Source organism: Algibacter agarivorans (genome assembly GCF_039543245.1).
Taxonomy (GTDB): Bacteria; Bacteroidota; Bacteroidia; order Flavobacteriales; family Flavobacteriaceae; genus Algibacter_G; species Algibacter_G agarivorans.
In genome coordinates, this window is the sequence record NZ_BAABJJ010000012.1 from 57,672 (window position 1) to 173,014 (window position 115,343).

General features: G+C 33.2%; 110 protein-coding genes, 1 tRNA gene and 1 pseudogene (2 of these 112 cut by a window edge). 36 read left to right on the forward strand and 76 right to left on the reverse strand.

What is annotated here, in order from left to right; all coding sequences use genetic code 11:
• Window positions 1-1,411, forward strand: partial view of a TonB-dependent receptor plug domain-containing protein gene (locus ABD935_RS05075; RefSeq protein ID WP_345190570.1) — the 3' portion only. Its footprint begins 587 nt before the window's first position; only the last 1,411 of its 1,998 coding nucleotides appear in the window; its start codon lies beyond the left edge, outside the window; the stop codon is at window positions 1,409-1,411.
• Window positions 1,412-1,539: 128 nt separating this feature from the next.
• Here the strand turns inward: ABD935_RS05075 and ric are convergent, their stop codons facing one another.
• From ric to ABD935_RS05095, 4 genes are all read right to left on the reverse strand, one after another.
• Window positions 1,540-2,271, reverse strand: a complete 732-nt coding sequence (gene ric / locus ABD935_RS05080; RefSeq protein WP_345190571.1) for an iron-sulfur cluster repair di-iron protein — start codon at window positions 2,269-2,271, stop codon at window positions 1,540-1,542.
• 136 nt (window positions 2,272-2,407) lie between these two features.
• Window positions 2,408-2,842 (reverse strand): RrF2 family transcriptional regulator, encoded by a 435-nt coding sequence (locus ABD935_RS05085; RefSeq protein ID WP_345190572.1) that lies wholly within the window; start codon window positions 2,840-2,842, stop codon window positions 2,408-2,410.
• A 100-nt stretch (window positions 2,843-2,942) separates the two neighbouring features.
• Window positions 2,943-3,290: a hypothetical protein gene (locus ABD935_RS05090; protein ID WP_345190574.1), complete on the reverse strand. Its 348-nt coding sequence runs from the start codon at window positions 3,288-3,290 to the stop codon at window positions 2,943-2,945.
• The gene (locus ABD935_RS05095; RefSeq protein ID WP_345190575.1) at window positions 3,290-4,264 is read right to left on the reverse strand and encodes a polyprenyl synthetase family protein; all 975 of its coding nucleotides are present in this window, start codon (window positions 4,262-4,264) and stop codon (window positions 3,290-3,292) included. The genes ABD935_RS05090 and ABD935_RS05095 overlap by 1 nt, the downstream gene beginning before the upstream one ends.
• A gap of 125 nt (window positions 4,265-4,389) precedes the next feature.
• Between ABD935_RS05095 and ABD935_RS05100 the strand changes: the two genes are divergently transcribed.
• From ABD935_RS05100 to ABD935_RS05115, 4 genes are all read left to right on the forward strand, one after another.
• Window positions 4,390-4,995: a TetR/AcrR family transcriptional regulator gene (locus tag ABD935_RS05100; RefSeq protein WP_345190576.1), complete on the forward strand. Its 606-nt coding sequence runs from the start codon at window positions 4,390-4,392 to the stop codon at window positions 4,993-4,995.
• Between the two features lies 1 nt (window position 4,996).
• The gene (locus ABD935_RS05105) at window positions 4,997-6,340 is read left to right on the forward strand and encodes a TolC family protein (RefSeq protein WP_345190577.1); all 1,344 of its coding nucleotides are present in this window, start codon (window positions 4,997-4,999) and stop codon (window positions 6,338-6,340) included.
• An 11-nt stretch (window positions 6,341-6,351) separates the two neighbouring features.
• Entirely contained in the window at window positions 6,352-7,524 is a 1,173-nt protein-coding gene (locus ABD935_RS05110; RefSeq protein WP_345190578.1) for an efflux RND transporter periplasmic adaptor subunit, read from the forward strand.
• A 100-nt stretch (window positions 7,525-7,624) separates the two neighbouring features.
• The gene (locus ABD935_RS05115; protein ID WP_345190580.1) at window positions 7,625-11,119 is read left to right on the forward strand and encodes an efflux RND transporter permease subunit; all 3,495 of its coding nucleotides are present in this window, start codon (window positions 7,625-7,627) and stop codon (window positions 11,117-11,119) included.
• A gap of 275 nt (window positions 11,120-11,394) precedes the next feature.
• Here the strand turns inward: ABD935_RS05115 and ABD935_RS05120 are convergent, their stop codons facing one another.
• Window positions 11,395-14,316: a TonB-dependent receptor gene (locus tag ABD935_RS05120; protein ID WP_345190581.1), complete on the reverse strand. Its 2,922-nt coding sequence runs from the start codon at window positions 14,314-14,316 to the stop codon at window positions 11,395-11,397.
• Between the two features lie 290 nt (window positions 14,317-14,606).
• Between ABD935_RS05120 and aspS the strand changes: the two genes are divergently transcribed.
• From aspS to ABD935_RS05135, 3 genes are read left to right on the forward strand one after another with little or no spacing between them, the layout of a single operon-like run.
• Complete coding sequence (gene aspS / locus ABD935_RS05125; protein ID WP_345190583.1) at window positions 14,607-16,361, forward strand: aspartate--tRNA ligase; 1,755 nt, start codon at window positions 14,607-14,609, stop codon at window positions 16,359-16,361.
• 45 nt (window positions 16,362-16,406) lie between these two features.
• Window positions 16,407-18,194 carry a chloride channel protein gene (locus tag ABD935_RS05130; RefSeq protein WP_345190584.1) on the forward strand — a complete coding sequence of 596 codons (1,788 nt, stop codon included), beginning with the start codon at window positions 16,407-16,409 and terminating at the stop codon, window positions 18,192-18,194.
• Between the two features lie 33 nt (window positions 18,195-18,227).
• Window positions 18,228-18,464: a hypothetical protein gene (locus ABD935_RS05135; RefSeq protein ID WP_345190585.1), complete on the forward strand. Its 237-nt coding sequence runs from the start codon at window positions 18,228-18,230 to the stop codon at window positions 18,462-18,464.
• A 92-nt stretch (window positions 18,465-18,556) separates the two neighbouring features.
• Here the strand turns inward: ABD935_RS05135 and ABD935_RS05140 are convergent, their stop codons facing one another.
• The 11 genes from ABD935_RS05140 to ABD935_RS05190 all read right to left on the reverse strand — a co-directional run bounded on the left by ABD935_RS05140 (window position 18,557) and on the right by ABD935_RS05190 (window position 27,040).
• Entirely contained in the window at window positions 18,557-19,411 is an 855-nt protein-coding gene (locus ABD935_RS05140) for a pseudouridine synthase (RefSeq protein WP_345190586.1), read from the reverse strand.
• Window positions 19,412-19,641: 230 nt separating this feature from the next.
• The gene (locus tag ABD935_RS05145; protein WP_345190588.1) at window positions 19,642-20,544 is read right to left on the reverse strand and encodes a geranylgeranylglycerol-phosphate geranylgeranyltransferase; all 903 of its coding nucleotides are present in this window, start codon (window positions 20,542-20,544) and stop codon (window positions 19,642-19,644) included.
• A 70-nt stretch (window positions 20,545-20,614) separates the two neighbouring features.
• Window positions 20,615-21,544, reverse strand: coding sequence for a mevalonate kinase family protein (locus ABD935_RS05150; RefSeq protein ID WP_345190589.1), 930 nt, complete (start codon window positions 21,542-21,544; stop codon window positions 20,615-20,617).
• Between the two features lie 36 nt (window positions 21,545-21,580).
• On the reverse strand, window positions 21,581-21,928 hold the full coding sequence (locus ABD935_RS05155) for a four helix bundle protein (RefSeq protein ID WP_345190761.1): 348 nt from the start codon (window positions 21,926-21,928) through the stop codon (window positions 21,581-21,583).
• Window positions 21,929-21,982: 54 nt separating this feature from the next.
• Entirely contained in the window at window positions 21,983-23,071 is a 1,089-nt protein-coding gene (locus tag ABD935_RS05160; protein WP_345190590.1) for a diphosphomevalonate decarboxylase, read from the reverse strand.
• A 2-nt stretch (window positions 23,072-23,073) separates the two neighbouring features.
• Window positions 23,074-23,613, reverse strand: a complete 540-nt coding sequence (locus tag ABD935_RS05165; protein ID WP_345190591.1) for a DUF1697 domain-containing protein — start codon at window positions 23,611-23,613, stop codon at window positions 23,074-23,076.
• Window positions 23,614-23,615: 2 nt separating this feature from the next.
• Entirely contained in the window at window positions 23,616-23,888 is a 273-nt protein-coding gene (locus ABD935_RS05170) for a hypothetical protein (protein ID WP_345190593.1), read from the reverse strand.
• Window positions 23,878-24,123 (reverse strand): hypothetical protein, encoded by a 246-nt coding sequence (locus ABD935_RS05175; protein ID WP_345190594.1) that lies wholly within the window; start codon window positions 24,121-24,123, stop codon window positions 23,878-23,880. Before ABD935_RS05175 ends, ABD935_RS05170 begins: the two co-directional genes overlap by 11 nt.
• A 154-nt stretch (window positions 24,124-24,277) precedes the next feature.
• Window positions 24,278-25,489 carry a BaiN/RdsA family NAD(P)/FAD-dependent oxidoreductase gene (locus ABD935_RS05180; RefSeq protein ID WP_345190595.1) on the reverse strand — a complete coding sequence of 404 codons (1,212 nt, stop codon included), beginning with the start codon at window positions 25,487-25,489 and terminating at the stop codon, window positions 24,278-24,280.
• Entirely contained in the window at window positions 25,486-26,172 is a 687-nt protein-coding gene (locus ABD935_RS05185; protein ID WP_345190596.1) for a glycerophosphodiester phosphodiesterase, read from the reverse strand. The genes ABD935_RS05180 and ABD935_RS05185 overlap by 4 nt, the downstream gene beginning before the upstream one ends.
• Window positions 26,165-27,040 carry an acyl-CoA thioesterase gene (locus tag ABD935_RS05190; RefSeq protein WP_345190597.1) on the reverse strand — a complete coding sequence of 292 codons (876 nt, stop codon included), beginning with the start codon at window positions 27,038-27,040 and terminating at the stop codon, window positions 26,165-26,167. The genes ABD935_RS05185 and ABD935_RS05190 overlap by 8 nt, the downstream gene beginning before the upstream one ends.
• 85 nt (window positions 27,041-27,125) lie before the next feature.
• Between ABD935_RS05190 and ABD935_RS05195 the strand changes: the two genes are divergently transcribed.
• Window positions 27,126-27,968, forward strand: a complete 843-nt coding sequence (locus ABD935_RS05195; protein ID WP_345190598.1) for a hypothetical protein — start codon at window positions 27,126-27,128, stop codon at window positions 27,966-27,968.
• Window positions 27,969-28,030: 62 nt separating this feature from the next.
• Here the strand turns inward: ABD935_RS05195 and ABD935_RS05200 are convergent, their stop codons facing one another.
• From ABD935_RS05200 to msrB, 7 genes are all read right to left on the reverse strand, one after another.
• Complete coding sequence (locus tag ABD935_RS05200) at window positions 28,031-28,987, reverse strand: aldo/keto reductase (protein ID WP_345190600.1); 957 nt, start codon at window positions 28,985-28,987, stop codon at window positions 28,031-28,033.
• A gap of 66 nt (window positions 28,988-29,053) precedes the next feature.
• The gene (locus ABD935_RS05205) at window positions 29,054-29,590 is read right to left on the reverse strand and encodes a peptide-methionine (S)-S-oxide reductase (RefSeq protein ID WP_425550198.1); all 537 of its coding nucleotides are present in this window, start codon (window positions 29,588-29,590) and stop codon (window positions 29,054-29,056) included.
• 5 nt (window positions 29,591-29,595) lie between these two features.
• Window positions 29,596-31,161 carry a protein adenylyltransferase SelO gene (locus ABD935_RS05210; protein ID WP_345190603.1) on the reverse strand — a complete coding sequence of 522 codons (1,566 nt, stop codon included), beginning with the start codon at window positions 31,159-31,161 and terminating at the stop codon, window positions 29,596-29,598.
• Between the two features lie 2 nt (window positions 31,162-31,163).
• The gene (locus ABD935_RS05215; RefSeq protein WP_345190604.1) at window positions 31,164-31,406 is read right to left on the reverse strand and encodes a glutaredoxin family protein; all 243 of its coding nucleotides are present in this window, start codon (window positions 31,404-31,406) and stop codon (window positions 31,164-31,166) included.
• Window positions 31,407-31,409: 3 nt separating this feature from the next.
• A complete protein-coding gene (locus ABD935_RS05220) occupies window positions 31,410-31,931 on the reverse strand; it encodes a peroxiredoxin family protein (protein ID WP_345190606.1) in 522 nt (173 codons plus the stop codon).
• Complete coding sequence (gene msrA, locus ABD935_RS05225) at window positions 31,931-32,470, reverse strand: peptide-methionine (S)-S-oxide reductase MsrA (RefSeq protein ID WP_345190607.1); 540 nt, start codon at window positions 32,468-32,470, stop codon at window positions 31,931-31,933. Before msrA ends, ABD935_RS05220 begins: the two co-directional genes overlap by 1 nt.
• Window positions 32,460-32,921 (reverse strand): peptide-methionine (R)-S-oxide reductase MsrB, encoded by a 462-nt coding sequence (gene msrB, locus ABD935_RS05230; RefSeq protein WP_345190608.1) that lies wholly within the window; start codon window positions 32,919-32,921, stop codon window positions 32,460-32,462. The genes msrA and msrB overlap by 11 nt, the downstream gene beginning before the upstream one ends.
• Window positions 32,922-33,128: 207 nt before the next feature.
• On the opposite strand from msrB, the gene ABD935_RS05235 reads away from it, so the two are divergent.
• Window positions 33,129-34,331 (forward strand): Pycsar system effector family protein, encoded by a 1,203-nt coding sequence (locus tag ABD935_RS05235; protein WP_345190610.1) that lies wholly within the window; start codon window positions 33,129-33,131, stop codon window positions 34,329-34,331.
• Here ABD935_RS05235 and ABD935_RS05240 read toward each other — a convergent pair.
• The 3 genes from ABD935_RS05240 to ABD935_RS05250 form a co-directional block, all read right to left on the reverse strand.
• Window positions 34,328-36,700, reverse strand: coding sequence for a GAF domain-containing protein (locus ABD935_RS05240; protein WP_345190611.1), 2,373 nt, complete (start codon window positions 36,698-36,700; stop codon window positions 34,328-34,330). The two genes, ABD935_RS05235 and ABD935_RS05240, sit on opposite strands and share 4 nt — an antisense overlap.
• Before the next feature lie 213 nt (window positions 36,701-36,913).
• Window positions 36,914-37,567, reverse strand: coding sequence for a fructose-6-phosphate aldolase (gene fsa / locus ABD935_RS05245; protein ID WP_345190613.1), 654 nt, complete (start codon window positions 37,565-37,567; stop codon window positions 36,914-36,916).
• A 9-nt stretch (window positions 37,568-37,576) separates the two neighbouring features.
• Entirely contained in the window at window positions 37,577-39,625 is a 2,049-nt protein-coding gene (locus ABD935_RS05250) for a transketolase family protein (protein WP_345190614.1), read from the reverse strand.
• 265 nt (window positions 39,626-39,890) lie between these two features.
• Here ABD935_RS05250 and ABD935_RS05255 point away from each other — a divergent pair, with 265 nt between their 5' ends.
• Window positions 39,891-40,559, forward strand: coding sequence for an ISAon1 family transposase (locus ABD935_RS05255; RefSeq protein ID WP_345190762.1), 669 nt, complete (start codon window positions 39,891-39,893; stop codon window positions 40,557-40,559).
• Between the two features lie 232 nt (window positions 40,560-40,791).
• On the opposite strand, the gene ABD935_RS05260 is transcribed toward ABD935_RS05255, so the two are convergent.
• A tRNA-Leu gene (locus tag ABD935_RS05260) sits at window positions 40,792-40,873 on the reverse strand.
• A 117-nt stretch (window positions 40,874-40,990) separates the two neighbouring features.
• Between ABD935_RS05260 and ABD935_RS05265 the strand changes: the two genes are divergently transcribed.
• Window positions 40,991-42,379 (forward strand): dipeptidase, encoded by a 1,389-nt coding sequence (locus ABD935_RS05265; protein WP_345190615.1) that lies wholly within the window; start codon window positions 40,991-40,993, stop codon window positions 42,377-42,379.
• 33 nt (window positions 42,380-42,412) lie between these two features.
• On the opposite strand, the gene ABD935_RS05270 is transcribed toward ABD935_RS05265, so the two are convergent.
• Window positions 42,413-43,171 (reverse strand): hypothetical protein, encoded by a 759-nt coding sequence (locus ABD935_RS05270; protein WP_345190616.1) that lies wholly within the window; start codon window positions 43,169-43,171, stop codon window positions 42,413-42,415.
• Window positions 43,172-43,448: 277 nt separating this feature from the next.
• Here ABD935_RS05270 and ABD935_RS05275 point away from each other — a divergent pair, with 277 nt between their 5' ends.
• Window positions 43,449-44,309 carry a DMT family transporter gene (locus ABD935_RS05275; protein ID WP_345190617.1) on the forward strand — a complete coding sequence of 287 codons (861 nt, stop codon included), beginning with the start codon at window positions 43,449-43,451 and terminating at the stop codon, window positions 44,307-44,309.
• Between the two features lie 84 nt (window positions 44,310-44,393).
• On the forward strand, window positions 44,394-45,494 hold the full coding sequence (locus ABD935_RS05280) for a DUF4407 domain-containing protein (RefSeq protein ID WP_345190763.1): 1,101 nt from the start codon (window positions 44,394-44,396) through the stop codon (window positions 45,492-45,494).
• A 10-nt stretch (window positions 45,495-45,504) separates the two neighbouring features.
• Here the strand turns inward: ABD935_RS05280 and ABD935_RS05285 are convergent, their stop codons facing one another.
• Window positions 45,505-45,786, reverse strand: a complete 282-nt coding sequence (locus tag ABD935_RS05285) for a hypothetical protein (protein WP_345190618.1) — start codon at window positions 45,784-45,786, stop codon at window positions 45,505-45,507.
• A 344-nt stretch (window positions 45,787-46,130) separates the two neighbouring features.
• Between ABD935_RS05285 and ABD935_RS05290 the strand changes: the two genes are divergently transcribed.
• The gene (locus ABD935_RS05290) at window positions 46,131-46,562 is read left to right on the forward strand and encodes a YybH family protein (RefSeq protein WP_345190620.1); all 432 of its coding nucleotides are present in this window, start codon (window positions 46,131-46,133) and stop codon (window positions 46,560-46,562) included.
• Window positions 46,563-46,567: 5 nt separating this feature from the next.
• Here the strand turns inward: ABD935_RS05290 and ABD935_RS05295 are convergent, their stop codons facing one another.
• The 9 genes from ABD935_RS05295 to ABD935_RS05335 all read right to left on the reverse strand — a co-directional run bounded on the left by ABD935_RS05295 (window position 46,568) and on the right by ABD935_RS05335 (window position 52,898).
• Window positions 46,568-46,846, reverse strand: coding sequence for a DUF1272 domain-containing protein (locus tag ABD935_RS05295; RefSeq protein WP_345190621.1), 279 nt, complete (start codon window positions 46,844-46,846; stop codon window positions 46,568-46,570).
• 170 nt (window positions 46,847-47,016) lie between these two features.
• Entirely contained in the window at window positions 47,017-47,595 is a 579-nt protein-coding gene (locus tag ABD935_RS05300; RefSeq protein ID WP_345190622.1) for a PhnA domain-containing protein, read from the reverse strand.
• A 144-nt stretch (window positions 47,596-47,739) separates the two neighbouring features.
• Window positions 47,740-48,570, reverse strand: a complete 831-nt coding sequence (locus ABD935_RS05305) for a hypothetical protein (RefSeq protein WP_345190624.1) — start codon at window positions 48,568-48,570, stop codon at window positions 47,740-47,742.
• A gap of 156 nt (window positions 48,571-48,726) precedes the next feature.
• Entirely contained in the window at window positions 48,727-49,089 is a 363-nt protein-coding gene (locus tag ABD935_RS05310; protein WP_345190625.1) for an MmcQ/YjbR family DNA-binding protein, read from the reverse strand.
• Window positions 49,086-49,694 carry a DUF4230 domain-containing protein gene (locus tag ABD935_RS05315; protein WP_345190627.1) on the reverse strand — a complete coding sequence of 203 codons (609 nt, stop codon included), beginning with the start codon at window positions 49,692-49,694 and terminating at the stop codon, window positions 49,086-49,088. The genes ABD935_RS05310 and ABD935_RS05315 overlap by 4 nt, the downstream gene beginning before the upstream one ends.
• Window positions 49,695-50,447, reverse strand: coding sequence for a cyclase family protein (locus ABD935_RS05320; protein ID WP_345190628.1), 753 nt, complete (start codon window positions 50,445-50,447; stop codon window positions 49,695-49,697).
• 12 nt (window positions 50,448-50,459) lie between these two features.
• Window positions 50,460-51,674, reverse strand: a complete 1,215-nt coding sequence (gene hemW / locus ABD935_RS05325; RefSeq protein ID WP_345190629.1) for a radical SAM family heme chaperone HemW — start codon at window positions 51,672-51,674, stop codon at window positions 50,460-50,462.
• Window positions 51,671-52,261 (reverse strand): crossover junction endodeoxyribonuclease RuvC, encoded by a 591-nt coding sequence (gene ruvC, locus ABD935_RS05330; RefSeq protein WP_345190630.1) that lies wholly within the window; start codon window positions 52,259-52,261, stop codon window positions 51,671-51,673. Before ruvC ends, hemW begins: the two co-directional genes overlap by 4 nt.
• Window positions 52,254-52,898, reverse strand: a complete 645-nt coding sequence (locus ABD935_RS05335) for a cell envelope biogenesis protein OmpA (protein WP_345190632.1) — start codon at window positions 52,896-52,898, stop codon at window positions 52,254-52,256. The genes ruvC and ABD935_RS05335 overlap by 8 nt, the downstream gene beginning before the upstream one ends.
• 33 nt (window positions 52,899-52,931) lie before the next feature.
• Here ABD935_RS05335 and ABD935_RS05340 point away from each other — a divergent pair, with 33 nt between their 5' ends.
• From ABD935_RS05340 to ABD935_RS05350, 3 genes are read left to right on the forward strand one after another with little or no spacing between them, the layout of a single operon-like run.
• Window positions 52,932-53,900, forward strand: a complete 969-nt coding sequence (locus tag ABD935_RS05340; RefSeq protein WP_345190633.1) for a lysylphosphatidylglycerol synthase domain-containing protein — start codon at window positions 52,932-52,934, stop codon at window positions 53,898-53,900.
• A gap of 2 nt (window positions 53,901-53,902) precedes the next feature.
• Window positions 53,903-55,027, forward strand: coding sequence for a glycosyltransferase family 2 protein (locus tag ABD935_RS05345; RefSeq protein WP_345190634.1), 1,125 nt, complete (start codon window positions 53,903-53,905; stop codon window positions 55,025-55,027).
• A gap of 33 nt (window positions 55,028-55,060) precedes the next feature.
• A complete protein-coding gene (locus ABD935_RS05350) occupies window positions 55,061-55,795 on the forward strand; it encodes a Bax inhibitor-1/YccA family protein (RefSeq protein ID WP_345190635.1) in 735 nt (244 codons plus the stop codon).
• On the opposite strand, the gene ABD935_RS05355 is transcribed toward ABD935_RS05350, so the two are convergent.
• Entirely contained in the window at window positions 55,792-56,235 is a 444-nt protein-coding gene (locus ABD935_RS05355; protein WP_345190636.1) for a hypothetical protein, read from the reverse strand. The genes ABD935_RS05350 and ABD935_RS05355 overlap by 4 nt on opposite strands.
• Before the next feature lie 153 nt (window positions 56,236-56,388).
• Between ABD935_RS05355 and ABD935_RS05360 the strand changes: the two genes are divergently transcribed.
• Window positions 56,389-56,886, forward strand: a complete 498-nt coding sequence (locus ABD935_RS05360; RefSeq protein WP_345190637.1) for a DUF456 domain-containing protein — start codon at window positions 56,389-56,391, stop codon at window positions 56,884-56,886.
• 275 nt (window positions 56,887-57,161) lie between these two features.
• On the opposite strand, the gene ABD935_RS05365 is transcribed toward ABD935_RS05360, so the two are convergent.
• From ABD935_RS05365 to ABD935_RS05380, 4 genes are all read right to left on the reverse strand, one after another.
• A complete protein-coding gene (locus ABD935_RS05365; protein ID WP_345190639.1) occupies window positions 57,162-57,836 on the reverse strand; it encodes a response regulator in 675 nt (224 codons plus the stop codon).
• 8 nt (window positions 57,837-57,844) lie between these two features.
• Entirely contained in the window at window positions 57,845-59,857 is a 2,013-nt protein-coding gene (locus ABD935_RS05370) for a tetratricopeptide repeat-containing sensor histidine kinase (protein WP_345190640.1), read from the reverse strand.
• Window positions 59,858-59,971: 114 nt separating this feature from the next.
• Entirely contained in the window at window positions 59,972-60,118 is a 147-nt protein-coding gene (locus ABD935_RS05375) for a hypothetical protein (protein WP_345190641.1), read from the reverse strand.
• 347 nt (window positions 60,119-60,465) lie between these two features.
• Complete coding sequence (locus ABD935_RS05380) at window positions 60,466-61,470, reverse strand: LacI family DNA-binding transcriptional regulator (RefSeq protein WP_345190642.1); 1,005 nt, start codon at window positions 61,468-61,470, stop codon at window positions 60,466-60,468.
• A 210-nt stretch (window positions 61,471-61,680) separates the two neighbouring features.
• Between ABD935_RS05380 and ABD935_RS05385 the strand changes: the two genes are divergently transcribed.
• On the forward strand, window positions 61,681-64,185 hold the full coding sequence (locus ABD935_RS05385; protein WP_345190644.1) for a TonB-dependent receptor: 2,505 nt from the start codon (window positions 61,681-61,683) through the stop codon (window positions 64,183-64,185).
• Between the two features lie 486 nt (window positions 64,186-64,671).
• Here the strand turns inward: ABD935_RS05385 and ABD935_RS05390 are convergent, their stop codons facing one another.
• The 13 genes and pseudogenes from ABD935_RS05390 to ABD935_RS05450 form a co-directional block, all read right to left on the reverse strand.
• The gene (locus ABD935_RS05390; protein ID WP_345190645.1) at window positions 64,672-64,836 is read right to left on the reverse strand and encodes a hypothetical protein; all 165 of its coding nucleotides are present in this window, start codon (window positions 64,834-64,836) and stop codon (window positions 64,672-64,674) included.
• A gap of 57 nt (window positions 64,837-64,893) precedes the next feature.
• Window positions 64,894-65,658: a TSUP family transporter gene (locus ABD935_RS05395; RefSeq protein ID WP_345190646.1), complete on the reverse strand. Its 765-nt coding sequence runs from the start codon at window positions 65,656-65,658 to the stop codon at window positions 64,894-64,896.
• Between the two features lie 31 nt (window positions 65,659-65,689).
• A pseudogene (locus ABD935_RS05400) lies at window positions 65,690-66,054 on the reverse strand (VOC family protein).
• Window positions 66,055-66,112: 58 nt separating this feature from the next.
• On the reverse strand, window positions 66,113-66,574 hold the full coding sequence (locus ABD935_RS05405; RefSeq protein WP_345190648.1) for a DUF1801 domain-containing protein: 462 nt from the start codon (window positions 66,572-66,574) through the stop codon (window positions 66,113-66,115).
• A 28-nt stretch (window positions 66,575-66,602) separates the two neighbouring features.
• Entirely contained in the window at window positions 66,603-67,538 is a 936-nt protein-coding gene (locus ABD935_RS05410; protein WP_345190649.1) for a 2-hydroxyacid dehydrogenase, read from the reverse strand.
• 174 nt (window positions 67,539-67,712) lie between these two features.
• On the reverse strand, window positions 67,713-69,086 hold the full coding sequence (mgtE, locus tag ABD935_RS05415) for a magnesium transporter (RefSeq protein WP_345190650.1): 1,374 nt from the start codon (window positions 69,084-69,086) through the stop codon (window positions 67,713-67,715).
• Window positions 69,087-69,106: 20 nt separating this feature from the next.
• On the reverse strand, window positions 69,107-69,901 hold the full coding sequence (rsmA, locus tag ABD935_RS05420) for a 16S rRNA (adenine(1518)-N(6)/adenine(1519)-N(6))-dimethyltransferase RsmA (protein WP_345190651.1): 795 nt from the start codon (window positions 69,899-69,901) through the stop codon (window positions 69,107-69,109).
• A gap of 32 nt (window positions 69,902-69,933) precedes the next feature.
• Entirely contained in the window at window positions 69,934-70,257 is a 324-nt protein-coding gene (locus ABD935_RS05425) for a DUF4286 family protein (RefSeq protein ID WP_345190652.1), read from the reverse strand.
• A gap of 36 nt (window positions 70,258-70,293) precedes the next feature.
• Window positions 70,294-72,069 (reverse strand): tetratricopeptide repeat protein, encoded by a 1,776-nt coding sequence (locus tag ABD935_RS05430; protein ID WP_345190654.1) that lies wholly within the window; start codon window positions 72,067-72,069, stop codon window positions 70,294-70,296.
• A 380-nt stretch (window positions 72,070-72,449) separates the two neighbouring features.
• Window positions 72,450-72,572 (reverse strand): hypothetical protein, encoded by a 123-nt coding sequence (locus tag ABD935_RS05435; RefSeq protein ID WP_345190655.1) that lies wholly within the window; start codon window positions 72,570-72,572, stop codon window positions 72,450-72,452.
• A 238-nt stretch (window positions 72,573-72,810) separates the two neighbouring features.
• Window positions 72,811-74,082 (reverse strand): serine--tRNA ligase, encoded by a 1,272-nt coding sequence (gene serS, locus ABD935_RS05440; RefSeq protein ID WP_345190656.1) that lies wholly within the window; start codon window positions 74,080-74,082, stop codon window positions 72,811-72,813.
• 168 nt (window positions 74,083-74,250) lie between these two features.
• Complete coding sequence (locus ABD935_RS05445) at window positions 74,251-75,567, reverse strand: HTTM domain-containing protein (protein ID WP_345190657.1); 1,317 nt, start codon at window positions 75,565-75,567, stop codon at window positions 74,251-74,253.
• Complete coding sequence (locus tag ABD935_RS05450) at window positions 75,560-76,495, reverse strand: bifunctional riboflavin kinase/FAD synthetase (protein ID WP_345190658.1); 936 nt, start codon at window positions 76,493-76,495, stop codon at window positions 75,560-75,562. The genes ABD935_RS05445 and ABD935_RS05450 overlap by 8 nt, the downstream gene beginning before the upstream one ends.
• 81 nt (window positions 76,496-76,576) lie before the next feature.
• Between ABD935_RS05450 and ABD935_RS05455 the strand changes: the two genes are divergently transcribed.
• The gene (locus ABD935_RS05455) at window positions 76,577-79,621 is read left to right on the forward strand and encodes a zinc-dependent metalloprotease (RefSeq protein WP_345190659.1); all 3,045 of its coding nucleotides are present in this window, start codon (window positions 76,577-76,579) and stop codon (window positions 79,619-79,621) included.
• A 201-nt stretch (window positions 79,622-79,822) separates the two neighbouring features.
• On the opposite strand, the gene ABD935_RS05460 is transcribed toward ABD935_RS05455, so the two are convergent.
• Complete coding sequence (locus ABD935_RS05460; protein ID WP_345190660.1) at window positions 79,823-81,157, reverse strand: TlpA family protein disulfide reductase; 1,335 nt, start codon at window positions 81,155-81,157, stop codon at window positions 79,823-79,825.
• A 69-nt stretch (window positions 81,158-81,226) separates the two neighbouring features.
• Window positions 81,227-84,616: a transcription-repair coupling factor gene (gene mfd / locus ABD935_RS05465; protein ID WP_345190661.1), complete on the reverse strand. Its 3,390-nt coding sequence runs from the start codon at window positions 84,614-84,616 to the stop codon at window positions 81,227-81,229.
• 259 nt (window positions 84,617-84,875) lie between these two features.
• On the opposite strand from mfd, the gene ABD935_RS05470 reads away from it, so the two are divergent.
• On the forward strand, window positions 84,876-85,307 hold the full coding sequence (locus ABD935_RS05470) for a TerB family tellurite resistance protein (protein ID WP_345190662.1): 432 nt from the start codon (window positions 84,876-84,878) through the stop codon (window positions 85,305-85,307).
• 86 nt (window positions 85,308-85,393) lie between these two features.
• Here ABD935_RS05470 and ABD935_RS05475 read toward each other — a convergent pair whose 3' ends face one another.
• From ABD935_RS05475 to sqr, 3 genes are read right to left on the reverse strand one after another with little or no spacing between them, the layout of a single operon-like run.
• Entirely contained in the window at window positions 85,394-85,867 is a 474-nt protein-coding gene (locus tag ABD935_RS05475; RefSeq protein WP_345190663.1) for a DsrE/DsrF/DrsH-like family protein, read from the reverse strand.
• A 23-nt stretch (window positions 85,868-85,890) separates the two neighbouring features.
• The gene (locus ABD935_RS05480; RefSeq protein ID WP_345190665.1) at window positions 85,891-86,199 is read right to left on the reverse strand and encodes a TusE/DsrC/DsvC family sulfur relay protein; all 309 of its coding nucleotides are present in this window, start codon (window positions 86,197-86,199) and stop codon (window positions 85,891-85,893) included.
• A 25-nt stretch (window positions 86,200-86,224) separates the two neighbouring features.
• Window positions 86,225-87,469: a type III sulfide quinone reductase, selenoprotein subtype gene (gene sqr, locus ABD935_RS05485; RefSeq protein ID WP_345190666.1), complete on the reverse strand. Its 1,245-nt coding sequence runs from the start codon at window positions 87,467-87,469 to the stop codon at window positions 86,225-86,227.
• Window positions 87,470-87,755: 286 nt separating this feature from the next.
• On the opposite strand from sqr, the gene ABD935_RS05490 reads away from it, so the two are divergent.
• A complete protein-coding gene (locus ABD935_RS05490) occupies window positions 87,756-89,081 on the forward strand; it encodes an OmpP1/FadL family transporter (protein WP_345190667.1) in 1,326 nt (441 codons plus the stop codon).
• Between the two features lie 159 nt (window positions 89,082-89,240).
• Here ABD935_RS05490 and ABD935_RS05495 read toward each other — a convergent pair whose 3' ends face one another.
• Window positions 89,241-90,083: an AraC family transcriptional regulator gene (locus ABD935_RS05495; protein ID WP_345190668.1), complete on the reverse strand. Its 843-nt coding sequence runs from the start codon at window positions 90,081-90,083 to the stop codon at window positions 89,241-89,243.
• A gap of 137 nt (window positions 90,084-90,220) precedes the next feature.
• Between ABD935_RS05495 and ABD935_RS05500 the strand changes: the two genes are divergently transcribed.
• From ABD935_RS05500 to ABD935_RS05510, 3 genes are read left to right on the forward strand one after another with little or no spacing between them, the layout of a single operon-like run.
• Entirely contained in the window at window positions 90,221-91,129 is a 909-nt protein-coding gene (locus tag ABD935_RS05500; RefSeq protein ID WP_345190669.1) for a carbohydrate kinase family protein, read from the forward strand.
• Entirely contained in the window at window positions 91,129-92,697 is a 1,569-nt protein-coding gene (locus ABD935_RS05505; RefSeq protein ID WP_345190670.1) for an L-fucose/L-arabinose isomerase family protein, read from the forward strand. The genes ABD935_RS05500 and ABD935_RS05505 overlap by 1 nt, the downstream gene beginning before the upstream one ends.
• Window positions 92,698-92,719: 22 nt before the next feature.
• Complete coding sequence (locus ABD935_RS05510) at window positions 92,720-93,571, forward strand: class II fructose-bisphosphate aldolase (RefSeq protein ID WP_345190671.1); 852 nt, start codon at window positions 92,720-92,722, stop codon at window positions 93,569-93,571.
• Window positions 93,572-93,817: 246 nt separating this feature from the next.
• On the opposite strand, the gene ABD935_RS05515 is transcribed toward ABD935_RS05510, so the two are convergent.
• The 9 genes from ABD935_RS05515 to metG all read right to left on the reverse strand — a co-directional run bounded on the left by ABD935_RS05515 (window position 93,818) and on the right by metG (window position 102,767).
• Window positions 93,818-95,935, reverse strand: a complete 2,118-nt coding sequence (locus ABD935_RS05515; protein WP_345190672.1) for a Tex family protein — start codon at window positions 95,933-95,935, stop codon at window positions 93,818-93,820.
• A gap of 350 nt (window positions 95,936-96,285) precedes the next feature.
• Window positions 96,286-96,804, reverse strand: a complete 519-nt coding sequence (locus ABD935_RS05520) for a ferritin (RefSeq protein ID WP_345190674.1) — start codon at window positions 96,802-96,804, stop codon at window positions 96,286-96,288.
• Window positions 96,805-96,921: 117 nt separating this feature from the next.
• Window positions 96,922-97,308, reverse strand: coding sequence for a cupredoxin domain-containing protein (locus tag ABD935_RS05525; protein WP_345190675.1), 387 nt, complete (start codon window positions 97,306-97,308; stop codon window positions 96,922-96,924).
• A gap of 68 nt (window positions 97,309-97,376) precedes the next feature.
• Entirely contained in the window at window positions 97,377-97,925 is a 549-nt protein-coding gene (locus ABD935_RS05530) for a carboxymuconolactone decarboxylase family protein (RefSeq protein WP_345190676.1), read from the reverse strand.
• A gap of 123 nt (window positions 97,926-98,048) precedes the next feature.
• Entirely contained in the window at window positions 98,049-98,225 is a 177-nt protein-coding gene (locus ABD935_RS05535; protein WP_345190677.1) for a hypothetical protein, read from the reverse strand.
• An 88-nt stretch (window positions 98,226-98,313) separates the two neighbouring features.
• Window positions 98,314-99,156 (reverse strand): helix-turn-helix domain-containing protein, encoded by an 843-nt coding sequence (locus ABD935_RS05540; RefSeq protein WP_345190678.1) that lies wholly within the window; start codon window positions 99,154-99,156, stop codon window positions 98,314-98,316.
• A gap of 147 nt (window positions 99,157-99,303) precedes the next feature.
• Window positions 99,304-100,008, reverse strand: coding sequence for a YiaD family glycine zipper/OmpA-like lipoprotein (locus tag ABD935_RS05545; RefSeq protein WP_345190679.1), 705 nt, complete (start codon window positions 100,006-100,008; stop codon window positions 99,304-99,306).
• A 7-nt stretch (window positions 100,009-100,015) separates the two neighbouring features.
• Window positions 100,016-100,483 carry a lipocalin family protein gene (locus ABD935_RS05550; protein WP_345190680.1) on the reverse strand — a complete coding sequence of 156 codons (468 nt, stop codon included), beginning with the start codon at window positions 100,481-100,483 and terminating at the stop codon, window positions 100,016-100,018.
• Window positions 100,484-100,700: 217 nt separating this feature from the next.
• Complete coding sequence (gene metG / locus ABD935_RS05555; protein WP_345190681.1) at window positions 100,701-102,767, reverse strand: methionine--tRNA ligase; 2,067 nt, start codon at window positions 102,765-102,767, stop codon at window positions 100,701-100,703.
• A gap of 166 nt (window positions 102,768-102,933) precedes the next feature.
• Here metG and ABD935_RS05560 point away from each other — a divergent pair, with 166 nt between their 5' ends.
• Window positions 102,934-103,950: a S66 peptidase family protein gene (locus tag ABD935_RS05560; protein WP_345190682.1), complete on the forward strand. Its 1,017-nt coding sequence runs from the start codon at window positions 102,934-102,936 to the stop codon at window positions 103,948-103,950.
• 194 nt (window positions 103,951-104,144) lie between these two features.
• A complete protein-coding gene (locus ABD935_RS05565; protein ID WP_345190683.1) occupies window positions 104,145-104,399 on the forward strand; it encodes a hypothetical protein in 255 nt (84 codons plus the stop codon).
• 112 nt (window positions 104,400-104,511) lie between these two features.
• On the opposite strand, the gene ABD935_RS05570 is transcribed toward ABD935_RS05565, so the two are convergent.
• Window positions 104,512-104,964: a DUF1569 domain-containing protein gene (locus tag ABD935_RS05570; protein WP_345190684.1), complete on the reverse strand. Its 453-nt coding sequence runs from the start codon at window positions 104,962-104,964 to the stop codon at window positions 104,512-104,514.
• 330 nt (window positions 104,965-105,294) lie between these two features.
• Complete coding sequence (locus ABD935_RS05575) at window positions 105,295-106,068, reverse strand: TerB family tellurite resistance protein (protein WP_345190685.1); 774 nt, start codon at window positions 106,066-106,068, stop codon at window positions 105,295-105,297.
• A 118-nt stretch (window positions 106,069-106,186) separates the two neighbouring features.
• On the opposite strand from ABD935_RS05575, the gene ABD935_RS05580 reads away from it, so the two are divergent.
• From ABD935_RS05580 to ABD935_RS05600, 5 genes are all read left to right on the forward strand, one after another.
• A complete protein-coding gene (locus ABD935_RS05580) occupies window positions 106,187-106,597 on the forward strand; it encodes a BrxA/BrxB family bacilliredoxin (protein ID WP_345190686.1) in 411 nt (136 codons plus the stop codon).
• A 178-nt stretch (window positions 106,598-106,775) separates the two neighbouring features.
• Entirely contained in the window at window positions 106,776-107,513 is a 738-nt protein-coding gene (locus tag ABD935_RS05585; RefSeq protein WP_345190687.1) for a lysophospholipid acyltransferase family protein, read from the forward strand.
• 12 nt (window positions 107,514-107,525) lie between these two features.
• Complete coding sequence (locus ABD935_RS05590; RefSeq protein WP_345190688.1) at window positions 107,526-108,524, forward strand: acyl-ACP desaturase; 999 nt, start codon at window positions 107,526-107,528, stop codon at window positions 108,522-108,524.
• 15 nt (window positions 108,525-108,539) lie between these two features.
• Window positions 108,540-108,878, forward strand: coding sequence for an avidin-fold protein (locus tag ABD935_RS05595; protein ID WP_345190689.1), 339 nt, complete (start codon window positions 108,540-108,542; stop codon window positions 108,876-108,878).
• A 92-nt stretch (window positions 108,879-108,970) separates the two neighbouring features.
• Window positions 108,971-109,594 carry an HD domain-containing protein gene (locus ABD935_RS05600; RefSeq protein WP_425550199.1) on the forward strand — a complete coding sequence of 208 codons (624 nt, stop codon included), beginning with the start codon at window positions 108,971-108,973 and terminating at the stop codon, window positions 109,592-109,594.
• A 187-nt stretch (window positions 109,595-109,781) separates the two neighbouring features.
• Here ABD935_RS05600 and ABD935_RS05605 read toward each other — a convergent pair whose 3' ends face one another.
• Together ABD935_RS05605 and ABD935_RS05610 are read right to left on the reverse strand one after the other, a co-directional pair.
• Window positions 109,782-109,955, reverse strand: coding sequence for a hypothetical protein (locus ABD935_RS05605; protein WP_345190691.1), 174 nt, complete (start codon window positions 109,953-109,955; stop codon window positions 109,782-109,784).
• An 11-nt stretch (window positions 109,956-109,966) separates the two neighbouring features.
• Window positions 109,967-110,842 carry an AraC family transcriptional regulator gene (locus ABD935_RS05610; RefSeq protein WP_345190692.1) on the reverse strand — a complete coding sequence of 292 codons (876 nt, stop codon included), beginning with the start codon at window positions 110,840-110,842 and terminating at the stop codon, window positions 109,967-109,969.
• A 202-nt stretch (window positions 110,843-111,044) separates the two neighbouring features.
• Here ABD935_RS05610 and ABD935_RS05615 point away from each other — a divergent pair, with 202 nt between their 5' ends.
• Together ABD935_RS05615 and ABD935_RS05620 are read left to right on the forward strand one after the other, a co-directional pair.
• Window positions 111,045-111,635, forward strand: a complete 591-nt coding sequence (locus tag ABD935_RS05615; protein WP_345190693.1) for a hypothetical protein — start codon at window positions 111,045-111,047, stop codon at window positions 111,633-111,635.
• Window positions 111,636-111,899: 264 nt separating this feature from the next.
• Entirely contained in the window at window positions 111,900-112,493 is a 594-nt protein-coding gene (locus ABD935_RS05620; RefSeq protein ID WP_345190695.1) for a hypothetical protein, read from the forward strand.
• A 131-nt stretch (window positions 112,494-112,624) separates the two neighbouring features.
• Here ABD935_RS05620 and ABD935_RS05625 read toward each other — a convergent pair whose 3' ends face one another.
• Window positions 112,625-113,698 (reverse strand): PA0069 family radical SAM protein, encoded by a 1,074-nt coding sequence (locus ABD935_RS05625; RefSeq protein WP_345190696.1) that lies wholly within the window; start codon window positions 113,696-113,698, stop codon window positions 112,625-112,627.
• A 323-nt stretch (window positions 113,699-114,021) separates the two neighbouring features.
• Here ABD935_RS05625 and ABD935_RS05630 point away from each other — a divergent pair, with 323 nt between their 5' ends.
• Window positions 114,022-115,343, forward strand: the 5' portion of a protein-coding gene (locus tag ABD935_RS05630; protein WP_345190697.1) for a T9SS type A sorting domain-containing protein. The gene runs 1,273 nt beyond the window's last position; 1,322 of the gene's 2,595 nt are visible here — the first part of the coding sequence; its start codon is at window positions 114,022-114,024; the stop codon falls past the right edge of the window.

Genomic DNA, 115,343 nt, shown 5'->3' on the forward strand with positions numbered 1-115,343 from the left:
TGGGAACAGTCAAGAAATCTTGTATTCTCAGTTTCAGAAATACAACATATCATTACAAACGGGATTTAAACTAAATGAAAATCATACCATGGATGCCAACGTTATTTACGATAAAGCCACAGATGTTGGTTATCCTGCATTACCAATGGATGTTTCGCTTGCCGAAGCTTTAATTACTTCTGTTACTCATAATTACAGTAACGATTCAACATTTATAAAAACCCTAGAAACTAAGTTATACTTCAATACTATTACGCATATTATGGACGATTCTAAACGTCCAGAAGTACCCATTCGTATGGATATGCCTGGGTGGAGCGATACTTATGGATTTTATAACAAAGCCACAACAACCATTAATAAACATAAGTTAGCTTTAAATTTTAATGGGTATTACAACCGTTCGTTAGCAGAAATGACCATGTATCCAAACGATCCAAATCAACCTGCTATGTTTATGTACACTTGGCCAGATATCAGAACACTTTACACCGGAATTTTTGCTAAAGATGATGTTCCCTTAAATGAAAATGAAACGCTTTCAACTTCGGTTAGATTTGGTTATCATAACAATAAAATCGCAAAACAAGTGGGGCTAGAAAGTCTTCAAATTTTTTATCCAGAAATTGATGATACCAAAAGTAGGTTTTTAACGAGCATAGCTTCAGATTACACTTTTAAAAAGAAAACTTACGATGTAAGTTTTGGTTTGGGTTATGGTGAAAGAGCTCCTTCAGTTAGCGAAGGTTACGGTTTTTTCCTATTCAACAGTTTTGATAATTATGACTATATAGGAAATCCAACATTAAATAATGAAAAAGCAATTGAAGTGAATGCAAAAGCAAATTTTTACAGTACCAAATTCCACATAGGAATTGAAGCTTCTTATTTTTATATTATGGATTATATTATTGGAGATATTGACGCATCACTCAGCCCTATGACTATTGGCGCCAATGGTGTTAGAATTTACAAAGCCCTTTCAAACGCTACTATTTTTGATGTGTACTTGAATTCATCTTACAAATTTTCAAAAACATTTGCTGTTAATGGAACTTTAGGTTATAACTACGGAAAAGGTAGTAATAATGAGAACTTACCATTAATAAAACCTATATCCTATTTAGCCGAAATCAGTTATAACACCACAAAATTTAATGCCGCTATTCAATTAGAAGGCAACGGAAACCAAACTAATTACAGTAATTTTTATGGCGAAGACGAAACACCCATGTATGGTATTTTAAATCTTAATTTAGGACATGTTTTCTATACCAACAATAGTAAATGGGTTTTAAAATATGGTGCTGAAAACATAATGGATGCCCACTATTCTACTTACGCAGATTGGAATAATATACCTAGGCAAGGGGGTAATTTTTATATGAATTTATCAATTGTTTTGCCCTAAAAATTAATTAAGCATATAACTATAAATCTTTTTGACATAATGATGACACTTACTAGGTGTTAAAATTCAAAATCCCAGAAAGAGCTTGCCCTTCTGGGATTTAAATTTAATGAAATCAGAGACAAATACTAACCAAATTGTTGCTCTAGTTTTATAGCCTTAGGGAATAAAATATTGTTTTCTAAATGAATGTGTAAATGCAAATCTTGTTCAAATTCTTCTAACATAGCAAATGTTACTTGGTAAGTATTACAAGCATCGGCTGGTGGACTATAATTATCAGTAAGTTCTGCAATTTGTCTAAAGCGTTCGCCTTCATTATCGTGCTCTTGCATCATCATTGCAATTGGGTTTCCAACCGTTCCAAAATGAGGTGCTTCTATATCTCCTGTATTCAATGTAGCATTCACCATTTTTTTAACGAAAGGAAAAAGAATAAGTTCTTCTTTTTTCATATGTGCTGCTAACTCCCCTGCTGAAGCGGTAAAAAGTTTATTAATTTCAAATAATTCTGGATGACGCTCTCCATGAACGCGACATAATTTATCTAAAAACTGTAGCAATACAGGAATTTTCGCTTCTACGTAACGGTGATGCTTTTTCTCAATATAATCTACCAATAAATCTACGGGCCATGATTTATAATCTATGGACTGTTCTCCTTTAGCATTTAAAACGCTATGAAGTTCATCTAATAAAACGTTGTTATCTATTCCTTTTTTTTCGCAAGCTTCATTAATAGTCCTATTGCCGTTGCAGCAAAAATCTATTTTATATTTTGAAAAAACTGCTGCTGTTCTATAATCCTCGGCTACAAATTGCCCTATTTGTTTTTCTGAATCTTTTTTTAATGTTACCATGATTAATTGTTTATTTCGGATAATTTTATCCTATTTGTATTCAAATTTTTTTGAGTGAAACTCAATTTTCAGATTGAAAATTGTAAGTTGAACTCATCCCAATTTTATATTGGGATCTTTTCATTTATTTTAATTATTAAATCTTTAAAAACGATGCCCCTGATTTTATATTCATTGCCAATTCTTCTAAACTTGTGTTTTCTAGCATAAACTTCAACTCATCTCTAACCCCTTTAAATTTATCGTGAACTGGACATGGATGATTTTCGTCACATTTTTCTAATCCCAGACCACATCCATTATAAATACGGTCGCCATCTATAGCATTAACTATTTGAGCTAACTTAATATTAGCCATGTTATTTTTATCAATTTCAAAACCACCATAAGCTCCTTTTACAGAATTTATAACGTCATGCTTTACCAAGTCTTGCAAAATTTTTGCAGTGAATGCTTGAGGCGAATCAATTTCTTTTGCAATTTCTTTTGGGCTTACACGCACACCCTCATAGGATTTGGTTGCAATAAAAATTACCGCTTTAATACCATATTCACAAGCTTTTGAAAACATTGAGTTAAATTAATTTGATACAAAGATATAAAGAAGTTTTAATTAGGACAAATTTATCTTAATTAAATTGTAACAGATGAATTTTTAAATCTATTTGGTATTAGTATTGATTTTTATACCACACTTTTTGCCATTCTCGTTTTAATATTAAAAAGGCAACGTCTTCCGAAAGCTTTAAGACGTCATCACCATCTAGAGCTTTAACTTGTTTTTCCGAAACGTCTATAATATAAAGTAGATTCAAATAGTCTGTAAACTTTTCTTGAATTAGTTTATACACCGTTTCATGAAGTATAAGCTTTAAACTTGACGGTAAGACGTCTTCATGAAAGTCTAAATCTATATTAGCTAAAAGAAAATCTTTATTAAGTTGAAGAATTAATTTTTTATATAAATCCAATTGATTGGCTTCTTCAATCAATCCATTAAAAGTAGTAGGTAACTGCATTAAACCGTTCTATTCATTAAATTGTTACCAAATGTTTTTAGTAATTGTTTTTTATCTGCTGAAATATTTAAAGCTTGCAAAACTGTAAACGCTTTAAGAGTATAATCTTCAATAGCTTCTTTTGTAGCTTCTGCAGAACCAGACGACATAAAAAATTGCTTAGCTATTTCAATTTTAGTATTAACATCCTCGGGGTCTGAAGCAAATAATTGACTCAATTCTACCTTATCCGCTTCATTTGAAAACTCCAAGGCTTTTAAATACAAATAGGTTTTCTTATTCTCAATAATATCACCCCCTACTTGTTTTCCAAATGTTTTTGGGTCGCCAAAGGCATCTAAATAATCATCTTGTAACTGGAATGCAATTCCTAAATTTCTACCAAACTCATAGATATTATTTTGATCATCTTCTAAAGCATGGGCCACAATAGCACCCATTTTCATGGCAGCACCAACTAAAACAGCCGTTTTATACTCAATCATTTTTAAATACTCTGGAATAGTAACATCGCTTCTCGTTTCAAAATCCACATCATATTGCTGCCCTTCGCAAACCTCTAAAGCTGTTTTACTAAACAATTTTGCCAAAGATTGAAACGTTTCAGCTTCATAATTCTCGAACAACTGATAAGCCATAATTAACATGGCATCACCAGAGAGAATTCCAGTGTTTATGTCCCATTTTTCATGCACTGTTTTTTCTCCACGACGTAATGGTGCATCATCCATAATATCATCATGCACTAAAGAAAAGTTGTGAAACACCTCAATACTTAAAGCAGCATTCAATGCTTTTTTATAGTCGCCGTTAAAAATATCTGAAGTCATTAATGTTAAAACCGGGCGTAACCGTTTTCCTCCTAAACCTAATATATAATCTATGGGTTCATAAAGACCTTTTGGTTCTTTGAACGTAGCATACGCCTCTAAATATGTTATAAACTCTTCTTGGTATTTTTCTATTGAAAGCATCAAACAAAAATAATGCAATTCATAATATTTAGAGGTCTACATCTAAACTATATGTTAAAAAAATATTAAAACTTAGGAAACTTTTTTTGTTTCTAAAGTTTCCTAAGGTATATTTGCAGGCGATTATGAAAGAAAAAATTTTACATGGTGCTACAGATTTGTTTTTAACCTACGGGTTTAAAAGCGTTACTATGGATGATATTGCCAACCACCTTGGCATGTCTAAAAAAACCATATATCAGCACTACGATAATAAGACAAAGTTAATTGAGGCTACAACCATGCACTTGTTTGAATTTATTTCAAATGGTATTAATTGCATAATTGACCTTAAAAAAAATCCTATAGAAGAAATTTACAGCATCAAACAGTTTGTAATGAAGCATCTTAAGAATGAGAAATCTTCACCTCAATATCAATTACAAAAATATTATCCAAGAATTTTTAAAACCTTAAAGGAAAAACAATTTTGTGTTATGCAAGATTGTGTTACAGATAATTTAAATAGAGGTGTTCATCTCGGTCTATATAGAAAAGATATTCATGTAGATTTTATTTCAAGAATCTATTTTAACGCTATGCTTGTAATAAAAGACAAAGACCTGTTTCCTGAAGATAAATTCTCAATGCCAATGCTCATGAATAATTATATCGAGTATCACTTACGAGGAATTTGCACACCAAAAGGCTTAGAAATATTAAATAATTACATCAATTCAAATCAATCATAAAATGAAGAACAAACTAATTTTAGCTTTTAGTTTACTTTGCTCTATATCTATGTTCTCACAAGAAAACAGTCAAAGTTTCACACTACAAGAAGCTATAGATTATGCTCTAGAACATAATAGAACTTCAAAAAATGCTGGACGCGATATAGAAGCAGCAAAAAAGCAAAAATGGGAAACTATAGCAACTGGGCTTCCACAAATTGATGGTAGCATTGACTATAAGAACTCTATAAAACAGCAGGTGCAAGTCATTCCTGCTAGTGCTTTTGGTGGCCCCGCAGACGAAGTTAATGCCGTTGAATTTGGATTAGACCAGAGTGTAAACGCCTCAGCAACTTTATCGCAATTAATCTTTGATGGCTCTTACCTAGTTGGTTTACAATCTGCCAAAGTATTTCTAGAAATTTCTAAGAATGCCAAAACAAAAACCGATTTAGAGGTTAGGAAAGCAGTAATTAATGCGTATGGTAATGTTTTATTAGCCGAGGAAAGCGTTAATGTCTTAGAGAAAAACAAAGCGACACTTCAAAAAAACCTTGATGAAACGACCAAGATTTACGAAAACGGACTAGAGGAAGAAGAAAGCGTAGAGCAGTTACAAATAACACTTTCCGGCATAGCCAGCAGTCTAAGTAAAACCATACGCTTAAAGAAGCTTGCATACCAGATGCTTAATATGAATTTAGGTTTAGATATAAATAATAACACTTTTCTTAAGGATAATTTAGAAACACTTACTGCCAAAAATATCGATTTAAGCTTAGTAAGTCAACCATTCGAAATTGATAACACTATTGATTATCTTATAGCTGAGAATGATAAAACATCAAAAGAGCTTTTGGTAAAACTTGAACAAAGTAGAGCTTTACCAACAATAAATACATTTTTAACTGGTGGATATGCATCATTTAGTAATGATTTTGACTTTTTAAAAAGCGACCAAAAATATTATGGTTTTGGGATTTTTGGTGCCAGTATAAAAGTTCCCATTTTTAGTTCTGGATTAAAAAGTGCTAGAACACAGCGTGCAAAGATAGATTTAGAAAAATCTAAAGACGATTTAACAGAAACAGAACAGCGCTTAAAACTTCAAATAGCTTCTGCTAAAAGTGATTACCAATTTGCTATTGAAGACTATAATAATAAAAAAGAAAATCTAAACCTCGCTGAGCGTATCGAAAAGAAAAACCAAACAAAATTTTTTGAAGGTATTACCTCAAGCTTCGAATTAAGACAAGCACAAATTCAACTATACAGTGCGCAACAAGAATTTCTACAATCTATGCTCGATGTTATTAATAACAAAGCTGCCTTAGAAACCATCTCTAACTCAATTAACTACTAAAACCAATCAAAATGAAATATATATATTCACTCATATTAGTAAGCATTCTTTTATCTTCTTGTGGAAATGATAAGAAAAAATCTGTTGAAGATATTATGGCTACTAATGATTTAGAACTCATTAGAAAAAAGAAAACAGAATTAGATATTTCGGTTCAAGAAATTTCTACACAATTAAAGCAACTTGAATCAAAAATCAAAGTTTTAGATCCTCAAGAAAAAATTCCATTAATTACAACGTTTACCGCTAAAGAAGCTGTTTTTAATCATTTTGTTGAACTTCAAGGCAATGTAAGCACAAAACAAAATGTAGTTATAATTGCAGAATATGGTGGTGTTTTAAAACAGGTTTATGTTAAGGAAGGCCAACAAGTAAACAAAGGGCAAATATTAGCAAAAATTGATGATGGCGGTTTAAGTCAGCAATTAGCTCAACTAAAAATTCAATCAGATTTAGCAAAAACCACTTTTGAACGTCAAGAGCGTTTATGGGACCAAAAAATTGGTAGCGAAATTCAATTTTTACAAGCTAAAGCAACTTACGAATCTCAACTTCAGGCTACAAAACAATTACAACAACAAGTTGGAAAAACCGTTGTTCGAGCGCCTTTTTCTGGCACCATCGATGATGTTATAACCGATCAAGGCAATGTTGTTGCGCCGGGCCAATCGCAATTATTTAGAATCGTAAATCTTAATGACATGTACATAGAAACAGATGTTCCAGAGCGCTATGTGTCTGATATTACAAAAGGAAAAGAAGTTAAAGTAGATTTTCCAGTTCTAGGAAAAAAATTAGAGGCTAAAGTACGTCAAGCAGGAAACTTTATAAATCCTGCGAATCGAACTTTTAAAATTGAAGTTGCCATCCCAAATAAGGCCATGTCAGCTATCAAACCTAATCTTACCGCAAAACTTAATATTAACGATTACACAAACGAAAAAGCAATTTTAATTCCACAGAGTATCATTTCAGAAAACGCCCAAGGCCAACAATATGTGTACACCATTACTGATAAAGTTGAAAATAGGGCTAAAGTAAAACGTGAAATCATAGAAACAGGTAGAACCCAAGGTGACTATATAGAAGTACTTTCTGGTATTCAAAATGGTGAGGAAATAATTGATGAAGGTGCACGTAGCGTAAAAAACGATCAGGAAGTAAAAATTATAATCAGTAATTAGTTTTGTCATTCCTGCGTAGGCAGGAATCCACTTTATAATAATTCCGTTTAATAGAATAGAAGATTCCCTTCTTCAAGGGAATGAAAAAAGGTTAAATAAAATGACTGATAAAAAAAAGAAAGTAAATAAAGAGTTTGCGTTAGCATCATGGGCTATTAATAACAAAACGACCATGTATGTACTAATTGCACTTATACTATTTCTAGGTGCAGGTGCTTACTTTAGTATGCCTCGTGAAAGCTTTCCAGAAATTAAAGAAACCAAAATTTACATAAGTTCGATTTACCCAGGAAATACGGCAGAAGATATTGAAAAACTCATTACAGACCCTATAGAAGACAAGCTTAAAACCGTAAGTAATGTTGTTGAAATCACCTCAACTTCACAAGAAGATTATTCAATAGTTGTAGTAGAATTTGATGAAAATATTTCTGTTGAAGCTGCCATGCAAAAAGTAAAAGACGAAGTAGATTCAGAAACCTCTAGTGAAGATTGGCCAACATTTAATAGTGCCAAGGTAGAACCTAATGTGTTTGACTTAAGTATGTCTGAAGAAATTCCAATTCTTAATATTAACATTTCTGGAGACTATCCAGTTGACAAGCTTAAAGAATATGGAGAATATCTAGAAGATGAAATTGAAGGACTTCAAGAAATTAAACAAGTAGATATTCGTGGTGCACAAGAAAAAGAAGTTGAAGTTGCCGTAGACATTTATAAAATGATGGCTGCTCAGGTTAGTTTTGATGACATTATTAACACCATAAGTAGAGAAAACATGACCATGTCTGCAGGTAATTTAATATCTAGCGGACAACGACGAACCATACGCATTTTAGGCGAAATAGAAAACCCTAAAGAATTGGAGGATTTTGTTGTAAAGTCTGAAAACAACAACCCTATTTATCTTAAAAATGTTGCCAAAGTAACGTTTAAAGACGAAGATAAAACAACTTATGCCAGAGAGTTTGGCGAACCTGTAGTCATGCTTGATGTTAAAAAACGAGCAGGAAAAAACATGGTAGCCGCCGCAGAACAAATTCAGGCTATTGTTAAAATTGCCATAGAAAATAAATTTCCACCAGATTTAAAAGTCAGCATTGCTAACGATCAGTCTTCAAAAACCATTGGTCAGGTTGATGATTTAGTAAACAACATCATCTTTGGTATCATACTGGTTGTTACCGTATTAATGTTTTTCTTAGGATTTAAAAACGCACTTTTTGTTGGGTTTGCTATACCTATGTCGATGTTTATGTCCCTAATGATATTGAACTTGCTAGGTTATACTATGAACACCATGATTCTATTTGGATTGATTATGGGGCTGGGCATGTTAGTAGATAACGGTATTGTAGTAGTAGAAAATGTCTATAGATTAATGAGTGACAAAGGCATGAGCCGTATTGAAGCTGCAAAAAAAGGTATTGGTGAAATTGCATTTCCTATCATTATATCTACCGCAACTACTGTCGCTGCTTTTATTCCGTTAGGATTATGGCCTGGGATTATGGGACAGTTTATGATTTATTTCCCAATTACCTTATCTGTTGTTTTAGGGTCATCATTATTTGTTGCCATTTTCTTTAACTCAGTAATGGTATCTCAATTTATGACTACAGAAGATAAAGACATGCCATTAAAACAAATCACTAAAATCTCAGCTATTTTTGGGGCTATAGGTTTGTTAATTTTAATCTTCGGTGGCGCATATAAAGGATTAGGATCCTTAATGATTGTAACTGTTGGTTTACTATGGCTATACCGTTTATTTTTGCGACGATGGGCTAATGGGTTTCAAAATAACATTTTACCAAAATGGGAACGCGCTTACGAAAAATCACTTCGTTTCGCGTTAAGTGGAAAAAAACCAGCATTAATCACTATTGGAACTTTTGTATTACTGATTATTGCTTTTATGGGCTTTGGCGCTTCTGTTGGAAGTCAGCGAACAAAAGTGGAATTCTTTCCAGACAACACCCCTAATCAAATTATAGTTTACATAGAATATCCTGAAGGTACAGATATTAAAAAGACCAATACTATTACCAAAGATATTGAGCAGCGTGTTTATAAAATAATCAACGATTCTGCCTATATGGATGATGATTTCAATTTCTTGACTGAAAGTGCTGTTTCGCAAGTTGGCGAAGGTGCTGGCAACCCACAAACTGATGGTGGTTCTGCCGCCGAAATGCCTCATCGCGGTAAAATTACGGCTACTATGAGAGAGTATAAATTTCGAAAAGGTGCCGATAGTAAAGATCTTCTTAAAAAGGTCCAACAAGATTTAAAAGGTATTTACCCTGGAGTTGCCATTTCTGTTGAAAAAGATGTAGCTGGTCCTCCTGCTGGATATCCTATAAATGTTGAATTAGAAGGTGAAGATTATTCTGAATTGATTGCTACTGCCGAAAAAATGCGCGATTTTATTAACTCCAAAAATGTTCAAGGTATTGATGAATTAAAAATCGACGTCAATAAATCAAAACCATCCATGCAAGTTTTAGTTGATAGAAAAAAGGCTGGAGAATTAGGTATTACATCTGGTCAAGTTGGACAACAATTACGTAATTCTATTTTTGGTGCAAAAGCGGGTATTTACAAAGAAGATGGCGAAGATTATGATATTTATGTACGCTTTAATGAAGAAAACAGATATAATACCAGCGCTATATTTAATCAGAGAATAACCTTTAGAGATATGGCTTCGGGAAAAATAAAGGAGATTCCTGTTTCTACAGTTGCCAAACACACTAATAACTCTGGCTTCAGTGCTATAAAACATAAAGATGTTAAGCGTGTTGTTACACTCTATTCTGCTTTAACTCCGGGCTTTACAGATGCTGGTGCCATTGTTTCAAAGATTCAAAACGAAATGCAAGGTTTTACTGAAAAACCAGATGGTGTAAAAATTGATTACACGGGTCAAATTGAAGAGCAAAACAAGCAAATGGCATTCTTAATGGGCGCATTCTTTACTGGTTTGGGCTTAATATTCTTCATTTTAATTTTCCAATTTAATTCGGTTTCTAAACCTGGTATTATAATGCTGGCTATTTTCTTGAGTCTTATTGGGGTATTTGGAGGCATTGTTGCTACAGGTAGTTCATTTGTTATTATGATGACCATGATGGGTATAATATCGCTCGCCGGAATTGTAGTAAACAACGGTGTGGTGCTTTTAGATTACACACAGCTATTAATTGACAGACAAAAAGTTAATCACGATTTAGAAGATGACCAATATTTAGTCCAAAACGACCTTATAGAAGCCATTGTAAAAGGAGGAAAAGCACGTTTACGCCCTGTTCTATTAACTGCAATCACAACCATTTTAGGATTAATCCCTTTAGCAACGGGTTTAAACATTAACTTCTTCACGTTATTTAGTGAATTCAATCCACACATTTACATGGGAGGAGATAATGTAATTTTTTGGGGCCCTTTAGCTTGGACTGTTATTTATGGTCTTTTCATTGCAACCTTCTTAACATTAATTGTTGTTCCTATTTTATTTTATTTAATTACGAAGTTTAAAATGAAAATTTATAGTAACCGTGTAGCTCAAGAACAAACAGTTGTAGCTCAATAAATTTTTAATATGGATAAACGAATAGATTAATTTTAATTGCGTTTGACTAACTCGATTAATAGCGAAAACCCAGATTTTTAAATATGAAAGTTTGGGTTTTTCATTTTATAATATTTCAAATCTAATAACACTTTAACCGCTTCCGTATTAAAAATTTCGGATACAAAACACCTAGATTTATACACAACAAAAATCCAGAGAAGCTAGCTTCTCTGGATTAATTTAATTATTAAAAACTGTCAACCTATTTTAGGACGACTTATTATTGGTTACCTTTATAATTTAAAATTCATTCTTGCAAACAAATACCTTCCTGAATAACCAAACTGAGATGTTCTTCTTGAGTAAACAAATTGATCCCCAGAAGTTCCTCCTGGTCTATTCTCATCAGGGTATACATCAAATAAGTTATTTGCTCCAATAGAAATATTGACATCCTCATTAAGTTCATAAGACACTGTTAAATCTGTAACTACTTTACTTCCATATACAGCATCAGCAGAAACAGTATGTTGAGCTACACTTGCAGATCCTGCAAAATCATCTGGATCTTCCACTTCTCCGAAAAAAGTATTTCTTAATAAGAAGTTCCAGTTTTTGTAGGATAAATTATTTGATAAGCTCGCTTTAGTTCTAGGAATCGCAAGTGTTAAAAATGCTTCTTCTTGAGCATCAAAGAAATTACCTGTTTGCCCAGCAGCAGTAACAGCTGAAGGAACATTTAATGCGTCGACTTCTGTTTCAGTGAAATTTGCAGCCAAGTCTGATGTTAATTGTAACTCATCACTTAAGCTGGTTTTATGGCTTAGCACTATATCTAACCCTTTAGTTTTTGTGTCTATCGCATTCACAAAGAACCGAGCACTTGTAGCACCTGCATCTCTAAATATCTTTTGAACATTAGTATTTGTACCTGCTCCAAAACTTCCACTATAAACAATCCGATCATCGATATTAATTAAATACCCATCTATACTAAATGTTAAATTTGCATCTGGGATTTTTCCCGAAAAACCTAAACTAAAACTTGTTGATGTTTCCTCCTTTAATTCATCAATACCCAATAAATCTGCTAATCTACTGTCGTTAGTAAATGTCCCTTGCTCTAATGGCACATTATTTTGAAAAACAGTACTTGTTCTACTAAAAAATTGTTGATGAAGTGATGGTGCTCTAAAACCAGTATTAACAGCTGACCTAACATTTAAATTATCAGTAATCTTATAACGTGCTGCTAGCTTAGCATTAATTGTCCCTCCAAAGTCTGAGAAATTTTCATAACGTGCAGCTAAACTTACTAGAAAGCTTTCCGTAAAATCAGCTTCTAAATCAATATAAGCAGCAATACTGTTTCTTGTGCTATTAGTTGCGTTATTCGGATCAAAGCCTCTAAATACTTGAGCTCCTCCACCTAATGGAGCTCCTGTGAAATTATTTCTAACTAGTAAATCATCGGTTGTCGATGCTGTAACTATATCACCATTAATATCATAACTGGCATATGAGTTGAGCTCTCCTTCTTCAATAAAATAGTTTTCTACTTTATATTCAGCACCAATTGCAAGATTTAATCCATCAAAAATATCATCATAAAAACGAGTTGCATCTAAATTAGTTGTATTTTGAGAAAACCCTATTGTCCCAGCATCAAAGGATCTTTGAGTACCTGTACCTAAAGTACCATTACTAGAGTTACCTACAGTATAAGTAAATAGGTTTTCTCCAAAGGTATTAGAAAAATCTACTTCCCAATGTTCGTTTACTTTTCCTTTAATACCAACAGATAAAGATTTATCTACAATATCGCTACCAATACTTGGCAAAAATCCATTAGGAAATGCTGGTGTATTTGCTCTACCATCACCTTGAGCAGGTCTTCTATAAAACCCAGAAGCTAAACCACTGCGGTAGGATACTCCTCCAAATGAATATACTTCAGCATTTTCACTTACAGGAATACTAGAGTTAAAGAAAAATTTCCCTTCTCTTAATTTAGAAGTTCCTACTTTAAATCTAAAATCTTCTCTTGTTAATCCTCTAGCAGCTAATTCGTCTGCATCTGCGTCAAAATCTAAAATTCCTCTAAATGTATCTACATCTGCTTGTTGGTTTAAATCTAATCCAGCAATTTGAGACTGAGTAGCAGCATCTATATATGAAATTGATTGTGCAGCTGTTTGATAATCAAAAAGCGTCATATCCGCAACATTACCACCATTGGCGGCAAATACTCTTTCTGCTCCATGGTAACCTCTAAATATGTCACCTGCGTAATCTTTATTTCTAAGCGCTGGCTCTCTTGTAGATAAAGTTCCCGTAAAATTAATAAAACCACCTTTATCTCCTAAAGGAACTCCGTAGTTTGCATCAAGTTTAAATTTTTCCCCATCACTACCACCTTCAAATTGATTTGAATTTTCACTAAAATTTGCTCCAGAAGTTATGGTTAAATCTAATTTCCCCGTAGCTTCCTTGAGAACAATGTTTATAACACCTGCAATAGCATCAGATCCGTATTGTGCAGCAGCGCCATCGCGTAATACTTCAATTCTTTGTATTGCAGCCGTAGGAATTGCATTCATATCTGTACCAACACTACCAGCTCCAACTGTGCCATTGACATTTATTAAAGCAGTATTATGCCTTCTTTTTCCATTTATTAAAACCAATACTTGATCTGGTCCTAACCCTCTTAAAGAGGCAGGATCTATATGATCCGTTCCATCAGATACTGTTTGAGTTTGAGACGTAAAAGATGGTGCCACATAATTTAATATCTCATTAACAGAGGTTTGAGGGGCTTTATTAGCCAGCTCAGTAACATCTATTACATCAATGGCTACTGCAGAATCAACAGCCGTTCTACTCGGGTTTCTAGATCCAACAAGCACAACTTGATCTAATGCAACACCAGATTGCATTGTAATATTCATGGTGTTGCCAGAAACTGTTTTTTCCTGAGTATCATACCCAACATAAGAAAACACCAATATGTCGCCGTTACTTGCCTTAACTGAATAGTTACCATCAAAATCTGTTGCAGTACCAGTAGTTGTACCTTTTACAATTACCGATACACCTGGTAATGGACCAGAATCGTCCGAAACATTACCAGAAACCTCTTGCCCAAACATTGTTCCTGATATTCCTAAAAACATTAGAAACAACAGGGATTTTAAGTGAATTAATTTACTCATAATTATAAATAGTTTTGAATTAGTTGCTGCTAATATATGTATTTTATCGGGCAAAATAATCAATTATCAATAAAATATTATGCGTACATATAAAATATTCGCAATAACATCATAAAAAAATAGAAGTATTAATAATTGTTAATTTAAAAAATTGCGAATTTGATAAATTTTAAAAACATACTAAGCAACCCCTCTTCAACAAATAGACAGAACACATTCTAACTAAAAAAACAACTATAAAAATTCATACTCTAACGTATTTGATTAAATTTGCACATCAAAATTTTACTATGTTCAGAAGTCATAATTGTGGTGAATTAACAGCTGCAAACATTAATACAGAAGTAACCCTTTCTGGTTGGGTACAAAAGTCTAGAGACAAAGGTTTTATTGTATGGGTAGATTTACGTGACCGTTATGGTTTGACGCAACTCGTTTTTGATGAAGAACGTACCTCCAAAAAATTAATCGAACAGGCTCAAAACTTAGGTCGCGAGTTTGTAATTCAAGTTACAGGAATGGTTATTGAACGGGCTTCAAAAAACCCAAATATGCCCACTGGCGATATTGAGATATTAGTTTCCAAACTAACTATTTTAAACGAATCCATGCTTCCGCCTTTTACTATTGAAGACAAAACCGATGGCGGCGAAGATATTAGAATGAAATATCGTTATTTAGATATTCGACGCAATCCCGTTAAAAACAGTTTGATTTTTAGGTCTAAAGTATCCCAAGAAGTTAGAAACTACTTATCCAATGAAGGTTTTATAGAAGTTGAAACCCCTTATTTAATAAAATCCACACCCGAAGGCGCACGAGATTTTGTTGTGCCTTCTAGAATGAATCAAGGTGAATTTTATGCACTTCCACAGTCGCCTCAAACATTCAAACAATTGTTGATGGTTGGTGGTATGGATAAATATTTTCAGATTGTAAAATGCTTTAGAGATGAAGATTTACGTGCCGACAGACAACCCGAGTTCACACAAATAGATTGTGAAATGGCGTTTGTTGAACAAGAAGATATTTTAAATGTATTTGAAGGATTAACACGTCATTTATTAAAAGAAGTAAATGGTGTTGAAGTTGAAAAATTCCCAAGAATGCTTTACGATGATGCCATGCGTTTATACGGAAACGACAAACCAGATATTAGATTTGGAATGGAATTTGGCGAATTAAATGACGTTGCTCAACATAAAGATTTTGGTGTGTTCAATACTGCAGAATTAGTCGTTGGAATTGCAGTTCCTGGAGGAAATAGCTATACCAGAAAAGACATAGACAAATTAATTAATTGGCTAAAACGTCCGCAAGTTGGAGCATTAGGCATGGTCTATTCGCGTTGTAATGACGATGGAAGCTACAAATCTTCAGTCGATAAATTTTACGACCAAGACGACCTCGCTAAATGGGCCGAAGTTACTGGAGCAAAACCAGGCGATTTAGTCTGCGTGCTTTCTGGTGAAACCAATAAAGTACGCGCGCAATTAAGCGCCTTACGTATGGAATTAGCAGAGCGTTTAGGTTTAAGAGACCCTAAAGTATTTGCACCACTTTGGGTCATCGATTTTCCGCTTTTAGAATTAGATGAGGAAACTGGACATTACCACGCCATGCATCATCCATTTACATCTCCAAAACCAGGACAATTAGAATTATTAGATTCTAATCCAGGAGACGTAAAAGCCAATGCTTACGATTTGGTATTAAATGGAAATGAAATTGGAGGAGGTTCCATTCGTATCCACGATAAAGAAACACAAGCCATTATGTTTAAGCATCTAGGGTTTACCGAGGAAGAAGCCAAAGCACAATTTGGGTTTTTAATGGATGCCTTTCAATATGGTGCGCCACCACATGGTGGTTTAGCTTTTGGGCTGGATAGATTGGTTGCCATACTTGGCGGACAAGAAACCATCCGTGATTTTATTGCGTTCCCAAAAAACAATTCTGGACGGGATGTGATGATTGACGCTCCCGCCCCTATTGATGAGCAACAATTAACAGAATTAAGCTTAAAACTTAATTTGAAATCATAATTTTAAAATCCTGCTTTTCGCAGGATTTTTTAGTAATTTTATACAATGCCTTTTACCACTAAAAGTCTATTACGCAAATTCCTGATTTGGAAATACAAGCATATTTCCGAACGTCAATTTGTCTATATACTAAGTGTTCTAGTTGGTTTTTTAGCAGGTCTTGGCACAGTAGTACTCAAAAACTTAACACACTATATCCGATTACTTTTTGAATTAGATTTTTTCAACAACTACCAAAACTCGTTGTACTTCATTTTTCCTATGATTGGGTTACTACTTGTTTATATTATAAAGCAAACTTGGTTAAAAAAACATATTGGTCACGGTATTTCATCAACCTTATATGCCATCTCGAAATTAAATGGTATCATCCCAAGATATAATATTTATGCAGCTTTAATTACAGCGCCTTTAACTGCAGGTTTTGGTGGTTCGGTGGGATTGCAAGGCCCTGCGGTTAGTGTGGGCTCTGCTTTAGGCTCCAATGCTGCACGGTTGTTTCACATGAACACAAAAACCCGTATGCTTCTAATAGGCTGTGCTGCCGCCGGTGCCATGGCATCCATGTTTAAAGCCCCCATTGCAGCCATTATTTTTGCTATAGAAATCTTTAGCTTAGATATTGCTTTTGCCTCATTAGTACCACTTTTATTAGCCTCGGTTTCAGCTGTGGTTACCTCATACATGTTTTTAGGAACTGATGTTTTACTTCGATTTGAATTAACCGATACCTTTGAAGTTAACGATATTCCATTTTACATTCTTTTGGCACTTGTAACCGGACTTGCATCTGTATATTTTTCAAAAGTGTTTTTTGGCATTACAAACTTTTTTAAACAATTTAAGAGTAGAGCATTACGGTTATTAATAGGCGGTTTAGCCATTGGCACCATGTTGTATTTTATCCCACCGCTTTATGGAGAGGGGTATGGCATTATGAATAATCTACTCAAGGGAGACCATCTTGCAGCAATTGGTAGCACACCTTTCGATTTAGATTTATCTAATATCTGGATCGTTATAGGACTTTTACTAGGCATCGGGATATTTAAAGCCATTGCCATGACTACCACTTTTGGAGCAGGCGGGGTTGGTGGAGTATTCATTCCAACATTGGTTATGGGAAATGTATTAGGTAATGCATTTGCTAAAATTATTAATAACACAGGGCTTGATTTTCATGTTTCCGAATCAAATTTCACCCTAATCGGAATGACCGGATTAATGGCTGGTGTTTTACACGCCCCATTAACCGCCATCTTCCTTATAGCTGAAATAACAGGTGGTTATGAGTTGTTTGTCCCACTAATGATAGTTTCTGCCATTTCATTTGCCATTACAAAATACTACGTATCACATTCAATTTACACCCTTAAACTTGCTGAACGTGGCGAACTCATGACACATGATAAAGACCAAAATGTACTTATGGTTCTTGATATTGATAAAGTTATTGAAACCAATTTTATTGTTTTAAAACCAGAAATGAAACTTGGTAATATTTTAAAAGAGGCTGTTGCTAAATCCTCAAGAAATCATTTCCCTGTTGTAAATGATAAACATGAGTTTTTAGGCGTTATACGTTTAGACGATATGAGGCATATGATGTTTGATTCTGACCTTTATGACAAAGTGGAAGCATCAAGTCTTATGCATGCCGATGCTGGGATTATTGATTATGACGAAGATTCTATGAACGACATCATGAATAAATTTAAAAGCAGTGGCGCATGGAATTTACCCGTAACAAAAGGCGGAAAGTATTATGGTTATATTTCAAAATCAAAACTATTAACAGCTTACAGGCAGCAACTTATTAATTTTACACAATAGGTAAACTATTATCTCAATAGCACCATTAAAATCATGAAATACCTGATTCTCGTTTTAACTATTGCAGCTTTTACCAGTATTATTTTGGGGTTCACACTCGATGTTGACTATTCAAAAAAACTTATTGGTTTTGGTGTATTAGGACTTTTTTTAGTTGTTTTTCCATTATTTTCATACTACCGATGGAAAGACAAAGACCTCAAAGATTATATGCTTACCAAAGAAAATTTGGACAAAATGCGAAAGAATCAGAAACGTGAAAAGCATTAATGTTTGGGTCAATACCACTACAATCACTAATGTAGAATCTAAGTCATTTTGAACTTGTTTCTAAACCTACTCATTCCCTTCTTTATCAATTTTTAAAGCATCTTCAAGGTATTCAGTTCCTGCTCCGTTAAATGTTTCCAACTACCACGAGGAATATCTTTTTTGGTAAGATGACCAATGGCTACACAATCTAAACTCACAATATCATATTTTAAATACTCAAAAATAGTTCGGATTAAAGTGTTTCCTGTATTCTTAATTTTGAGGCCTAACTCTCTTTTTGAAGCACCATCTATATAACTAATTTCTTCAACAGCTATAAGTCTGTCGTGTACCTTAAAACCGGCTTGAACCTTTTTTAAATCTTCAAGCTTTAAGTTTTTATCTAATTCTATATGAAATAAACGTGCTACGCCATGTTTAGAATTCGTGAATTTATCTGCAATGGCATCATCATTGGTAAACAGCAATAAGCCTTTTGAGTTTCTTCCTAAACGCCCTATAGGTTTAATACGTGAGGATGTTGCGTTTGCCACCAAGTCCATAACGGTTCTGCCTTTGCCTTCGCTGGTTGTAGTAGCAAAGCCTTTTGGCTTATTCAGCAAAACATAAGCTTTTTTTTCTGGATTTATTTTGGCACCATCGTAACGTACTTCGTCTCCTAACTTAACTTTATACCCCATTTCGGTAATTACTTTACCATTAACAGTTACCAAACCAATGGCAATATGTGAATCGGCTTCACGACGCGAACACATTCCCGAATTAGCTATGTATTTATTTAATCTGATTTCATCAGGATTACTTGGTTTTTTTTGTGCTTGTTTTGGTGTTGGATTGTTCTTTTTAATAGGTGCATTTCCTCGTGCATAACTTGTAGAACGTGTGTTTCCGCTTCCTCGTCCAGATGGTTTACCTTTTCCCTTATTCCCTTGTTGCTTACTCATTACTTGTAATTTTGCTGCAAAGATATACTTAATATTATGATTGTAGATTTAAGATTGTTGTTTTGTTGCTTCTGCGTTAAGGATTGAGGCATTGTTGAAGCTCTTTTTGTGTTGTTGCACCTTATGCACACAAAAAAGCGACTGCCGAAATGTTTACATTCATGAGTTCATTAATTTAAAATATAGGCCAACGAACTAAAGCCTGACCCTTGTGGTAACGCCCAAATTATTTAAATACGATTTAGAACCACGCCAACATTAATCAAAACGATACAAAATACACCCGCAACAATCATAAATTTTAAAATATTATGAAGTATTAAATAGTGTGTTTTTGTTTTAGATTTCCAAAGTATTACTAAGAAAATTAGTAATAGAATGATACAGAGGTAAAAATACAAATACATGTAACCTATTTCAAAACGATATAAAAGTAAATAGGTTGGAATCAGCGTTAAAAATGACAACACGGTAAGCATGATCTTGGAAGCATTTTCACCATAAATAATTGGAATGGTTTTATAGCCTAGTGCCAAATCTCCTTTAATATTTTCTAAATCTTTAGTGAGTTCTCTCATGTATATCATTAAAAACAAGAACATAGCATGTACAAAAATGACGGTTTCAAAGTTTTTATAATACATGAAAATGGCAAAAAATGGCGTAATGGTTAAAATAGCAGATACTAAGTTGCCAATAAAAGGGAGTTTTTTAAGTTTGTGCGAGTAAAACCAAATACCAAAAATGTAAACAGAAAAGAACATTACGGTTCTAAAAGACACATAACTCGCCATAACAGCGGCGCCAAAATTCAGAACAAAATAGAATGATAACTTTGTATTTTGGCTCACCAATCTATCTAACTGAGACTTAAAAGGTCTATTGATCAAATCTTTTTCAGAATCGTAAAAATTATTAATGATATACCCTCCAGCTATAGTTGCCGCAGAAGCCAAAACCAGCATAAATAAATTAACATCTAAAACAACTTGTTTTAAAGGTTTACCGTGAGCCATAATGTAAATTGATGCCAAATACTGTGCAATAACAATAATGAGAATATTGTAGCCTCTAACCACAGAAAACATGCTGAAAAACTTAAGTAGAATGTGCTTTTGTTTTCGACTAAGCATGAAAAAATATCTTTTTGATGAGACCTTTCGTCCCGATAACTATCGGGAGCGCTCAGGATGACAGTGAGATTTAAAAGTTATAAACGACTTCTAATTTATAATCTGCAAGTGCTTGTTTAGCTTTATCAATATCTTCAGTAAACCCAAGAATATAACCGCCGCCACCTGAACCACATAGTTTCAGGTAATACTCGTTGGTTTCAATACCTTTTTTCCAAAGCTCGTGAAATTGTTGCGGAATCATTGGTTTAAAATGGCTTAAAACTACTTTTGAAAGTTGTTTTGTGTTTCTAAATAAAGACTTAACATCGCCCTTTAAAAAATCATCTACACAAGCATCGGTATGTTTAATAAATTGATTTTTAAGCATACTACGGAAACCTTCTTGTTTCATGTTTTCCATAAACAAACTCACCATAGGTGCTGTTTCGCCAATAATGCCACTATCCAATAAAAACACAGCGCCATTACCTTCGCTTTGCTGTGCAGGAATACCTGTAGCTTCAATATTATCTTTAGAATTTATAAGAATTGGAATGCTTAAATAACTATTTAAAGGGTCTAAACCAGAAGATTTTCCATGAAAAAAAGATTCCATTTCAGAAAAAATTGACTTCAACTTTAAAAGTTTTTCACGTGTTAAATTCTCTAAAACAGTAATTTTATCAAAAGCATATTTATCATAAATAGCTGCAACTAAAGCTCCACTACTACCAACGCCATAACCTTGAGGTATCGACGAGTCAAAATACATACCTGCTTCTATATGTTTTTTTAAAGACGCTGTATCAAAAGTCACTAATGCATCATCAATATGTTCTAAATAATCAGCAAAACGTTTTAAACTTTTATTAGATGCTATAGCATTATCAGAGGGGTTTTCATCTGTCTTTAAAGCACCATTATAGAAGTTATACGGAATAGATAAACCTTTAGAATCTTTAATAATTCCATATTCTCCGAAGAGTAGAATTTTTGAGTAAAAGAGCGGTCCTTTCATAATACTAATTAAAAATTAATAGTGAAAAATTAATAATTATTGTTTTGATGTTTTTACAATACTTACCAATAATTTCAACATTTCAGTTGATTTGGGTTTGAATATTTTAAATTCTTCTTCATTAATAAAATCTGTTGCATGAAGCAAGTCTAACCAATAATCAGTTTCATTTGCTTCTTTTAGACTTATTGACATTTTACCGGTAAAATCCGGTTTGCTCTGCGCATATTCTGCTTCTCTTACATTTGCTCCTATGGAGGTTCCAGATTTCAACAATTGTCTTGACATGACATATTCTTTCTTATTGTATGCCAGTTCTTTATATAAATTTACAATATCTACTGCAAAATTAAAGCTTTTATCTTTAATAATGTTTTCTTTCATCATATTTTGAATTAAAATCAGCAATAAACATACATTTTAATTCTTCATTATTAACTATTCCTTATTAATTAATTTAGCACCAAATCCAATTTTATCGTTGATATACTCACCTTTTTGACAAAACTCAACTAACTCGCTATTAATGAATTCCATTACTGATTCCGTTTCATTTTCAGGATAAAGCACATGCACATTTGCCCCTGCATCTAAGGTAAAACACACTTTAGAATGGGTTGTTTGCCTGTAACTCCAAATTTTATTTATTATTTCTAATGTATTGGGCTTCATTAGAATAAAATATGGTATGCTTGTCATCATCATGGCATGAAGCGTTAGTGCTTCACTTTCCACTAAAGCAACAAACCCATCTAAATCGCCATCTTTTAGAATAGTGATTATATCGGAAAGGTTTTTATGTGCTTGTTTAAAACGCTCTTGTGCAAATGGATGACCATGCATTAAATTATGCCCAACTGTACTGCTTACTTGCTTTTCTCCTTTATCAACTAACAAAATAGTATCATGATAATTTTTAAAATTTTGATGAACTTCAAAAGGGTATTTTACGCCAAACAAATCTGAACTTCCTTGGATTTCTTCATGTTTTCCCCAAACTACTAAATCACCTTCAAGGCTTCTGCATGCACTTCCTGAACCTAAACGAGCTAAGAATGATGCTTTTTGAATGAAATATGCCTCAGAAACATCTTCACTTAATTCTTTCTCTAGACTCATTAAACACAATGCTAAAGCACTCATTCCTGATGCTGAAGATGCTATTCCTGAACTATGTGGAAATGTATTTGAAGTTTCAACTTTAAAATGATAATCTCTTAAAAAAGGCAAATAAGTTTCAACTCGCTTAAAGAAGGTCTCGATTTTTGGTTTAAAATCGTCTTTTTTTTCGCCATCTAAAAATACTTCAAAAGAAAAATCAGCATGACTATGCTTTTTGGAAAAACTAAGTGTTGTAGTTGTTTTGCAATTATTTAGCGTAAAACTTATGGATGGGTTTTCTGGAATTTGATTTTTCTTTTTTCCCCAATATTTAACTAGTGCAATATTACTTGGTGATGACCAGGTGAAGCTTCCGTTTTCAACTGAGCTTTTATAAGGCTTTGGGGTGAATTGTTCTTCCTTCATATCTATTTCAAATCTGCCGACAAAGATAACAACTTTACCATAGTTTTATAGTTTCTTGCCGTAGCTGTAACTTTCAATTTTCGTTCAAAAAAATTATTGCTGCATTTTGCCTTTCCATAGCTCATTGAGCAATGAAAATAGATGCAATCATTCGTTATGATAAACACTTCATTTAGATAAGATGCTTTTGAAGCTTCGTCAATTAAGATTTTATCAGGAATTGTATAAAGCATGGTAAAATAACTATTTGCTTTTTGATTTTCAGTAAATGGGCAATCATCAAAAATTCGTTGTAAATCTTTTGGTGTCTTAATGAGAATAGGCACTTCAAAACCAAAATGCTTTTTTATAGCGACATGAATTTCTAACTCTAGTTCTTGAATGTTTTCTGCTGAAGATTGAAATATAACATTGCCACTTTGTATATAGGTTTGAACGTTTTTTAATCCAGATTTAGAAAGCAACTTACGTAATTCTGCCATGGGGATTTTCTTTTGCCCACTAACATTTACGCCTCTTAAAAGTGCGATGTATGTTTTCATTTTTAAAAATCTTGCTTTTGATTAAGAAACCGATACACCAATACGCCATATGGTTTGATAACGTAGTGAATGGAGTAATGAAATTTTTCCAACGGAATAATACGAATACTTTTATACCGAATTTGAAACGCTTCAGGATATTCAACTATCAGCTTTAACTGTCTATCAACGTCAACCCAAAATTCCTCTTCTTTATTTTTAAATGCTGAAAAGCATTTCGCTTTATGAAATTCAATTTTGGCTTCTTCAGTAAATTCAATGCGTTTACCTGCCATATTGCGCTTTAATATCTTCCCAAGAATGATATTTTAAAGTACCTTTCTCGTCTCTTTCTAACATATTATCCATCATGGCTTTATATTCTTCAGAAGGTTCGCTATATCTCAAAGCAGCATCTTCCAAAGTATATTCAATATAATTTTTTAACGAACGTTTTTGAAGTTTTGCTTGTTTTTCGAGAATTGCAATAGCTTTATCATCTAGCTCTATAAGTTTTTTTGTTTTGCTCATTGTATATATTTTTTATATATCAAATATATACATTATATATTACTTATTGGCTTTTTAAAATAGTTTTTCCATGATTTGGATTGACCCATGCAGCGTTAAAAATTAAAAATCAATAAACTACACACTCCTTAATCCCTTCTTATTAAAAGGAAAACTATTTTGAAATATTCCGAGCAACAATATAAGCTCCAGTCCAAGCATTTTGGAAATTAAACCCTCCGGTAACGGCATCAATATTTAAAACCTCGCCAGCTAAATACAAGTTTTCGCAACGCTTACTTTCAAATGTTTTAAAATTGATCTCTTTTAGGTTAACACCTCCAGCAGTAACAAACTCCTCCTTAAATGTGCTTTTTCCATCCACATTAAAAATAGCTCCTGTAAGTTGATTTGCTAAATCTTCCAATTGCGATTTATTTAGATCCGCCCAACGTGTTTCAGCGTTCATATTTGATGCCAACACCAATTTATGCCATAACCGTTTTGGCAAATCGAATTGCGTGGATTTGAATACCGTTTTTTTTGCTAAATCTTGTTTCAATGTCTTTAAAACATCCAAACAAACTTCAAAAGTTTGCTTTATAAAATTGACTTCTATTTTAAATTTATAATCTTTTTCTGCTAATTCTAAAGCGCCAAAAGCAGACAATTTCAATATGGATGGAGCGCTCATACCCCAATGGGTTATTAGCAAAGGGCCTTCGCTCCATAAATCTGTATTTACAACTTTAACTTCAACATCCAAAGCTACCACTCCGGGAATATCTTGTATGCGTTGATCTTTTATATTAAATGTAAAAAGTGATGGTACCGGTTGTGAAATTGTATGCCCTAAATTTTCTAAAAGTTTCCAAATCTTAGGATTACTTCCCGTTGCGACCACTGTTTTTTTAGATGAAAACTCACCTTGCGATGTTTGAATATGAAATAGCTTACCATGTTTTTCAATTGATTTTACCGAATGATTATATAACTCCTCAACATGATGCTTTTCTGCTTCATTCAAAAAACAATCTATAATAGTTTGTGATGAATTGGAAACAGGGAACATTCTACCATCTTCCTCAATCTTTAATGCGACCCCACGTTTTTCAAACCATTCAATCGTATCGCCAGTCATAAATTGATGAAACGGCCCTAACAATTCCTTTTCGCCACGCGGATAATTCTGTACTAATTCTTGTGGAATAAACTCGGCATGAGTTACATTACAACGGCCACCACCAGACACTTTAACTTTGGCCAATCCTACTTTGGTACGCTCTAAAATGGCTACTTTTAAATTTGGATTCTGTTCAGCAATATTTATGGCTGCAAAAAAACCTGCTGCTCCGCCGCCAATAATAATCACATCTTTTTCAATCATATTCTATCTGGGTAATCAGATATTATAGCATCTACGCCATAAGCTTTAACACGATCTAAAGGCTTCAAATTATTTACGGTATAAGCGACTACTTTAAAGTTTTTCTGTAATTCTTGAACATTCTCTTCGGTTAACATAGTGAAATCAGCATGAATTGAACCGGCATTTACTGTTTTAGCAAAAGCAACTGCTTTATCCAAATCTGTATCTGTAATTACACCTAATGGAATTTTATCATTGATCTTAAAAACAGTTTCAAGTAAACTTGATTGAAAACTAGACACAATAAAATTTTGATATTCCCAACCTTTCTTTTCAACATAAAAATCAATTAACCTACAAGCTTCTTTAGCTGTATTTTGTCCTTTCAATTCTATATTAACCAAACACTTTTTGTCAATTAAAAGCAAAACCTGAGCTAATGTTGGAATTTCATAACGCCCTTTTACTTTAAGCCTTTTCAACTCTTTAAGGGTGTGGTTAGAAACCTCACCAGAGCCATCAGTTAATCTATTTAAAGTTAAGTCATGAAAGACAACTAACTCTCCCGACGCACATAAATGCACATCAATTTCGATGCCATCAACACCTAATTCCAAAGCCCTCTTAATAGATTCTAACGTGTTTTCCGTAACATGTCCTTTTGCACCTCGGTGCCCTATTTTAAGAATTTTACTATTCATTTTTTTTATTTTTAGGTCGCATTAACCCTTCTTGAGTTACAGATGCTATTAATTTTCCGTCTCTTGTAAAAATATTTCCTCTTGCAAATCCTCTTGCACCATACATATTAGGAGATTCTATAGAAAATAGTAACCAATCACTAAAATCAAAATCTCTAAAATACCACATGGAGTGGTCTAAACTTGCCGTTTGCATGTTTCCCCAATGCGCTTTACTTGCATGTGGCTTAAGCGCAGAAACCAAAATGTTATAATCGGAAACATACGTTAAAATTTGTTGTTTAGTTGACAAATCTAAATTCCCGACATCACCCTTTAATTTAAACCATACATCATAAAAAGGTGGTAAATCTTTCTTTTCCAAAGGATTCACAAACTCGGTTGGTTTAAACTCAATAGGGCGTTCTATTTCAAAAAAGGCTTTAAGGCTTCTTGGTAAAAAATCACCATATTGTTTGAGCATATCCGTCCAGCTTAATAATGTTTCGGGTTGGCTTAAACCGGATTTCATAGCTATTTGATGATCGTAACCCGATTCTCGTTTATGAAATGAAGCCGACAGTATAAATATAGTTATTTCTTTTTGGTGCGCCGTAACTCTACGCACAGAAAAACTCCCACCATCTCTAACTATACTCACATTATAAGTAATTGGGCATTCCAAATCTCCAGCTTCTAAAAAATATGAATGCATGGAGTGCAACACCCTATTATTAGTAATGGTCCTGCTGACAGCGTTTATTGCTTGTGCCAAAACTTGACCACCAAAAACTACTGGGCTCCCAACAGTTTTACTAACACCGTTAAACTCATTATCGTTTATTTGTTCTAAAACTAAAAGATTTAATAAGTCGTTAACTGTAGTCATGAATTTTTAAAATGCTTTGTTTATCAATAAATTTTAATATCAATAATTCTGTGTAAATTTAACACTATAAATCATGACTGCCTAAATGAATAAACTTCTTGTCTCTTTTTTTTTAATTGCCTCTAGTTGCGACACTGGAAATTTAACCGTTATAACAGATGTCCCCAAAGCTTTAAATGAAGTTTCTGGAACTGAAACCCTACCAAATTCAGATTTAATTTGGATGCTGAATGATGGTGGAAACTCAGCAAAAATATACGGTTTAAATGAAAAAGGAAAAATTAAGAAAGAATTAAAAATCAATGCAAAAAATAACGATTGGGAGGATTTAGCATCCGATGAAAAAGGAAACTTATACATTGGAGACTTTGGAAACAACTTGAATAAAAGAAAAAACTTGGCCATTTTAAAAGTCAATCGTGAAGCTCTTAATAGTTCTAAAAAAGTTAACGTTGAGCGTATTTCATTTCGTTATTCAAACCAGAACAAGTTTCCTCCAAAAAGGAAAAGTAAGTATTTTGATTGCGAAGCATTTTTCCATTTTAATGATAGTTTATACTTGTTTACTAAAAGTCGGGTAAAATATGATTTTGGTAAAACGTATTTATATAAAATCCCAGCAAAACAAGGTCATCATATTGCCGAGCTTATAAGTTCGTTTAGTTCGTGTAATGATTTGTTATGTTGGGCAACTTCCGCAGATATTAGTGCCAATGGAAAACAAGTAGCACTGCTTACACAAAAATCTGTTTTGGTTTTTTCAAATTTCTCTTCTGATGACTTCTTTAAAGGAACCGTAAAGTCTTATGATTTTAATTTTGAATCACAAAAAGAAGGCGTCTGTTTTAAAGACAATAAAACGTTATATATTACTGATGAAAAAGCACATGGTCATGGTGGTAATTTATATGAATTAAAGTTAGAATGATAATACCCAAAATCCGTTTCTAAATGAGTGTAAAAATAATTTTAGAACATGACCAATAATATTTAATTCCAACTCAATAAGCTACGTTCCTTCCAATATGATTCGGCCGGCACTTTCAAAGTCTTTAAAAAATACAGCTCCTGTTCTGTAAGCTTAAAAGTTAAAGCTTTTAAGTTTTGTTGTAGTTGACTTATATTTGAAGCACCACTCAACACATAAGTTGGCTGAAAACTATCCATTACAAAGCGCAAAGCAACAGCGTCTATTCCTACATGATATTTCTCAGATAATTGCTGCATTTTTTTATAAGACGCTTGATTATGATGAAATTTTTCATTTTGAAAAACACGTCCGTTGGCTAAAGCTTCTTTTACAATAACTTTTTTACCATGTTGAAGCGCATCATTTAATACTGAAAAAGTAGATTGCTCAAATATATTATAAGTGACCTGGTAACTATCAAACAATAACTCTCCTTGAACTTTAACCCTTAACCCTTCAGCAATAACCTCTTTTTGGTTGGCGCCACTTGTAGTAATACCTATTTGCAACCCAGTTTCTTTTTTAATGTTATAAAGTTGATTTAGAACCGCTTCATTATCTAAAATACCACTTTCAAAAGTTGCAGAATGTACCTGATAGTATTTTAACTTTGAAAGCATTTTTTTTGACACCTGCCACTGCTCCAACAACTTTTCTATGGAATGTTCTTTAACCTCATGCTGTCCGTTATAACCAAGTTCCCAATTAGCCACATAGGTATAGCCCCATTTTGTACCTAAAACAACATCTGGATGCTTATTTGTAGCGTTCCATGCCTCTAAAAAAGCTTCGCCTTTACCATAAGATGGTGCCGTATCAAAATAACGCACACCTAATCTATAGGCTTCATCCAATACAGCAAACGCATTGTTTTTAAAAGCTTCTTCAGATTTATCTATTGCGTTATCTTCTCTTATGTTAATGTATTCCGGTCTGCCTAAAGCGGCCAGTCCTAATCCTATTTTTGTTGTTTTCATACTCATGATTATGGTTGTATTTTACTTGGTGGCAACTCCAAATACGCTTGTAATTTGTGCCCTTTTTTATTTTGAATATTCAGTTTGGTACTTTGCATGTTTTAAATGTTTTAATTTATCAAGATTCGCGTAAGCTGAAAATTGATTTAATAACAGTTTAAGCTTTGGATTTATAAAGCTTTCACAGAATGGTTTCTCTGGGTTATCATAATAGTAATCAGTAATTTCTTGCCTGGAGGCTTTAAATGTTTTAAACGGAAATACTCGGGTTATCAATTCGTTATTAAACGTTTTATGAAAGGTGTCTATAATATACTCTGCTTCCTGTTTTTGAGTTTCTGAAAACACGTAAACTGCAGAACGGTATTTGATTCGCATGGCATGATTTGATGTACTTTTATGCGTATGTAAATGCACCTCAACTAATGTTTTTAGGGATATATCTTCCGAATTAAAATGAACAATCACAGCTTCTGAAAATGAACTATGCTCATGAGTTGAAGCCACAAAACCTTGTTCTACCTTTGTAACGCCAATTAAAGATTGAAATACCGCTTCTGTACACCAATGACATCCGCCTCCTAATGCTATTTTTTGCAACATCTCCATTACGAACTACATGACAACATGGAACACCCCACTTTATTCCTTGCCCACTCAGGACGCTTTGAAAACCATTTTTGGTGTTCGGATTGCTCGCTATAAGGTTGTTTTAAAAGTAAAAACAATTCATCTATTAATTTATAATTGCCCTTATCGGCAGCATCAATCGCTAATTGTGCCATATAATTTCGTAATACGTATTTAGGATTTACCGTATTCATTTTCTCTTTTCTTTCTTCATCTGAAAAAGGCTCTTGTTCCAATCTTGTTGCATAACGCTGAAACCAGTCGTTCCATTTTTCTTCGATTGCACCCGAAACTTCTTTAGGCATATAAAACGAATCTTCAACCGCTTTCAATCCATTAAAAGGTTCATCTTTTTTGAAATCACTTAAATTTCTAAAAAAAATGGTCATATCAGTTTCTGTTACATGTAGCTGCTCTTCTAAATCTTGAACGAGAAATTTATCCCCATCTACTTCTGTTCGCAAACCTAACTTGGAACGCATCATACTTAATGACGCTATATCAAAATTGGTTTTATAAGCTTCTAAAACACCTTCTAAAGCAGGAACATCTTCAATTAATGGATATAAGGCATTGGCTAATTGCATTAAATTCCACAAACCAATATTAGGCTGATTTCCGTAACGATAACGTTTATGTTGCTTATCGGTTGTATTTGGTGTCCAACCATAATCAAATCCTTCAAGCCAACCATAAGGCCCATAATCTATGGTTAAACCTAAAATGGACATATTATCCGTATTCATAACACCATGCACAAAACCAACACGTTGCCAATGGACAATCATATCTAAAGTTAGTTCTGAAACTTCTTTAAAAAACTCTAAATATGTTTCTGGAGTAATTATGTTTCCTAAATGTGAAAAATGCTGTTTTATAGTGAAATCTACCAACGTTTTTAAGGTCTCATTATCTTGTCTTGCTGCAAAAATCTGATAACTTCCAAAACGCAAAAAACTAGGAGACACTCGTGCTACAACAGCTCCTTTTTCATAGGCTGAATTACCATTATACAGTACATCACGCAATACTTTGTTGCCAGACAACGCTAATGATAATGCACGTGTTGTTGGCACACCTAAATGATACATGGCTTCACTACATAAATATTCACGAATGGACGAACGCAATACCGCTAAACCATCTGCAGTTCGAGAGTATGGCGTTTCTCCAGCACCTTTTAATTGCAATATCCAAGGTTGAGAATTATGTTCTACTTCGAATAAATTAATGGCACGGCCATCACCTAATTGCCCTGCCCAATTCCCAAATTGATGCCCACCATAACACATGGCGTAAGGCTTAGTATTTGGTAATACTTGATTTCCGGTAAACACCTTTAAAAAAGTTTCACTTTTACTATCTGCCTCCGTTAAACCTAAGTTTTGAAGCATCTCTGGAGAAACGTGCAATAACTCTGGGTTTGCCGTTTTTTTGGGTGTTACATAAGAAAAGCAACTGTTTTTAACCTGTCTTCTTGTATTTTCCAGACTTGGGTCTGCTGGCAATGCTACATTAAATTTATCTTTTATGTTTAATTTCATACTTATCTTTCAATCCATTTCTTTAAATCTTTGTCCGACGGATTTCGCAACTTCTTTTTCCCAATGGTAATCGTTGGAAAATTAAGCTTTCTGTTTTCGTAGAGACTTCTTAATGCGTAAGCACTGTCATTATTTGCTTCAACGTCAAGAAATGCATATTTCAAATTCAAATCTGTTAAATATTTTTTATAGTATTGTGTTTTATGGCACTTTTCGGTGCCATAAAGTTTAATTTCTACTTTCAAAATTTACATCGTTTTGAGCAACTCAATGGCCGCATCCGGATTTAAATGAAAGTCTGAAAACACCACATTGTCATGTTTATCTATAAACAAAAACCAAGGCGTCCCTCCTGTTTGATAATTGGTCATGATATTGGATATAGATTTCCCATCATTACCCGCATCATGCCCAAATGGTATATGCAAATCATATTGTTTTTGGGTTGCTACCATTTTCTCGTAAGTATTGGAATCATGTCCTTCAAAAACTGTTTGAATGGCTAAAAAGGCAACATTATTATTACCTTTTAAAGCATTAACCATTTTCTTTAAATCTGGTAATCCTTTACTATGGCATCCTGGACACCAACTTTGAAAACAATACACGACTTTAAACTTACCTTTAAAATCTGAAAGCTTAATAGCTTCTGTTTTGTTTCCTTCAGTATCAACCCACTGATTAACATCAAATTCTGGCGCTTTAAATACTTGTTTATGTTCTAATTGATTAGACATATAATTATCCCTTTCTTTAAATTTAATTTTCATTATTTTAATTTATCAGCATGAAGCTTACGCAGCTTTGCCAACTTTGGTGTAATTACAAAACTGCAATACCCTTGCGTTTGATTATTTCTATAATAATCTTGATGTTCTTTTTCAGCTTCATAAAAAACATCTAAAGGGCTTATTTCAGTTACTACAGCGTTTTCATAATACCGAGAAACTTCTTTAACCACAAGGTCTGCAATTTCTTTTTGAGCATCATCGTGATAATAAATAACCGAACGATATTGGGTTCCTTTATCGCCACCTTGTCTATTTAAAGTTGTTGGGTCATGAGTGGTCATGAAAATAACTAAAATATCTTCATAAGAAATAATGTTTGAATCAAAAGTGACCTGTATTACTTCGGCGTGCCCTGTTAAACCAGAACAAATTTCTCTATAAGTTGGATACCCAGGAACGTTTCCTCCTGAATATCCAGACACCACCTTTTCAACACCTTTTACTTCTTGAAATACGGCTTCCGTACACCAAAAACAGCCACCACCAAATGTGGCTAATTGTAGATTTTTATTGTTCATTAGTTATCTCCTTTTCTAATTGCATAGATTCCGAATTAATACAATAACGTAATCCGCTAGGTTCTGGACCATCAGGGAATACGTGCCCTAAATGGGCGTCGCAAGTATTACACATCACCTCAACGCGAACCATACCAAAGGCGGTATCCCTTTCGTACTTAATGGCATTTTCTTTAATGGGTTGTGTAAAACTAGGCCATCCTGTACCTGAGCTAAATTTAATGCTAGAATCAAACAAAGGCGTATTACAACACACACAATTGTATTTGCCTGCATCATGAATACTGCAAAGCGCACCGCTATGTGGACGTTCCGTACCTTTTTGTCTTGTAATTCTAAATTGTTCTGGAGATAATTGTGCCCGCCATTCGGCTTCTGATTTCTCGACACGTTTGTCTGGAGTTGGGTTTCCTTTTACGGAAAAGTTGATAACTTCTTTCCAAGTTAGCATAATATGTATTCCTTTCTTTTTTAAATTAATTAATAATATGCTTTCAACTAAAAATCAGTCGAAACTCTTATGAAAAACTTACATTTTCGATTCTTCTTGATAGACTGAAAACATTCATGAAATTTACGACAAATATTTACGTTTTAGCAGCTATAACTTTATGTTGAATAAAGTTTAGTATTTTTACTAAATAAACTATTAATGTCCATGGATAGCTTAACTGATAAAGTTGAAAAATTTGTAATTAGTTTTTTAAATGAAAATCTAGATACTTCTTTTGTTTACCATAATCTTACCCACACCCAACGTGTAGTTGAAAAAGCGAATGAGCTAGCCAGCCTTTCAGGGATTGACGACACTCAAAAAAACCTTCTGTTAATTGCATCTTGGTTTCATGATACCGGTTTTACTAAAAGTATTAAAAACCATGAAGAAGAAAGCGCGATAATTGCATCCAATTTCTTAAAACAGCAAAAAATTCCTGAGGCTGACATTAATGCTGTTTGTAATTTGATTTTAGCTACTAAAATAGCGCATGAACCAAAAACCCAATTAGAAAAAATAATTAAAGATGCCGATTGTTCCCATATAGGCAGTAAAAGCTACATAGAAGTTTCAGAATTACTAAGAAAAGAGTGGGAGTTAAACTGTAATAAAAAATTATCTGAAAGCGAATGGCTTGATGAAAACATAAATTTCCTTACCACAAAACATCGATTTTATACTGATGAAGCATCGGCTAATTGGGACAAAAGAAAGGGCAAAAATATTTCAGAGCTACTGAAATCCAAGAAAAAAATTGAGATAGAAAGCAATAAATTAAAACAGAAAAAAGAGGAATTACGTTTTAAAAAAAACAAGGTAGAATTACCAGAACGTGGTATTGAAACCATGTTTCGTGTTACCTTAAAAAACCACATGCATCTTAGTAATATTGCAGACACAAAGGCAAATATTCTGTTATCCGTTAATGCCATTATTGTGTCTTTAGTTTTATCAAATTTGGTTTCTAAGTTAGATAATGCCTCTAATGAACATCTTATTGTACCGACCGCCATTTTTGTTCTATTTACGGTGGCATCAATTATACTATCCATATTGGCCACGAGACCAAATATTACTAGCGGAAAGTTTACCAAAGACGATGTTGCTAACAAAAAAGTGAATCTGCTATTCTTTGGAAACTTTCATAAAATGAGCCTTAAAGATTTTGAATGGGCTATGGGCGAAATGATGCAAGACCGCGATTACTTATATTCTTCAATGAAAAAAGATTTATATTTTTTAGGATTGGTTTTAGATAAAAAATACAAGATTCTTAGACTTACATATTCCGTATTTATGATTGGTATTATTGTGAGTGTTATTTCTTTTGCTATTGCTTTTAAATATTTTGGAGGAGCTTCTTAAGCCTTAATTTCCTTCATTAAATCATCATAAGTGTAAAAGGCTTTATCTTCTTCATTTTTATGATATAGCACACTTACTCGTATTGCCTTAAGACCAGTTACAGCCTGCAAATCCTGCAATTCAACAATCTCCACATCAGTATCTAAATAATTCTTGGACTGCAAAAATTTAATATATCTTAAATACTCTCGTTCGTCTTGTTTTTGAGAATAAACTATCGTAATCTTTCCTTTATCAGTAACTCGTGTATTTGTTCCTTTTATATAAGCTTTATCAACTCGTTTTTTTACAATTTCGTACCTAGCATTATAAGTACCATCTACATCAAATTGTTTTTCATCCATTCTAAAACTTATAGATAGTGGTTGATTGAATACTAATATCATAGAAGCCACATCTAGTGCTACCGGAAATTCAGATTGCATTTGGTAATACGTATTTTCCATTTCGCACATGACTTGCAACTGCCATAATCTTAAATTATAAAGATAAATTGGATTGAATGAATCTTCTTTCGTAATAGATTCACCTATATACATATTATGTTCTACACCATCCGTTTTAAACCGTTCAAAATAATGCGGATACATTTGTTGTGCCTCTACTTGTTTTTTATCTAAAAGCGATGCCATTTCTTTATTAATCATGGCAATGGTATTATCATAATCTCTTCTATGGTTATAAAGCACATCTACTTTATCATCAATACTATCAAAATAAGCATCAATATGTACTTTCAAATCATCAATCGCGTAAATATGTTTTAATACAGGCTCAATATCTTGTTTAATAAACTCAGAAATTTGCTGTTCGCTATCTACTTGAAAATGAGTGTTCAATCCTTCTAAATAGTCATCGATTTGATAGACAAACTGTTCATAAATTGGTAAGGATTCTATTTCTGAAACTTTTTCAAAAATATTCTTAACAGCATTTAACTGAAGCGTTAAATCCAATCTAGTTGCATTATTCCTAGCTTCGGATGACCCTTTAATATCTATTTGACCATAAAGCGGATAAATGTTTTCGAATGCTATTTTACTAAAAATAGCTTGCTTACCATTCATTTCTGCCTTAATGAAGTTTTTAGCCTCCTTCTCGAATTGCCAATGGACACTTGGATGAATAGAAGTACATTCTTTTTGAATAATAGCTTCTATTAAATTAGCTTCTTCATTTTTAGATCGCTCAACAGCCGATACTATAAATGGCATGACATCAACCAACTTATTGGCGTTAATACTATTAAGCACTTGAGGTTTATTAGATACGATTTCAATGACACCCATTAAGCCGTCATCATTTGCAATAGGAGCAAAAATGGCACTTTTAACCCCTTGCTTATGTAAACTAGTAATATGTGGTGCACGACCTTTTGCTTTTTTAAACGTTTTGTCTACATCAGATACTGAAAAATACTTGTTTTCTTTTAACAACCTATTATAAGACCAACTGCATAAAGAATCTCCACAACTTGCACTTTCTAAATCCCCTAAAAGAAAGCTATTCATTCCCGCTCCATAAACATGCTCAAAAGTATTCTCTTCTTTATTAAAGATTGAAAAGCCCACTTTGATATCATTTATACCTAAAAGGGACCTAAAGACTTCATGAAAACTTTCAATAAAACTTTCATCTTTACGTTTGCCTTTACTAATTAAGCTGGATTTGATGTTAGAAATTGATTGGTCGTCGGTAACATCAAAAATATTAGATATTACAAACCCTTTAAAAATATAACTATTGGGAGGGAATTTTTCTTTCCAAAGTTCAATATTTTCAAAATTATCCAATAATTCATCGTAATCTTTTTGGGTAATTTTTGGTGCATTTTTTGTTGGTACTATTTCAGTAAAATCTGCATTATATAATATTTTATAATAATGAAGCACCCCGTTTGCATCAGGTATTTCGTAATAAAATGGTCTTTTAAAGTTTAAATTATAGCCATAACAAAAGTTTAAAATGATGGTACACGCAATGATGTAGGTATCATCTTTTGGCATATTTTTTATATCAAGTTCAAAATCATCGCCTGCGGTTTTGATGATATTTCTAAAACGTTCTGAAGCGTTAAAAATTAAATTATGAAAAGGAACAGAAGCCGTTTTAATTTCGTTTTTTGTTAAAATCGAACTAAACGAATCTTGAAGAATAATACTTATTTCCTTTGCTCTTGTCTTTAATATAGATACATCGCTAAAACCCTCTCTCAGTTCCGGATAGTGTTCTGCTGTTTCTAAAATGCGGTTTGCCTTAGCAACAATAAATGCTTCATCGCTTTTAGCCAAAGTTTCGTAATGCTCTAATAACTTATTAAAACTAACTTGCAGATTTAAAGGCGACTCAATATTGTCGTTGATATCCATAATATTATGATGCTTGGTATACAAAGTTACAAATTATTGGCTTAGTCGTTTTAAACTAGACTATCTAACATTAAAAATGTTACATACTTAAAATGTTAAATTTTTATTGGATTTTACTTTTAACCCGAGTTCGATTATTAATAATTGGTATAACAAAAAAAGCTTCTCAAAAATGAGAAGCTTTAATACTTTATTTAAAATAGAATTAGAAAACTAATTCCCTTTTTTATAATCTTCTAAAAACTTAGCTAAACCACTATCAGTTAAAGGATGCTTTAGTAGGCCTTTTATTGATGATAAAGGACCTGTCATGACATCACTTCCTAATTTAGCACAATCTATAACATGCATGGTGTGACGCACTGATGCTGCTAAAATTTGAGTTTCAAACCCGTAGTTATCATAAATTTGTCTGATTTCAGCAATTAGGTTTAAACCGTCTGTAGAGATATCGTCTAATCTTCCAATAAATGGCGACACATAAGTAGCTCCAGCCTTTGCTGCTAAAAGTGCTTGACCTGCAGAAAAGACTAAAGTAACATTCGTTCTTATGCCTTTATCTGAAAAATATTTACAAGCTTTTATCCCATCAGCAATAATTGGTAATTTTACAACAATCTGTGGATGTAAAGCAGCCAATGCTTCACCTTCTTTAACCATCCCATCAAAATCAGTTGAAATCACTTCGGCGCTAACATCACCTTCTACTATATCACATATCTTTTTATAATGTGCTATAATATTATCTGCACCTGTAATGCCTTCTTTTGCCATTAAAGACGGGTTGGTTGTAACACCATCTAAAACACCTAAAGCTTGTGCTTCTGCAATATCACTTAGGTTTGCTGTATCTATAAAAAACTTCATTTTTTTCTTTTATTTTATTAAAACGTTTGCATTCAAATATTCCATTACATTTTGGCTTACTTTTTCTCCAGTAAATCCAAATTTTTCATCTAACACTTTAGCTGGTGCAGAGTACCCAAAATGGTCAACTCCAAAAACTTTTCCATTTTCACCAACAAGACCTTCTAAGTTTACCGGTAATCCTGCTGTTAAACCATATAACGGTTTGTTTTTTGGAATAACGCTTTCTTGATATGCTTTAGACTGTTGCCTGAATACACCTTCTGAAATTATAGAAGCGATATTTACTTTTAGATTTTCTCTTTCTTCAAGTAATTGAGCTGCTTCTATTAACGTTGAAACTTCAGAACCATTTGCAATTAAAACCACATCTGGATTCTCCACTTCTTTAACCAAGTACCCGCCTTTTTGTGCCGCTAAAGCCTCTTGATATCTTGATTCGCCTTGTGCAGGAATATCTTTTATACCTTGTCTTGACAAAATTAAACCTGATGGTGTATCTGTATTTTCTAAAGCCATTTTCCAAGCCACACTTGTTTCTGCTGAATCTGCAGGACGCATAGCTAAAAAACTATTTTTACCACTGTGGTTTTTAAGTTTTTCCAATAAACGAATTTGTGCTTCTTGCTCGATTGGCTGATGTGTTGGTCCATCCTCGCCTACTCTAAAGGCATCATGAGTCCAAACGTATTTTACACCTAATTCTTGAATACCACTTAATCGAATGGCTGGTTTCATATAATCTGAAAACACAAAGAATGTTGCAACAACAGGAATAATACCTCCATGTAAAGCTATGCCATTTGCAATACAAGACATTGTTAATTCTGCAACACCGGCTTGTAAAAAAGACCCTGTAAAATCACCTTTTTTAAGTGCATGAGTTTTCTTTAAGAAACCGTCTGTTTTATCACTGTTTGATAAATCCGCAGAAGACACTATCATGTTTTCTACATTTTCAGCTAAATATGCTAAAACGCCTGACGAGGCAGCTCTTGTGGCTAAACCTGCTTTATGCTCGATAGATTCAAAATCTAATTCTGGAAGTTTTCCTGATAAGAAAAAATCTAATTTATCAGCTAATGCTGGATTAGCTGTTCTCCAAGCGTTAACAACCGCTTTCTTTTCAGCAGCTTTTGCTATTTTTTCTGTTATTAAATTTTTGTAAAATTCGCTAACATCATCAAAAACATTAAACGGATTTTCAATATCAGCACCTAAATTCAATAACGTCTTTTCGTAATCGGCTCCTGTTGCGCCAATAGGTTGTCCGTGTAATTCACAATAACCTTCAAACATACTTCCGTCTGCTGCCACCGCACCTTTACCCATTATTGTTTTACCAATAATTAAGGTTGGTTTTTCAGATTCGTTATTAGCATCGGTTAATGCTTTTCTTATTTCATCATGATTATGACCATCAATGGTAACCACGTTCCACCCCCATGCTTCATATTTCATAGCGGTATCTTCAGAAGTTACCTCATCTGTTGATGTTGATAATTGGATATCGTTAGAATCGAAGAACATAATAAAGTTACTCAATCCTAAATGACCTGCAATTCTACCTGCACCCTGAGATATTTCCTCTTGAACACCACCATCAGAAATGAAACCATAAATTTTATGGTTCATCCAATCTCCAAATCTAGCTTGTAAAAACTTAGCGGCAATGGCTGCTCCCACTCCCATAGTATGTCCTTGACCTAATGGGCCTGATGTATTTTCTATACCTCTAGCAACATCAACCTCCGGATGTCCTGGAGTAATAGAGCCCCATTGCCTAAAATTTGCGACGTCATCTTTTGCATAGTTACCCAAAAGATAATATTGCGCATACATTAAAGTAGATAAGTGACCAGCATCCATAAAGAAACGATCTCTAAATGCCCATGCCATATCTGATGGATCATAATTAAAAAACTCTGAGTACAGAATATGCATAAAGTCTGCACCTCCCATTGGACCACCTGGATGACCTGAATTAGCTTTTTCTACCATAGCTACAGCTAATGCTCTGATATTATCTGCTGCTTGTAAATTAATGTCTTTGTTCATTTTTTTTAATTATGATTTATATTTAACGGCTTAAAACACGCTATTTAAAAGGCAAAACACCTTCCAAAAAATACATTTTTTGCAAATATATAATCTTTAAGTTGTTAAGGATTAAGAAATGCCAAATTAATTTAATAACAGATGTTAACATCTCTTTATTAAGGTTATTAGTTGAGATGATAAACTGTAATTTCTGTGTGCTCTTTTCATAATTCAAAGTTAAATTATGCAATTCTAAATCTCGCAATCTAATGTCCAGTCTAATATAGTAAGTCCAAAAGTCAAAGAGATTACTCTTGACATGGCTAATTCCATGAAAATGATTGCTAAAAAATGTTTTCCTAAAGCCATACAGGTAACAGATCGTTTTCATGTCCAAAAACTAGCTTTAGAAGCCTTGCAAGATATTCGAATAAAACATCGTTGGGAGGCTATAGATCAGGAAAATAAACAGATTAAGCAAACTAAAATCAAACAAATAGAATATAAACCAGAAACCTTTGACAATGGTGATACAAGAAAACAACTCTTGGCCCGAAGTAGATACCTACTCTTCAAAGCCCCTAGTAATTGGACGCAAAGCCAATACTTAAGATCCAAAATACTATTTGAGCAATATCCAGACATCAAGAAAGCATATAACCTAGTACAGGGCTTAAGAAATATATTCAATACAGCTACTTCTATACAAACGGCTTATACTAAGCTAGCCCACTGGCATAAAGATGTAGAACAAACAGGCTTTAAGGCTTTTAATACTATTGCAAATACAATAACAATAAACTACAGGTCAATCCCAAATTACTTTATAAACAGAAGCACCAATGCTTCAGCGGAATCCTTTAATGCCAAAATAAAGGCTTTTAGAGCACAGTTTAGAGGTGTCAAAAATGTAGAGTTCTTCCTTTTTAGATTAACCAGAATTTTTGCTTAAACACAACAATTGTTCTTGATCCGTTTTCAGGTTATTTGAATCAAAATTTCTTATATTAGTAATGCTATTAGGCTTTAAGAAGTAATAAGTGTCTATACTTAGATTACAAGAAATCTTCAAATCTTCGTCAAAAAAGTGATTCAAACCTAATACTAGGGGTATTTTTAGGGGATTTATAAAATGAAAAATCCTTGAAACCCTTATTAAACAAGGAAAACAAGGATTAATTCTGTGCGGGCGGGGAGACTCGAACTCCCACACCGCGAGGCACTAGATCCTAAGTCTAGCGTGTCTACCAATTCCACCACGCCCGCTAGTAGTCCCGATAGTTATCGGGATGCAAATATAAACAACATTTTTAAATTGCAAACTTTATAGTATCAAAAAACATTCTTTTTTATACTTTTGAACATATCCTTACAAAAACACCTATGAACCTCATCAAATCGTATATTTCTGAACACAAAGACCGGTTTTTAAACGAATTGATCGAACTATTAAAAATCCCATCTATAAGTGCCGATTCAGCATACAAAAATGATGTTTTAAAAACAGCAGATACCATTAAAATTAGCCTAGAAAAAGCAGGCTGCGATACCGTTGAAATCTGTAAAACCGATGGCTACCCGATAGTTTACGGCGAAAAAATAATTGATGAAAACCTACCAACGGTTTTAGTGTACGGACATTATGATGTGCAACCACCAGACCCACTAGATTTATGGCTCTCTCCTCCATTCGAACCCGTTATTAAAAAAACAGAAAAACATCCAGACGGTGCAATTTTTGCGCGTGGTGCTTGTGATGATAAAGGGCAAATGTACATGCACGTTAAAGCCATGGAGTTTATGACTTCCACAAATCAATTGCCTTGTAACGTCAAGTTTATGATTGAAGGTGAAGAAGAAATAGGAAGTGCAAACCTCGCCATATTTGTAAAAAACAATCAAGAGAAATTAAAGAACGATGTTATTTTAATTTCGGATACAGGAATGATTGCTAACAATGTCCCATCAATCACAACTGGACTCCGAGGACTAAGTTATGTTGAAGTAGAAGTTACTGGCCCAAACAGAGATTTGCATTCAGGTTTATATGGAGGAGCAGTAGCCAACCCAATCAATATTTTAACGAAAATAATTGCCTCACTTCATGATGAAAACAATCACATAACCATTCCAGGGTTTTATGACAACGTTGAAGAACTTTCTAAAGAAGAACGTGCAGAAATGGCAAAAGCTCCATTCAATCTAGAAAACTATAAAAAAGCCTTAGATATTGATGCCGTTTACGGAGAAGCAGGCTATACTACCAATGAAAGAAACTCTATCAGACCCACTCTAGATGTTAATGGTATTTGGGGAGGATATACGGGCGAAGGCGCAAAAACAGTTATCGCTAGCAAAGCTTATGCTAAAATATCAATGCGCTTAGTACCACACCAAGATTGGGAAAACATTACCGATTTATTCAAAAATCAGTTCGAAAGTATCGCGCCAAAAGGCGTAAAAGTAAAAGTAACGTCTCACCACGGAGGTCAAGGCTATGTCACCCCAATAAACAGTGTAGGTTATCAGGCAGCTTGTAAAGCTTATCAAGATACGTTTGGAAAAACACCTATCCCTCAGCGCAGTGGTGGCAGTATTCCTATTGTTGCCCTTTTTGAGCAAGAGTTAAAAAGCAAAACCATTTTAATGGGCTTTGGGTTAGATAGCGATGCCATTCATTCACCAAACGAACATTTTGGTGTTTGGAACTACTTAAAAGGCATTGAGACCATCCCTTATTTTTATAAATATTTTACAGAATTATCAAAATAAAAAAGGGGTTGAATTTAAGTTCAACCCCTTTTTTTATTTGGAGACTACTTTTACAACTCTATACAATCTGGAATCATCTGGTCCAGCAACATTTTTTTGATATTCATCAAAAAACCCATTTGGAAATGGCGTCCCCTCTTTATGCCTTGGGTTTAAGGCATCACTTAATTTTGAAAATAAGTTATAAGAATATGCTTTATAAGGAAATTTCTCTGATTTTGGTTCTAAAACAACAGCATTTCCCCAACCCTTTCTTTTAGATTTTCCAGCATCCATATCGGCTTTAAAAAACGGTTTCACCTTATTAGCTTCAAATTCAAAATGCCATCCAAGATCTTTCACATTGTGATACTTGATCCTAGCAAACTGAAAATCGTCGCCGGTTGCATCAGGTACTTGGATATGATTATTTAAATCTTTTAGCACAATCATATCGGTTGTGGCACTTAACCCTCTTGTATCTATGTCTTCCATTTTCGTATCTGGAAACATATCTTTAACCCCTCCCCAATTAACTTCTTTATCAATATCTGGAAAGCCGTTAATAATTAGAATATTGGGTTCGTTTTCTAAATCTGTCCCCCCTATTCTAACAAACACTCCCCAAAAAGACATATTGCCTTTTTCAATTTCACTTTCAGCAAACTTGCTCCAATACTGTACTTCTCGCTTTAAGACCTCTTCCATGTCTGTGTCTGCAACTCTCCTGTACATGTGCACAGAAACACCCTGTGCTTGAATAAATTGGCTACTCACTAGAATAATGAATAGCATCATAATTGTTTTTTTCATAATGATTTAATTAGTTGGTTAATAATTTATAAAAAAATACCAAAACCAGGTTACTTAATAAAAAAAGGAGGATCTAAGGCTGCTAAAAGTAATTATTAGGGAGAGAATTAAAGGTAATACATGATTTAACTCGTTTATAAATATATAAAAAATACAGATTATATCCTACTAAATAAAATATTTAACCTAAATGACCTACAGAACTGTTCTTGTCAGGAGTTTTTAAGGAAGTTAATTAACTTAGAAAAGAAATAATATCATTTTCTTTGCATTCAGCATGAAAAACCAACACAGTTATCAACTTTTATTACTCACATTTGCTACCTTATTAATTAGTACTTCTGGTGCTTTAGGAAAATTTATAGACTTACCAACTCCTGTAATTATTTGGTGCAGAAGTGCATTAGGTGCTTTATTCCTTTTTATATTTTGCCGTTATAAAAAGTTGAGCATCAAGATAAATTCTAGAACAGATATCCCAACCATTCTTTTAAGTGCCTTATTATTAGGCACACATTGGGTTACTTATTTTTATGCCTTAAAACTATCAAACGTAGCAATAGGGATGCTGTCTATGTTTACATTTCCTGTAATCACAGCATTGTTAGAACCCTTTTTTACAAAATCTAAATTAAACCCAATCCATATTATTTTAGCACTCATGGTTTTGCTAGGCATTTATATTCTTGCACCAGATTTTAATTTTGAAAGCACTTACATAAAAGGTATCCTCTGCGGTGTTTTTTCCGCTTTATGTTACGCCTTAAGAAACCTTATTTTAAAACGCCATGTACACCAATACAATGGCACGGTGCTCATGATGCAGCAAGCTTTAATAGTAAGTATCTTTTTACTACCCGTTATGTTTACAATGGATATAACCAACATGCAAACCCAAATTCCATACCTAATCATATTGGGCTTAGTAACCACTGCTATTGGGCATTCTTTATTTATTGCAAGCTTTAAACATTTCTCGGTAAGCACAGCAAGTATTATTGGAAGTGTTCAACCTATTTTTGGAATAATAATAGCCTTTATTTTCTTAAATGAAATACCCACACTTAATACGTTTTTTGGCGGATCTTTAATAATTGCAACTGTAGTTATTGAGAGCATTAGGTCTAGAAAAAGATAAAAAATCAATCTATTTACCCTTAAAACTGTAACAAACTTCCCCTTTTAACGTTCTAATAGTCAATCAATCAAAATCAATCACATGATGTTAAAGCGTTTTTTTATAATCTGCTCAGGAGCAGATACCGATATTTTAGAGGATTGTTCTATAGGAGAACAAAACAAATACGCAGGTATAGGAGCCACCGTTTTCTTTACTGCTATTATGGCTTTAATTGCCGCTAGTTATGCACTTTATACTGTTTTCGATAATCTTTACACAGCTATTTTCTTTGGACTCGTTTGGGGTTTACTCATTTTTAATTTAGACCGCTATATCGTTTCTACTATTAAAAAAACAGGGCATGCTATAGATGAATTAATTCAGGCATCACCCAGAATTATATTAGCCGTTATTATTGCAGTTGTTATTTCAAAACCTCTAGAATTGAAAATTTTTGAAAAGGAAATTAACCAAGTATTATTAGAACAAAAAAATGATTTAACGCTAGCCAATAAAAACCAAATTGCAGAACTGTTTACCCCAACTATATTGGGTTTAAATAATGATATTGCAAATTTGCAAAAAGAAATAGAGACAAAAGAAGCTGAAGTAAACCAATTATACAACACTTATATAGCAGAAGCCGAAGGCACTGCAGGAACAAAACTTTTAGGCAAAGGTCCCGTTTATAAAGAAAAACGAGAAAAGCATGACGGGTTATTAGCCGAATTACAGCAGCTAAAAGCCGAAAATAAAGTAAAAATTGCCGCTAATGAGACCCAAATAACAAAACTTAAAGGCGAATATGAGACCCAAATAATAAACACACAACCTATTATCAATAATTTTGATGGCTTAATGGCACGCGTTAACGCCTTAGGCAAATTACCATGGCTGCCTTCGTTCTTTATATTTTTATTGTTTTTAGCTATTGAAACCTCTCCCATTTTTGCTAAGTTATTGTCTCCAAAAGGCACTTATGACTTTAAGTTAGAAGATCAAGAGGCTACTGTTAAAACAAATGTGCTTCAAAATAAAAACCAGCAGGAAGCTATGTTAAAAACAGATTACGCAATCAACGACCGAATTTATAGCGACATAGAAAATGAAGATGAGCTATACTCACACAAGCGCAACAAAGCGAGGGAACTTATGCAACTGCAAGCTGATGCTTTTTACAAAAAACAAAAAAACGTATTGTAATCAGCCCAAATTAAGCAGCCGTTGTATTGGTTTTAAAATGATCATATAAATCTTTACAACCAAAACCAATAATAGATAATCTTTTGTTTTTATTTAAAGCTTCTTGATGAAGTTTGGCAATGGCGTCAACACCATATTTATCCATACTTTCAATATCTTGAACACTAATCGTAAGATCACTTACGCTTTCAAAAATGTTATTAAACTCATTTTGAAATAAGTTTATGCTGGTTTTGTTAAGAACACCCTTAATCTTAAAAAAGTTGTTGCAATTAGTAATTTCTAAATCCATAATACAGTGATTTTAAATAGTTAAACAATAAACCTGAGGGAGAGCAATCAATTGACTACAAGATAAAAGTAGGAAAATAAATGTCTTATCTGTAATTTTTTCGACCAACAGATTTTAACATGAGATGAAAAAATATTTGATGTCAATTTCATCGATGAGCAACCTTTTTTTTTGACTAATTCAAATTTTTAGCGAATCGAAAAAGTTTAACTGAGTTCAATAGAAGATTTTGTTACTTTTACGGTTATTAAAACAATTACTAATTAAGTAAATACCAGTTTATCATGCAAAAAAAAGGATGGTACAGGTTTTGCAACTAGATTAATTATATTAAATACTACCACATGAAAAAACTAATCGTATTATTTTGTATAGTATGCTTTTCTAGCAGTTATGGACAATCTAATAAGGAAGCAGATATAAAAGACATTAATAAAGTATTAAAAAAACAAAGGATTGCTTGGTCAAATAATAACCTAGAAGAATTTATGGAAGGCTACTGGAAAAGCGACTCCCTTAAATTTTATAGTAGTAATGGTGTTACGTATGGTTGGGAGAACACCTTAGATCGTTATCAAAAAGCATATCCTACGGAAGACCACACCGGTAAGTTGAATTTTAAAATAAATGATATTTCTAATATATGTGAAGGCTCATATTTTGTTTTAGGCGAATATCATATAAAGCGCGAAGTCGGCAATGCCGATGGAATTTTTATGCTTGTTTTTAAGAAAATTAATGGCGAGTGGAAGATTATTGCTGATACGTCTTCATAACTGTATTAATTTTTATCAGATTTTTTAAGCAATACATCTTTGTGTTTTTCTAAATCTACAGGTTTATAAACCACCCTTGTTGAAACTGGGTGCTTAGCTAGTAAATGTTCTGGTCGAATAGGTCGTTTTTCGAAACCCCCACCACAGTTTGGACAAACATGTTGCAAAATAGCTTCTACACAATCTATACAAAAAGTACATTCAAACGTGCAAATCATGGCTTCCTTTGAATTGAAAGGCAATAGCTTGTTACAGTTTTCGCATGTTGGTCTTATTTCTAGCATATCTTTTGTTTGCGTTAGGGATTGCAGCGGCATCCTTTTTTGGGCTTAAACTATAAGTTTGGCTTGAAACTGATTTAAGATATGTGAAAAATACTTGATGAGATACTGAAACAAGTTCAGCACAAGAAAGATATAGCGGAAAGCCCGACCCTTGTGGTAACGCCCAAATATTATAATTTCTTTACGTAGTCTGTGATAATAACAGTTAATGTTGGACCAACTTTACCTTCAATATATTTTTCGTTTTCATGGTCTAAACGTATATTTCTAACTGCGGTTCCTTGTTTTGCAATCATACTAGACCCTTTAACTTTTAAGTCCTTTATTAACACTACGGAATCTCCTGCTTGCAAAACAACGCCATTTACATCTCTGTGAATTAATTTTTCCGGATCTGCTTCTCCTTCCCCAGTAGCTTTAGCAAATTCCAAAATATCATCTTCTAAATACATCATATCTAGCAAATCTTGTGGCCAGCCTTCTGTTCTTAAACGAGAAAGCATTCTCCAAGCGGCTACTTTTACAGCATCTTGCTCACTCCACATACTATCATTTAAACAACGCCAATGGTTTGCATCTGTGATTTCCGGGTCTTCTATTTGGTCAATACAAGTTTTACATGCTACTAACGATTTTGTTAAAGTTTCATCTTTTTGTGGCGCTAAAGTATGTATTTGTAAATGCTCTTCGTTTGCACACAATTCGCATTTATTATCAGCTCTTTTATATAATTCTCTGTCTAAACTCATTTTCTATATTTAATTATTGCAATAATACAGCTAAATAGAAGCTTCTACAAGTTTAGGTTTTTACGATGCCCTTATTTAAAACAAGAAAAGGACACTTAGAGCGTCCTTTTCTGTGAAATCAAATACTTTTTATATGAAATATTTTTATTTAGAAAGATCGTGAATAAATGTGTAAAGATAATCACCATGAACACCCGTAAAATATTTTCTCCAAGCTTTTCCTTTTGCTTTATTAGCCTCAGTATCTGGGTATGCCGCTTTCATTAATTCGTCTCCTCTATCAAACATTTTATCTAAATCAGCCATTGAATCAAGAAAAAACGCTTCGACAAACTCCGTTTTATCTGAGCCCCAAGCATGTACATTTGGATAGTATGCTTTTACAAATTCGTTTTTTTGAACAATAGCTGCATTACCCTCCATTCTTAATTCCTTAAACTCCTCATTGGTTCCATCTTCAGGAAAAGCAAAATGGCTTTTTCTTATGTAGCACACCATATCTTTTGTTGGTTTTTCAGCCATAAATTTAGCTCCTGGTATAGGCGCATAAATTTCATCAGAATGCTCATTAGCGTAATACGAATCAAGATTCTTTAAAAATGCTTTTCTTTCTGCTTCATCTGGCCATGCAGCCTTTTCTAACTCACCACTTCGCTCACCAAACTTGCCTATATCTTCCCAAGAAGCAAAGGTTTGTACTGAAAGAAACTCCGTATTATCGGCAGTCATATTATGCAGATATGTGGAAGCTCCCATGACGTATTCATTATTCATAGTCACTTTTTCATGGTACTCTTTTGCAGCAGCTTTCCATTCAGACATTTTAAAATCCTCCTTATCCATATTCCAATGATTGGTGGTCACGGTTATAAATTCTGGACGTTTAGGAGCATCTTCTTGTGCTAGAATTGTAGTGGTACTAAATAACAATAGTGCTAATACTATTGCTGAAAATAATTGTTTGGTTGTTTTCATAATCTGTAAAAAATTAAAGTTAATATATAAATTGAAATTAAATACTTCTTTAAGATTTCGGGCTATTTGATTATGCTACTAATATTAATTAGGGAATTATAAGATTATAAATGTACAATAAAAAAAACTAGTTTATAAATTATTTATTTGTCTTAATTACAATATAGTGTCTCTTAGTTTTTTGGGCATACCTTTTACTACCATATTATAAGAATGGTCTATTAGTGCTTTTATGAGTTTTGGCTGTAATTCGCCTTCATGTAGATAAAGGGTGTTCCAATGTTTTTTGCTCATATGGTATCCTGGGCAGATGCTGTTGTATTCTGCACGAAGTTCTTCTGAATATTCTGGGTCTGCTTTTAAATTTATAGCAGCTTCTCCTCGTTCCCACCATTTTAATGAAGCTAGCACAAACATTTTTCCAAGTACTTTAAACACCAATGTATCTGCATCAAAAGGAAAATCTTCGGTAGTTCCTTTTTTGCTTAAGCAGTATGTTCTGATTTGCTCTATATTCATTTTAAAAGTTCTGTCTTACTTTCTTCAATTTTTAAAGCTGAATAATCTAATTTCCAACCAATAGTTTCAACAATGGTTTCTATGAGCAGAATAGTTTCTAAGGCTTCTCTTTGGGCCATTGGAATCAATCCACTTTCTGGAATTTTATCCTGAATGTGTAATTTAGCTTCGTTGTGCAACCCTGTTAAATCAACAGCTTCAAATCGGTTAAAATAACCATCGGTTTTGTCGTAGTAATTCAGATTGGTTTCAATGGACAATACTTCGGGTTGCGGAAAATGTTCGAGTAAAATTTTCTTTTTGTCATTATCTGCTTTCAACACAATTTTAGATAAATCATAACCTACATGTGCTTTTGCATTTATTACAACAAGTGCTTTCTTTCTACTGGAAATGAGTTTTAAAAAACGTTCTTTTACATCTTCATAATGATAAATTTCTGCAAAATCACCTTCAACGGTTATAAACTTGCAAACTTTTTTAATTTTGTCTAACAATAAAACAGATTGTGCATTCACTAAGCTCTTCTTCTTTAATGACTTAACATAGGTGACAATTCCTAAAGTGACTAACACGCCAATTATGATTCCTAAAAAGGCTTCCATTTATTCAATTATTTTATACAATATGGGTTTACTTGGGGTAGCATCATTTTCGAAAGGTGCTATTTGTAAATTTAAAAAATACATGCCGTCTTCTACTTTGTTTGACACATAAATTAGTTCAGTAATCGTAGCATCTAAACGTAAATCACCTTTTGTATCCCAAAACGCATTGTGTGCTAACAATTCACATTCGTCCTTCTCTTTATCTACGCTTGGCAAGTCTATTAATAAATGCTTCACTCCTTTTTCGCGTAAATAAACTGCCGCATCCTCTAATAAATAAGTTGGATTGGTATGGGAATATTGCTTATGCCATTTTTCAGATCTGGTATTAGGAAGCGTTCTAATAACAACAGCATCGCGCTTTTTGTTACCCAATGCAAACTGTATTTGCTTTTTAGAAATCACAGAATCGCCGTTTAACCGTTCTGGAGCTACAGTTATAACTTCAGCTAAAAAGAAAAAGTGTTTTAGATTTTGGTTTATTGAATATGCTTTTTCCGTAATATGACCTACACATTCTGTATGTGTACCATGGGCATGTGGATTGAAATATATATTATTAAAATTTACACAAGCCCCGTCTTTTACGCGGGCAGTCCATTCGCCATCTTTTACAGGCTCTATTTTGGGTTCTTCCACACACCAAGCATTTACGTTGCTTTTTGAAGCACGAATTGGGATTGAAATATCTATGGGTTCTTCTAAATCTATTTGAAGTTTTCTGGACTTATATTGAATTGTTGCGAGCATATCCAAATATAATCAAATCATAAATAACTCGGAAGCAATACCATCAACTAAAAATTTTCCTTTTTGGGTTGTGGTTAACTTCTCGGTACCATTCTCCTTTGTCGAATCACTCGAAGTGACATAAAGCAACTCTTTGTTTATATATTTTTCTGCGGAAGCTTTTAAATGTTGCAGAAACTCTCTACCAAACTCATTTTCGATTTTTTCTAGTGAAACGCCCCAAATAGTTCGCAACCCTGTCATAACATATTCATTATACTGGTCTTTTTTTGAAAGGTTTTCAACAGTATTAGGTACCGTTTCATTCTGAATGGCCTGAATGTATTTTGTGTTATTTGAAACATTCCAACTACGTTGACTGCCATAGAATGAATGTGCAGAAGGACCAATACCTAAATAGGGTTTTCCATGCCAATAACTCGTATTATGTTTTGAGAAATAGTCAGGCTTTCCAAAATTCGAAACCTCATAATGCACAAAACCTTGTTCAGTAGCTTTTTCGACTAAATGATTGAAATGCTGCAATGCTAAATTTTCATCCATTGGTGGATAGGTTCCTTTTTTAATAAAACTATCCAAAGCTGTTTTTGGCTCGACAGTTAAAGCGTAGCTAGACAAATGATTGACTCCAAAACTAAAAGCAATATCTAAGTTTTTATTCCATTTATCTAAACTCATGTTAGGAATGCCGTAAATAAGGTCGATAGTAATGTTATCAAAATGTTTAGTGGCTTGTTCTAAACATCCTTTAGCTTCTTCTGCGTTATGAGCGCGATTCATACTTTTTAAATCGTCTTCAAAAAAGGATTGAACACCAATGCTTAGGCGGTTGATTCCAATAGCTTTGTAATCCTCAAAAATGGTTCTAGACTGCGCTCGAACGGACAATAAATCGTCTGGATTAGCTTCTAGAGTAATTTCTGGGTTTTCAGTAACTTTATAATTTTTATAAACGGCATCAACCAACAATTGTAATTCGTCTATAGTTAATAAAGAAGGCGTACCACCTCCAAAGTAAATAGTTTCAATGGTCTGGTTATTTAATTCGCCCTTTCTTAATGCTAACTCTTTAGCCAAAGCTAAAATGAGTTCATCCTTCTTTTTTAATGAGGTTGAAAAATGAAAGTCGCAGTAAAAGCATGCTTGTTTGCAAAACGGGATGTGGATGTAAATACCAGAAGCCCCTCCTAGCCTCCCCGAAGGGGAGTGACCCTTACTCAGACTCATTTTTTAGTTTTTTTTATTCCCCCTTTGGCAGTTAGGGTGCTTGTTCGATGGCCATTCTGCTTAACAAACGCATCCCAACCTGAATAACTTTTACCAACAGTAATTTTACCTGAGTTATAAAAATGGCAAACCGCGGCCGCTAAACCATCGGTAGCATCTAGATTTTTTGGCAAGGCTTTAAGCCCTAATAAGCTTTGAAGCATTTTAGCCACTTGCTCCTTACTAGCACTTCCGTTTCCTGTAATCGCCATTTTAATTTTTTTAGGAAGGTATTCAGTAATTGGTATTTCTCTGCTTAATCCTGCTGCCATAGCTACGCCTTGGGCTCTACCAAGCTTCAACATACTTTGTACATTTTTACCGAAAAATGGAGCTTCAATAGCAATTTCGTCTGGGTTATGGGTATCTATCAGTTCTATGGTACGCTCAAAAATGAGTTTCAGTTTTAAATAATGGTCGCTATATTTTTTCAAATCCAACTCATTAAGTTGCATGAATTGCATGTTTTTTCCAACCACTTTTATGAGTCCAAAACCCATAATTGTTGTTCCTGGATCAATCCCTAATATGATTCTTTCTTTAGTCATTTTGTTCACAATAATAACAACCACTAAGCGATATAGACGCGCCAATGGTTATGGTTAATAGATTTCCGTTAAACGACCCAAAACCATCTGATACTGGATTAAAATCTTTTGCAAATCCTAAAATATAAGAGGTGTCAAGATACACAGAAAGTTTATCTGAAATACCATAATGAAACTCTATACCGGCCATAGCATTTAAAAATGCCATTTTATTTTGTCCATAATTACCCAATGGCTTGACTGTTGAAAAACCAAATCCTCCATGAATAAAAGTTCTTATTCGATTTGACAAATCAACAATTTTTGAAGGGTCAAAAACCAATTGTGCATTAATGCGCAAATAATTCACTTTAAACTCTGGTCTATTATCTAAGTTTGAAAATCTATTAAAACCAAAATCAAATTTACCGCCTAACTGGGGCTTAAACATGTATTGCACCCCTAAATTAATGCTAGGAAAATTAATAGAATTAGCTTCAAAATCGCTTACAAAACCACTTGAAGACGGACTATTTACACCTAATGCAAATTGCGCCTTAATTGTACTCGTTTCACCTTGAGAAACACCTAAAAAACAATAAAAAAGCATGACTAAAGTTAGCCATGAAATCTTATTCAATTTAAAATTCGAGGTCATTACGTATTATTAATTTAATTTGCAACAATTATCATGTACAGCAGACTGCCATACAAAACTAAACAATTCTTTTTTGTGCTTATTAAATTAAGCATAGTAGTTGGTGCATTTTATTTTATTTACCACAAAATAGCAAATAACAGCACTTTAAAATTTTCTGATTTTATTGATTTTCTATCAAAAAACGATGCTTTTTCATTAAAAACCATTCTTTTTTTAGTGCTTTTAAGCATTTTAAATTGGTTTTTTGAAATTCTAAAATGGAAAACCTTAGTGACTTCTATTAAAAAAACAAGCTTTAAAAATGCACTTGAGCAAAGTTTAGGCGCGTTAACAGCCTCTTTATTTACACCCAACAGAATTGGAGAATATGGCGCAAAAGCTATTTATTATGCTGCCAATCACAGAAAACGCATCATGCTTAATAACTTACTGAGCAATATGTTACAAATGAGCGTTACCGCAATTTTGGGGTTTATTGGATTTAGTTTTTTTATAGTAGAATATGACCCAAATATTAATTATTATAAATTTACTAGATTTTTGGTAATTGCAATAATGGCATTCACTTTATTAGGTTTTGGAATGACTAAAAGCAAGTTTTCTATTAAAGGTTTTGCTTTAGAGAAAATAAAATATTTTATTGTTGCATATCCAAAAATCAAGCTTGTTTTGGGTTTTCTGCTTTCTGTAATCCGTTACGCTATTTTTTCTTTTCAGTTTTATTTTTTATTACAACTTTTTGAAGTTGACATCACATATTTAAATGCTATGGCAATTATTACCACTATGTATTTATTAGCCTCAATAGTGCCTTCTATTTTTATTTTTGATGTTATTATTAAAGGTAGTATTGCTGTTTATTTATTCTCATTTATCCAAGTCAATGAACTTACTATTTTAAGTATTGTTACGCTCATGTGGTTATTTAATTTTGTATTGCCGAGCATCTTTGGAAGTTATTATGTGCTTAACTTTAACTTTCCGAAAAACGACGAATAAACATGAGCTTAATTAGCGTATTCATAACCTTTATTTATTTACTTTTAATAGGAAGTCTTGTTTATGGTTTTGGTAAAATAAAGGTTTTTAAGTTACAAAATACCCCTGCTAAAACTAAGTTCTCGGTAGTGATTCCTTTTAGGAATGAAGCTGAAAATTTACCTAAACTATTAAAATCTATTGAAGCATTAAAATACCCGAAACATCTTATTGAAATTATTTTTGTTGACGATGCATCGGAAGATGATTCTTTTGAAATTATTAAAAAAACTTTAGATACATCCCAAACTGATTTTTCGATACTCTTAAATAAAAGAAAAACGAATTCACCTAAAAAAGACGCGATTACCTTAGCCATTAACCATGCAAAATACGAATGGATTATTACTACCGATGCCGATTGTATTGTACCAAAATATTGGCTGGATAGTTTCGATGAATACATTCAAAAAACTAACGCTATTTGCATTGCTGCACCTGTAACCTACACTAATAAAAACACGTTTTTACATCGATTTCAATTACTTGACATGCTTAGCTTACAAGGTGCAACCATTGGTGGCTTTGGCATTAAAAAACCCTTTTTATGTAACGGCGCTAATTTTGCATACAAAAAAGACATATTTATTGAATTAAATGGTTTTGATGGCAATACCAATATCGCAAGTGGTGATGACATTTTCATACTCGAAAAAATAGCAAAAACACATGTAAAGCAGCTACACTATTTAAAATGCGAACAAGCCATTGTAACAACCGTACCTCAACCCAGTTGGCCTGAGTTAATATCGCAACGCATACGTTGGGCAGCAAAAACTAGCGCCTATAATAATTGGTTCGGTAAATTTACAGGAGGTGTTGTTTTACTCATGAATGGGTTAATCCTTTCAAGTTTACTCCTCGCTTTTTTTGGAGCTTTTAACTTTAAAAGTTGGTTTTATATATTAATTATCAAGTTTAATATCGATTTTTATTTAATTTATAAATCGGCATTATTTTTTAATCAGAAGGGTGTTTTAAGAACTTTTATTTCAGGGCTTATTATTTATCCTTTTTTTAGTGTTTATGTGGCTTTTATTTCTGTTTTTACAAGTTATAAATGGAAAGGGAGGGATTTTAAAAAATAAACCATCCAATTATTTTTATTAGATTTACTTCCAATGAACTTATTCAATAAAACATCAAACCCAGCCTTTACAAATTACTTTTTTGATGGTGGCAACACCAATACTAAAACCATGACGGTTACTGGTATTTTAATAAAATCGATGTTCTCAATAGCCATCATAATAATTATTTCAATAGGTATTTGGAAATTACACAGTAATGGCACAGATATTAAATGGTATTCTATAGGCGGTATGTTAGCCGCAATTGTCATTAGTATTATTATTTCTGTCCGTCAACATTGGGCACATATTTTAGTTCCCCTTTACGCCATTGCAAAAGGATTTTTTTTAGGGAGCTTTTCTGCTTATGCCCATGATAGATTTCCAAATTTCCCGTATCAAGCCATAGGTATTACTTGCGTTACTTTTGTAGTGATGCTATTGCTATATCAAACGCGATTCATTGTTGTTACTAAAAAATTACGAAGCGTTATTATAACTGCTGTAACAAGTATTTTTGTGATTTATATTATATCTTGGATTTTAGATTTCTTCGGAATTAAAGTTTTTATTTGGGGAACTTCATGGCCAGCTATAATTTTTAATATTCTTGCTGCTGTTTTTGCCTCACTGTCTTTACTTCTCGATTTTGATTATATAGAACGCTATAAAAACAAAGCACCTAAATATAAGGAATGGCTTGCTACTTGGGGACTATTAGTAACCCTTGTTTGGTTATATATTGAAGTACTACGATTAATGAAAAAGTTGGCTATTCGCTTTTAATCCACATGAATTATTATTGGTAAATTAAATTCTGTGGTTACTTGTTGTCCACGTTTTAATGCTGGGAATATTTTAGGTAAAGAATCTAGGCTTTTATCAAGTAAGCTCTTGATATTTGGAATTTCGTTAATTGTAAGTGAATCAATTTTTGATTTTAATAAAACCAATTTCCCTAATTTAGAAACTTGAAATTGTAGCATCATGGTGTCATTAATATCTTGAGTAACAACAATAGCTTCTTTTTGCAAAAAATCGGTAATATGAGTCGTTAAAGTGTGCTGAAAACAAACTTTCCGTTCTTCTTTTGTAATAGAATAATCACATATTGAAAAACTCGGGTATTCATCAACATCGTTCCAGTTAAAAGTTTGTAGTTCTTCTTTTAAAATAGCTTCTGTAGATGTTTTTTTCACATTGAAATACTCGCAAGATGTGAGCATTAAAAAAAATAGAAAAACAGAAAAATATCTCATGAATTACAACTGAATCCGAAAAGTACAATTTTATTCTAAAATTTTAATCTTAATGACATATCTATTTGTAACATTCGGCATGGTTTTTAGTCTAAACTAGTATATAACTTAAATACATTTATGGATATTATTTTAATCATCATTGCTGCTCTAATTATGTTTTTAGGCATTATTGGTAGCTTTTTACCTATTTTACCAGGGCCACTCACTAGCTGGTTGGGACTTTTAATTGTTCATTTTACAGACGCTGTACCAATGGATAAATCTTTTTTAATGATAACATTCCTAATTGCCCTATTTATCTGGTTGTTGGATTATGTTATTCCAGCTATTGGCACGAAACGTTTTGGAGGCACTAGATATGGAATGGTAGGCACTACTATTGGGCTTATTGTTGGATTGATTGCTCCTATTCCTGGGGGCATTATTATTGGTCCATTTGTAGGAGCATTGATTGGAGAACTTTTAAATAAAAACGATACTAAGGCAGCTACCAAAGCTGCATTTGGTTCTTTTATAGGTTTTTTAACCTCAACCTTTATAAAGTTTGTGGTTGCCGTAACCTATTTAGGTCTTTTTATTGGAATTCTATGGGATTATAGAGTGGCATTATTTTAGACGCAAAAAAAAGAAACCCTGTGGGTCTCTCACCTCCACAGGGCTATGTAAATTGCTATTATCAACAAAAAAAATTGAGGGATTAATTAATTTTTGAAGTGTTGATAAACAAATGTAACTAAACAATTTCTTTTTAAACTACGGGAAACCCGTAACGAGTTTACGGGTTAACTATACTTTTGAGTTGTAGCAGTGGTTTTGATAGCAAAAAAGCGTCAATTTTATTTGAAAATAATTCACGCTTTTTTGATTTTGTAATACTTTCATTATGAATTCTATACAAATCCTTTCTTTTTGGCTTTATTCAATAAAGTTTCATCCTGCCCATCGTTTACCTCAAAGATTTCCCTAAGCTGTTTTTTTCTTTTTTCAACCGCACTTAAAGAAATATCTAAATGCGCTGCAAGATTCTTGGTCTTTACACCTTGAGATAACAGATGAAGTATTTTCCTGTTCTTATCATCAACAACAATATCGCTTGCAATGGCTTTTCTAATATGACTATTAACTGTGCCACTATAAAATGGTGGACTATAAAGTACTTTTTGAAATGCACTTGCCAATTCACTAGAGGTTAAATCGCTTTTAATTAAAAACCCCTCGGGGTCTATAGTTTTAATAATGTTATGAATTCTAAAGGATTCGTTAAACATCGTTAAAATAATAATTTTTGCATTGGGTAAATTTTTGCGAGCATATTCTGCTAAATCTTCACCAGAACTCATCAGCCCATCAGTAGATGGTGGTAAACTAATATCAACAAACAGCACATCATAGTACCTTACAGTTTGGATTGACTTATCCATATAAGCTATGGCCTCATCGCAATTATTTGCTATATCTATTTCTAATTCTTGATTTTCTTTTTTTGTAAAAAGTAATGTGTTTTGATACCCCTCAATAATCATTGGGTGGTCATCAATCATAAGTATTCTTATTTTTTCAGTCATATTTGGCGTTAGGGTATTGGGACTTCTATGGTTACTTTTGTTCCTATATTTTTTTCAGAAGTTATATTTATAATTCCATTTATTTCTTTAATTCTAGAATTCATATTTTTTAAACCAATGCCAGATTTGGCTTTGTTAACATCAAACCCTGAACCATTATCGGTCATGATTAAGCAAATTACGTTATTTTTCAATTTAAAACTAATACTAACTTGTGTTGCATTAGCGTGTTTATATATGTTATGAAGCGATTCTTGAATAATTCGATAGATATGAATCTTCTTTTTATTAGATACGCCGTCCCAATTTATTGTACCATCATGTTCAAAATTATAATGTAAGCCATACGCTAATGTTTGTGTTTCAACCAATGTTTTAATAATATCAATAAATCCAGAGCCTGAAACAAAATCGGTATTTAACTCGTGCGATACTTTTCTAATATCCTCTTCAATCGTTTTTAATTCAACAATATATTCACCTCTTGTTTTTATAGCATCCGCAGTGGTGCCCATATTCAGGCTATCTAAACTTAATCTAGTTCCAAACAAACGCCCTAAAACCCCATCGTGCAACTCTTCAGAGATTCGTTTTTTCTCTTGTGTCCTTGCTTCTTCAATACTTTCATTTTGAGATAGCATGAGGTTATAAATCTCCTCATTGGTTTCTTGTTGTTTCTGTATAAATTGCAATTCTTTATTTTTATTTCGTTGAGTAACTACTAGATATAACAGGAAAGAAGCTAAAATTACGACTACAGAAATAATTAAAAGCCACATACGTTCTTTGGCTATCTGTATGTTTTCTTCTTCTATCTTATCAGTTTCATATTGAATTCTTGTAAACTTATTTCTTATACTTCTTTCATTTTTTATTAGACTATCGTTTAGCTCGATATAAGCATCATAGTATTTTACAGCAATACTATCTTTTTCAATTTTTGAAAGCACCAACAAAGATTCTAAATATGTGTCTTTTGAAAACTCTTTAGAAATTCCTTTTGCTTTATAAGCATAATATTTAGCCGAATCCTTTTTATTAAGATCATTATAATACTCAGCTAAATGAAGATTTAAGATAATATTGTTATACACATCATCAATAGTATCTGAAACACTTAGTGCCTTTAAATATAATCCAGGTAATTGTTCTAGATTTTTTGACAAATACAATGTGTGGGCATAATTATCCAGTACCATAGCATAAAAATCTGGACGGTCATTTATCAAGTTTTTCCTAGATAATAATTCATTGTAATATTCTAAAGCTAAATCATAATCCTTTGAATTTTTATAAACGTTAGCTATGTTATTTTTTTGATTATCTATAGTCGCTTTGTTATTGCCCTGCAACTGCTTCTTTATGTCTAATGCCCTATTATTGTATTTGATAGATTCTTCCCATTGACTTAATTCCTTAAAAACAATACCAAGATTATTATAGAAGTATGACTTATACTTTTTAACGCCTTCTGTTTCATCCAGTTGATCGAGTAAAGACAAGCCTTCAACACTTGTTAATTCACTTCCTGTATAGTCTTTATCAATACGTTGAAGTATTGAGATGTCTAAAAGAACAACAGCCGTATTAAATTTATCTTTTAACCCTCTAAATAATTTCTCGGCCTTATTATTGTAATAGTAAGCACTATCAACCATTACATCATAATAATAATACCCTAGGCTCTTGTTTATTTGAGCTAATAGAGAGGTCTCATTTATTTTGCTGGCTAATTTTAAACCCTTATGGCTATATTTTAAAAATAAATTGACATTGCCGTTATCTCTATATATTGAAGACAAACTAATATAGCTTTTCACTTCTAAAGTATCTATCTTCTGTCTTTCTGATATCTCTTTGGCTCGAAGTGCATTAGATAGTCTTTCTTCAAAATTATTAAATGTGCTTTTATGCGAATTGATCAAATAAAATTCGATGCTATCAATACTGGCCTTGAGGTCTTCTTGTGCAAAAGAGACTGATGGAAAAAAAATGAGAAGAAAAAAAAACTTAAGTTTCAATACATTAAAATATAGGATATTTCAAATGTATCTATAATTTTTTGATTTTTATTAAAAGATAAAGCCCTTATCTAATGACAAGGGCTTTTTTTGTTAAAATTCTAAAAGAAATTTCTATCTCTCAGAAACTTGACCATCTTTTAAAAGGGATTGTGTATCAGTGTTAAGCAACACATCATCCTCATTTAAATCTTGTTTTGTACAAGACGTTAATGATGCAAAAAATAAGGCTAAGATCAAAGTAATTTTTAGGGTTTTCATAAATATTCAATTTTAAAGTTAAGGTTATATTATTTTCTCTATTTTTAAATAAAAACGTGTTAACTAAGACTTTGAAAACAAAATCTTGGTTGAGGGAAAATGGATAATTAACTTAAAACCGAATACATATAACTATGCAGAACGATTCTATAACTATTATTTTTGAGGGAATATGACTTGAAAAGTCAAAATGGATTAAGATTCTTAAATGAACTTAGGGAAATACTTGGTCGCTCGTTTAAGGACTGCTAAAATACGCTAAACCGCATTGGTATCAGTAATATATTCGACAAAATGCATGTTTTTATCGATTAAGTGCGTTTTATCGATGAAACACCATTAACAAATCAGAGTGTTGATTTGTTTTTAACCAAGCTTGTCTTAACTATTTTAGTCTTAACATCTTCTTCTGTCAATGTATTCTGCATTCTACTAATTAGCACTTGGGCCGCATGAGCTCCAATAATTTTGGCATGCTGGCGGATTGTAGTAAGTTTTGGAAGTGTATGGTTTGAATCTGATTTACTAGCAAAGGCTATTACAGATATATCTTTTGGCACTTTTAACCCAAAATTAACCGCTGTGTTAAGGGCTATTATTCCAGATGAACTATCAGCAGCAATTATACCATCAATACTATTATTTTTCTTGAAAAAAGATTTTATCTTTTTAGGGTGGTCATCCTTTTTCTTAACTTTTAACACCAATGGCTCCAAGCGTCCTGTTTCTAGTATTGCTTTATTATAACCCCGTTCTCTTAGCTTACCTACACTTATATCGTCTATGTTACTTATAAAAACAATTCGCCCCCTTCCTTCTTCAATTAAGCTTTTGGTTGCATTATAAGTGGCATCAAAATCATCAACAATCACTTTATCGCATAAAACATCGTGTGCCACTCTATCAAACATGACAATTGGCAATCCTTGTTTAATTGTATTCTTAAAATGCTCTACCTCGTTATTAATCTGGGATTCTTCGGCTACAGACAAAATAAAACCATCTACACTTCCATTTCCTAACAACTGTAAACTATCTTTTTCTTTTTGTAAAGATTCATTAGATATACAGGTAATTATATTATATCCATGCTCTGCAGCCTCTCTTTCGATACCAAAAAGCACTTTAGCCAAAAAGCGGTTAAGAATATTAGGAATTATAACACCTATGGTTTTAGTTTTGTTGTTTTTTAAGCTTAAGGCTACTTTATTGGGCCTATAATTATACAATTCAGCCAGTTCTTTAACACGTCTAACTGTTTCTTCACCAATTTCCTCACTATTGTTCAAAGCTTTTGAAACCGTTGATATAGAAACGTTTAATTCTTTTGCTAATTGTTTTAAAGTAACCATGTTTTAGTAACACTAATTTTATAAGTAACGCAATTTACAAAATTAGTGTTAGCATTTAAGAATTATTTACGCCTCAGACTTTATTTGTTTTAAACCTTTTTAAAATCAATTGGTCTGAAGTAAAGCATTTGGTTTAATATAATTTATACATACATTTGCTGCCTTAAAATTTCATTATTTAGTTTCAACTTATCAAATCTTATAATTTGAATGAAAAATTTAATTACAATATTTCTAGTTCTTTTTTTTGGAACCCAATTAATGCATTGTCAAATTACTGGTAAAATAATTGATGGAGAAACTAACGCACCTTTAGAGTATGCAACTGCTGCATTGTACAAACAAAACGGAAGCTTAGTTACTGGAGTAGTAACAACTATGGAAGGGACTTTTTCTTTGGATGAAGTAAAATCAGGAACTTATTATCTGGAAGCTTCTTTTATGGGCTATACCTCTTTAAAAACAGAGATCATAAAAGTTAATAAAAAAGGTGAGACAATTAATTCAGGTACTTTAAAATTAATTTTAGGTAGCCAACTTAATGAAGTACTTGTAAATGCAGAACGGTCTGCGGTTGTGCATAAAATTGACCGACAAGTTTTTGACACGAAAAAGTACCAAAATAGTGAGGGAGGAAATGCCGTTGATATTATTAAAAACTTACCATCTGTAACTGTTGATGGTCAAGGTGAAATAAGTGTTAGAGGAAGTAAAGGATTTACTGTTTTAGTTAATGGTAAGCCTACTCAAGGCGATGCTAGTTCAATTTTAGCACAATTGCCTGCAAATGCTTTAGAAACCATAGAACTTATTACGGCGCCTTCTGCTAAATACGACCCCGAAGGTAAAGGCGGTATTTTAAATATAAAAACAAAAAAAGGAGCTGCCAATGGCACTTATGCACAATTAAATGTTCGGGGTGGGCTTCCTTCAATTGAGCCTTATAACACTAAAGTACCAGCAAAACGCTATGGTATTGATGCCACGGTTAATAAACGAACAGATACATGGAATATTTCACTTGGTGCTAGCTACCAACGCAATGATAAAACAGGACGTCGTGAAGGTGATATGTTTATTGTAAACACACCTGAAAATAAAACAACATTATTGCCATCGGATGGAGAGCGTAGTTTTGATGACATTAGTTATAATGGTCGTTTTAATGTCGATTTTACACCAAATAAAAGCGATGAATTTTCATTAGGGTTTTTCGCTGGAAAGCATACAAAAGAGCGGCTTGCAGACATTGTGTATTATGATAACCATGCCCTATCTCCAATTGGTAGCCAGAACAGGTTATATACTTTTGAATATTACAACCATAACTTAAGAATTCGTAAAGGTGATTTTGCTTTAGGAAGTTTTGATTATGCTCATAAATTCAATGACGACTCTAAACTATCGACATCTTTTTTATATGAATACACCTTTTTAGGTGGTCCAACAGAAAATGATAATTTAGGACATCCTGACAATAATATTGTTTACCAAAAAGAATTTAACACCAATGACAATCCGCTTTACGGAAAACGTTTTAACTTAGATTATGAATGGAAACCTTTTACATTCGGAACTATTGAAACAGGTTACCAATACCGAGATATCGACCATACAGGTGAGTTTGTTTACGAACGTGATGGAAATTTGGTAACAGAATTTTCAAGTGATATAGAATTAAAACGTAAAATTCACTCAGGCTATGTGCAATTAACGGGTAAGAAAAGCAAATGGGATTACGCTGCTGGTGTGCGTTTAGAATCTATGGATAGAACCTATACCGAGGCCTTAAAAAGTGAACCCACACCTAATGTTTACGAATACGATTTTGTTAAATTATTTCCTTCAGCTTCTGTACAATATGCTGTAAATGATAAAACAAATATTAAAGTAGCTTACAGTAAAAGGATAGAACGAACTACAACGCTAAAAATGAATAGTTTTGCAGAACGTGAGCATTCTGAAGTATTTGAACAAGGAGATAACACTTTGTTACCAGAATTTATAGATTTAGCTGAATTAGGTATAACTAAAAAGATAAAAGGAGGGAATTCTCTTTATGCTACAGCGTATTTTAGGCATGTAGATAATGTCATTAATCGTGTAAATACTTTAGCTTATGAGTCTACAGGAGCTGTAATAGACAGTATTATAAATCGTGTGTATTCGAACGTTGGAAAAAGTAATGCTCTAGGCTTAGAGCTTGGTGCTACTATTAAACCAACTGAAAACTGGACCAATGTCATTGGCGCCAATATTTATAACTATGCTATTGATGGTGTTTTAAATTTTAACCACCGAGATGGTATTTCAAGAACTTATAATATTGATAGTAAATCAACCATTTATTCTTTCAATTTAAATTCTACTTATTCATTTTGGAATAATGCCTCTTTACAGTTTACATTCAATTATCTATCAGATAGAAATACAGCCATGGGAGAAGACTCTAGGTTTTACTCGCCTAATTTAACATTAAGAAAAGTATTTCTTGACAATCGTTTAACGGCTACATTGCAATGGCAAAATATCGATATGGGCATGTTTAAAACCAATGAGCAACGTATTACCACCTCCAGACCTGATCAGTTTTTTACCACAACTAATTATGTCTATGAAGTAGATATGGTTTCTTTAAACCTGTCTTACACGTTTAATACGGTTAAAAATAAATCTAAGTTCATTGATAGTGAATTTGGTAAACGTGAGTTTTAAAAAGTAAGTTGCTTAAAAACACAACAACCTCCTATAAAACAAAAAAGAGCTACAATTTCTTGTAAGCTCCCTTTTATTGATTAATAGCATTTATAAGACACGCTTTTTGTTGAAAGGTCACATCAATATTATCTGTTTGTATTTTAGACAATACTTTAAAAAAACAGACAAAGAGCCATTTTTTATAAATATAATAATTATCCTACAAAAAAATAGTTGTGAAATCAATTCTTGTCTAAAAACGTTTTTAAAAATCCCATTGCTTTTTTAGACACCCCAAATTTTGCTTTAGCTTCATCTTTAAATTCTTCTAATTTTTAACTAGCGTCTGCTCCCAATTCAGTTGCTTTTTCAATCGCTTTATCCAACTGTTCTTCTGTTTCTTTGGCATATTTTTTTGCTACGACTTTAGCGTCTTCAAATTTCTCTTGTGCCTCATCATTAAACTTATCTGTCTTATATTTTAGCTAATTCTTTAATTTCCCCTCATTTTTCATGGGTTTCACAAGCCAATGTATTCGCTTTTTCTTTTACATTATAATAAGTCTCTCTAGCTTCAAATTTTACTTTATGATCATAAGTTTCATCTTTTATAACTTCAGTTTGATATACAACTTCACTTTCGGTGGATTTACTTGATTCTTTTGTCATGGTCCATTTATTTCTAATTATAGGTCTATGAACTCCTAATAATGTTACAAAAAAGAATTATCTTAACAACATAATAATGCCACCAATTGCAGTAACAATCAATATAAACTTTCTGTAATTTACATTTGAAATGAGTTTAACAATGTATGCTCCCAAGAAGAATCCAATAATAACAGTTGGAATTAAAACCGAATTTAAAACCAGTGTTTCTTTAGTAACGGTTTTCCAAATAAAAACATGAAAGGGTAACTTGAATACATTTATAATAAAAAACAACCAAGCTGCAGTTCCTATAAATTCATTCTTAGGAAAACGCATAGCTAAAAAATAAATGTTTGAAATGGGCCCTGCAAGATTGCCAATCATGGTTGTGAATCCAGCTAGAAAACCAGTTATAGTTGAAAATAATTTATTGGTTGGGACTTTATTGGACTTTCTGTTTTCGGTATAAAACATAATAAGTACAGAAACAATAATTATTATAGCCATCATCCGTTTAAAAATGATTTCAGAAATATCATTACCAACCCAAACACCAACTAAAACACCAACAACCATCCAAGGTATTAGCTTTTTTATAATATACCATTGTGCATGGCGGTTATAATAAATAACAGCAAAAACATCGGCAGCGATTAGCATGGGCAACAAAACGCCTGTTGAAGCTTTTTCGCCAAAAACAAAAGCCAATATAACCACGATGATGATACCAATTCCTTTAATTCCTGATTTGGACAGACCCAATAAAAAAACCGCAAAACCAATAGCGATCCATTGCAACGCAGTTAAATTGTATGATTGAAGTATTTCTAAATAAGTCAATAGCTATTTTTCTTGAAATAAAATAACGAATTTACAAAAAAGCGGAGTCTATGGATTCCCAAAGTTCAACTTTATTACCATTGTTATCTAAAACCCGACCAAAATTACAATATTTGTATTCTTCAATTTTACCAACTATAGTAACACCTTCTTCTTTTAAAACCTTTATGAGTTTCTCTAAATTTTCAACCATATAATTAAACATAAGTCTTTTTTTGAAGGCTCGTAATATTTAGTATCCTCTGCAAATGGACTTCATTGTGTTGAACAATCGTTTCCTTGTTTATCTTTCCACCAAAAGGCGCAACCATAATCATCGGTATTAAATCCTAAATGTTTTTTGTATCAATCTTTTGATGCTTTTGGGTCCTTAGCTTTAAAAAATAAGCTGCCTATTCCTGTTACTCATTTTTTCATTATAAACTTATTTTTTTATTTCCTCGAAGGTGGGAAATCATTGCTTCTTTTTAAACGCAGATTCATAAATACCAATCCATTCTTGGGTGCTTACTTTTGCAGTTAATTCGCCTATTAAATCAAAAGGAATATCGTCCATTCTTTTAAATCTAATACAGCTTTTACCCATATCTAGTTTATACTTACATTGTTTAGCATACTCAGCGGTAAACCAATCCATAACCTCTTTTTTAGCATAAATAACCATGCTATACACGGCAATAAATTTTTTTTGAGAAGCTAAACTCATAAATGGTAATGGCAATTTTGGATCGCAATGATAGCCATCGGAATACACTGTATGCGGGATAACATAACCAAGCATTCCATAACCCATAGCTTCTTCCATACCTTTTGGGAGGTTATCTAAAATTTGTTGTCTTAATTTTTGAATGGGCTCTTTTCTATCATCTGGTATTTCGTCCAGATATTGCTGAGGTGTTATTGCTTTTGATTGCATTTTTTATACATTTTGAGAACATATAAAGTTAACAAAATTTTGCTTTAATTTTATCCACTATTGTTTGTGCCAATTTTTCTTTGCTTTCAATGGTCCAACCTGCTACGTGTGGAGATAATAGAACGTTTTTTGAATCTATTAAATACTGAAAGGCTTCTGGTAATTCTGAAGAAAATAAGTTTTCAAAAGATGCTTTTTCATATTCTAAAACATCCAACCCTGCTCCTAAAATTTTACCGGATTTTAATGCGGAAACTAAATTTTTTGTTACGACGCTTTTACCACGGGCAGTGTTAAAAAACCAAAATGATTTTTCAAATTGATTAATAAACTCCGTATTAATCATGTTTAGAGTTAATGGTGTTTGTGGTGTATGCAAACTCACTACATCTACTTTTTCTTGGAACACCGCAAGAGGCACTTGTTTTGCATTGATATCTCCAACATGCTCTTTTATATCGTAACAGAGCACCTCAACATCAAACCCTTGTAGTTTTTTCGAAAAAGCTTTCCCCATGTTTCCGTAGCCTATAAGACCTACTGTTTTTCCGTCTAATTCAATACCTCGATTATCTTCTCTTAACCATTTGCCTTGTCTTACTTCAGCATCTGCCTTGTTGAGTTTGTTAAAAAGTGATAGTAGCATCCCTAATGTATGTTCTCCAACTGCATTTCTATTGCCTTCTGGTGCAGATATTAAATACATGCCTTTTTGTTCGGCATAACCGCAATCAATATTTTCCAGTCCTGCACCAACACGACCTATAAATTTTAAGCTTGTTGCGGCATCAAGAAATTGTTTATCTATGGTAAAACGACTTCTTAAAACGACACCATCGTATTCATGAATTTTAGCTTCTATGTCTTGTTTTGAAGATATGTAATCTTCATGATTTGTAAACCCGAAATCATTCAATTGATTGATTAATAATTCGTGGTTGGTATCTAGATGGAGGATTTTCATTTGAATAAATTAGGTTACAAAAATACGATGTTTTTGCGTTAGGGATTGAAGAGGAAATCCTTTTTGTGAGGCACGAACAAAAAGATTGTATCGGAAAGCCCGACCCTTATGGTAATGCCCAAGTAAAAAAAGAAAAAATGATGTTATTCTGAAAAAAATCCTGAATTGCAACTACTAAATTCCAAGAATCATTTTAGCAATCCAAAAGTAGAGTAGAATACCTAAAATATCGTTGCTTGTAGTGATAAAAGGACCTGTGGCAATAGCTGGGTCTATACCACGTTTGTTTAGAAACAATGGCACAAAAGTACCGATGAGCCCTGCAACAATAATGACTGCAACTAGCGATACTGAAATTGCTAAAGCCGTGTTTATTTCGCCTTTAAAAGCCCATACAAATAAAAAGAGAAAGAGGGCTAATATAACACCGTTTAGGGCTGCGAGCAGCATTTCTTTTATCAATCGGCTATTAACACTACCTCGTACATCGTCGTTTGCGAGACCTTGAACGATAATGGCACTGGATTGCACACCAACGTTTCCTGCCATGGCCGCAATTAGGGGTGTGAAAAAGAATAATACTACCGCTTTTCCTGTAAAAAGCCCTTCGAAACCTTCCATGATTAAAAAAGCGCCTATACCACCAACTAACCCTAAAAATAGCCATGGCAAACGGGCTCTGGTTAGTTCAAGAATACTATCATCTGCCTCTACATCTCCGGTAATACCTGCTGCCATTTGGTAATCTTTATCGGCTTCTTCTTTTAAAACATCTACAATATCATCAATAGTAATTCTGCCTAAAAGTATTTGGTTTTCATCAACTACAGGAATAGCCTCTAAATCGTACTTTGCCATGATCTTTGCAACATCTTCTACATCGTCATGTACATTAACAAAATCTACATTAACCTTAACTAGGTCTGCTATTTTTTGTTCACTTTTAGCAACAATTAAATCCTTTAAAGACAACCTACCAATAAGTTTTTCTTCTTTATTTACTACATAAATAGAATGTACACGTGTTACCTCTTTGGCTTGACCTCGAATTCTACGCATACAACCGGCAACGGTCCAAGTTTCATAAACTTTAACAAGTTCTTTTGCCATGAGTCCACCCGCAGAGTTTTCATCATAAGCTAAAAGTTCTGTGATTTCGGCTTTGTGTTCCTCGTCTTCAATTTGGTCTATGACATCTTTCTGACGTGCTTCTGGTAATTCTGCAATAATATCCGCCGCATCATCGGTATCTAATTCGCCAACTTCTTCGGCAATTTCTTTAGCAGAGAGCTGCTTTAAGACTTTTTCTCGATTATCTTCATCGAGTTCCATAAGGATATCTGAAGTCGTATCGGAATCTAGAAGTTTAATGACATACACTGCCTCTTCTAGATTTAATTCATCTAAAATTTCGGCAATATCTGCGTAATGAAACTCATCTAGTAGTTTGTGAAGTTCTTTATCGTTTTGTGCTTCGATAAATTGCTCTACTTGCTCTATGAGTTCATCAGTTAATTGAAATTGTATGTTTTCGTTTTCTTCTGACAAACGGAAAAAATTAAAAGGTTCTATACGTCTTTTTCTAATAATTGCGTAAGCTCAATAAAAGCTTCAACACTTAATTGTTCTGGACGTTTGCCAAATATACTATTTGCTTTTAAATTATCAGATAAATTGAATGTTTTTAAACTGTTACGAAGTGTTTTTCTGCGTTGTTGGAAAGCGGCTTTAACGACTTTAAAAAAGAATTTTTCATCGCATGGTATTGAATAATCTGTTTTTCTTGTGAGTCTTAAAACACCTGAATCTACTTTTGGAGGTGGATTAAAAACGTTTGGTGGCACCGTAAATAAATATTCAGCATCATAAAACGCTTGTGTTAAAACCGAAAGAATACCATATACTTTACTGCCTTCTTTTGAGCAGATTCGTTGTGCGACTTCTTTTTGAAACATACCAGAGAATTCAGGGATTTGATCTCTCATTTCTAAAGTTTTAAAAACGATTTGGGTTGAAATATTATAAGGAAAGTTGCCTATGATAGCGAATGGTTCTTGTTTGAACACTTCGTTTAAATCATATTTTAAAAAGTCTTTTTCAATGATTCTTGGGGCGAGATTTAAATAGTTAGCTTGTAGATATTCAACCGATTCGGCATCTATTTCAATAACGTAGGTTTTTGTGTCTTTTTTAAGCAAGTACTTCGTGAGCACCCCCATACCTGGACCAATTTCTAAAACATTTTTGTAGCCTTTTAAAGTGAGCGTATCTGCAATTTTTTCTGCTACAGATTCATCTTTTAAAAAATGCTGCCCTAAATATTTTTTTGCTTTTACTTGATGTTGATTTGGATTGTATGCCACAGATTCATGAATGGATTGAATACAAAAGTAAGTTATTTAAAATTCACAGTATATTCATCTACAATTTGAAGCTCAGTTCTAAAAGCCAGCATTTTATCTGCGAATTTTTTCATGCCATCACTTCTCAGTTTGTCGGCATCTTCTTTATAATAGGCATCTAAAGCTTCTCTGGAATAGGAGCGGTATTGAACGGAATAGGTTGCACCTCCCATATCTTCTTCTACCAAAACTCTGGTGAGAGTCGCTTTTTCAAATTTACCTGTTGCTAACACTTTTGGGATGTGTTCTTTTATCCAAGTTAGCCATTCGCTGTGAATGGATTCGTCTATGTTAACAGTAACATTATATATATACATGTATTGTTGAGTTGTTTGTTGTTAAGATGTTTGGCTCTAATTCATAGCATCACCGCGTAAAGCTCTAAAACGTTTTCTAGCATCAATAAAATAAACGCTATCGGCATGATTAAAAATAATTTGCTCGTATAAGACCTTTGCTTTTTCGGGTAGATTTAATTGTTTCTCATAAATTTCAGCTAAATGAAAAAGGGCATCATCTATTAAAATACCATCCCTATAATTAGCTATTATAGACTCATAATTTGCTTGGGCTTTTTCAAACTGTAATTTTAATTCGAATAATTGCGCTTGTTTATATAGTGCTTGAGCAATTATAGGTTCTGTTTTATGATTGCTTAGAATTTTATCTAAAACCGTAATAGCCTCATCATTTCTGTTTTGAAAGGCTAGTAAATCAGCTTTTGAATACAGCTTTAAGGCCGTTTGAAGTGAGTCTTCATATTTATTATCTGAAATAAGCAGTTTTAAATTTAAGGCATCATTGGCAATAAGTTGCGATGTTGAAGCTTTTAAAATTTTAAGCTGCGATTCTGCCCACTTAAAATCGCCTTTATAATAACTAGCTTGAGCAACTTTATATCTAGCCTCTTGCGAGATTGTACTGTTTTTAAGATTACGTTGGATCTGTGTATAATAAATTAATGCCTTATTGAATTGTTCTTGCAATACCAAAACATCGCCTAGTTTTAATTTTACTTCGGCTTTTTGCAATTCAGTTAAAGGTAATTTTAAAGTATCTTCTAAAAACGCAGTTGCTTTGTCCGTTTCATTCATGTAAAACGCTAAAAAATGCGCATAAGCCATTTGTAAATTTAAAGTTCCTGCATGCGTACCAAACGTTTTTATCAACTCTAAATATTTACTATTAATACCCGGATAATACTCCTTTGAACTTTCTTTAATTTCTAATTGAAGTAAATTTTGATGCGCTTCTAGTATAGTATCCGAATCTTGTGCGGTCTCAATAATGTAATTGAATATTTCTTTGGCTATCTCACTTTCATTTTCGTTTACTGAAATTAACGCAAGCTCTTCAACCCTATCTAAACTTTCTGGTTGTCTTTTAAAAATTGCTTTTTCTTGGGTGAATGCTTTTTTGAAATCTTTTTGCTGGATAAACAACCAACTTAGCAGTTGGTTCCAAAGTAAATTGGGCTCTTGTTGTATTTTTTTTAAAAGAATTTTTCTGAATAAAATGTTGTTTTCGTTATCACTGTTTTCGCTAATAAAATCGTTGATAGCTCTTTTAACATCCCCTAAAATAACAGGGTTAGATTCGGCTAAATTAATATAACTGGAAAACATTTTTTCAATATGACCTTGTTCGCCATAAATTTGAGCTAACTGAATATTAAAATTAAAATCGGGATTTAGCAGCATGGCTTTTTCGTAGGCTATTGTAGCCTCATCTAAAAGCGAATGATTTTGAAAACTTCGTGCTACCGCAAATACATGGCTTGCATTCTCATCAATAATGGCTATTGCTTTTTGATAGTTTTCGTTTGCTTTTTCAATATTATTTTTAAGTTGAAAATTATACCCTAATTCTACAATAAATGCAGGATATTTAATCCGTTCCATTAATTTTAACAGAAATTTTTCAGCTTCATCATATTGTTCCAATTGCTGATATGAACTTATTATTTGATTTATATAATTAATATTGGACGGCGACTTTGCATACAATTTATTATACTCATGTAATGCCTTTTCATATTCGCCATTTTTAAAATATTCTTTAGCAAGAATACCATTTTGTGAAAATACCGAGGCAGATATAAATAAGCATAAAATAATAAGAAGTCTCATAATGTAAATATAACAAATGTGCTCTTTAGATATTGTAAATATTATTATAAAAAAATGCCCGAATAAAATTCGGGCACTAACCAACCAAAAATAAATGTTCTATTAACTACCGTTAATTAAATACTCGATTGGGGACAGCCTGATACCAAATTAAACATATAATGTCGCATATAAATCGTTTCTTTTTGGCTCACTTTTTATTAAAAATTTTTACCGTAACAATGGCTATGCTAAGAATTTTTAATTTCAATTAATCAAAAAATAATTCAATTTCTTATTACAATATTATATATTCAAATTGGTATTAAATCCCTGTCTACACAGGAAGACTATTTCAAAAAATCCTTTTTGATTGCATCAAGAGATTTGTATTGAAATCCCTATTTACTTGCAATGGTCATTGTATTATCTTCGGATTTAAACAATTCAAAATCTGAAGATAACACTTTACTTGCGAAGAAAATGAGAGCTATTAAAAGCACAATGCGTTTAACATTTTTCATGGTTAAGTAGGTTTGATAGATTTTATGTAACGAAATTGAAAAATAAAATTGAAAAACCAAAGAGAATTGAAAAGAAATCGTTGAACAGCATGCTAAAACTGCATTTCATCGATTAAAAACATGGTTTTTATGAAAATTTGTCAGAATTATCTTTAAAACAAATCCGCCCTTTTAGAGCTATGCGCTGTATCTTCAATGAAGATATATTTTCATTTTGTTAACCCTCAAGGAGCCATACTTAATTTATAATTTTAAAACCTGTATAGGGTTGTAAAACTTCGGGTATAACTATACCATCTTCAGTTTGGTAATTTTCAAGAATGCCTGCTAAGACTCTAGGCAAAGCTAAAGAGCTTCCGTTGAGTGTATGCGCTAATTCGTTTTTACCTTCACTATTTTTAAATCGAAGTTTTAAACGATTCGCCTGAAAGGTTTCAAAGTTTGAAATTGAAGATATTTCTAACCATCTATCTTGAGCCGTTGAAAACACTTCAAAATCATACGTTAAAGCTGACGCAAAAGAAGTATCACCTCCACATAAACGTAGAATTCTATAAGGTAATTTTAGTTCTTTTAAAATGGCTTCTACATGGTTAATCATACCATCTAGAGCTTCATAAGATTTGCTTGGATGCTCTACCCGAATAATTTCAACTTTATCAAATTGGTGCAATCTATTTAATCCTCTTACGTGTGCACCGTAACTTCCTGCTTCACGACGAAAACATGGCGTGTAACCTGTTATACCGATTGGCAGTTCGCTTTCATTTAAAAGAACATCTCTAAAAATGTTGGTTCCTGGGACTTCGGCAGTTGGTATTAAATATAAATTATCCTCGGTAACATGATACATTTGCCCTTCTTTATCCGGCAACTGTCCTGTTCCGATACCTGAAGCTTCATTGACCATAAGTGGCAATTGGTATTCGGTATAACCAGCAGCGGTATTTTTATCTAAAAAATAAGCTATTAATGAGCGCTGTAATCTGGCCCCTTTACCTTTGTAAACAGGGAATCCTGCACCAGTAATTTTATTGCCAAGTTCAAAATCTATAATATCATATTTTTTAGCTAATTCCCAATGTGGCAATGCACCGTCATGTAATTTAGGAATATCACCTGCTTTAAAAATTTCTTCATTATCCAACTCAGAATTACCCTGTGGCACCAATTCATTTGGCACATTAGGTATTTTATAAAGCAACTCGGTTAAAGCTTCTACTTTGCTATTAAGCGCTTCATTAAGTTCTTTTGAAGCATCCTTTAACTGTGTTGTTTTCTCTTTCAGAAGATTGGCTTTTTGTGCTTCTCCTGATTTATACAAGTTTCCAATTTCTTTAGATAAGACATTAGATTCTGCCAAAGTATTATCTAATTCTGTTTGAATACGCCTTCTATCTTCATCTAAAGCAACCACATCATTTATCATTTGTGTTGCATCAATGTTTCTTTTTGCTAAGCGCTCAACGACTAAGGCTTTGTTTTCTCTAATAAAAGGGACTTGTAACATGTATTGAAAATTTAAGCGACAAATTTAGGGAATTACAAAGAATTCTAAGGGCAAACTTATACTTTTATCTTTCTCCATTTTTGCCACGAATTCACGAATTTTTTAATTTTTGAATTCTTCATTTTTGTACAATTTCACAAATTAAAAATATTTCAAATTTCATAAAGTCTATTCCTCTTTTGAAGGTAAAACCCATGTACTATGATTAAATGCATCCCATTCCACATTTGCAATATCTATATTTGGATTAATTAAGGTTTTATAAGGCTTTCCGTTTACACTTACTTTACTATTTATATATATTGCAACGTTTTGACCTCCATCTTTAAATTTTTGTTTTAAGTGTTGTGCAAATTGCCATATAACATCCGGCTTTGTGCTTGCAGTGCGCACTTGTTTTGCAGACAAATAGTCTTTCATATCAATAAAAAGACGCTTACCCGTATCCTTATTTTCAACTGAATAAGTTGTATTGCCACTTTTCACTCTTAGCATCATACGCCATGATAGCCGATGGCCTTCTTCTGTCCAAAGCACATCATCTTCAATAAAATGATGCCGTAACGGTAAGCCTAATTGAATTATAAAATAAATTGAAAAGACTATGATTAGAGGTGTTTTAAACTTTGGAACGATAGCCGCTTCCCCTTTATAAAATAATTTCTTTTTTAAAAATAACTTTTGAATGGTTTCTGGTTGAAAAAAGAACAAGGCGAATGCTAATGATAAATAAGGAAAAATGCCTATTTGAAAAACAAAGGAATTAAACAAATGAAAAAATATTGATGCTATAAACGCATACTTTCTGGTTGGTTTATAGAGCAACAAAGGCACTATTAAACCATCAAACAAAATACCTCCGTAGGCCAATATATAATGCAACCATTTTTGTTGAAGTAAATCGCCAACAATAATATAGTTTTGTTTGCTCTTCATCATCAGTTCGATAACCGAAGTATCTAACCAATCTGGATATAGTTTTGCTAACGAAGCATACGTATAAACAATAAAAAGTTGAAGCACTATAACCCACCGACACCACTGTGGCATGGAAATACTTTTTAATTTTGGATTTTGTTTTACATCAACAGAAGCATATTTATGTGCTGGAAGAAACACCATAATGCTACTAATAAGCATTAACAAATAATAATGATTATTATAAGATGATTTCTGCATTAAATAAGTTGCAGACCACATAAGCGTGAAGCTAATCATGGCTAATCTATATTTATAACCTACCGTTATAAACAAAGCAAAAACGCCCATAACAATGTAGTAGTAATACATACCATGTCCTGGGAGTGGTTGCAACCATTCAAAACCAATAAAAGAAAATGTAAAATCAGGGTCTACAAGTGTATGTTTTACCCAGCCAGTAAAAATGGCGCCAACCGATTCTAAAAAACAAAGTAATCCAAAAATAATTCTGAAAACTATTAATACTGAATTATCAATATGTTTAAAAAACCAATTGTTAAGCATGGTGTTTAGCAATATAATCTAATGCTGTTTGTTTATCTTTTGCTAATTGCAATTTTAGGGCTTCTACCGATTCAAATTTTTCTTCATCACGAATACGATGCAATAAGTCTATTTGAATGTTTTGGTTGTAAATATTTTCATCAAAATCAAAAAAGTGAACCTCGATAGTTTGCATGCTTCCATTAACAGTAGGGTTCATACCTATATTCATCATACCATAAACCACAGTATCTTTAATTCTAGAGCTAACAATATATGACCCTTGTTTTGGTATGATTTTATAATCCTCTTTAATTTCAATATTTGCGGTCGGGAAATTTAATCGCCTACCTAAACCTTTTCCTTTTGTTACATGTCCGGTAAGCATAAAATCATACCCTAAATAAGCATTTGCCTTACCTATATTGCCTTCTATGATAGCATTTCTAATTTTTGTTGAGCTAACCGCTACATCATTAATATCTTGAGCCGAAATTTCTTCAACTTCAAAACCATACTTAATACCAAAATCTTTTAAATCGTTAATATCAGCTTTTCTATTCCTACCAAATCTATGATCATAACCAATAATTACTTTTTTAGCGTTAAGTTTATCCACTAAAATCTCTTTTACAAAATCTTCAGCAGATAGTCTTGAAAATTCTTTGGTAAACTTTTTTATAAGTAAGTAATCCAAGCCTAAATCGTCTAAAATATCATGGCGTTCATCAAGGGTATTAATTAATTTAATGTTAGAATCTTTTTGTAATACCATGCGTGGATGCGGAAAAAATGTAAGTATTACAGATTGCAAACCTTCATCTTTCCCTGTGTTTATTAAGCGTTTGATTATTTTTTGATGCCCAATATGTACGCCATCAAACGTGCCAATAGTAACAACTGAAGGCAAATTGGATTTATAAGTTTCTATATTTTTTACTTTGCTCATTTAATGCCTAAAATTTTTATCTGACTTAGAAAAATTAGATTTATTATATTTGACTTAATAAATTGCCCCAAAATATTTGTTATGAAAACAAAACTACATTATGTTTTAACAATTGCAATGCTTTTGTTTGTATTTTCAAGTTTTGCACAAAATTCATCATGGAAGCACGTTGAAAACATAAAAACCAATGAAAATTTATCAAAATTCCATGTAGACAAAAATAAACTTCATGTATTTGAATTAGACTTGTCTTCATTTAAAAAAAGTACAGCTTCAGCAACTTTAAGAGGTATTAGCAATAAAAACTCAAATACCATTGTTTCAATTCCTGCTATTGATGGTAAAATGGAGTCCTTTAAAATTTATGAAACTTCCGTATTTGCTCCAGAACTTGCTGTAAAATATCCAAATATAAAATCTTATGTAGGTATTAGCACAGACCATTCTGGCACACGTTTACGTATGAGTGTATCGCCTCAAGGCGTGCAAACCATGATTTCCTATATAAGCAAACCTACGGTATTTATGCAACCTATTGCTAAAGGCTCAAATACATATGTGCTTTATAATAAAGGTGATAGAAGCAATTTAACCGATAGATTTGAATGTAAAACCATTGACAAATTAAATGAAACATTCAATAAAAATAATAGTAAGACTTCTAAAGTTAATGAAGGCGGCGCAAATGACAAAACTTTACAAAAATTTAGACTAGCTGTTTCTACTACTTCTGAATACACTACTTATCATGACGATGGTAATGCAGGAAATGGAGATGAGATAGCTGATGCTTTAGCGGCTATAAATGCATCCATAAATAGGATAAACGAAATATTTGAAACCGATATGGCAATCACTTTTGAAGTTATAGCTAATACTAATTTAGTTATATTTAATGATGCTGATACAGACCCATATTCTCCAGCTAGTGCTGGTGCTGATGGAGCTTGGAATTCAGAAGTTCAAAATACCTTAACAAGTATAATTGGAGAAAACAATTATGATATCGGGCATCTTTTTGGAGCTACAGGTGGTGGTGGAAACGCGGGTTGCATAGGCTGTGTATGTCAAAATAATTCAAAAGGAAGCGCTTATACTTCGCCATCAAATGGCATACCAGAAACAGATACTTTTGATATTGATTTTGTTGCTCATGAAATAGGACATCAAATGGGAGCAAATCATACATGGGCATATGACAGTGAAGGTGCTGGAGTTAACTCAGAACCAGGCAGTGGCACAACTGTAATGGCCTATGCAGGACTTGAAGGCGCTAACAATGTGGAATTAAATAGTGATGATTACTTTCATTTCCATAGTATTAAGCAAATATTGGATAATGTAAATACAAAAATCTGCCAGACTACTGAAGCTATTTCTAATAATCCTCCTAGTGCTAATGCAGGAAATAATTATAACATCCCAAAAGGAACAGCCTATGTTTTAAAAGGTGCAGCTACCGATAACGATGGTGGAGATAACTTAACCTATTGCTGGGAGCAAATTGATAGTGGCATAACCAATTATCTGAATTTTGGTTCAGACCTAACTTCTGGCTCAACAAATAGATCGCTGCCACCATCAGATTCTCCAGACCGATATATCCCAAAATTCAGCAGTGTTATATCTGGAAATACAACCCAAACCAATCCAACATTGGGAAGTGACTGGGAGACCGTTTCAACAGTTGCAAGAAATTTAAATTGGGCATTAACAGTAAGAGACAGAGACCCATTATCTGCTGCCGGCGGACAATCTAGTTATGACACCATGCAAATTACTGTAGAAGATGTACCTCCTTTTAGCGTAACAAATCCTGTATCTTGGGCTCAAGAATCTATGCAAACCATTACGTGGGAAGTAGGCCAAACAACAAATGTCACCATAAATTGCCAAAGTGTGAACATTAAGTTCTCTACAGATGGTGGACTAACATTTCCAACTATCATAGCATCAAATACACCTAACGATGGGTCTTTCACATATAATGTTCCTGGAATACCTAATACCAATAATGCTAGAATATTAATTGAAGCTGCTGATAATATTTTTTATGATGTTTGTGATTTTGATTTTTCGATTTCAACAGAACCTGATTTTTTTATTATTGAAGAAACTTTAGTCCCACTAGCTTGTGCTGAAACTACGGCTGTTTTTAATTTTGAATATGTTACAGCTAATGGGTTTTCCGAAAACACCTTTTTTAGTGCATCAGGTTTACCAGGGAGTTCTAACGTTGCGTTTTCACCAACAAGTTTAAGCAATTCTGGAAGTGTCATCATGACTATTAGCAATTTAGATGGTGTTGCAGAAGGCAACTATCCAATTGTAATAACGGGTACTTCATCACCTTCATCTATTACAAAAAATAAAAATGTGGATTTGGCTTACTTCAATGGACTATGCACTTCAGTCGCAAATACAGATTATGATACGGGTACTACACTAGTTGCGTTTAACACTATTAATAAGGTGTCTTCAAAACCTTCTGGCTATAGTAATTATACCTCAACCTCTTCAAATGTAAATAGAGATAGCTCATACAATTTAACCATTAATGTTAATACTGATGGTGACTTTACTACAAACACAAAAGTTTGGATTGATTGGAATCAAAATTGTAGTTTTGATGATGCCGGTGAAGCATATAATTTAGGGGAAATAACAAATGTTACTGATGGAGCCACCCCTAATTCACCGCTTTCAATTACTATTCCAATTGATGCTCTTTTAGGACATACTATTATGAGAGTTTCTACTAAATATGAAGGCGATTCTGGTGGAGAGCTACCAATAGCTTGCGAAAATGGCTTTGATGGCGAAGTAGAAGATTATGCACTTAACATTATGCCTACATTGGACGTTGAAGAATTTGGTTTTGATAATTTCTTAGTTTACCCTAATCCTAATAAAGGTGAGTTTACAATTAAACTAAATGGTTCCAAATTGCGTGATATACAAACTAAAATTTACGATACAAGTGGTCGTCTCATTTCCAAAAACACTTATGGTGCTACTGGCGATTTTAAAGAACGTATTAATTTAAACAATATACAATCGGGGTTATACCTTTTGATTGTATGTGATGGTTTGCGACAATCTACTAAGAAAATTGTAATCGAGTAAATGAAATATCTCGGGGCAAGCCCATGAGGTATTAGTCCCGATAGCTATCGGGACTGAAAAAATCAAATACTAAATTACGAAAATGACATCCATTAACATTTCAGCATTAATATTACAATAGAAGGTTCAAAAAAGGATGCCCCAAAATGCTATGGTCGCTATCCTCAAGGGAACAACCAATACTTTGTAATCACTTACTTTTTATTCCTCTTCAGCAAAAAACGCCTTTAACGCTTTAATATCTTCAGGTTTAGATACAATTTTTTTGTCCTTATCTAAAACAAAATAAGTTGGTGTGGATGTAACACCATAAGCATCACCTATTTTATTATCCCATTTGCCTTCACCATAAACATGAATAAAACTTGGGTAACTATAAGTCAAATCTTTCCACTTATAAGGTTCATCTTCCAAACCAATAGCAATGGCTTTAATTAAACCTTTTTCTTTAGACTGGATAAAGGTTTGTAACTGCGGAATTTCATCTAAACAATGTGAACACCCACTGCTCCAAAACACAATAACATAGTTTTCAGCAGCATCTAATTCACTTAATTTTTTGGTTACCAGTTTATCTTTTTCCTTTATTTCTAAATCAAAATCTGGTGCTTCATTGCCTTTAGAAATATTGTTATAAAGAATCAATGCATGCAAAAGCTCTTGGTCGTTTAAAGATACCGCAATATCCATCAAGTAATTTTCAGCAATATAATTAGCAACAGATTCAAAACCTAAATCAGACATTTGTTGCCATAAATCAAACAACAAAATGCGTTTTACCTCATTAGGAGCATTTTTCATTGCAGCACAAACTACATCAATATTTTTTTTATAATTTGAAATATCATCTTTAGATTCCGAAGACATTCCAAATACATAATTCAGCATTTTTTCTTCTAAAAAATTTGAACTTTGAAGAGTATTATTGTTAAAATCTACATAATCAAAATAGTGTGTCTTTAAATTTTTGATATAGGTTTTAACATCTTCAACTTTTATTGGGATATATGGTTTGTTAGCCTTAATGAATTCAATCACTAAAGATTCATTGGCGGCTTTCTCGAAACTTAACTGGGTGTCTTTTTGAGTTTTAAAAATAGCTTTTAGCGCAGTGGTGTCTTTACTTTCCTGACTAAAATAATTACCAATGCTTTGTGTAACCATAGACATGCTATTGGTATATGAGGCTAATAATTTATTTTCGGCAGATTTTTTAAATGTTACTCCTGTTTCAGAATTAAAAGTTAGCTCAATATCTTCTTTTCCATTATAGATAATATCAAAATTATAATCTTCTTGCGGAACAGCATAAACCAACCTATATATACCCTTTGTTGCTGAGGAATCTAATTGGAACTCAAAACTCCCATTTTCTTTTATTTCTGCATTTGAAATATAATCTGATATGGTAGGTGTAACCTTATACAACAAGGCTATATTATACTCTTTTGCAGGAGAAAACACGCCTTTTATACTATGTTGTGCAATAAGCAAACTAGGAAATAAAACTGTTAAAAATAATAAGCGTTTAAACATTATAATGTGTTTATTTAGACTCTCTTTTTCAAGGGAACGAAAATTTTTTTTATTTAATTAAAACAATAATTAAGCCATAATAGGTTGCAAAGCATTCAATGCGTGCTTTACAGATTTCACACTATCAAAGGTAAGCATTAAGCGCAGTCCGTTTCGCGTTTGTTTTTCTTTCATTTTACATGAATTTTGGTGCGTTTGAACAAACTGTAATACTTTTGTAAAATTCGGACTTTGATAAAAGCTACTTTGTTGGTCGTTAACAAAATAACCTATAAGCTTGCCTTGTTTCATAATAATTTTTTCAAAACCTATTTTAGTGGCCAACCACTTTATTTGGACACTATTTAATAAATCGGTCACTTGTTTTGGCAATTCTCCAAAACGATCCATTAAATCCGCTTTAAAAGTTTGCAATTCATCTTCTGTTTTTAAATTGTTAAGTTGCGTGTATAGGTTTAGTCGTTCAGCAATATTATTCACATAACTATCTGGGAATAAAAGTTCAAAATCAGTATCAATCGTTACATCCCTAACATAAACTTTGTCTTCCTCAGGGTCATTATATAAATCCTTAAACTCATTTTCTTTGAGTTCTTCAATAGCTTCATTTAATATTTTCTGATACGTTTCAAAACCAATTTCATTTATAAACCCACTTTGCTCTCCGCCTAATAAATCGCCCGCACCACGAATTTCCAAATCTTTCATGGCAATATTGAAACCGCTTCCCAATTCTGTAAATTGTTCTAAAGCGGTGATGCGTTTTCTGGCATCATCAGTCATTGCGGAGTATTCTGGAGTAATAAAATAACAGAAGGCTTTTTTATTACTTCGCCCTACTCGACCACGCATTTGGTGTAAATCGCTCAATCCAAAATTATTGGCATTATTTATAAAAATGGTGTTTGCATTTGGCACATCCAATCCACTTTCAACAATGGTTGTACTTACTAAAACATCAAAAGCGCCATCCATAAAGGCTAGCATTAATTGTTCAAGTTTCTTGCCTTCCATTTGTCCGTGACCAATACCAATTTTAGCGTCTGGCACTAAGCGTTGAATCATACCCGCCACTTCTTTAATATTTTCTATGCGATTATGAATGAAGAAAACTTGTCCCCCACGTTCAATTTCATAACTCACGGCATCTCGGATAGTTTCTTCGTTAAATCGAATGACGTTGCTTTCAATTGGGTAACGATTTGGAGGTGGCGTTGTAATTACAGATAGATCCCTTGCCGCCATTAAGCTAAACTGAAGCGTTCTTGGGATTGGTGTTGCTGTTAAGGTTAACACATCCACATTATCTTTTAACGTCTTAAGTTTTTCTTTTACAGCTACGCCAAACTTTTGTTCTTCATCTACAATTAAAAGCCCTAAATCTTTAAATTTTACGTTTTTATTTACAAGCGTATGTGTGCCAATGATAATATCGACTTTACCTTGCTCCAAACCTTCCAAAGTTTCGCGTTTTTCTTTTGCAGTTCTAAATCGGTTGACATAATCTACAGTAACAGGAAAATCTTTTAAGCGTTCTTTAAACGTTCTAGAATGTTGATATGCCAAAATGGTGGTTGGCACTAAAACAGCCACTTGTTTACCGTTATCTACGGCTTTAAAAGCTGCTCGTATAGCGACTTCTGTTTTACCAAAACCAACATCGCCACATATTAAACGGTCCATGGGGCGTTCACTTTCCATATCCATTTTAATGTCGGCGGTTGCAGTACTTTGATCGGGAGTGTCTTCGTATATAAAAGACGCTTCTAACTCATGCTGCATATAACTATCCGGGTTATATTGATAGCCTTTTTCGGTTTTTCGTTTAGCGTATAATTTTATTAAGTTAAACGCCACGTGTTTTACACGGGCTTTTGTTTTTTGTTTAAGGGTTTTCCAAGCGTTACTGCCTAGTTTATAAATTTTAGGTGGCTTGCCATCTTTACCGTTAAACTTAGTGATTTTATGAAGTGAATGAATACTTAAATACAACACATCCCGCTCACCATAAACCAATTTAATAGCTTCTTGCTTCCTACCTTCTACATCTATTTTCTGAAGTCCACCAAAACGCCCAATACCATGGTCTATGTGGGTTACATAATCGCCAATATCTAAATTTGTGAGTTCTTTTAACGTGATGGCTTGTTTTTTTGCATAGCCATTTTTAAGATGAAATTTGTGATAGCGTTCAAAAATTTGATGGTCTGTATAACATACTATTTTAGCATCATGATCTATAAAGCCTTGATGCAATGAGAGGACAATAGTCTTGTATGACACCGCTTGTTCAACATCCTCAAAAATATCATGAAACCGTTTGGCTTGTTGCTCGCTAACACAAGCAATGTAATTGGTATAGCCTTTATTATGATTGGTATTTAAATCTTCGATTAACAGGTTGAATTGCTTATTGAAGGACGGTTGTGGCGTGGTATTGAATGTGATTTCGTTATTCTGAACTTGTTTCAGAATCGCATCATGAGACCCTGAAACAAGTTCAGGGTGACGCTTAAAATAAGCACCGGAACCAAACTCAATAATAGAGAAATCTAGTAATTGTTTTTTTAATACTGTTGAATTACAAAACAGCTCGTTAGGCTCTGCATGCTTAATATCCGTTGAAAGCAATTTGAAAGCTTCTTCAGCTTTGCTGTAAAAATCGTCTATTCTTGAAAAAAGTAAGTCTGAATTTTTTATGCACACCACTGTTTTTTGAGCCATGTATTTTAGAAAACTTTGTCGGCTTTCCTGCAATAGTTTATTCGCTACATTAGGAATAATGTTTATTTTTTTTATCTGCTCGATGGACAATTGTGTTTCAACATCAAAAGTCCTGATGCTATCTACCTCATCGCCAAAAAACTCAATACGATAAGGCTCATCATGCGAAAACGAAAAAACATCTACAATACCACCACGCACAGAAAACTCTCCGGGTTCAGTAACAAAATCTACGCGTTTAAATTGGTATTCAAACAAAACTTCGTTTACAAAATCGATTGACAAATTATCATGTACACCAACTTTTAATGTGTTACGTTCTAGTTCTTTTCTAGTCACTACTTGCTCGAAAAGCGCATCGGGATAGGTAACTATTATAGCTGGTTTTTTTTGCGAGTTTATTCGGTTTAAAACCTCAGCACGTAATAAAACGTTAGCATTATCGGTTTCTTCAATTTCATAAGGTCTTCTGTAGCTCCCTGGGTAGAATAGTACATCTTTGTCGTTACAGAGTTGCTCTAAATCATTTAGGTAAAAAGCGGCTTCTTCTTTGTCGTTAAAAATGAGTAAAAAAGGTTTTTTCGCTTGCTTGAACACACTAGCTATTACAAAGGAAAATGAAGAACCAACAAGTCCTTTTAAATGTACTTTATTTTGAGTTTGGGCAATAGCAACCTGCAGATTTTGCGTTTGCAAAGTCTGTGAATAAGTTTGCGAGAGAATGGTTTTACTCAAGTAATTTTTGTTTTTACGATTGCAAAGATAAGGTTTAGGACTTATTGATTTGTTACGAATAAACAACTATTATTTTTGTAATCATCCAACCTTGTTCTGCACTCGCGTTAAGGATTGAGCGGCATGTTTGAGCTCCCCGAGGCAGAAGGGAGCGAGTAGTGAAAGCCTGACCCTTGTGGTAACGCCCAAAAAATTAAAATTTCGATTTAAATTCTTAAAAAAAATATGTACGTTTGCATCACTATAAAAACAAAGATATATGTCGTTTTCAGATTTATTTGATAGTGGTTTTAAAAAGCGCAATGAAGACCATTTTGCTGCAATAGTTCGTGTAGCAATGGATGATGGTATAATTACACCTGAAGAGCAAGCCTTTTTAGATAGATTGGCCCGAAACTTAAACATTAGCGAAGGGGAATATAAATTGATTTTAAAAGATTATCAGTCGCATCCTATTAACCCACCCGTTTCTTATGATAATCGTTTAGAGCGTTTATATGATTTAGTTCGTATGGTACATGTAGACCAAATTAAAGGTGACCCAGAACACAAACTTTTAAACAAAATAGGTGTTGGACTTGGGTTTCATGCTGTTAACGTAAAATACATAGTTGATAAAGCTTTAACATTAGTACAAAATGGTGTAGATTTAGATACTTTTGTGGATCAAATAAAGAACATGAATAGATAGTATTTATCAAACTTAATTATATAAAAAAATGCGAACTTTATTAGTTCGCATTTTTTTTTTGAATCTATAAATAAAACCTTGAAAAATTATATAAAAAGGAGTTGGCAGCCTTCTTGGTCTGCTCTGCTATAAAAATCACCGATGGTTAGAATCCCATCTAATTCGTCAATTAAATCTTCTTCTTTTAAATGAAACATATCTACTGCCAGTTTACAGGCCCAAAGTCTACATCCAGAATCTGAAAGTATTTCTAAAAACTCGCCAATAGGAGGCATATCTAGTTTTTCCATTTCTTTTTTCATCATTTTTGTCGCAAAAGCCTCCATTCCTGGTAACCCCCCTAACATGGTTGGTAAATGCATCCCAGGATTACCTACGGTGGCAACGTGCAAATGTTCTAACTTTTTCTTTTGAATGGCTTCTAAACCAAAAAAAGTGAAAAATATTTCGGATTCTATGCCTTCCATTCTTGCTCCATTTGCCATTACAAAGGCGGCATAAGCATTTTCAATAGTTGCTTTTGATAAAATAAAAAGCATTTTTTTAACTTTTGTGGCCATAATTTCTTGTTTTTAATTTCGATTTAGATACAACTTTTTGGTTTTGGTACACCAGCTATTTTAGTTGAAACTTTTAATGGCCCCTTAGGGAAAAGTGCATAAAATTCTTTGATGTCTAAAACACCACTTTTTTTAATACCTCTAACAGATAAAGCCACATCATTTTTAACTTGTACTTGAAGCCAAGAAACCACTTCCCAATGTCTATCTGTCATTTCAACACCTTCATTTTTAGCAATCTCTAGCCCAATTTCTTTAGACCATTGAGATACGTCTGTTAAATATCCGTCTTCCGTGACGTCTAATCTAATTCCTGCAATATTTAAATCCATAATATTTATTATTTAGTGTTTTTAATTAATTCTTTTTTATATCAAATACTTTTCCTTTGAAACTCATATTTCTTGAAACAAATGGAATGGCAATACCCCTTAAAAGCATATTCCAATAAATCCATCTAAAGGCTAATTTTCCCCAGTGATTAAAAACGCTTTCTTTCAATAATTTTAGAGGGCCTATTTTTGCAAAAGGAAAGGTCCCATGTACTGGTTCTGTTTTATAGTTGAAATCAATAAGTAAAGCCTTGTTATTTCCAGTCTCTATAAAGCAGTTTGCATGTCCATCAAATTCTTCTTTTAGCGTATATCCGTTTATATATAATAGAATATTATCGGTTAAAGTTTCGGCCTGAAAGTGGGCTACAGAACCTGCCTTAGAAGCTGGCACATTGGTAGCATCGCCAATTACAAATATATTTTCGTGGGCTACAGATTGTAAAGTATGTTTATGTGTTGGAACGAAGTTTAAATCATCTCCCAGTCCAGATCTTTCAATAAGCTCGTCGCCCATATTTGTGGGCACTGTTACTAATAAATCAAATGGGATTTTATGTTCGCCGTAATCAACAATTTCTTTTGTTTCATTATCAACTCTTTCTATTGCAAAATCGGATTCCATTCGGATTCCTTTTTCAGATAAAAGATAACTTAATGATTTTGAACAGGTAGGTTTTGTAAAAGCACCAGACAGAGGCGTAACATAAGTAATTTCCACCTTATCTCTCATGCCTTTTTTAGTAAAATAAGAATCAGCCAAAAAAGCAAATTCTAAGGGTGCTACAGGACATTTAATTGGCATTTCTGTTAAATGCACAACCAATTTCCCACCTTCCCATTCACGGAATTTATTTCGCAATGCCAAAGCACCTTCAAACGTGTAAAAGTCGAATATATCTTTTTTCCAAAGTTCCCCTAATAACCCATCAGTTTCCTCCGGAGCAATTTTAGATCCCGTTGCGATAATTAAGAGGTCATAATCTAAGGTTTCATCTTCTAGAGCAACTTTATTCTCTTCCGGTAAAATTTTGTCTATTTTTTTTTGAATGTAATTAACCCCATTAGGAATAAATTTTTTACCAACTTTTTTTACTTGATCTTCTGTATAGGTATCAAAAGGAAGAAATAAAAACCCTGGTTGATAATAATGTGTCTTATATTGGTCTACAATAGTGATTTTCCAAGTTTTTTTTGGAAGCTTTGAAACTAAATGATTTGCCATCATGGTTCCTGAAGTACCTGCACCTAAAATAACTAAGTTTTTCATTGTTTTTGCTTTTGAAAGTCATCACAATCATGATTAATTGTAAATTATTATTCTTGATAAAATTACTCATTAAGCAATTATCAAATTATGACAAAAGTCATCATTAACCCCTTGTGTAACAAAGGTTACATAAAGAGCTTGTAATTACGGTTTTCAAAAAAAAAGAGCCAAGAAGTGACAAAAGTCATAGATAAGAGGATATTCTCAAAGTAATTTTACCAATCAAACATTAACTATAAGAATTCAACTCTAAACTCCTTTCAGAATTCTTCTAAATAACTTAATTATGAAAACTACTATTTTACGTTCGTTATTTTTACTTTTCTCTGTGTCTGTTTTATCACAGGCTGGTCATATCATGCAAGGTGTTGGCGCTGTAAACATGTCTATGGGAGGTGCTGCAACTGGACAACCACTTGACATTTCTGGAGCATTACAATGGAATCCTGCATCAATTTCGGCTTTCGATGACAAAATAATCAAACTAGATGTTGGGTTATTCTTTTCATCGCCTGAGTTATTCTCTACGGTTCCTGAATTTGACTCTAATACAGGTCAACCAACTGGCAATTTCTTCAGTGGTAACACCAAGGATGATAGAGGTGTTTCTCCTATGCCTGCATTAGCCATGGTTTGGGGGAAAGAAGGCAGCAAACATACTTTTGGCGCATCTGCATTTGGCATTAGTGGATTTGGAGTTACGTTCCCAGAAAGCATGACGAATCCTATTAATATGCCTCAACCAAATGGTTTTGGGCATATTGAATCTGATTATATATTATTACAAATCGGAGCTACTTGGGCTTATGAATTATCTGATAAATTTTCAATTGGTGTAGAACCGACTTTTAACTATTCTACATTAGAATTAGCACCTAACCCTACTGCAAATCCCAATGGCTCAGGTTATCCTTCAGCAGATAAAGCTACAGCTACAGGAATTGGAGCACAATTTGGATTATTCTTTGATTCGGGTTCAGGATTTAAAGCTGGAGCGTCATATAAAACAACCCAAAAGTTTAGCGAATTCGAATTTGATAATACCTATTTAGATAATTCAACAGCAAAAAATAAATTTCAAATGGATTATCCTGCAATTTTATCATTTGGTTTAGGGTATTCTAATGATGCGATTGATTTAGCTTTAGATTACAGAATGGTAGATTATGAAAATACTGATGGTTTCTCTGAAACTGGATGGACGACAACAGCATCTGTATCAGGATTTGGATGGGAAAATATTTCAATTTTATCGGCAGGTCTTCAATATAAAGGCGTTGATAAATTGCCATTACGTTTAGGTTATACTTATAGCTCTAATCCAATTCCTGAAGACGTAGCGTTTTTTAACATTCCTGCAACTGCAATTATTAAAAATGCATTCCAATTAGGATTTAGTTATGAAGCTAATGATAATTGGAAGCTTGATATTGTTTATCATTATGGCTCTAGTGGTGATGCAACTAAAGGTCAAGTTCTGAATCCAATGTTTATAGGTGCTGGTAATCCTCTTGGTGCCATCCCCGGTAGTGAAGTATCTTACGACATGACTACATCAATGATTCAATTTGGTGTAAGCTATAAATTTATTAAAACACAAGAAACTAATTAGTACGCCTACTTATTGTCGTACTGTAAGTTTAATATTCAATAAAAAATGCGAACCATGAGTTCGCATTTTTTATTTATGAAGTTTTAATTGTATTCGCTTTCGCGGAATACGAACTTTTATAGTTTTAAATTTTATAGTCCACGATCTCCATGTTATTAATCAATAAAACGCCAACCTATATTGTGCAGGCGTTCGCTTAGTTATAGATTTAAACTGACGATGGAAAAAGGATAAATTTGAGTATCCCGTTTCAAAAGAAATTTGCTCTACGGAGTTATCCGATTCGCGCAAAAGTTCGCATGCCTTACTTATACGGTATTCGTTCAAGTAGGAGGTAAATGTTTTATTAAATGTTTTTTTAAAGAATTTTGAAAATGAAACTGGTGTCATGTAAACCAAATCGCTTAATTGCTGGGATGAAATTTTATTTTGATAATTATGCTCAACAAATTCCATAATTTTTTGAATGCGTTTTGAAACATTGGTGTTTACATTAAAATGTCCGCCCAAACTCAATGATTCGTATCGATCCAAGGATAATTCATGCAATAATCCCACTGTTTTCAGTAACCGAAACATAGGCGATACATGTTGCATTTCAAGCAGTTTTTTTCCAGCTATTTTTGCCGTTTTAGGATGAAACACCACGCCTTTATAACTAGCTTTTAGCAATTTGTTTATGGATATAAACTCGTCCTTTTCCATCCAACCCTTACCAAGCAAGTTTTCATTAAACTGTATAAAAACCGATTTTGCTATGTGCATTTTGGCATGATTACTTTTCCAACAATGTGGCAAATTGGGACCTATTAATACCAATTCTCCAGGATAATAACTATGAATGGCGTTTCCAACACTACGAATACCAGAGCTTTCACAAATATAAGTTAGCTCCCATTCTGGGTGATAATGCCAAGGTGATTCAAATGCTTCCTTTTCAAAAATATCATAATGAAAGGATTGATTTAAATCAGTAGAAATTGGTTCAAAAATAGCTTTCAAAGTGTATCAATTTTCATATTAAATACATTCCATATCAAAATTAAGTAAAAATAGTACATGTTTACACTAATAGTGTATTTAATATCACATGTAAATCTCAACTATTTTTACATAAACAAATAAAGACAAATTCAAATATGGCTCTTGATGTTATTGTTTCTGGATTATTGGTAGTAGATATTTTAGCCAAAGTACCTTCAAAAATTATTAAAGGCACCAAACACGAAATTTCTAAAATACTAGTTCAAGGTGGTGCTCCTGCTGGAAACGCTGCTTGTGTTATAGCTAAATCTGGCTTAAAAACTGGGTTTGTGGGTTATAAAGCAGACAATACCTTAAGTATTATTGCCAACCAAGAATTACATAAATGTGGAGTTAACACATCCTTGATGATTGAAAAAGAAAACTTTCAGCCAGCTATAGCTGTAGTGGAAGTTGATGCTAATAATGGCGATCGTACTGTTTTCTATTCTTTAGATAATTATAGCCCATTGGCAATAAAAGATATTAACGAAGATTGGGTAAAAAACAGCAAACTACTTTTAGTAGATGGCTACGATGTAACTGGTAATTTAGAGTTATTGAAAATTGCAAAAAAACACGAAACCCCATCAGTATTAGATATTGAAACAGGAGATATAGCCATCTTAAAACAGATGATACAATTGGGCGACCACATAATTTTACCGTTGGAAGGCGCACAATTAATTACTGGATTAAAGGATACCCACGACTGTTTGTTTGCTCTTGGCAAACTTACCAAAGGTCAGTTGATAATTACCGATGGTGCTAATGGAAGTTGGGCAATCGAAAACAACAATATCATCCATCAACCAGCGTTCCCCGCTAAAGTTGTGGATACTACAGGTTGTGGCGATGCCTTTCATGGCGCCTATGCCATTGCGCTTTTAGAGGGCAAAAACCTTGTAAATAGAATGCAATTTGCTTCAGCATACGCTTCTATTATCGCAACCCATTTTGGCGGAAGAAGTTATTTCCCCAATAAACAAGAAGTCGAAAACGTAATCATTAAAAACACAAAGTGATGGTAGAAGATAATATTGGCACTCCTGAATTAAAAGAATCTATAGATACTTCACAAAACACGTTAGATTTTTTAAACCGAAAAGGTGTTGTTGCTAAGGAAATGGAACAATTAATAACGCCCAAACAAACCGTAAAAAAAGTAAGTATAGGACTTATAGGCATTGGTTTTGAATTGCATTTTGATTGGGAAAAAGCAAAAAAATCCTATTCAGAAGCTTTACAACAAACCAAGCGCGCCATGGGAGAAAACAACTCGTTATTAGCACCTAAAGAGCCCGTACAAACAAAAGCCGATTTATTAGCCCTTTTAAATGAGTACAATGCTCAAGGCATGAGCGGATTAATAATATATCAGGCATCCTATATTGCTGGAGATTTGGCTTTGGCACTGGCAAATTGGTTACGCGAACATGCCATTCCCTTATTAAGTTGGTCGCACGACGAAGTTACCGGTGGTAGATTAACAGCAAATAGATTATGCGGACAAAACTTCTTACTAAATATTTTAAACGGTATGGAGGTGAAGTATTCTTGGGTAGTAAATGCCCCAAAATCGCTTCAATTAGACCAAGTTTTAGACCGTTTCATTAGAGTGGTTACTGCAAAAAAACATTTACAAAACAGTACTGTTTTAATGATAGGAGGTATGCGCGTTCCAGGTTTTTACGATTGCGAACTTAACGAATTATCAATCTCAAAACATTTTGGTCTAGGAATAGATCGGGTTGATATTGAAACCGTATGGAGATATGGTGAAAAATTTGCAAAAAAGGACATTGACAAGATTGTCTCTAAACTAATTAATGATGAAAATTGCGGGCTTTCTAAAGTAAATGAAAGGGAACTGTTTTTATCTGTACGTTTTAGTTTGGCCATTGCCGATTATGCAAGACAAGGGAATTATTTAGGCGTTGCACTTAAAAACTGGCCAGAACTTTTCGATAACTATAAAATTGCAGGCGATGGCGCAGGAGCGTTAGTACAAGATTTAGGTATTCCTATTTCAGATGAATCTGATATGGGTGGTCTTATTACCATGGTTGCAATAAACGAAATTACACAGGGCAAAGCGTTACCAACATTAATGGATCTTTCTATATTAAACGCAGAGGAAAACAAATTAGGCATGTGGCATTGTGGTGGCTCACCTACCCGATTACTTCGTAGCGGCACTAAATTTGAAGTTCGAAATCACAGTATTCTTGACAACTATGACGAAGCTCAATCCTATGGCATGCTTTTAGAATTTTTATTGGAAAAAGGAGCAGTTACTATAGCAAAATATCAATATCCACATGCATCTGACATGTTGTCTTTTGAAGGAAAAATTATAGACTCTCCTATGCGATTTAGAGGCGCCTATGGGGAAATAGTAACTCAAAACGTAAAAGCATCTGCAGTGGTAGGCACCATATTGAGCAAAGGATTAGATCATCATTGGATAGTTGGCCGAGGCCATTTTCAAGAAGACCTAAAAGAATTTAATCATTGGGCAAATGTTCAAGACATTGCATTTGTTAATGAAGGATTAAGCGGACGCAGTATCCAAAAACATTTAAACTACTAACAACATATTAAAACATAATAAAATGAAACAGGGAGAACTAATTACATTGTTGAATACCTACAGAAAAGAACAAAAATGCATCATAGGGTTTAACATTAACGACATATACGATTTGCAGGCAGTAGCACTTGCAGCAGACGAAGCTAATTGCCCAGTAATGGCAATGACCTATCCTCCAGTTGTAGAATTAAACTCTAGTTTTTTGTGTAAAAAAATGGTTGAAGGTATTCAAGCTAAAACAAAACAACCTATATACCTACATTTAGACCATAGTACTTCTGTAGATATGTGTAAACAAGCCATTGACGATGGTTACCATTCTGTAATGATTGATGGGTCTCAAAAAAGTTTAAAGGAAAATATAGCCATGACTAAAGAAGTGGTGCGTTATGCAGAATCAGCAGGTGTTTTAGTGGAAGCTGAAATTGGTAAAATTATGGGTCGTGATGTCGTGGTTAAATCCGATAAGGACTTTTTAGCAAGTGTTGAAGATGTTCGCGCTATTGTTGAAGAAGCCAACCCACATATTATGGCCGTTGGTATTGGTACAGCACACGGGTTTACGCCAAAAGCACCTAAAATCCATTTTGATAGATTATCTGAAATTGCTGAAGCTATTAGCGTTCCATTGGTATTACATGGTGGTACTGGAATTCCTGATGCCGATATTCAAAGATCTATAAAAATAGGAGTTGCAAAGTTAAATGTGGGTACTATTGTCCATACTACTTATATGAAAGAGTTGTATAATGCCATAGGCAAAGATGTAAATAGTGCCTATCCTCCTTATTTAATGAAAGACGTTATTCCTACAATTAAAGATGTAGTTTTAGATAGATTGAATGCTGTTAATTTTGTACCAGCTAATCTTTAAAGCATTAACATTGTATCCTACAAGGTCTTTTTTTGACCTTGTAGGCATCTTGAATTTACCCTGCAAGGTTTTAGAAATCCAGTAGGTATTTAGCATATTGAAATCACATCCTATCCGATTATGATAGTTAACTCCCTTGAAGGACACCCCTAAAATCCCTCAAGGGGACAATTTAGACCGAAGACCAGTCGAATCCAAATAGAACATCTATTCTGCACTGGTAGAATACCGTGTACCTACTTTATGCTATTTATGCAATTTTAACTGAATACGCTTTCGCGGAACATCAACCTCTAACACTTTTACTATAATTTGCTGGTGTAAACTCACATGTTCATTTACATCTTTCACAAAACTATCTGATAAATTGGATACGTGAATTAATCCGCTTTCTTTAATCCCAACATCTACAAAACAACCAAAATTGGTAATATTATTCACAATTCCCGGAAGTAATTGTCCTTCTTTTAAATCGCCAATTGTTTTTATATTTTGATTGAATGTGAAAACTTTAGCCTGCTCTCGAATATCCAAACCTGGTTTTTCTAGTTCTTTGATGATATCTTCAAGCGTTAGCAGACCAACTGAATCCGTGCAATATTTTTTTAAGTCTATCTTTTGAAGTAACTCTTTATTGCCAATTAAATTATCAACTGACTTACCCAAATCTTTTGCCATTTTAGTTACTATCCCATAACTTTCAGGATGAACCGCAGAATCGTCTAAAGGGTTTTTAGCATCCTTAATTCTCAAAAAAGCTGCGCCTTGCTCAAAAGCTTTTCCTCCTAATCGTGGTACATTTTTAATATCGGTTCTAGATGTAAAAACACCGTTTTCGTTTCTGTAATTAAAAATATTTTCGGCTAGTTTTGGTCCTATTCCTGATACATAACTCAACAACGATTTACTTGCCGTATTGATGTTTACACCAACTGAGTTTACACAATTTTCTACAACAACATCCAACTGTTTTTGAAGTTTAGTTTGGTCTACATCATGTTGGTATTGACCAACTCCAATGGATTTAGCATCAATCTTTACCAATTCTGCCAATGGATCTTGTAAACGACGTCCAATAGAAACCGACCCACGTACCGTAACATCGTAATTTGGGAATTCTTCACGTGCAATTTTTGAAGCCGAATAAATACTTGCTCCCGCCTCGCTAACCACAAAAACCTGTATATCGTTTTTAAAATGAACTTTTCTTATTAGCGCTTCTGTTTCTCTTGATGCTGTGCCGTTTCCTATAGCAATGGCTTCTATTTTATAAGCATCGGCAAGCGAACTTATTTTTTTCATCGCTCCAACGCTATCACTTTTTGGTGGATGCGGATAAATAGTTTCGTTATATTTTAATTGCCCTTGAGCATCTAAACACACCACTTTACAGCCTGTTCTATATCCAGGATCAATGGCTAAAACACGTTTTTCCCCTAATGGAGAGCCTAATAAAAGCTGTTTTAAATTTTTAGCAAAAACGGTAATTGCTGATTCATCGGCTTTCTCTTTAGCTAATTGCAAAGCTTCGTTGCTTAATGATGGCAACAACAAACGCTTATAAGCATCTTTAACAGCTGTTTTTATGTAGCCCGCGCAAGCGTTATCGCTTTTAATAATGCGCCTTTCTATATAATCTAAAGCCCTATCGTTATCAATTTCAATTTTAACGCGAATAAAACCTTCTTTTTCTGCTCTTAGAATGGCTAAAAGTCGGTGTGATGGTATTCTATTTAGAGATTCTTCCCAATCAAAATAATCTCTAAATTTTTGTGCATTTTCGTCGTCTGCTTTTGTTTTTATCACTTTCGTGGAAATTATTGCAAAACGTTCTAATTGACGACGGATATTATTTCGAATATCTGTTCTTTCATTTATCCATTCTGCAATAATATGTCTTGCACCTTCTAAAGCATCTTCAACTGAATTAATATCACCTTTTACATATTTAAACGCAATAGAATCCATATCATTTGCATTTTGAGACATAATAATTTTTGCCAATGGCTCTAATCCATTTTGTCTTGCCTTTTCTGCTTTGGTTTTTCGACTTTTCTTGTATGGTAAGTATAAATCTTCAAGCGTTACTAAATCTTGAGTTGCTTGAATTTTTTGTTTTAATTCTGGAGTAAGAACCTCCTGTTCTTCCAAAGCTTTTAAAATAGCTTTTTTTCGTTTTTCTAAAGCTTCAAATTGTTCTTTGTATTTTACAATATCCCCTATTTGAACCTCATCCAAATTCCCTGTACGTTCTTTTCTATATCTTGATATGAAAGGAATGGTACAATCTTCGTTAAGTAATTCAATCGTGTTTTTTACAGATGTTTCTGGAAGTTGGGTATGTTGGATTATATATTTTATCATTCTATTATATGGGCTAAATTATAATGAAACTAAAGAATTTTCTGTTCAATTTAACTAAAAAGACCTGTCGGGTTTTGGAAACCTGACAGGTCTGGATATTATTTTTTAAAAGTATCAAGCCACTTTCTTAATCAAATCAAAACAAGGGCATTTTTTACAGCGTTTATTCTCGCTTTTTTTAAATTTTTTACAGCAACTATCTTTTACTTTTTTAGGCAATTCTTTGCCTAATTTTCGTAATTTTTTAATTGCTTTCTTTTTCTTCTTTTTGCCCAAAACAGAATATAATATTCGAAACTTTGGCAAAAATAAGTTATTTTTATTAAATCTAAATAAGCTTAAATGTTAAATTATTGAGGCGTATTTGTAGCCGCTGTAGTAACGGTTAAATTTTCAATATCTCTATCAAATAAATATAAGCCACCTTTATCGTCGCCAATCATATTTATTTTATCGAGAATGGTCCTAGCCACAGCTTCTTCTTCTATTTGCTCTGCAACGTACCACTGTAAAAAGTTGTGCGAGGCATAGTCTTTTTCTTGAAGACTTATATGCACTAATTCATTTATACTTTGAGACACAAACACCTCATGTTCAAACAATTTTTCAAACATTTCTTTAATCGATTTAAAGGTAACGTTTGGTGCTTTTAATTCTGAAATTTTGGCATGACCTCCGCGTTCATTTACAAACTTTACTAACTTTAACATGTGTTCGCGTTCTTCATCGCTTTGCGCGTACATAAAATTGGCAACACCTTCTAATCCTTTAACTTCAGCCCAACAGGCCATAGCTAGATAAATTTGAGAAGATTCTGCCTCTATGCGTATTTGATTATTTAATGCGTCTTGTATGGTTTTTGATAACATAATGTTCTTTTTAGTAAAGGTAAAAAATTACTTGCTTTCTTCTTACTTATATCCATAAAAAAAGGTTATTCTAATATTAGAATAACCTTTTACTTATAAATAATTAACGTTGTATAATTACTGTACTGTAAGCGTATATTGTGGTGTTGGATTTAATGGACAGAAATATACATATTCTCCTTTTGCTAATACTGTTGCGTTTGTTTTTTGAGTTTCCCCATCTTTAACAACAGTTGTTACATAAGCTGTTTTTATGTGGTTTTCTGGATTACTAGCATCTTCTCCTTTTTTAACTAAAACCAAACCTACTTCTTTTGCGGCATGGTTATTTGCTACTTCAAATACATAAGTGCCTTCACTTACTGTTAACGCTTTTTGGACAAATTCTCCTTTAGTTTGCTCTAAAGCAATTGTTTTTACTGCTTTGTCCATCATTTTGTCTTGTGCATTTGAGTTAAATGTAAATGCTAATACTACTACTAAAATTGCTACTACTTTTTTCATTGTTTTAATTTTTTGTGAGCTTTTTGCTCAGGTTTATTGAATTGATTATTAATTTAATACGTGTTTATTTATACTGTTGCAGCTTCTAAAGGTTGAGCCAATGGAAAATCTACTGGTACTTGTGTTGTACTATGCACATAGTTTGAAATCGTTTTATCCCCTACTAAAGAAATGGTGTCGATTAAGTTCCCTTTTGAGTATCCTGCATTAAAAAAGTTTTCTAATACAGCTTCATCTGTTCTTCCTCTATTTTCTGTGATGTTTCTAGCTAATCTTGCTAAAGCATTTAATTTATTATCAAAAGAGGCCTGTCCTGCTCTTAGTTCTAAAATTTGATCATCTGAAAAACCATTCATTTTACCTATTGCAGTATGTGCAGATAAACAGTAAATACAGTTGTTTACTTCACTTACAGCTAAGTTTACAACTTCTTTTTCTTTAGCAGATAAAGATGTTTTTGCATTTGCGAAATTTAAATAGTTTTCTAAAGCAGTATCACTATTTGCATAGGTTGCATATAAATTTGGTACAAATCCTAAAGCTTTATTTAAATTATCGAAAATGGCTTGGTTATTTTCACTTACTTGGTCTCTTGTTGGTACATTAAATGCGCTCATAATTTTTATTTTTAAATTGTTTTTAATTTGAATTTTACTGTTTGTAATTCTTGGTACAAAGGTGCAACCGTTATAAAATTTACACCATGTAGTTTATTCCTTTTGGCTTGTCAATTTTTCCTTTTACTGATTTAAGCCTATTGAGTTAGAAGTAATATGCGGTCTTTCAGCATCACAATAAAAATCTGAAATATGATTTTGCTCGCAATGTGTTTTTGGTGAAATAGTATTTAATAGTTCTTTTCTTTTTCCTCTAAATATTTCAATTAAGTTGAAAATAGATATGTGTTTTAAATTCATGACTTTGTTGTTTTAATTGTTCACAAAGATGAATTAAAAGAAGACCTGATAAAATGGCAAGAACACCCTAAGGATTGTCAATTTTTCCCTAAATAGGTTTTTTGAGTTGTTTTTTGAAATCTGAAGGTGACAACGTAGTTTGTTTTTTGAATAATCTACTTAAATGTGAAGCATCTTCAAAGCCAATTTCATAAGCTATTTCTTTAGCTGTTTTATCTGTGTAGATTAATAGGCGTTTTGTTTCAAGTATAATACGCTCATGAATAATTTGTAGTGGACTTGTGTTTAACTTAGCAAAAGTATTAGATAAGGTTTTAGGAGATTTAAATAATTTATCTGCATAAAAAGATACACTATGCTCCTCTTTAAAAAAGGATTCTACCAGCATATTAAACTCACGTAGTAAATCGATTTTTGTGTTTTTAGCTGTTTCTACAAAACCTTCTTTTGCTTTCAGTAATCTCGTGCTTATAATAATGAACCGAGCCATAAGCATGCGTAGCATTTCAGCTTGAATGGTATCCTCAGTTTCTAGTTCATCTAAAAACACTTCGTGAAGGATATTTAATTTTCTATTTTCTTTAGAATCTAATTCAATTATTGGAATATGCACATTTCCAAAAAACAATAATCCTGCACAACTTACTTCTTGATCGTGGTCCTTAATGCAATAAAACTCTCTATTGAATTGATACACTACCAAATCTTTCCCTGAAATGAATTGAAAATATTGCACTGTGGTTAATGCTAAAATACTATTGGGCTCAATAATATATGGAATACTATCAACAATAATTTCGGCTTTAGAATTAGCTGTTCTTATAAAGGTATATAAATCGGGTTGTTTTGATGTTTTATACAATTCCAGGAGTTCTTCATCTCCTATTTTAAGAATGGCGTTGGTAGAGAATTCTTTGAATGTTTTTTGCATAGATACTTTGTCTGAATCTTTTTAAAAACATTACAAGTTATTTCAATGCAGAATTGGTATTAAATAAAATAGCTTATTTACGTACCAAAACGAAAAGGCTATTCCTTTAAGAATAACCTTTTCTATTATCATCAATCAAAAAACCGGTTACTGTCCAGCTTGAGTTTTAGCGTCTTGAATCATTTTTTCATTTGGTAGAATTGCCACATTTACACGTCTGTTTTTGGCTCTACCTTCAGCAGTTGCATTATCATGTAGAGGTTGAGTTTCTCCAAACCAATTTGTAGTTAAACGCCCAGCACTTACACCGCTTTGTGTTAAATAATTAGTTACTGCATAAGCTCTGTTTTTTGATAGCGTCATATTATAATCATCTGCTCCCACACTATCAGTGTGTCCAACAACTAAAATATTAGTATCTGGAAATTCCTTAAAAACACCTATAAGTTTGTTTAAAGTAGTTTGTGACGCCTCATTAATATTATATTTATTCGTAGCAAAGTAAACACCACTGCTTTCATCAAAAGTAACAACAATACCATTATCTACACGTTCAACTTGTGCGCCTGGAATTTCCTCTTCAATTTTTTGGGCTTGCTTATCCATTTTATTTCCAATAAGCACACCAGCACCCCCACCAATAACGCCTCCAATAACAGCACCTAATTCTCCATTACCACCTTTTCCAACATTATTACCTATAATAGCACCTAAAATAGCACCGCCTGTAGCACCAATTACACCTCCTTTTTGTTTATTGTTTGCATTTTGTACAGCTTTACAATTTGTAAACCCAATAGACAGAACCATTGTTAAAATTACAATTGCTGCTTTATTTAAAATTGTTTTCATCTTTTTTTTATTTTGTAAAATTCATGTTTATAATAAATGGCTTACCATCTTTATAAATAGTTTGTTGCCATTGCATATTCGATTCTGATAATGCGGTTAATTTTAATCGAAACCCTTTATTGGTTTCAGATTTACCTTTTGCGTCTGTTGGCTTTAATAAGAAATTATAAAGTCCTGTTTGCTCATCTATTTCTTTAATAGTGAAATTAAAATAACGCATACCAGTAGTGCAACCTGCATTATTGATAACATAAGTACCTGTGTTGTTATTTGGAACAAATTGCCAAGAGCTGCCTTCAAAACATGCCTTTGATGCATCATTTAGCAAGGTTACATTGAATGTTCCAACGGCGCTGTAATCTATTTTGCTTAAAGTCCATTCACCTTTTATGACTTTTTTGGAATCTCTCACGGTTTTTGATGTTCCGCATCCGAATAAACTAATAGCAAGTAACAAAATAATTGTTTTTTTCATATGTGTTTATTTAATTTATAGCTAAAGTATTTACGAATTAAGCCTATTTTTAGACGCTTTAATCAAATGGTTTTTTTGAAAAAATTTCAATAATTAATATTTACAAAATTAAGACCCCAATTAATTAAAAGCGTCACCTTTATTAAACAATTTCCTTGTAAAAACTCGTGATATTAAAACGCCCCCAATAATACCGAACTGCATTAAGAATTACAGGCTAATTTACCTGCAACCCATTACCAACACTAGCATCATCAGGATTTACAAACACTAATTTCCCTTCGGGAGTTTCAGTCATTAAAATCATCCCTTGACTCTCCACACCTCGTAGCGCTCTTGGAGCAAGATTTACTAGAACAGTTACGCGTTTTCCAACGACTTCTTCTGGTGTAAAGCTTTCAGCAATACCCGAAACTATGGTCCGCACATCAATACCTGTATCTACTTTTAAAACAAGCAGTTTTTTAGTTTTTGGCATTTTTTCAGCTTCTAAAATCGTCCCCACACGGATATCTAATTTTGTGAAATCTTCAAAAGTAATGGTGTCCTTTTGTGGCTCCGTAACCTTATTCGCAGCCTCGTTTGCTTTTTTACTGGCTTCTAATTTATCGAGTTGCTTTTGAATGGTTTCATCTTCAACTTTAGAAAATAACAGTTCTGCTTTTCCTATGTGATGGTTTGCTGGTAAAAGTATATTTTTAGAACTCACTTCGTTCCAAGTGGATTCCACATCAAGTGCGGAATGACAAAGTATTCCTTTAAGTTTAGCAGAAGTAAACGGTAAAAACGGCTCGCTCAACGTTGCTAATGCAGAGGAGATTTGAAGCGCCACATACATGATTGTTTTGGTACGCGCTTCATCTACTTTAATAACCTTCCAAGGTTCTGCGTCGGCTAAATATTTATTTCCTAAGCGCGCTAAATTCATCAACTCTTGTCCCGCTTCTCTAAAACGGTAACGCTCTATAGAACTGGCAATAACATCTGGGTATGCTTTTATAGCTGCCAAAGTATCTTCATCTACTTGTAAAAATTCCGATGGTTCAGGCACAATACCATCATAATATTTGTTGGTTAATACCACGACGCGATTTATAAAGTTTCCAAAAATGGCTACCAACTCATTGTTGTTTCTAGCTTGAAAATCTTTCCAAGTAAAATCGTTGTCTTTTGTTTCTGGTGCGTTAGAGTTTAAAGCATAACGCAATACATCTTGTTGACCAGGGAAATCTTCTAAATAGTCTGGCAACCAAACGGCCCAGTTTTTAGAGGTTGATAATTTATTACCCTCTAAATTCAAAAATTCATTTGCAGGCACATTTTCTGGCAAAATATAGGAGCCTTCTGCTTTTAACATTGATGGGAAAATAATACAGTGAAATACGATATTATCTTTTCCTATAAAATGCACCAATTTAGTGTCTTTATCTTTCCAATACAACTCCCAATCTTTTCCTTCTCGGGCCGCCCATTCTTTGGTTGATGATATGTAGCCTATTGGCGCATCAAACCAAACGTATAGCACTTTACCTTCGCTACCTTCTGCTGGAACAGGTATTCCCCAATCTAAATCTCGGGTTACAGCACGTGGACGTAAACCATCATCAATCCAAGATTTACATTGTCCATAAACATTGGGTTTCCAATCTTTTTTATGACCTTCTAAAATCCATTCTTTTAAAAAGGCTTCATGTTTATCTAAAGGTAAAAACCAGTGTTTTGTCTGTTTTAAGGTCGGGACATTTCCTGTTATAGCTGACTTCGGATTTATTAAATCGGTAGCATTATGGCTGGTTCCACAGTTTTCACATTGGTCGCCATAGCTTTCTTCATTTCCACATTTTGGGCAAGTGCCTATAACAAATCGGTCTGCTAAAAACTGATTGGCCTCGGCATCATATAATTGCTCTGAAGTTTCTTCAATAAATTCCCCTTTATCATTTAAAGTTGTAAAGAATTCGGAAGCAGTTTCATGATGAATTGGCGCCGATGTCCGCGAATAATTATCAAAAGTAATCCCGAAATCTTCAAATGATTTTTTAATTATCGCATGGTATTTATCTACAATATCTTGTGGTGACACCCCTTCATTCTTAGCCTTAATCGTAATTGGCACACCATGTTCATCACTTCCGCCAATTAAAATAACATCATTTCCTGTTAAACGTAAATAGCGCGCATAAATATCAGCTGGCACGTAAACACCTGCTAAGTGGCCAATATGAATGGGTCCGTTAGTGTAAGGAAGTGCTGTGGTAATCGTATATCGTTTTGGCTTGTTCATTTTAAAACTCTTATGTCTGGTCGAGCGCAGTCGAGACCTTTATTTTTACGTAATTCCTTAAAACCTCTCGACTGCGCTCGAGGGGACAACCATTTAGAAGTCTTTTTTGAAGCCGTAAAAGTACACATTTTGAGTGCTATTTAGAAAAAAAATGTACATTTACATTATGTCAAAAAACCTACTAATAATAAGCTTGCTATGTGTTGTTTTTTTCTTCGGAAAAAAGGCCGTTTCAGCACAAAACACAATAAACCAAAAACAAAACATCACTTTGAAACAACCACCATACTTAAAAGCAGGCGATACCGTTGCCATTGTTGCGCCTTCAGGAATCTTAAAAAATAGAATAGGTGAAATACAGCAAGCCCAAGCCCTGTTAAAAAGTTGGGGATTACATTCGATAGTAGGGAAGCATGTATTTAATCAAGCTAAACATTTTGCTGGAACCGACGATGAACGTTGTGAAGACTTCCAAAACGCATTAGACAACCCTAAAATTAGTGCCATTTGGTGCGCACGTGGCGGCTATGGAACGGTTAGGATTTTAGATAAATTAGATTATTCTAAATTTAAGCAAAACCCTAAATGGGTTATCGGCTATTCAGATATTACAGCACTTCATAGCCAAATCCATAATCAAGGTGTTGAAAGTTTACATGCCGTTATGTGCGTAAGTTTACAAAAAGATGAATCTGAAATTGAAGCTAGCATTTCCTCATTTAAAAATGCCATATTCGGAAACCCTTTAAGCTATACTTTAGAAGGCTCATCATTTAACAAAACAGGAACAGCTTCGGGACAATTAGTTGGTGGCAATCTAACTATGCTGCAAACCATGTTAGGCTCTAAAACTAGTATTGACACTTCTGGAAAAATATTGTTTATTGAAGAAATTGGCGAATACAAATACCATATAGACCGTATGTTACAAAGTCTAAAACGTGCGGGTTATTTTGATAATTGCAAAGGTGTTATTGTTGGAGATATGACCAAACTCAGAAAAAATACCACACTTTGGGGAACCTCTATCGAGCAATTGGTTTTAGATGCGATGTCGGATTATGATTTTCCTATAGCTTTTAATATGCCTGCGGGTCACGAAAAAGATAATCGGGCTTTAATTTTGGGTAGAACAATTCAGTTGACAGTTAACGGTAAGCAATCTTCAATCATATTTGAGTAATCGAATTCAAATAAACCACTTGCAAAAAAACGACATGTTTATACACGTGAGTCTTTTACCGAACAAATAAGCCTTTTACAGACAGTATCGTCGTTTGAACGATTAATAAGGGGTATCATCTATTATTTTAAAGAGTTGTTAAAATATGCCATAATCTTGCATGTAAATAATAACAAACTTAAAAATACCCCAAAATGATGAAAAAATTACAATTCCTATTCGTAGCAATGATGCTTTTAATTTCAATTGATGTAAAAGCTGATGATATTGTAAATTCAAGTTTAAATTTAAACAATCCAGATGTACGCAAGTGCTTATTGGATGCTACAAAAAGTGAAGGCTGGAAATTAGCTTCTGTTTACTTAAGTTCTGATGACAAATTAGTATATATATTTGATAAAGGTAACGACACAAAAATTTACACAAGTAAAGACGTTTTTTCTAAATAAAAAACGATACTTAAAATTTTCAAAAGCCAGCTAAAAAGAATAGCTGGCTTTTTTATTTGAACTGATTTATTTTTTTCCAATTGGCCACGAAAAAGTTCAGACCAGTTCACTGCTAAACCCCAAACTGATTCAAATGATGATCTAGATGTTTATAAAACATCGTATTCCATTCCTGCTTTGTTAATTTTCCAAAAGAATGTGATTCCATACCATCAAAATAATCTTCACCTAAACTTTGGGCTTTCTTTAAATAATCTGTTAATCTCGCTTTTTCTTCTACAAAATTTCTAGCGTTAGTAATTAAAAATTGAGGAGCCGTTTTGCTGTTTTTTCTATAAGGCCTCTCGCCTACAACAGTATTCTTGACAAATAGTTTTAATATAAGTTTTGTAAATCCATTTGGTTTTGCGTGTTTATCTTCAAAAGCCATTTCGTAAGTAACGTTGCAATGCGCCAGCATTTGGTCTGCACTCATTTTCCCCCATAACGGCCTTGTTATTGGTTCTAGTTTGTTAATTCTGTTAATAACTAAGTCGGTTTCCTTAGCGTCGAAAATATTTGTCATGTGTTTAAAATTGGATTGATTTAAAACTCGCATGCAATTTATTTATTTTATTTTTACTTTAAAAGGTATCTGATGGCATTTTCCGATTTATAAAAGGAAGAACGGAACGTTTTGGTTGAAAAAATCAATCAAGATATTGCCAATGACCTATCTTCTAGTAAAACTGAAAACATTATTACCTATTTTTCAGATAAGGACACTTATATCAGGAAAACTGGATATTTAGCTATTGGAAAACTTTTTTATTCTAAATCAGAACTTCAAAAAGTCTGCTGTTTTGACGCAGCGAGAAGCTATTAATTATATTGATAGAAATTATAAATCAACTCATTAAAATCCACGCTCCTTCTGAATCTGCTCATAAGCCGCTTGTACTTGTCTAAACTTTTCTTCAGCGCCTTCTTGGTGTTCCTTTCCTAAATGGATGACTTTATCTGGGTGGTATTTTTTAGCCATATTTCGGTAGGCTTTTTTAATGTCGTCAACCGGGGCACTTTTCGTTATTTCTAAAACCTTATAAGCATTATCGCTACTGTTATAAAACATGGCTTTAATACTTTCATAATCTCTAGAACTAATACCTAAATATCCAGCTATGGTGTAAATTTGTTTTACCTCGTCTTCTGTTACAGTACCATCGGCTTTAGCAATACCAAACAAAAAGTGCATGAGTTGTAAGCGCGATGGATGATCCATCATTTGACGTATTTGCAAACACACCGGTCTTACTGCAACATGCTGCTTACTTATATTTTTAAACAATTTAAAAGCATGGTTTGCGCGTTCTTTACCATACATGTTTAGAAACTGTTGGCGTACAAAATCTAATTCACTTTGATCTTGTTTTCCATCGGCTTTTATAACTATGGAAGCTAAAACGAGTAAGCTCACTTCAAAATCGCCCGATTGTGTTTGTGGGCGCTGTCTGGATCGGTTTCTGTAAGTGGTTCTTTGCCCACGTTGTTGTGATTGCCCTTGACCTAATAAAGGATTCCCATCCGACATCGCATCAATCATACTACCTATGGCCAACCCAATAATTGCACCTATTGGACCTCCAAACGACCATCCTAACGCACCTCCTATCCATTTTGAAAAACTCATGTAAGTATAAATTTTGTTTATCGTCAAATATAATATTAGTTAGTTGATAATTATACCATATTGTTACACAATTGGTATCTTTGCAGTCTAAAATTGTTAATTATTAAAATTTAAAAATATGTATCCAGCAGAATTAGTAAAACCTATGCGTGAAGATTTAACAAACGTCGGTTTTGAAGAATTACAAACTGCCCAAGCGGTTGATGCCGCTTTAGCTAAAGCAGGCACTACACTTGTAGTTGTAAATTCGGTTTGTGGTTGTGCGGCAGCTAATGCGCGCCCAGGCGCTAGAATGAGTTTACAAAACGCAAAACGTCCTGACCATATTACAACGGTTTTTGCAGGTGTTGACAAAGAAGCCGTTGATGCGGCTCGTGGCTATATGATTCCTTTTCCTCCAAGTTCACCATGTATGGCATTGTTTAAGGATGGGGAATTGGTACATATGTTAGAGCGTCATCATATTGAAGGTCGTCCTGCAGAATTAATTGCAGAAAATCTGGTTGATGCTTATAACGAACATTGCTAGAACGCGTTATTAATAGAGAGGCTAGATAGTTACAAGGAAATCTATTCCATTCTCATTAATTTGATATTTGGATTTAACAGGACCTTATACTTCACTCTGAATGACAAATAAAATTTTAAAACCACGTTTTTTCGTGGTTTTTTTATGCTTTTAATTTACATTGCATTAATTTTGAAATATGCTGAAATTATTATCATACCCGCTAACAGCTATTTATAGCTTAGCGTTTTTCCTAACCATACTGATATTTCATCCTATACAAGCCTTTTGTTATCGGGTTTTTGGGTATCCTGCACTTAAAAAAAGTGTGGACATGTTACAGTTTTGCCTAATGCGTTGCATGAATATTTTAGGTACTCGATTTACTTTTGATAATCCACATAACATTGGCGCAGACCAACCCCTTATTATTGTATCAAACCATCAAAGCATGTACGATATATCGCCTATTATGTGGTACATGCGCAAGCATCACCCTAAATTTATTAGTAAAATTGAATTAGGAAAAGGCATTCCTAGTGTATCGTATAATTTACGCCATGGTGGTTCGGTTTTAATAGATAGAAAAAACCCAAGACAATCCTTACCCGCTATCATGAAATTCGGCGAATACATAGAAAAAACCAATCGTGCGGCCGTAATTTTCCCTGAAGGCACACGAAGTAAGGACGGTACACCCAAGCCCTTTCAAACAAAAGGATTGGAAATTTTATTTAAAAAAATACCGTCGGCATTGGTCGTTCCTATTACCATAAATAATTCATGGAAAACGTTACGTTACGGAAAATTTCCAATGGGTTTAGGGACACATATTAAATTTACCGTGCATAAGCCTATAAAAGTTAGTACCTTTGTTAATAAGCAAGACCTAATCAGTAGTATTGAGACTACTATTACCCAACATATAAAACCTTAAAACAAGTAAGACATGTCGTTAAAGAATAAAAGATTTGAAGTGATGCAGTTTTTGGAAAAAGACATTGATACTTTAGTTGAAAAGTATTTAATTCCCGTTGAAAAAATATGGCAACCTACAGATTTTTTACCGAATTCTGAAACTAATGATGCTGCCTTTTTTGAGGAAGTAAAAGAAATTAGAGAATTAGCAAAAGAATTACCTTATGATTTTTGGGTCGTTTTAGTAGGCGATATGATTACTGAAGAAGCCTTACCAACTTACGAATCATGGTTAATGGATGTTGAAGGCGTTGACCAAGTAAATGGTGCTAATGGCTGGTCCAAATGGGTACGTCAATGGACTGCCGAAGAAAATAGACATGGCGATGTGCTTAATAAATACTTGTATTTATCTGGACGTGTTAACATGAAAGAAATCGAAATAACAACACAACACCTTATTTCAGATGGTTTTGACATTGGCACAGACAGAGACCCATATAAAAACTTTGTTTATACGAGTTTTCAAGAATTAGCCACTTATGTATCGCATAATCGTGTTGCTAAAATAGCAAAAGACAAAGGCAACAAGCGTTTATCTAAAATGTGTAAAATTATTTCTGGTGATGAAATGAGACACCATCATGCGTATTCTGAGTTTGTAGAACGTATTTTTGAAGTTGACCCTAGCCAAATGATGATGGCCTTTCATTATATGATGAAGCAAAAAATAACGATGCCTGCTCATTTTTTAAGAGAAACTGGAGGCAAAATAGGTTCGGCTTTCGAAGAGTTTTCAAATACCGCACAACGTATTGGGGTTTACACTTCTATGGATTATATTGAAATTTTAGAAAAATTAATCAAACGTTGGGAGATTGACAAAATCACTAATCTTAATGATGAAGCAGAAAAAGCTAGAGATTATTTAATGAAACTTCCGTCTAGAATGACTCGTATTGCTGAGCGAATGAAAGTTCCAGAAGACTCATTTCAATTTAAATGGGTAGAGCCAGCCATTATAAAATAAATCGTTTTCTTTTAGTTGATAAACTACAACAACAAAATATTCAAGCCTGTATCGACTTCAAAAAACAGTGAAGTATCTACTTCTACTATTTTTAAATATAAGCAAAAAGGACCTATTTTAACTTGTAGTTACAGTAACAATCATATTGTTTCCGGGCATCTTATCGGTTTAGTTGAAGATGATGGAACGATTAATATGCGCTATCACCAAATAAATATAAAAGGCGAATTAATGACTGGTATTTGCCTTTCTAAACCAGAAATCATGACGAACGGAAAAATACGCCTGCATGAAAGTTGGTGTTGGACTTCGGGGGATAAATCCAAAGGCACCTCGGTTTTAGAGGAGATTTAATTTACAGTTTTCATAAAACTGAACTCGCTTCAGTTTCGCATTATTTTTATTTTTAACCCATGCATACTTCCGAAGACATAATAAACAAAACCATGACATTCGTAAAAGAAAGCCTTAATGATGCAGAAGGCGGACACGATTGGTTTCACACCCTAAGGGTGTATAATAATTCCTTGCTCATCTCTAAGAATGAATCTGTTGATACGTTTGTAGTTTCATTAGGTGCATTATTGCATGATATAGCAGATAGCAAGTTTCATAACGGTGATGAAACTGTTGGTCCTAGAATTACACGAGAGTTTTTATTCAAACTAAATGTAGATTCAATTAGTATAGAACATGTTGTAAATATTATTGAAAACATTTCTTTTAAAGGCGGTAACGACCCTCAAAAATTCAAATCAGCAGAACTAGATGTGGTACAAGACGCAGACCGATTAGATGCTATTGGTGCTATTGGCATTGCACGTTGTTTTAATTATGGTGGCTTTAAAAACAGAGAACTTTACAATCCTGATATTAAACCCAACCTTAATATGAGCAAGGCGGAGTATAAAACATCTACCGCACCAACCATTAACCATTTTTACGAAAAACTATTGCTCTTAAAAGACAGAATGAATACTAAAACAGGGAAGCAGATTGCATTAGAAAGACATCATTACATGCAAGGATTTCTAGATCAATTTTATGCTGAATGGAAAGGTGCAAAGTGAGGCTTATAAATGAACTTATATAATCTTATTTAATTGGCTGTAAAATGATATTATCACTCACTTTTTGTCTTTTTATAACTCCGTAATCCCGATAGCTATCGGAACTATAAATTTCAAAAAAGTCTTTGATTGAGCAAAAAAACCTCTATGTTTACTTCAATCAAAAAAGTTTAAAACAATTCAAAAATTAATTTTCTTGAGCAACCTGTAAAGCTGTAATTTTATATTCTAAAATCCCCAGTTCTTCACCATTTTCAATAATCTGATCGGCTGTAAGATTGTTATTGCTATTTATAAAATTTAAAATTTCTTTTCTTTTTTGAAAGTAGTATTCTAGTGTTACTATAATTCTAGTGTCCATCAACTTTAATTTTATTGTATAATTAGCTTTATTTCTTTTCTGTATTGCGAAGCACTTTTACCAGTAATATCATTAAACTGTTTATTAAAGTGTGAGAAATTATTAAATCCGCATTCAAAACAAACATCGGCAATACTCATTTGGCTTTCTTCCGACAATAATTTAGTAGCGTGAACCACGCGGTATTCATTAACCACTTGTGTAAAGGTTTTTCCTGTAGCCTTTTTAAAGTACCTACAAAAGGCAGGAACGGTCATGCTTACCTTATCTGCTATTTCATCTAACGCTATATGGTTCTGAAAATTTTCACGGACATACTTAAAGATTGCACCAATTTTAGCACTATCTTGAGCTTCTGCTTCAAAAGCAAACCCATCAGCATTTAATAAGGTATAATCATCAGTTATTGCCAAATGATTTAAAATTTCTAAGAATTTCAAAACGCGCTTTAAGCCATCATGCTCTAAAAGTTTTTCAATTTTTAGACCTATCTTTTTTTTGGTATCAACTTTAAAACGAATTCCTTTTTTAGCACGTTCAAATAACGATACGATATTGGCCATTTCTGTAACATCTAGAAAATCATTACCTAAAAAATTAGGCTTAAATTGTATTATCGTTTCTGTACCATTGGCCGTTAGCCTATCTGTAAATCCATTATGCGGTAAATTGGCCCCTATTAATATAAGTTGACTATTATTAAAATACGATAAGTGATTGCCAATATGTGTTTTTCCTTGCCCTTTGTTTATGTAAGCAAGTTCTAATTCTGGATGAAAGTGCCAAAAGGCATTGTTTTTATCTGCCTTTTCTCTATGCTGCTTTACCAATATAGAACTACCAAAACTGGGGCTAAGTTTTTCTAATGTAGGTTTCTTAATAATCATTGCAAGCCATTTATGTGCAAATTTAATACTTATTATGCATACATTATATATTCAATTACCTTAATTATATGCTATATTAACTTAACACGTCCTTAACATTCATTTAACAGATAATTTAGCATATAAATTGGTCAAAATGGATGTTTTATAAACTTCATTGTCACTTTACCTTTGTCCTGTCGAACGTTATAAAACCCAAATTATGAAAAACGTATTTAAAACATCCAAAAAAATCCTATTAACGGTAGCTATGTTAACCGCAATGTTAGGTAACGCTAATGAGGCTTCTTTTACAGTTAAAGAAGGTCTCAGAAAAACAGCTTTAACTATTAGTAATGTTAAAGAGGGAAACCTATTATCTATTAAAGATAATCATGGTGTGATTTTGTATAAAGAATTAATCCAAAATACTGGAACTTATAGAAAAGGCTTTGATTTAACCACATTACCTGATGGTGGTTATTTCTTTGAAATTGACAAAGACTTAGAAGTTGAAACCATTCCGTTTAGCGTTAAGGCTAAAGAAGTTGTTTTTAACAAGGACGAAGGCGTAACTATTTTTAAACCTTATGTTAGACAAAAAGAAGATTTTGTATACATCACAAAACTTAATACAAATCTTGAAACAGTAAAAATCAATATTTACGAAAATTATAATGGCGATTTTCAATTGATCCATTCAAACAAAATTGAAAATACCAAAATAATCAATAAAATATATAAATTAAAAAAAGGAAGTTATAAAATAGTTTTAAACTCTGATAACAAAGAGTACACGACATTCATTAATTAGTTTAATGTCTTATTTAGTTTAGTTTAGTTGTAAGTGGGCTGTGGTGGCCCACTTTTTTTGTGCAATATTTTCTAGTCTCATGCTGTTCATAAAAAATTAATTTCCTTTAACAAGCCTACTTAGGCTTATATTATGTGTTTTATTTTACCATAAATAGATGTGAAATTAACAGATAATTTAACACATAAATACATCAATTTCAGTGTTTTACACAAATTAATACTATTCTATATTTGTAGTGTTAAACGTTAAAAAAAACAAATTATGAAAAACGTAATTAAACACTCAAAAAAAGGAATCTTAATAGTAACACTGTTTGCTACCTCATTAAGTTTCGCTAATGAAGCATCATTTTATAAAATTAAAAATGATGCTAAAAGTACCTCGCTCTCTTTAAGTAATGTAAAGGAAGGAAACCTATTATCCATTAAAGATAATAATGGTGTGATTTTATATAAAGAATTAATCCAAAATACTGGAACTTATAGAAAAGGTTTTGATTTAACCACATTACCAGATGGTGGTTATTTCTTTGAAATCGACAAAGACTTAGAAATTGAAACCATTCCGTTTACCGTTAAGGCAAATGAAGTTGTTTTTAATAAGGAGGAAGCCGTAACAATCTTTAAACCTTATGTTAGACAAAAAGAAGATTTTGTATACATCACAAAACTTAATACAAATCTGAAAACAGTAAAAATCCATATTTACGGTAATTATAATGGTGATTTTCAATTGGTCCATTCAGACAAAATTAAAAACACCAAAATAATCAATAAAATATATAAATTTAAAAAAGGAAGTTATAAAATAGTTTTAAACTCTGACAACAAAGAGTACACGACATTCATTAATTAGTTTAATCTCTTATTTAGTTTAGTTTAAATGTAAGTGGGCTGTGGTGGCCCACTTTTTTTATTTTCTTTTTATAGGGAATCTCAGTTTTCAACTGAACTTCGATTTCTAATATCGATAAATTAGTCTTCATTTTAAAACAATTTTAATTGCCCGTCTTTAAATTGTTCATGCAAATCACAGTTTAACTTTGGCATCTTTTTATCTTTAAAATACTTTTGCCTTGCCAGCTTTACAAGCGTGTTGATTTGTTCTGCAATTTTACCCTCCCCTCGCATTCTTGTTCCGTAACGTGAATCGTTTAAAGTTCCGCCATGACAGCTTTCTATTTGATGCAACACTTTATCTGCTCTATCCGGCATGGTTTTTTTTATCCAATCGGTAAATATTTCGCCAATAGCGCCATTAAGTCTTACAATAGTATGCCCAATTGATACGGCTCCATGTTCTGAAGCCAATTTTGCCAAAGACAGAATTTCATGACTATTTATAGACGGAATAATTGGTGCCAACATCACATTAACAGGAATTCCGTTATCACTTAATATTTTAACCGTTTCTAAGCGCTTTTTTATAGTTGCCGTTCTAGGTTCTAAAATATGTCTGGTAGATTCTGATAATGACGTGATGGAAACATTAACACCAATTAAACTGTCTTTTGCCAATGCTTTTAAAAGTTCTAAATCACGTAGAATTAAGGCGTTTTTTGTTATTATAGCCACAGGATGTTTGTATTTCAAAAACACTTCCAAACATTGTCTTGTAATTTCAAATTGCTTTTCGGCAGGTTGGTAGCAGTCGGTATTGCCAGACATAACAATAGGATGCGCTTTCCAGCTTTTCTTTATTAATTGAGCTTCTAGAAGTTTTGGCGCGTCCTTTTTTACCAAAATGCGACGTTCAAAATCTAAGCCAGCGCCATAACCCCAGAACTCATGTGAGTTTCGAGCATAACAATAAATACATCCATGCTCGCAACCTTGATAGGAGTTCATAGAATACATCATCCCAACATCTGGGCTGGTCATTTTATTTACTATGGTTTTAGGAAAAACAGGTAGGTATACTGTTTTGTTTTTATCAGCTTGCTCACCTTCTTTATGGCAAAATTCTAAGAAATCGTCACGCATTTCATGACTTAGCTCAAAAAAACGATTGTGTACATTACGCTGTGCGCCACGTCCTTTTATGGCAGATTTTGGATTCATTATAGTAAAATTAACGGTTAGGCATGCTTTAAGCAGCTCTTTAAAATTACTTATAATTTATACTAAAAACTGTTAAAGGAGAAATGGGTTATTAACAAAAACTGGCATTCTTTATACTTGACTTACCAAAAAATTTAAGCTAACTTATTTTAAAATAGGCTTTTATACATTAAAGACTCATTATAAAAATACACTGAACTATTTATTTTCTGCTTTTCACATTGAAAATCGTTCATTAAAAAACATATGTTATAGAAAAAAAACCAATGCTTCAATCTTCATTTTTTTTAATCTTCTATTTTTGTTATAAAACCTAAAGTACTATGAAAAAAACCACACAACTTCTCATTTATCTTCTTTTTTTAATTTCATTTAATTCATTTCTTACGGCACAAAATGTTTATGTTGCAACAAATGGAGATGATGTAACAGGAGATGGCTCCAACGGGAGTCCTTACAAAACTTTTAATAAAGCCGTTTCTGTAATGTCGGCAGGAAACGTATGTATCATCAAAGGTGGTGTCTATGAAGAAGCGTTAATAATTAACAAAAATGGAACTAACGGTAATCTACTAACTTTCAAAGCTGCCGATGGTGAAGATGTCGAAATCAGAGCTACCACAGCAGTAAGTGGTTGGCAACTGCATAGTGGAAATATCTACAAAGCTAATGTAACCATGGGTATTGAAAGTAGGTTCCGTGCTGTTTACCATAATAATGAATATATGGATTTAGCCCGATGGCCTAATAATACAGATAATAATCGCTGGACAGTTGATTGTGCTCCTGTTACAGGAGGTGATGGCTCTCATTTTCTTGCCAATAACATTCCAAATATAAATTGGACTGGTGGCATGGTTTATTATCTTGGAGCACACTCTGGAACTAGTTGGACACGAACTATCTTAGGAAGCACAACTTCTAGAATTGATTTTACAACAGTCAATATTAATAGTTGGCCTTTTACACCTCATAACCCAACAGTTTGGAGGGATTACCCCGGGAATGAAAGAGGGCAGTTATACCTTTTCAATAAGCTGGAAGCTCTAGACCATGCTCGTGAATGGTATTATGATGGTGGCACAAAGACACTTTATCTTCAAACAGCTAATGGCGCCATGCCTGCAGATGGTACTGTTGAATATGCAAGAACTAAATATGCAGCACAATTACAAGGAGATTATATTAAACTTGAAGGTTTAAACTTTTTCGGAGGTAGTGTTAGGATCGATAATAATGCAGATAACAACCAAATTATTAATTGTAAAATAATTCACGGTAGTGAAGGACATGATGATTTGGCTAATTCATCCGCTCAGGTTGGAGAGGCAGCTCTTGATGTTCTTGGAGATAACACCTTAATAAAAGGTTGTACCATTGACCATAGTTCGGTAAGTGGTATAAATATAGCTGGTTGGGCAGCCTCAAATTGTACTGTTGAAGGAAACTATATAAGCAATACAGACTACCTAGGAATTCATGCATCACCAATAAGAACTAGTGCTAACAACATGAAAATACTAAAAAACACTATTGTTAATGCTGGAAGAGATGGCATGTATGTTGCGGGCGCTAACTGTGAAACAGCCTATAACGATGTGTCTGGGTCTCAACAAATAAATAGTGACTCTGGTGTATTTTATAC

Excerpts from the sequence above, each read along its gene's own strand:
- ric (WP_345190571.1), bottom strand. The coding sequence starts at position 2,271 with ATGGTAACATTAAAAAAAGATTCAGAAAAACAAATAGGGCAATTTGTA.
- ABD935_RS05085 (WP_345190572.1), bottom strand. The coding sequence starts at position 2,842 with ATGTTTTCAAAAGCTTGTGAATATGGTATTAAAGCGGTAATTTTTATT.
- ABD935_RS05090 (WP_345190574.1), bottom strand. The coding sequence starts at position 3,290 with ATGCAGTTACCTACTACTTTTAATGGATTGATTGAAGAAGCCAATCAA.
- ABD935_RS05095 (WP_345190575.1), bottom strand. The coding sequence starts at position 4,264 with ATGCTTTCAATAGAAAAATACCAAGAAGAGTTTATAACATATTTAGAG.
- ABD935_RS05100 (WP_345190576.1), top strand. The coding sequence starts at position 4,390 with ATGAAAGAAAAAATTTTACATGGTGCTACAGATTTGTTTTTAACCTAC.
- ABD935_RS05105 (WP_345190577.1), top strand. The coding sequence starts at position 4,997 with ATGAAGAACAAACTAATTTTAGCTTTTAGTTTACTTTGCTCTATATCT.
- ABD935_RS05110 (WP_345190578.1), top strand. The coding sequence starts at position 6,352 with ATGAAATATATATATTCACTCATATTAGTAAGCATTCTTTTATCTTCT.
- ABD935_RS05115 (WP_345190580.1), top strand. The coding sequence starts at position 7,625 with ATGACTGATAAAAAAAAGAAAGTAAATAAAGAGTTTGCGTTAGCATCA.
- ABD935_RS05120 (WP_345190581.1), bottom strand. The coding sequence starts at position 14,316 with ATGAGTAAATTAATTCACTTAAAATCCCTGTTGTTTCTAATGTTTTTA.
- aspS (WP_345190583.1), top strand. The coding sequence starts at position 14,607 with ATGTTCAGAAGTCATAATTGTGGTGAATTAACAGCTGCAAACATTAAT.
- ABD935_RS05130 (WP_345190584.1), top strand. The coding sequence starts at position 16,407 with ATGCCTTTTACCACTAAAAGTCTATTACGCAAATTCCTGATTTGGAAA.
- ABD935_RS05135 (WP_345190585.1), top strand. The coding sequence starts at position 18,228 with ATGAAATACCTGATTCTCGTTTTAACTATTGCAGCTTTTACCAGTATT.
- ABD935_RS05140 (WP_345190586.1), bottom strand. The coding sequence starts at position 19,411 with ATGAGTAAGCAACAAGGGAATAAGGGAAAAGGTAAACCATCTGGACGA.
- ABD935_RS05145 (WP_345190588.1), bottom strand. The coding sequence starts at position 20,544 with ATGCTTAGTCGAAAACAAAAGCACATTCTACTTAAGTTTTTCAGCATG.
- ABD935_RS05150 (WP_345190589.1), bottom strand. The coding sequence starts at position 21,544 with ATGAAAGGACCGCTCTTTTACTCAAAAATTCTACTCTTCGGAGAATAT.
- ABD935_RS05155 (WP_345190761.1), bottom strand. The coding sequence starts at position 21,928 with ATGAAAGAAAACATTATTAAAGATAAAAGCTTTAATTTTGCAGTAGAT.
- ABD935_RS05160 (WP_345190590.1), bottom strand. The coding sequence starts at position 23,071 with ATGAAGGAAGAACAATTCACCCCAAAGCCTTATAAAAGCTCAGTTGAA.
- ABD935_RS05165 (WP_345190591.1), bottom strand. The coding sequence starts at position 23,613 with ATGAAAACATACATCGCACTTTTAAGAGGCGTAAATGTTAGTGGGCAA.
- ABD935_RS05170 (WP_345190593.1), bottom strand. The coding sequence starts at position 23,888 with ATGGCAGGTAAACGCATTGAATTTACTGAAGAAGCCAAAATTGAATTT.
- ABD935_RS05175 (WP_345190594.1), bottom strand. The coding sequence starts at position 24,123 with ATGAGCAAAACAAAAAAACTTATAGAGCTAGATGATAAAGCTATTGCA.
- ABD935_RS05180 (WP_345190595.1), bottom strand. The coding sequence starts at position 25,489 with ATGATTGAAAAAGATGTGATTATTATTGGCGGCGGAGCAGCAGGTTTT.
- ABD935_RS05185 (WP_345190596.1), bottom strand. The coding sequence starts at position 26,172 with ATGAATAGTAAAATTCTTAAAATAGGGCACCGAGGTGCAAAAGGACAT.
- ABD935_RS05190 (WP_345190597.1), bottom strand. The coding sequence starts at position 27,040 with ATGACTACAGTTAACGACTTATTAAATCTTTTAGTTTTAGAACAAATA.
- ABD935_RS05195 (WP_345190598.1), top strand. The coding sequence starts at position 27,126 with ATGAATAAACTTCTTGTCTCTTTTTTTTTAATTGCCTCTAGTTGCGAC.
- ABD935_RS05200 (WP_345190600.1), bottom strand. The coding sequence starts at position 28,987 with ATGAAAACAACAAAAATAGGATTAGGACTGGCCGCTTTAGGCAGACCG.
- ABD935_RS05205 (WP_425550198.1), bottom strand. The coding sequence starts at position 29,590 with ATGTTGCAAAAAATAGCATTAGGAGGCGGATGTCATTGGTGTACAGAA.
- ABD935_RS05210 (WP_345190603.1), bottom strand. The coding sequence starts at position 31,161 with ATGAAATTAAACATAAAAGATAAATTTAATGTAGCATTGCCAGCAGAC.
- ABD935_RS05220 (WP_345190606.1), bottom strand. The coding sequence starts at position 31,931 with ATGAAAATTAAATTTAAAGAAAGGGATAATTATATGTCTAATCAATTA.
- msrA (WP_345190607.1), bottom strand. The coding sequence starts at position 32,470 with ATGAACAATAAAAATCTACAATTAGCCACATTTGGTGGTGGCTGTTTT.
- msrB (WP_345190608.1), bottom strand. The coding sequence starts at position 32,921 with ATGCTAACTTGGAAAGAAGTTATCAACTTTTCCGTAAAAGGAAACCCA.
- ABD935_RS05235 (WP_345190610.1), top strand. The coding sequence starts at position 33,129 with ATGGATAGCTTAACTGATAAAGTTGAAAAATTTGTAATTAGTTTTTTA.
- ABD935_RS05240 (WP_345190611.1), bottom strand. The coding sequence starts at position 36,700 with ATGGATATCAACGACAATATTGAGTCGCCTTTAAATCTGCAAGTTAGT.
- fsa (WP_345190613.1), bottom strand. The coding sequence starts at position 37,567 with ATGAAGTTTTTTATAGATACAGCAAACCTAAGTGATATTGCAGAAGCA.
- ABD935_RS05250 (WP_345190614.1), bottom strand. The coding sequence starts at position 39,625 with ATGAACAAAGACATTAATTTACAAGCAGCAGATAATATCAGAGCATTA.
- ABD935_RS05265 (WP_345190615.1), top strand. The coding sequence starts at position 40,991 with ATGAACCTCATCAAATCGTATATTTCTGAACACAAAGACCGGTTTTTA.
- ABD935_RS05270 (WP_345190616.1), bottom strand. The coding sequence starts at position 43,171 with ATGAAAAAAACAATTATGATGCTATTCATTATTCTAGTGAGTAGCCAA.
- ABD935_RS05275 (WP_345190617.1), top strand. The coding sequence starts at position 43,449 with ATGAAAAACCAACACAGTTATCAACTTTTATTACTCACATTTGCTACC.
- ABD935_RS05280 (WP_345190763.1), top strand. The coding sequence starts at position 44,394 with ATGTTAAAGCGTTTTTTTATAATCTGCTCAGGAGCAGATACCGATATT.
- ABD935_RS05285 (WP_345190618.1), bottom strand. The coding sequence starts at position 45,786 with ATGGATTTAGAAATTACTAATTGCAACAACTTTTTTAAGATTAAGGGT.
- ABD935_RS05290 (WP_345190620.1), top strand. The coding sequence starts at position 46,131 with ATGAAAAAACTAATCGTATTATTTTGTATAGTATGCTTTTCTAGCAGT.
- ABD935_RS05295 (WP_345190621.1), bottom strand. The coding sequence starts at position 46,846 with ATGCTAGAAATAAGACCAACATGCGAAAACTGTAACAAGCTATTGCCT.
- ABD935_RS05300 (WP_345190622.1), bottom strand. The coding sequence starts at position 47,595 with ATGAGTTTAGACAGAGAATTATATAAAAGAGCTGATAATAAATGCGAA.
- ABD935_RS05305 (WP_345190624.1), bottom strand. The coding sequence starts at position 48,570 with ATGAAAACAACCAAACAATTATTTTCAGCAATAGTATTAGCACTATTG.
- ABD935_RS05310 (WP_345190625.1), bottom strand. The coding sequence starts at position 49,089 with ATGAATATAGAGCAAATCAGAACATACTGCTTAAGCAAAAAAGGAACT.
- ABD935_RS05315 (WP_345190627.1), bottom strand. The coding sequence starts at position 49,694 with ATGGAAGCCTTTTTAGGAATCATAATTGGCGTGTTAGTCACTTTAGGA.
- ABD935_RS05320 (WP_345190628.1), bottom strand. The coding sequence starts at position 50,447 with ATGCTCGCAACAATTCAATATAAGTCCAGAAAACTTCAAATAGATTTA.
- hemW (WP_345190629.1), bottom strand. The coding sequence starts at position 51,674 with ATGAGTCTGAGTAAGGGTCACTCCCCTTCGGGGAGGCTAGGAGGGGCT.
- ruvC (WP_345190630.1), bottom strand. The coding sequence starts at position 52,261 with ATGACTAAAGAAAGAATCATATTAGGGATTGATCCAGGAACAACAATT.
- ABD935_RS05335 (WP_345190632.1), bottom strand. The coding sequence starts at position 52,898 with ATGACCTCGAATTTTAAATTGAATAAGATTTCATGGCTAACTTTAGTC.
- ABD935_RS05340 (WP_345190633.1), top strand. The coding sequence starts at position 52,932 with ATGTACAGCAGACTGCCATACAAAACTAAACAATTCTTTTTTGTGCTT.
- ABD935_RS05345 (WP_345190634.1), top strand. The coding sequence starts at position 53,903 with ATGAGCTTAATTAGCGTATTCATAACCTTTATTTATTTACTTTTAATA.
- ABD935_RS05350 (WP_345190635.1), top strand. The coding sequence starts at position 55,061 with ATGAACTTATTCAATAAAACATCAAACCCAGCCTTTACAAATTACTTT.
- ABD935_RS05355 (WP_345190636.1), bottom strand. The coding sequence starts at position 56,235 with ATGCTCACATCTTGCGAGTATTTCAATGTGAAAAAAACATCTACAGAA.
- ABD935_RS05360 (WP_345190637.1), top strand. The coding sequence starts at position 56,389 with ATGGATATTATTTTAATCATCATTGCTGCTCTAATTATGTTTTTAGGC.
- ABD935_RS05365 (WP_345190639.1), bottom strand. The coding sequence starts at position 57,836 with ATGACTGAAAAAATAAGAATACTTATGATTGATGACCACCCAATGATT.
- ABD935_RS05375 (WP_345190641.1), bottom strand. The coding sequence starts at position 60,118 with ATGAAAACCCTAAAAATTACTTTGATCTTAGCCTTATTTTTTGCATCA.
- ABD935_RS05380 (WP_345190642.1), bottom strand. The coding sequence starts at position 61,470 with ATGGTTACTTTAAAACAATTAGCAAAAGAATTAAACGTTTCTATATCA.
- ABD935_RS05385 (WP_345190644.1), top strand. The coding sequence starts at position 61,681 with ATGAAAAATTTAATTACAATATTTCTAGTTCTTTTTTTTGGAACCCAA.
- ABD935_RS05390 (WP_345190645.1), bottom strand. The coding sequence starts at position 64,836 with ATGACAAAAGAATCAAGTAAATCCACCGAAAGTGAAGTTGTATATCAA.
- ABD935_RS05405 (WP_345190648.1), bottom strand. The coding sequence starts at position 66,574 with ATGCAATCAAAAGCAATAACACCTCAGCAATATCTGGACGAAATACCA.
- ABD935_RS05410 (WP_345190649.1), bottom strand. The coding sequence starts at position 67,538 with ATGAAAATCCTCCATCTAGATACCAACCACGAATTATTAATCAATCAA.
- ABD935_RS05425 (WP_345190652.1), bottom strand. The coding sequence starts at position 70,257 with ATGTATATATATAATGTTACTGTTAACATAGACGAATCCATTCACAGC.
- ABD935_RS05430 (WP_345190654.1), bottom strand. The coding sequence starts at position 72,069 with ATGAGACTTCTTATTATTTTATGCTTATTTATATCTGCCTCGGTATTT.
- ABD935_RS05435 (WP_345190655.1), bottom strand. The coding sequence starts at position 72,572 with ATGAAAAATGTTAAACGCATTGTGCTTTTAATAGCTCTCATTTTCTTC.
- serS (WP_345190656.1), bottom strand. The coding sequence starts at position 74,082 with ATGTTACAAGTCCCTTTTATTAGAGAAAACAAAGCCTTAGTCGTTGAG.
- ABD935_RS05445 (WP_345190657.1), bottom strand. The coding sequence starts at position 75,567 with ATGCTTAACAATTGGTTTTTTAAACATATTGATAATTCAGTATTAATA.
- ABD935_RS05450 (WP_345190658.1), bottom strand. The coding sequence starts at position 76,495 with ATGAGCAAAGTAAAAAATATAGAAACTTATAAATCCAATTTGCCTTCA.
- ABD935_RS05455 (WP_345190659.1), top strand. The coding sequence starts at position 76,577 with ATGAAAACAAAACTACATTATGTTTTAACAATTGCAATGCTTTTGTTT.
- ABD935_RS05460 (WP_345190660.1), bottom strand. The coding sequence starts at position 81,157 with ATGTTTAAACGCTTATTATTTTTAACAGTTTTATTTCCTAGTTTGCTT.
- ABD935_RS05470 (WP_345190662.1), top strand. The coding sequence starts at position 84,876 with ATGTCGTTTTCAGATTTATTTGATAGTGGTTTTAAAAAGCGCAATGAA.
- ABD935_RS05475 (WP_345190663.1), bottom strand. The coding sequence starts at position 85,867 with ATGGCCACAAAAGTTAAAAAAATGCTTTTTATTTTATCAAAAGCAACT.
- ABD935_RS05480 (WP_345190665.1), bottom strand. The coding sequence starts at position 86,199 with ATGGATTTAAATATTGCAGGAATTAGATTAGACGTCACGGAAGACGGA.
- sqr (WP_345190666.1), bottom strand. The coding sequence starts at position 87,469 with ATGAAAAACTTAGTTATTTTAGGTGCAGGTACTTCAGGAACCATGATG.
- ABD935_RS05490 (WP_345190667.1), top strand. The coding sequence starts at position 87,756 with ATGAAAACTACTATTTTACGTTCGTTATTTTTACTTTTCTCTGTGTCT.
- ABD935_RS05500 (WP_345190669.1), top strand. The coding sequence starts at position 90,221 with ATGGCTCTTGATGTTATTGTTTCTGGATTATTGGTAGTAGATATTTTA.
- ABD935_RS05505 (WP_345190670.1), top strand. The coding sequence starts at position 91,129 with ATGGTAGAAGATAATATTGGCACTCCTGAATTAAAAGAATCTATAGAT.
- ABD935_RS05510 (WP_345190671.1), top strand. The coding sequence starts at position 92,720 with ATGAAACAGGGAGAACTAATTACATTGTTGAATACCTACAGAAAAGAA.
- ABD935_RS05515 (WP_345190672.1), bottom strand. The coding sequence starts at position 95,935 with ATGATAAAATATATAATCCAACATACCCAACTTCCAGAAACATCTGTA.
- ABD935_RS05520 (WP_345190674.1), bottom strand. The coding sequence starts at position 96,804 with ATGTTATCAAAAACCATACAAGACGCATTAAATAATCAAATACGCATA.
- ABD935_RS05525 (WP_345190675.1), bottom strand. The coding sequence starts at position 97,308 with ATGAAAAAAGTAGTAGCAATTTTAGTAGTAGTATTAGCATTTACATTT.
- ABD935_RS05530 (WP_345190676.1), bottom strand. The coding sequence starts at position 97,925 with ATGAGCGCATTTAATGTACCAACAAGAGACCAAGTAAGTGAAAATAAC.
- ABD935_RS05535 (WP_345190677.1), bottom strand. The coding sequence starts at position 98,225 with ATGAATTTAAAACACATATCTATTTTCAACTTAATTGAAATATTTAGA.
- ABD935_RS05540 (WP_345190678.1), bottom strand. The coding sequence starts at position 99,156 with ATGCAAAAAACATTCAAAGAATTCTCTACCAACGCCATTCTTAAAATA.
- ABD935_RS05545 (WP_345190679.1), bottom strand. The coding sequence starts at position 100,008 with ATGAAAACAATTTTAAATAAAGCAGCAATTGTAATTTTAACAATGGTT.
- ABD935_RS05550 (WP_345190680.1), bottom strand. The coding sequence starts at position 100,483 with ATGAAAAAAACAATTATTTTGTTACTTGCTATTAGTTTATTCGGATGC.
- metG (WP_345190681.1), bottom strand. The coding sequence starts at position 102,767 with ATGAACAAGCCAAAACGATATACGATTACCACAGCACTTCCTTACACT.
- ABD935_RS05560 (WP_345190682.1), top strand. The coding sequence starts at position 102,934 with ATGTCAAAAAACCTACTAATAATAAGCTTGCTATGTGTTGTTTTTTTC.
- ABD935_RS05565 (WP_345190683.1), top strand. The coding sequence starts at position 104,145 with ATGATGAAAAAATTACAATTCCTATTCGTAGCAATGATGCTTTTAATT.
- ABD935_RS05570 (WP_345190684.1), bottom strand. The coding sequence starts at position 104,964 with ATGACAAATATTTTCGACGCTAAGGAAACCGACTTAGTTATTAACAGA.
- ABD935_RS05575 (WP_345190685.1), bottom strand. The coding sequence starts at position 106,068 with ATGAGTTTTTCAAAATGGATAGGAGGTGCGTTAGGATGGTCGTTTGGA.
- ABD935_RS05580 (WP_345190686.1), top strand. The coding sequence starts at position 106,187 with ATGTATCCAGCAGAATTAGTAAAACCTATGCGTGAAGATTTAACAAAC.
- ABD935_RS05585 (WP_345190687.1), top strand. The coding sequence starts at position 106,776 with ATGCTGAAATTATTATCATACCCGCTAACAGCTATTTATAGCTTAGCG.
- ABD935_RS05590 (WP_345190688.1), top strand. The coding sequence starts at position 107,526 with ATGTCGTTAAAGAATAAAAGATTTGAAGTGATGCAGTTTTTGGAAAAA.
- ABD935_RS05600 (WP_425550199.1), top strand. The coding sequence starts at position 108,971 with ATGACATTCGTAAAAGAAAGCCTTAATGATGCAGAAGGCGGACACGAT.
- ABD935_RS05605 (WP_345190691.1), bottom strand. The coding sequence starts at position 109,955 with ATGGACACTAGAATTATAGTAACACTAGAATACTACTTTCAAAAAAGA.
- ABD935_RS05610 (WP_345190692.1), bottom strand. The coding sequence starts at position 110,842 with ATGATTATTAAGAAACCTACATTAGAAAAACTTAGCCCCAGTTTTGGT.
- ABD935_RS05615 (WP_345190693.1), top strand. The coding sequence starts at position 111,045 with ATGAAAAACGTATTTAAAACATCCAAAAAAATCCTATTAACGGTAGCT.
- ABD935_RS05620 (WP_345190695.1), top strand. The coding sequence starts at position 111,900 with ATGAAAAACGTAATTAAACACTCAAAAAAAGGAATCTTAATAGTAACA.
- ABD935_RS05625 (WP_345190696.1), bottom strand. The coding sequence starts at position 113,698 with ATGAATCCAAAATCTGCCATAAAAGGACGTGGCGCACAGCGTAATGTA.